The organism is Rhizobium pantanalense (assembly GCF_030182525.1).
Classification (GTDB): domain Bacteria; phylum Pseudomonadota; class Alphaproteobacteria; order Rhizobiales; family Rhizobiaceae; genus Rhizobium.
In genome coordinates, this window is the sequence record NZ_JAQJCH010000002.1 from 519044 (window position 1) to 634386 (window position 115343).

A 115343-nucleotide genomic window follows, 5' to 3' on the forward strand; every position below is an offset into this window, starting at 1 on the left:
CCGCAATCTGGAAGTCATTCCGCTGCTGATGGTAGCAACGGTCTGGTATCTCGTCATCATGACGGTGCTGTCGATCGCCCAGCACTATATCGAGCGCTATTTCTCCAAGGGTGCGGTGCGCAATCCGACACCTTTGCCGTTTCAGGCATTCTTCCGGCGCTTCCATCGGCCGCTGCCTGCCGCGGCAGGCACCAGATCGGACACCGAGGCACTCGCCGCTTTTCGGAGCGTGACGGATCTTCGTGCCAAGGGTGGTGCCGTGCGCATCCATGGCATTTCGAAGAGCTTCGGCGCGCTGAAGGTCCTAGACGATGTCGAGCTCAACCTGGCGGCCGGCAGCGTGACGGCCATTATCGGCCCGTCAGGCTCGGGAAAATCGACGCTGCTGCGCGCCATCAATCATCTCGAGCGCGTCGATAGCGGCTTCATTTCCGTCGATGGCGAGCTGGTCGGCTATACGCAAAAGGGCGAGGTGCTCTACGAGCTCAAGGAAAAGGACATTCTGAAGCGCCGCACCGACATCGGCATGGTCTTTCAGAACTTTAACTTGTTTCCACATCTTACTGTTTTAGAAAACATTATTGAGGCTCCGATCCAGGTGCGCGGAATGAGCCGCGACGAAGCGACCGCCTTTGCGCAAGAGCTTCTCGCTCGCGTGGGTCTTAGCGACAAGATCGATGCCTATCCCCGTCAGCTTTCCGGTGGCCAGCAGCAGCGTGTCGCCATCGCCCGTGCCCTGGCACTGCGGCCGAAGGTACTTCTCTTCGACGAGCCGACTTCTGCACTCGATCCAGAACTCGTCGGCGAAGTGCTCGATGTCATCAAGGAGCTTGCGCGTACCGGCACCACGCTCGTCATCGTCACCCACGAGATCGGCTTTGCGCGCGAGGTCGCCGATAGCATCGTCTTTATGGAGGGCGGCCATATTATCGAAGCCGGCTCACCAACTCAGATCCTCAACGACGCGAGACATCCGCGTACGCGCGCTTTCCTCGCCAAGGTTCTCTAGCAGTCGCAGGCGAGCATTCAACGCTCTGACGCGGCAGGCGTCCGGATCATCATAGCAACATAAACAACTTATAATTGAAAAGGAGAAGGGAAATGACGTTCATTGAGAGAGCAAAATATATCATTGCCGGCGTCCTGACGGCGGCAGCGATGAGTGGGACACCGACGATTGCGGCCGAAAAGTTCAACCTGAGCCCGGATACATCCAATCGTATCCGTGCCGAGAAGGACGAGGCGGCAATCAAGGCGATCGCGCCGAACTTCAAATTCGTCAATCCTGGCAAATTCACGGTCGCGATCAACCCTTGGGACCCGCCGATCGCCACCTACGCGACCGATGCCAAGACGGTCGTCGGCACTGATCCCGATATCGCGCAATTGCTTGCCGACTCCCTCGGCTTGCAGCTCGATCTGGTGCCGGTTGCCTGGGAGGACTGGCCGCTTGGCGTCTCCTCTGGGAAATATGATGCTGTCATTTCCAACGTGACGGTCACGGAAGAGCGCAAGCTGAAATTCGATTTCTCAACCTATCGCAGGGACGTGCTCGGCTTTTACGTGAAGGCCGACAGCAAGATCACCTCGATCAAGGAGCCCAAGGATGTTGCCGGTCTGAAGGTCATTACCGGCGCCGGTACCAACCAGGAAAAGATTATCCTCGAATGGGACCGGCAGAATGTGGCAGCCGGCCTGAAACCTATCGAGGTTCAATATTACGACGACCGCGCCGCCGCAGACCTTGCCTTGCAGTCCGGTCGTGCCGATGTCGAGTTCAATCCGAATGCGACACAGGCCTATAAGGCCGCCATCAACGGCACGAGGAAGCTTGTCGGCACCGTCTCCGGCGGTTGGCCGCTGACGGCTGAAATTGCCGTGACGACGAAAAAGGGCGCCGGCCTTGCCGATGCTGTCACCCTCGCACTCAACGATCTGATCAAGAACGGCAAGTATGGCGAAGTGTTGAAGCGCTGGAGCCTGACTGCCGAAGCGGTCGATCAATCCAAGACCAACCCTGCGGGCCTGCCGAAGAGCGGTTCGTAATGTTGGTCGGGCGGGCCGGTGTCAGTGGGGCTCACGTCGGTCCGCTCCCATCCATCTCAAATGGAGAGACAGGTTCCGTGACTATCCGCACTATTTTCAGAACTGCGTTTGTTGCCGCAGTGGCGCTTACTTTGACCGGTCTCGCGCCGGCAATGGCAGCCGAAGATTTCGATTTGAGCCCGCAACAGCCGGGGCGTCTTCACGCGGCGAAAAACGAAGCGGCGATTGCCGCCATCCCGAAGGATTTCAAGTTCGTCACACCAGGCACATTCACCGTGGCAGTCGCGCCGGGCGGTCCGCCGCTTGCAACCTACGCGACGGACGCCAAGACGGTGGTCGGCGCCGATCCAGATTACGCCTATGCGGTTGCCGATGCGCTCGGCCTGAAGCTCGAGCTTATCCCAGTCGCTTGGATCGACTGGCCGCTGGGGCTGACTTCGGGCAAATATGATGCCGTCATCTCCAATGTCGGCGTCACCGAGCAGCGCAAGGAGAAGTTCGATATGTCCACTTATCGGCAAGGCCTGCACGGCTTCTTTGTCAAGAACGACAGCAAGATCACGTCGATCAAGGAACCGAAGGATGCGGCCGGTCTTCGCATCATCGTCGGTGCTGGCACCAATCAGGAGCGCATCCTGCTGAAATGGAGCGATGAGGATGTTAAAGCTGGCTTGAAGCCGATAGAACTCCAATATTACGACGACGATGCAGCGAGCCTTCTAGCTCTGCGGTCCGACCGCGCCGATGTCATCGTGCAGCCGCATGCCCAGCTTGTCTACATCGCTGCTCGCGACAAGGACATCAAGCGCGTGGGCACGCTGAGCGCTGGTTGGCCGGATCGCTCGGATGTCGCGATCACCACGCGCAAGGGCAGCGGTCTCGCGGCGGCGCTCACCATCGCAACGAATGGGCTGATCAAGGATGGCACCTACGCCAAGATCCTCGACCATTGGCATCTTGCCAAAGAAGCCTTGCCGAAGTCGGAAACCAATCCGCCGGGCCTGCCGAAATTTTGAGGAGACAGCCGCATGAGCCGCCAAGCCCCATCGATCAGCCATATCGGCTTTCTGACGCCGGGAAACTATCCGGATGAGGATCCACTCGCCGGTCTGGAACAAACTCTGCAGTTGCTCGAATACGGAGAGCAGAGGGGTTTCAACAGTGCCTGGGTTCGCCAGCGGCACTTGGAGCCCGGCATTTCATCGGCGAGCGCCTTCCTCGCTGCGGCAACGCAGCGCACGCGCCACATCGAGCTCGGCACCGCCGTCATACCCATCGGTTACGAAAGCCCGTATCGGCTTGCCGAGGATCTGGCGACCGTGGATGTGCTGTCGCGTGGACGGTTGAACATCGGTTTGAGCGCTGGCCGGCCGCTGCATGCAGATCTGATCGGGCCGCTTGCTTTCGATGGCGATTGGGAGAGCCACGATTTCTCCCATCAGCGGGTGTTGCGCTTTGCCGACAATCTGAGGGGTACCTATCTCGGCAATCAAGATACGGTCATCAAGACGCCGTTCGGCCCGCAGCGTCCGCGGCTTCAGCCCTATGCGAAGGGCCTGATCGATCGCATCTGGTATGGCGGCGGTTCGCTGCGCTCGGCCGAATGGGCCGGCCGCAACGGCTTCAACCTGCTGATCGGCAATGTCACCACGGGCGAGCAGACCGACGATTTCTTCGTTGCGCAATCGCGTCAGCTGGAAACCTATCGCGCCTCTGGCGGCGATACGAGGCGGGTGGCGCTCGGCCGGGTCATCGTGCCCTTCGACAGCGCGGATGCGATTACCCGCAAACGCTACACAGACTACGCCGCCGGCCGCTATGAGCGCACGCTTTCACCCCAGGGCGAACGACGTACGGTTTTCGCCCGCGATATCGTCGGCTCTTCGGATGAAATTCTTGAACGCCTGCGCAAAGATCCGATCTTGCCTCATGTCAGCGAATTCCGGCTGGAGCTGCCTTATGAGTTCCACGATGAGGAATATCGGCAGATCATCCATGACTTCGTGACGCTGGTCGCTCCGGAGCTTGGCTGGAAGGAAACCACGCTTCTGCGCCGATCCGCATCCTGACCTCTGTAACCAATCCTGTCCCCGAGCGGGTCGGCGGGCTGCCCTAGTCGTTTCTGCTTGCCCCAAAAGGTGTCATACGTCCGGGAGTGCTTAGCCAAGGAGAGAACTTGCCGAGTTCTCTCCTTTGAGAATCCGTTCCGCGAGTTGTAGCGCCTCCTGCTGGGATGCGACGATTTCCATTCTTATGCCGAATGCCTTGGTTGCAAGGCTCATCTGCAGCTGCATGGCGGCACGCTTGATCGCGCTTGCCTCGATGCCGATGACTGCCTCGCAAACCGTTGCAAGCGCCGTCTTGTTTTTCTTCAGCCATATGCCGCGGGCCTTGCGATCCTCGTGCTCTTCGGCGTGCTCATCGCCTTCCATGATGACGACGAAGGGCATTGAGAGGGCGAGCAGAGCGTCCATCTCATGTTCCCATTGTTTAGAATAGCCCGGATGCACAGAGGCAGCGGAATGGCGCACGATCGGCCATAGGGAAACGTCGTGAAAGATGAAGGTGGCGGCATCGATAGGCATGATGTTATCCTCAGGCGATCTTATCGGTCATGGCAGCGAACAGCATCGCCGCGCCGCGTTCCGACATGTCGATGGCGCAAGTCGCCCGCTCGCGCATGTCGGCTTCGTAATCCAGCAGGGCCGTGCAGGTGGTCTTTGTCTCCTTGCCGGCTTCGGCCAGGATCTGCGCCAGCATACGGGCATCTTCGAGCGCAGTATTGGCGCCCAGTCCCCCGGCAGGGCTCATCGCATGGATGGCATCGCCCAAAAGCGTCACCGGACCGAACGGCCAAAGGGCGTCGGGGCGCCCGGTTCTGACAGAGAGTGCGGCGACGGCGGTTGATCTGCTCCGGCTGATGATCTGCTTCAGCTCGGGATGCCAGCCGCGCATGGCGGTTCTGAGCAAGACGGGCAGGTCTTGGGTATGGTCATATGTTTCCAGTCCCAACCTTTGGCGGGGGCCGATCAGCGCCCAATAGAGATAATCGGTTACCGGCGTCAGCTTGCAATCGGGCGCGAGACTGGCGGCGAGGTTCGGGAAATGGTTGCCGAACCGCATGAGATCGAAGATTGCCGTGCACCCGTCAGCAAAGATCACCGTCGTTCCGTCTCCAAGCAAATCGGCGACATGGTTCAACGGCATTTCGCTCTTGCCATAGACACATATGGAGCCCATATCCGTCGGCTCGGAATAGGGTGCCAACTGTCGTCGCACCTGCGAGTTCACGCCATCGGCGCCGACGAGCAGGCTGCAGGAAGCCGAGGCAGCGCTTTCGAACTGCACCTCGACACGCCCGTCATCCATGTAGCGATAGCGTGTGAACGCATGGCCGAAATGAACGTGATCCTCGATCCCCGACAACAGAATTTCGCGAAGAGTGAGGCGATTGACACTCAGATCGCCGTCGTCGTCATTCTCGCTCGTATCCCAGCTCGCCGGCGTGCGGCCCGTAACGGGCAGAAGCTGAGGGGTCAGGAAGCACGCGGATCGAGGGCTCGTCGAGGCGGTCGCTCGAAAGAGGTCAAACAGAGCGGTTGGCAGGCATGATTCCAGCGCTTGCTGCCCGTTTGCGTCGATACGGATGCGATAACCTTGCAGGCGACTATCGGCGGCCGGATCGCGCTCATACACGTCAAAACGGATGCCGGCGCGCTTCAACCCCTGTGCAAGGCACAAGCCACCGAGGCCCGCGCCGATGATGACGACGTGAAAGTCCTGCATGGGTCTTCTAATCCATTCACTGGTCGATTTCGATCTTGCAAGGGAAAGATAGCCTAAGGCTGCCGGAGCATGATAACGACATTCGGTCTTTAAATGTTGCAAAACGGCCAAATGAGATATGGACATCGAAGATATTGGCGACCGCCTCGACGGCCCGCCGCTCATCGCCTTCTGGGGATCGGATGAACCGGGCAGCGCTTTCCGTCTCGGCACTCAAGAGTATGATTGGCACGCTCATGGCCGCGGGCAGCTTTTCTGCATCGAAAGCGGGCTCGTCCGTGTCGATACGCCAGACGGCTCCTGGCTCTTGCCGCCGCAACGGGCGGGCTGGATTCCGCCCGGTGTCATGCACAAAGCGGGGATCAATGGTGTGCTGAGCGGCTGGGGGATATTGCTTACACCGGCCGCCAGCGCCGGATTGCCGGCGACACCCTGCGTTCTGAGCGTGAGCGAGGTCTTGCGGGCATTAGTGCGCCGCGCGACGACATGGCACTGGGAGGAAAAGCTCTCACCGCAGCAGCGTCGTCTGGCAGCCGTTTTGCTGGACGAGGTTCGGGCCGCGCCGCGCGAAAGCCTGCATTTGCCTATGCCTGCGGATCGACGTGCTTTACGTATCGCGGAAGCCGTACTGCAAGAACCAGCCAGCGAGGAGACCCTTCATGCTCTGGCGCTGCGAGCGGGGGTATCCGAACGATCGGCCCGGCGGCTCTTCAATGCCGAAACGGGCATGTCCTTCGCCCATTGGCGGCAGCAGGCGCGCTTGCTGCTTGCGCTTGAATATCTGAGTGCGGGGAAGCCGATCGCTGAGGTGGCGGATAGCCTGGGATATGCCAGCGCCAGCAGCTTCATCGCCATGTTCAGAAAGGCATTCGGCCTATCACCGCGTCGCTATCTCTCCGTTCGGAAGGCTTGATAGCTTGGCGGCAACGAAAAAGGCGCTGACCTATGGTTCGGCGCCTCCGGATAGTTTAAGCCACGACCTGGCGAGGTCGAAGCGCGAGCAAGCGAAGCGCATTCATGGTCACCAGCACGGTTGCGCCGGTATCGGCGAGGATCGCCGGCCAAAGTCCGGTGATGCCGACGATCGTGGTGACCAGGAACACGCCCTTGAGGCCGAGGGCAATGGTGATGTTTTGGCCGATATTTCTCATGGTCCGCTTGGAAAGATCGATCATCTCGATGACATCTCCGACGCGGCCGTGCAGCACGGCGGCATCCGCCGTTTCCAGCGCAACGTCGGTGCCTCCACCCATGGCAATCCCGACATCGGCGGCTGCGAGTGCCGGCGCATCGTTGATGCCGTCACCGACCTTGGCGACATGAAAGCCTTGCCGCTTCAACTCGCCGACGATCCGTTGCTTGTCTTCGGGTAGCAATTGAGCGCGAACCTCTATGCCGAGCGTCCTGCCGATAGCCTGCGCCGTGCGCTGATTGTCGCCCGTCAACATGATCGTCTTGATGCCGGCGTCGGCAAGTGCCTTGAGACCGGCTGCCGTATCGGCGCGCGGTTCGTCGCGCATGGCGAGCAGGCCGGCGGCACTGCCCTTGGCAATGACAACGGAGACGGTTTTCCCTTCGTCGTTGAGCGCGGCGATCCGGGCCGATTGCTCCGAGGTCAATGATACGCGGTCGGCGACTGCCTGCGGCGATCCGAGGAACACGTCCACACCATCGACCGTGCCGCTAACGCCCTTGCCGCCGATCGCCTTCGCATCCATGACGTGAGGGATATCCGTTCCGGCTTCGGCCGCGCGGTCGAGGATGGCACGGGCGAGCGGATGGCTCGATCCGGTTTCGAGCGCGGCTGCCAGCCGTAGCACGTCCGTTTCATTCATGCTTAGACCGACGATATCGGTGACCTTGGGCTTGCCTTCGGTCAGGGTGCCGGTCTTGTCGAAAGCGACGGCGGTGACCTTGCCGATGTTTTCGAGCACGGCACCGCCCTTCAGCAACAGGCCGCGGCGGGCACCTGAAGACAGTGATGCCGCGATTGCCGCCGGCGTCGAGATGACCAGGGCGCAGGGGCAACCGATCAGCAGGATCGCCAGGCCCTTATAGACCCACTCGCTCCAGCTACCGCCCAGGAACAGAGGCGGGATGACGGCGACGAGCGCACCGACAACGACGACCCCAGGCGTGTAATAGCGCGAGAAGCGATCGATGAAACGCTCGGTCGGAGCCTTCGATTCCTGCGCTTCCTCGACCAGCTTGACGACGCGGGCGATGGTATTGTCGGATGCTGCCGCCGTTACGCGGACGCGCAGGGCGGCATCGCCATTGACCGTGCCGGCAAAGACGGCTGCATCCACGCCCTTGCGCACCGGCGTGCTTTCGCCTGTCACCGGCGCCTCGTCGATGGCGCTTTCGCCGGAAAGGATCACGCCGTCGGCCGGAACGCGGTCGCCCGGACGAACCAGGATGATGGCGCCGAGAGCAAGGCTCTCGGCCTGCACTTCACGGGTCTTGCCATTCTCTTCAAGGAGAGCGGTCTTGGGTACCAGATCCGTCAGGGACTGAATGCTCGCGCGCGCCTTGCCGGCCGCGACGCCTTCCAGCAACTCGCCGATCAGGAAGAGGAAGACGACGGCAGCAGCTTCCTCACTGGCGCCGATGATTACGGCGCCAACGGCCGCGATCGTCATCAGCATTTCGATCGAGAACGGCGTTCCCATTCTTGCGGCCATAAAGGCGCGTCTTGCGATCGGCACCAAGCCGACGAGCATGGCCGCAGTGAATATCCACATATCCCATGCCGGTATCAGCTTGCCGACACCCCAGGCGACAGTAAGCGCTACACCACTGGCGATCGTCAGGCGGCCTTTGGCGGATTTCCACCACGGCCCGGTGGTCGGTCCGTGATCGTGACCGTGAAGGCCGACAACCGAGCCATCGCGCTCTTCAGAGGCGTGGTTGTGACCGGCATGATCATGTTGATGCCCGGCGCCATGATCGTGGTCGCCGTGATCATGCTCATGCTCGTGGCCTGCATGGTCATGGTCGTGGCCATTGGACTTATGCGTGTGATGATCGTGTCCACACCCGCAAGCATGGCCGCTCTCTTCGATCTTTGACACGGCGGCATTGCTCTGCGGCAGCGGGAAAACTTTGTAGCCCAGTCCCGTGACCCGCTTCGCAATGTTGGGCGGCAAGTCCGGATCGCTCTGGTGCTTGATCGTCATGGTGCCTGCGGTGACCGATACGGAAACATCCTCGACACCCTGCAGCCGGCGAACAGCTGTATCGATTTTCGCAGCGCATGAAGCGCAATCCATGCCCTCTACGCGATAGCGGCTGTGTTGTGTTGTCGACGTCATGTTTCGGTTCCAGATTTTCTACTGGAACCATTGCTACATCCTCTAGTAACTAGAGGGACAAGAGCAATTCTATGAATTTTTAAGATGATTATTCGCGCTGCCGGCAATCGATCTAGCCGCGCACCATGAAGCCGCCTCAGCTCCCTGCGGCGGCTGCTTACGACATGGCGCAGGGAGACCTATAGTAGTTTCAGGAGGACCTTGCCGGTCTTGCCGGGCGCGAGCGAGGATTTCACAGCCTCCGCGATCTCCGCGATGTCATAGGCTGCTTCCACCGGCAGCTTGACCTCGCCGGAGGCGACGCGCGTAATCAATTCGCTGATCAGCCGCCGCCGCTCTTCCGCCGGCATGGCGGCGCTGACCTTGATGCCCCAGAAGCCCTTGATCGTGAGCTGTTTGAAGATCACTGCCCTTGAGGCGATCTGCATCGGCTTGCCGGCCGCAGTGCCGAAGGAAACCAGCAGGCCGTTTTCGCCCAGCAGGTCGGCCAGATCATTGCTCGCTACACCACCGACGGAATCGACTGCTGCACGGATCGGCGCATCGCCTACCATGGCGCGCACTGTCGCCTTCCAATCTGGCGCGGCGGTCGAGACGGCATTGCCGATGCCGAATGCAGATAGCTCATCGATACCGCCGTCGCGCCGAACGAGATTGATCATGTGTATGCCGCGGCTGTGTGCCAGCATGGCAAGGGTCTTGCCGACAGCGCCATTCGCTGCGTTCTGGATGATCCAGTCGCCGCGCTCGACATTGAGGGATTCCAGAAGCGAAATGGCGCTGAACGGCATGGCGATCAGCTGCGCTGCGGCTTCGTCGGAGATCACGTCCGGCACCGGAACGAGGCTTGCTGCCGGTGCCGTGAATTGCTCTGCCCAGGTGCCATGGACGCCGGCTGCAACGACCCGTTTGCCGATCAGTGCCTTGTCGACACCTGCTCCCACGGCATCGACGAAGCCGACCGCTTCGCTGCCGCCGATGGCAGGCAAAACCGGCTTGTAGCCATAGGCGCCGCGCACGGTCCAAAGGTCGTGATTGTGGATGGGGGAGAGAATGGTGCGAATGCGCACGTCTCCTGCGGCGGGCTCCGGCATGGGCATGTCGGCCAGATAAAGGACCGCAGCCGGATCGCCGAAGACATCGTGGATGGCACTGCGCATTGTATTTTCCTTGTGTGTTGACATGCTGGTCTTGCTTTGGATCAAAGGCCGCCGGGTGCCGAAAGGGCTTGCTCGGTGGCAAGCATGGCCTGGTCGAGCGGCGTCTTGTCTTTTCCAAGCTTCGCCAGGATTGCTGCCCCGAGCCACAGGCTATAGAGCGAACGAGCCGTTTTTTCCGGGATGCAGGATGGCGGGATCGAACCGTCCTCGCGTCCCTCGGTGATTGTTTTGGTAATCCGGCGAATGAGGTCCTCGACGCCGCCGAGCAGGATCACGCGCATATTGTCGGAGAGATCGGAGATCTCGGCGGCAAGCTTTACGACCAGGCACCGGTCGGCGAGGCTGGCTGTATTGCCATCGGAAAGCCAGGCATCCCAATAGTGCATCAAGCGCTGGCGGCCATTGCCTTTCCAGCCGAAAAGCGCGTCGAGCCTCTCTGCATAGTCGGAGCAATATTGCTTCAGCAGGGCGCAGCCGAAGGCCTCCTTGGATGCGAAATAGTAATAGAACGAGCCTTTCGGCACGGCGCTCTGCTCGAGCAGCTCCTTCAGACCTACGCCTCCAAAACCCTTGCGCAGCACCAGTTCCCGCCCGATTGCGAGAATATGGCTGCGAGTCAGTTCCGATTTCTTCTTCGTCATCATGAGCGGTCCGTAACAAATAATCGACCGGTCGTCTATAAACCCGATGTTGTTTGCCGTCAGATCAGGGCGAGGGCCGCAAGCGAGAGTATCAAAGCGGGAAACATCACGAGAGCGCCGATCCTCAGAAACGCCAGCGCTCCCATGTGCAGCCCTTCGCGGCGAAGAGCGGCAAGCCAGAGGATTGTGGCGAGTGAGCCGGTGACGGAGAGGTTGGGGCCGAGATCGACGCCGATCAGCACCGCGCCAGCAATGGAATCAGGAACATGGGCGGCCTGTACGGCGCTGCCGGCGAAAAGACCGGCCGGTAGATTGTTGACGAGGTTGGAGACGATGGCAACGGCAAGCCCGGCCGCGCCGATCGCCTGTGTCTGCGACTGAGCCGCCAGCGATGCCAGCTTTTCGGACAGGAGAGCGGTGAGGCCGGTATGATTGACTGCCTCGACGATCACGAAAAGGCCCGCAACCAGGGGTATCACGCTCCAACTTATGCCACGAAGCGTCTCCAGCGGATTTTGCCGGGTAAGGGCGAGAACGATGACGGTCGTGAGGAGGCCTGCGGCAAATGTCGGGATGCCGAGATCGAAATTCATCGCCGACGCCACGATCAGAATGAGGGCGGTCACCACGAGACCCCATCCTGCCAGCTTGGCGCTGCCGGAAAGGGCGGGTTGTCCGACATCGCGGGCGATCGTGTCTTCCGCCAATGCATGTCGCTGCGTCCAGTAGAGACAGGCGAAGGTGACGATGATCGACACGATGGATGGCAGTAGGAAGGTCTGCATCCAGCGCGACAGGGGTGGCATCTCGCCGCCGGCGAAGATGACCAGATTGGCTGGATTGGAGATCGGCAGCACGAAGCTCGCGGCATTGGCTATGAAGGCGCAGACCAGCAGATATGGCATGGGGTCCTTCACTCGTGCCGCACGGCAGGCTGCATAGACGGCCGGCGTAAGCACGACAGCGGTTGCGTCGTTGGACAGAAATACCGTCACAACCACGCCGACGACATAGACGAGCACGAACAGCCGGCGAGGAGAGCCCTTGGCATGCGAAGTGGCGATAGCCGCGACCCAATCGAAGAGCCCTTCGCGCCGCGCCAGCTCCGACAGCAGCATCATGCCGATCAGGAAGAGATAGACATCGAACCCTTTGGATATGCCTGTCCATACATCGCTTGGGCCGATGAGCCGCAGCGTAACGAGAAGTGCTGCGCCGAGCACCGCCCAGATCGCTTCCGGCCATCGGAATGGGCGTGTTACGACACCGAGGGCGGTCAGGCCGGCGATGCTCCAGGTGATGGCGGATTCGGTCATTCAGCTCGTCTTGGATTTGAGGTCGGAGCGGCTATGTAGCATCCCTGCCGGGCCGCGCAAACCGTAACCACGCCATGTTTCGATAGAATCCGGCATGACAGACCGCTCACCTAAGGGAGCGCTATGCCTTCCTTGCTGTATCGTCATGCGATTTATCGGCTCGCTCGACGAGGACGGAACATTCTGCGTGGCGGATGACATATTCGACCGTCGAGCCGAATATGCGGTCGATAATATCGGAGGTATGCGTCGCAAGAATGATCAGGTCAGCCTTCTTCTCCTTGGCGACGGTCAGCAGCGTCTTCGATGCCGTGCCCATGCGTACGTCGACGGAGGCGGCAATGCCGAGACGCCTGCACAGAGCATCGAGCTTTTCCTCAGCCTCCGTGATCACCGAAACAGCCCAATCGTCCGGGCTTTCGCGCCCGGAGGGAAAACGCTCGATAACATGCGCGACCGTCAATTCGCCGCCTGGAGATAAAAGTGCCTGAGACGTTCGCAACAGACGTTCGGCGCGCTCGCGCGAGCCCAGCCCAATTGCGCAAATGATCTTGTCATACATTGCATTCTCCCAAAACGTCCCGGCCCGAAGCAGTTCTTCGGCCTCGCTTGCAATCTCTCCGGTTAAACTTGCCGGACAAGCAAACGCGTATCCAGCACATCGATAATGACAGCATCCGTCAAGTCTCGTTGCCGGCATGATGCAAACCATACATATCTGTAGGCCCTCGGCCGATGACTGCTCGTCTGGCAGTCGGCGCGGTCCATTCGATTGGGTGATTCGCCAGCCTGCCGTGAAGTTTAGCGCAATAGAGGTCAAATGGTCGCGGTTTTCATGTCCGGTCGCATAGCGAGCGGCTGCGGATCGACGCTTTCCGAAAGAGACGTCAGAATTGGGAAAATTGCTGCAGCGCAAACAGTTTAGGCGCCGAACGCCGGGCGCCCCTATCGCAACAACCTAGAAATATCATAGGCTTCTGCGTCAATCTGACATGGCTGTAGCGAAGCCCTGCGACATCCTGCACGCTTTTGCGCAGTGCACAAACTGTCTTAGAACCATGTCGCGAACAGCTTGCCATGGGATCAACCCTTCGGCGAGACGGGTACTGCTATTCTTGTCGCTGACAAGAGGCAGAAAGCCGGTCATATTGGGGCTCCGATATCGTCGATTGCGGCAAGTGCGTTCTGGGTTCGACGAAAGATTGATGATCTGCAATGCAGTTCATTCGATCTTGATTGGTCGGCGGACCCTCCTTGATGACACTGACTTGAAAGGACGGGCTCACGTGACAGCCTCCTCCGCCACCGATGGAATGTTGGAAAGACGCAAGGTTGCGAACCCTGCGTCGGAGAGTTTGACTATCGGCAAGGCGGCGAAGGAGCCGATGGCCACAAAGTGTCGCGGCCTCCGTCTTGCATCGGCGCTGCTCTGCCTGTCTTCTCTCGGATGGATCGGTCAGGCGGCAATGCTTGCGGTCGGTGTCGGCGCGATCAGCGAAGGTGGCGGTGTCGGCGAGGTCGCGGTTCCCGCCGCCGTGGTTGCGGGTATCGGCGTCCTGCGGGCCTGTCTGGATTCGGCGGGCGGGCGGCTCGCATTTGTCGCTGCGCGCCGGGAGCTGAGCACGCAGCGTGCGGCGGCGGCTGCAGCGCTTGCTGCACGTTCCCCCCTCGATTGTGCGAGGCCGGCATCCGGTTTGGCGGCAAGTGTGCTGGGCGAGCAGGCCGAAGCGGTCGTTCCTTATCTCGCGCGCTTCCGGCCGACCCGTATGAGAGCAAGCCTAGTGCCGCTGGTAATGCTCATCTGCATCCTGCCGATTTCCTGGCTGGCGGCACTGATTCTCGCGCTTTGCGCGCCGCTCATCCCGATTTTCATGGCATTGATCGGCTGGCGCGCAAAAGCCGCCAGCGAGAAGCAGCTTGCCGAAACCGGCGGCATCAATGCCTTCCTGCTCGATCGTCTTCGCGGCCTCGCGACCATTCGCGCGCTCGATGCCGTCGATCTCACGGCCCGGCGCCTGCGCGCCGATGCGGCCTCGCTGCGGCTGCGTACTATGGCTGTGTTGAGGATCGCATTTCTGTCTTCGGCGGTGCTCGAATTCTTCGCCGCGCTCGGCGTTGCCGCGACAGCCGTTTATGTCGGCTTCAGCCTCTTGGGCTCGATCGAAGTCGGCACCTGGGACGGTCGCCTCACATTGACGCAAGGGCTCTTCATTCTGCTGCTTGCGCCCGCCTTTTTCGAGCCGCTTCGGGAGCTGTCCGCAGTTTGGCATGACCGTGCCAGCGGGGAGGCGGCACTTTCGGCACTGAAGGAACTCGCATCATCGCGCCAGACCATTCTCGGCGGCACAGACATGCCGTCACCCATGCCGGCAGGCGAGGCCGGTGTTGAGATCGAAGCGCTGGCCTTCCGCCATACGCCGGAACGAGACGCCGCAATTGATCATTTCGATCTCTCGATCACGGCCGGGGAACATGTAGCGCTCTGGGGTGCCAGTGGCTCGGGCAAGACCACGCTTCTGTCGCTGATTGCGGGTCTTGCGCGATACGAGGCCGGTGTCATCAGGATCGGCGGCGTCCCGCTGCGTGACGACACAGCGGATGCATTGCGCCGTCGCATGGCTTGGATAGGTCAGTCACCGCATATCTTTGCCGGCAGCGTCATGCGCAATATTGCTCTAAGACGCGACGGCATCGATGCTCCTGCCGTTGCTTCAGCGCTCGAAGGCGTTGCTCTCGATAAGGTGTTTACGCCGGAGCGGGTAGCTGCGGTCGGCGAGGGAGGGCTCGGTCTTTCCGGCGGCGAGGCGCTGAGGCTGATGCTGGCGCGGATGATGGTTGATGAGCGAGGCGATATCATCCTAGCGGACGAGCCGACCGCCCATCTTGACGCGCGGACTGCGGCCGCAGTCACGGATACCTTGCTCGCGCTCGCCGAGAGCCGCATCCTGATCGTCGCCACGCACGATCCCGTGCTGGCCGCGCGAATGAATCGCATCGTCCGGCTCGATGAGCGGGCGCGAAGGGTGGCGGCATGAGGACGTCCCTCAAGAGCCTCCTGCCGTTGGTGAAGCTGTTCTGGGTCGAGCGTGGCGCGAGCCTTGCTCTCGGTGCCGGCTTGTCCGTGCTGGCCATGCTTGCCGGCGGCGGATTGCTGGGGCTGTCCGGCTGGTTCATCACCGCCTCGGCCTTTGCCGGCCTGACGGTCGCAAGTGCTGCGATTTTCGACGTGTTTATGCCGTCGGCCGGCATACGCCTGCTCGCCATCGGCCGGACGGCCGCCCGATACGGCGAGCGGCTTATGACGCATGATGCGACCCTCAGGGTTCTTGCCGCCTTGCGCGAGAGGTTGTTTCGCGGCTGGGCGGAGCCCTCCGCGGCCGCGGCCATGATCCGCCGGCCGGCAAAGCTGCTGTTTCGCCTGACGAATGATGTCGACGCGCTCGATTCCCTCTATCTGCGTGTGCTGGTGCCGGCCGTTGTCGCCATTCTTGCCGCTATTGCAGTGACGATAGCGCTCTGTTTCATCGATCCATCGTTCGGCGTTATGGCAGGGCTGTGGCTTGTCGCGCTCTGTCTTGGTCTGTCCCTCGTCGCCGCGCGTCTGGCGCTGAAGCCAGGGCGTCGCCGAGCCCATGCGATGGAAGCGTTGCGTGCCCGGGTTGTCGATCTTGTTGCCGGTCAGACCGATCTGGCGATGGCTGGACAGCTGCAGGCACAACGGGCGGCGATCGTCGAAGCGGATCAGCGATTGGCGGAGGCTGACAGCGTCTTGAATAGGATCGACAGTGGCGTCGCAGCCGGCTTTTCACTTGGCTCGACATTCCTGTTGACGATGACGCTGCTTGTGGTTGCCATGTTTGCCAAGCAGGGCGCGATTGGTGCGCCTGCCGCCGCTTTCGCGCTGCTTATCGCCTTCGCCGCCACGGAACCTTTTGCGGCTCTTAGACGAGGGGCGCTCGAACTCGGGCGAACATTGCTTGCCGCAAGGCGCATTGCGCCTCGATTGAGCCCGTCCGCCGCTCCCATGCCCCGGATTGAACCGGTTGCCGGCTACGCCTTTCAGCTCAGCGCTGTCGTTGCCGGACACGAGGGAGCTTCCCGCACGGTCCTGAAGGATCTGTCTCTGTCGCTGCCGGTCGGCGAACGGCTGGCAGTCGTGGGTGAAAGCGGCGTCGGCAAATCGACGTTGCTGGCCCTGCTGGCCGGCGAGATCGCAGCGACGAACGGCGCGGTGGCTCGTCAGGCTGCTGCGACGCTAACGCAGCGCAGCGACGTGTTTCGAGACACGGTGCGAGGCAATCTGAAGCTGGCAGCGCGTCATGCGGATGACGACCGGCTGCGCGATGCTCTCGCAACGGCCGGCTTGCTCGACGACATCGACGCACTCCCTCATGGCCTTTCCACGCGCCTCGGCGAAGGCGGCAGCGGCCTCTCCGGCGGTCAGCTTCGCCGGCTGGCGCTTGCAAGGCTCCTGCTGCGCGATACGCCGCTCTGGCTTCTCGATGAGCCGACGGAAGGCCTCGATGCCGCTACGGCCCGTGCCGTGCTTGCTCGACTGGCCTCGGTGGCCGATGGGCGCAGTCTCGTCATTGCAACACATATTCGTCGCGATGCCGCCTTGGCGGATCGGATCGTCGCTCTGGACGACGGCTGCATCGTCGCCATGGCGCAACGCGGAACGCCTGAATTCGAAATGCTTTTCGATCGGCTGCGGCCGGATTGAGGGGCAATCAACATGCCCGCGACGCGTCGAATGGCGCCGCATTCCTGTCAGATACACCGTAGGGGGTGGGAGAAAGACTATGGAACTCGATATCGTGGCGCTGTCGCGCCTGCAGTTCGCCATGACGGCGCTGTATCATTTCTTATTCGTGCCGCTAACGCTGGGCCTTTCCGTGCTGCTTGCCATCATGGAGACGACCTATGTCATGACTGGCCGCCAAATCTGGCGGCAGATGACGAAGTTCTGGGGGACGCTCTTCGGCATCAACTTCGTGCTCGGTGTCGCCACCGGCATCGTGATGGAATTCCAGTTCGGCATGAACTGGAGCTACTACAGCTATTATGTCGGCGACATCTTCGGCGCGCCGCTGGCGATCGAAGGATTGATGGCCTTCTTCCTCGAGGCGACTTTCGTCGGTCTGTTCTTCTTCGGCTGGGACAAGCTGTCGAAGGTCGGCCATCTAGTTGCGACCTGGGCGGTGGCGCTGGGATCGAACTTCTCGGCGCTGTGGATCCTGATCGCCAATGGCTGGATGCAGAACCCGGCAGGCTCGGCGCTCAACCCACAGACCATGCGCATGGAGATCGTCAGTTTCTTCGATGTCGTCTTCAATCCGGTGGCGCAGGCGAAGTTCGTTCATACCGTCTCGGCCGGCTATGTCTGCGCCTCGGTCTTCGTGCTTGGTGTCTCGGCCTGGTATCTCCTGAAGGGCCGCAGCGTCGAGCTCGCGAAGCGTTCGATGACGGTTGCCGCATCCTTCGGCCTGGCTTCGGCGCTTTCGGTCGTCGTGCTTGGCGATGAAAGCGGCTATCTGACGACCGAACATCAGAAGATGAAGCTCGCGGCAATCGAAGCCATGTGGAAGACCGAACCGGCGCCGGCCGCCTTCACCGCCTTCGGCTTCCCAGATCAGGAGGCCCGCGAGACCCACTATGCCATTCACATTCCATGGGCCATGGGCCTGATCGGGACGCGATCGCTGACGACGGAAATCCCTGGCATCGACAAGCTCGAGGAACAGGCCAAGGACCGTATTCGGGAAGGTATCAAGGCTTATGACGTGCTGATGAAGATCCGCGCTGCCAAGCCGGCGGCGCCCGGCGAAGTCTCGCAGGATGTAGCCACTGCCCGCACCTCCTTCGAGGATATCGGCCACGAGCTCGGTTATGCACTGCTGCTCAAGCGCTATGTCGACGATCCTCGCCAGGCGACGGAGCAGCAGATTGCGCAAGCGGCTGGCGACACCATTCCGAATGTGCCGACGCTCTTCTGGTCCTTCCGCATCATGGTCGGCCTTGGGATGTTCTTCATCCTGCTGATGACGGTCTTCTTCTGGCTCTCGGCTCGCCGGAAACTGGATCGCTACCCGCTCTTGTTGAGGATTGCGGTCTTCGCCATTCCGCTGCCCTGGGTCGCCATCGAACTTGGCTGGGTCGTTGCGGAATTCGGCCGTCAGCCATGGATCATCGAAGGCGTGTTGCCAACGGCTGCGGCCGTCTCCAATCTTGGCGCCAGCACTGTGCTTCTCACCATCCTCGGCTTTGCCGCGCTCTACACGGTTCTCATCGTCATCGAGATGACGCTGATGATCAAGGCGATCCGCAATGGTCCCGAAGCGGATGACGAGCCGGAGGCCAAGCTGATTTCCGAAAACCTCGTTCCGGCTGCGGAGTGACCTGCCATGATCCTGCATGAATTGATCGATTATGAGACCCTGCGCATCATCTGGTGGCTGCTTCTCGGCGTGCTTTTGATCGGCTTTGCTGTCACCGACGGTTTCGACCTCGGCGTCGGCACGCTCCTTCCGTTCGTCGCCAAGACCGATACGGAGCGGCGTATCGCCATCAATTCGATCGGCGCGACTTGGGAGGGAAATCAGGTCTGGCTGATCCTCGGCGGCGGCGCCATCTTCGCCGCCTGGCCACCGCTTTACGCCGTGTCCTTCTCCGGCTTCTACCTCGCCATGTTCGCAATTCTCTTCGCGCTGATCCTGCGGCCGGTTGCGTTCAAATACCGTTCCAAGCGCGATAGCGCCGGCTGGAAGGCGGGCTGGGACTGGGCTTTGTTCGTTGGCGGTTTCGTTCCATCGCTGATCTTCGGCGTAGCGGTCGGTAACGTGCTGCAGGGCGTGCCGTTCCGGTTCGACGATGATATGCGCATCTTCTACGAAGGTTCCTTCTTCGCGCTTCTGAATCCATATGCACTCCTCTGTGGTCTGCTGTCGGTTGCCATGCTCGTCATGCACGGTGCCGCCTGGCTTCTCGTGAAGACAAATGGGGTTGTCGCCGAACGCGCGCGTCGGTTCGGCATGGTGGCGGCTCTGGTCGTGATCGTGCTCTTCGCGCTCGGCGGCCTGTTCCTTTGGATCGGCATAGACGGCTATCGCATCGCCAGTGCAATCGATGTCGTAGGCCCGTCCAATCCGCTTCTAAAGACGGTGGAACACAGCGCGGGGGCATGGCTTGCCAATTATGGCAACCATCCATGGATGATGATCGCACCGGCTCTCGGTTTCCTGGGTGCAGCAGCGGCCTTGCTTGGCATGCTCGGGCGGCGGGAAGTGACTGTGCTGCTGTTCAGCAAGCTTGCCATCTTCGGCATCATCTCGACGGTCGGGCTGTCGATGTTTCCCTTCATCTTGCCGTCCTCACTTGATCCGCGCTCCAGCCTCACGGTCTGGGACGCTTCGTCCAGTCACCTGACGCTCTTCATCATGCTTGTCGTCGCCGTCATCTTTCTGCCGATCGTGCTTGCCTACACCGCATGGGTTTATCGCGTGCTGTGGGGCAAGGTTGACGAAGCGACGGTGAACGATAAGGGCGGCCACGCCTATTGATCTGCAAGGAGATTTCGCATGTGGTATTTTGCCTGGCTTCTTGGCTTCCCTCTCGCCGCAGCATTCGCCGTCCTCAACGCCATGTGGTACGAACTGGTGGATGATCAAGCGAAAGCGAAAGCCGCGCTCGCTCAAGAAAAATGAGCGAGTGTCCATCCTTGATGGAACTTTGCCATACGATCGGCACGCCGTAGCAAAACCGGCGTGCCGCGCCTGCAAGAGCGAATGGCGATAACCGGAATATAGGTTCCTGGGTTTATGACTGCCGAGTTGATCAAACAGCTTTGTCATGCCGTCAATTACGGGAGTATGGGCTGGTTCAAGGCATTCATGGATCAATAATATTAGGATATTTGGTCTTCTTAGAGATGAAAAGTGGGGTAGACAGCTCCACATAACGAGAATTGTATGTAATGATATGCCATCAATGCCGGCTGGAGTTTCAGCTCGGGTCCGGTCTCGCGGAGCATGAAATGAAAGACTGGCATCCCGATCTCAGCCGCTCCTCCAGCCCCCGCTACATTGCTATAGCCGACCTGATCGAGATGGATTTGCGCAGCGGCGTTCTTGCCGCTGGCGACAGGTTGCCGCCGCAGCGTGCGCTTGCCAAGCGTCTCAACATCGATTTTACGACGGTTGCGCGCGGCTACGTCGAGGCGCAGAAGCGCGGGCTGGTGGATTCCCATGTCGGACGCGGGACGTTCGTGACCGGCAGGCAGGAGAGGGAGCGCCGAAATTTCGCTCTGGACACCGCTTCCGATCCGCGTCGTGCGTCCGCGATCGATTTCTCGATGAATCTGCCGCCGGAACCGAACGATCCTGACCTCCTTGCTCGCATGCAGGAGGGCATGTCGGCCGTAGCGGTCGATCTTATTCCCTTGCTCCGTTATCAGGGATTTGGCGGGCTGGCTGTGGACAAGGAGGCTGCCGCAACCTGGCTCAGCCGCCGAGGCCTCACCCCGGCACAGGAGCGCATCTTCATAACACCCGGCGCGCACCCGGCCTTGCTGGCGATCTTTGGCCTCTTGGCCAAGCCGGGCGAAACCGTTCTTTCGGAAAATATCACCTATCCCGGCATGCGTTCGATTGCGGCGCAGCTCCGGCTCAATCTCTCGGGCCTGGCGATGGATGACGAAGGTGTCTTGCCGGGAGCTTTTGAAGAAAGCTGCTCGCGCCTGCGACCGAAGGCGCTTTACCTCAACCCGACACTGCAAAATCCGATGACGCTGACGATTCCGCAGGCGCGGCGCGAAGCGATTGCTGCGATTGCCCGCAAATATCATGTGCCGATCATCGAGGATGATGCCTACGGCTTCATTCCGCTGGATGCGCCAGCGCCAATGGCTGCCATCGCACCGGATCTGACCTGGCATATCGGTGGGTTGGCGAAGTGCATTGGTGCGGGATTGCGTCTGGCCTTCGTCGTGGCGCCGGATACCCGGTCGATATGGCCTTTCCTGAGTGCGATGCGGAGCAACAATGTCATGGCGTCGCCGCTCAACATGGCGCTTGCAACGCGCTGGATCGAAGACGGCACTGCTGATGGCATTCTGCGTTTCATTCGCACGGAGGCCGCCGCCCGCCAGGAGATGGTCGCTGACATATTGCCATCAGGCAGCTATCGGGCTGACCCCATCAGTTTCAACATCTGGCTGCCGCTCGGTAGCGGCTGGACGCGTGCCACCTTCGGCAGCCATATGCGCAATGCAGGTATCGGGGTTGTCGCAAGCGACGCCTTCACGGTAGACGGCGTGGCAGCTGAGGCCGTGCGCGTTTGTCTCGGTGGCCCAATAGGCCGCGAGGCCTTGAAGGGTGCCTTGAATTTCATGGCGCATGCGCTGCAGGGGCCGCCGGAATTGGCCGCCTCCTTCTTCTAGTCTTCTCGCGCAACATCGCTATTGATCGATGGGGCACAAACCCCTTACCGCGCCTATTCTCTTCATTCGCCAAGATTGCCACTGCGTCATTCTGCCAAATGGACGTATCGAATGCATTCATTATATTTATATTGAATGCATGAAATCTGATTATTGATTGCCTTCCCTTGGAAGATTGATTCAGGAGTGATGCTGTCATGGATACCGAATATCCCCCGCTGAGCCCACTGCAGACTGGCCTTCGTTGTCGTTGCCCGCGTTGCGGGCAGGGGCGTTTGTTCGATGGGTTCTTGACCCTTCGCAAGCAATGCGAAGGGTGTGGTCTCGATTATTCCTTCGCGGATCCCGCCGATGGGCCGGCTTTCTTTGTCATCTGCTTTGCCTGCATCCCGAGCGTCCTTCTCGGCGTCTGGCTGGAGGTGGCGTTCTCGGCGCCGGTGTGGGTGCAGTTTCTAGTGACTGGCCCCTTCATGCTGGCGACTTGCGTTCCACCATTGCGACCGTTGAAGGGGTGGCTGGTGGCGAGTCAGTACTTCTACAAGGCCGAGGAAGGCAAGCTCGCGCGCCTGCCAGCGACGGATGCGCCTCGTGTCACAAATTGAGATCTGCTCCCGAGGGGCGGAGCAAAGACTGCCAATCCCGTGGCTATGAGGATCATGCGACATCTGCCTTATTCTCTTGACGGATATCCTACAAGTCCATAAGTTGCGCGCCATGTCCCGAGGAGCTTGGGTTTCATGGTGGGAAAAGTCATTCAGCCTTTGACGCGCGCACCGTTGCTACATGTCTCCGTGCAGGAGAGCTTGCGCAGCTATATTGCCGATAACGGGCTTGAGGCGGGCACGATGCTGCCGGCGGAGGGGGAGCTCGCGGCGCAATTAGGTGTCAGCCGCAACTCTCTGCGCGAAGGCATAAAGGCGCTGGAATCTCTCGGTGTACTGGAGACGCGCCGCGGCATCGGCATATTCGTCAAGGCATTCTCCTTCGCGCCGCTGCTGGACAATCTCGCCTACGGGCTCGGCGATGCGCTGCGACACATGGAGGAAGTGCTGGAAATCCGCCGCACGCTCGAAGTGGGCCTGATCGGCAAGACGCTCGACATGATCGGGCCGGAGGATCTGGCGGAACTGCGTGCCACAGCCGACCGCATGCGCGCTCACGCCGAACGCGGCGAACCTTTTGCTGAAGACGATCAGCTCTTTCATCGCCTGCTGTTTCGCTGCCAGGGCAACGAGACCTTCGTTCGCCTGATCGATGTCTTCTGGCTCGCCTTCTACAAGGCGTCCCGCTTCTTCGATCTGGACGATGTCGATCCAATGGCCACCTGGCGTGATCATGAGGCGATCGTCGATGCGCTGGAATCCAAAAATCTCAAGGAGGTGCGCATGCGCCTCGACCGCCATTACGAGGGAATTTCGCAGGTGATCGCCAACAATAAGAAGAAATAGCGATCGCAAACACGGGAGGAGGATCATCATGAGGAAAGCTTTTCATCTGCCGGCAATCGCGTTGGCAGCGTTGCTGTCGGCCACTGCGATGCCCGTCTTGGGTGGCCTAGCCGCACCTGCCACCGCCACAACCATGTCTGGGGGCTTCGATGTCGGCCCGGGCGGCTTCCAGGGCAACTTCAATCCGCTAGCGGCAACCGCCGGTCTCACCTGGCTCAGCACCTACTTTGAGCCGCTGGTCAGCTACGATGAAAAGCTGCAGAAGATCGTCGGCGTGCTTGCATCCTCCTATGAGGTGAGCCCGGATCAGCTGACCTATACGTTCAAGCTTGCCGATGCCAAGTGGCACGATGGCAAGGCTTTCACGGCCAAGGACGCCAAGTTCACCATCGATCTTGCGGCCAATGCCAAGACCGGCTCGATCTTTGCCGCCCGTTTTAAACTCCTGTCATCCGTCGAGATGCCGGACGATCATACCCTCGTTATCAAACTTTCCGCACCCTCCGCGAGCCTGCTCGATACGCTGGCCAAGATCATGGTACTGCCTGAGCATGCGCTTGCCGCCGTGCCCCTCGATCAGCTTGCGAAGAGCACTTGGTGGTCGACCTCGCCGATCGGGACGGGGCCATTCAAATTCGCCAAATATGTGCAGGATCAATATGTCGAACTCGCCGCCAATCCCGACTATCGCGGCGGCAAACCCGTTCTCGATCGGCTGATCAACCGCTATTTCGCCAATCCGGCTGGGGCGATCTCGGCGCTGCGGGCAGGCGAGATCCAGTTCACCTATGTCGATTCCAACGATGTGCCGACCTTCAAGGACGACAAGTCCTTCAAGATCATCGAGGGCGATTCCTTCGTCGTCAATTATCTTGGTTTCAACCAGGATTCGCCGCTTTGGAAGGATCTTCGCGTCCGGCAGGCCGTCATGTACGCGATCAATCGCGATGCGATCATCAAGAGCCTCTATGGCGGCGCGGCAAAGCCGGCCAATTGCGCTTATGTCGCCAAACAGCTGGTTCCGGACGGCATCGAAGCCTATCCCTACGATCCGGCCAAGGCCAAGCAATTGCTCGACGAGGCTGGTTGGGACAAGGTCAACGGCGGCAAGCCGATCACCTTGCTGACCTATTACAACACGCCGCTTGCGACGAACGTATTGGCGGCCGTGCAGGCGATGTTGGCGCAGGTCGGCATCAATGTCGTGCCGCGCGCCGTCGATGCCCCGACCTATAATGGCATCGTGCTGAACCCCAATGCCGACGTATCGCAATTCCAGCTCGTCTATGCCGGCCTGCAGAACGGGCCTGATCCAAGCAATATCAATACCGGCCTCAACGAAAAGCAGATCCCGCCGGCGGGCGCCAATGTGGTGCGCGCGCGCATGCCCGATCTGACCAAGGCGCTCGATGCGGCGATTGCCGAAACGGACGCCGGCAAGCATGATCAGCGCTGCCAGGATGTCTGCAAGGTCATGAATAAGGATCTGCCCTGGGCGACCATGTGGGTGGCGAACCGCTATGGCGTGGTTTCGTCCAAGGTGAAGGATTTCATATGGACACCGGCGCCGGGCGGAGGGCCGTACATCGCGCATCCGGAAGCGTGGAAGCTCTCAAACTAGGTTTTGAGCCGGCCGCAGGCTCTGTGGCCGGCGCCTTCCTCGAAACATAGGTTCGATATGCTTCACTATGGTCTCAAGCGTCTGGTAATCGGCATCGGCATGCTCATAGCCTTGAGCGTGCTGGTCTTTGTGTTGCTGCGGCTGACGCCTGGCGATCCGATCGATGCCTATATCGATCCGAGCACGCCCCTGTCTCCCGCAGCCATGGCCGATCTGCGTGAGCGGCTCGGGCTGGATCGGCCGCTGCCGCTGCAATATGTCGGCTGGCTGCAGCAGGCTCTGCAGGGCAATCTCGGTTATTCCGTCAAGCGGCTGGATCAGCCTGTCTTGACGCTCGTGCTGTCCCGCATCGGTCCGACGGTGCTGCTGATGGGCTCGGCCCTGATCATGGCGATCGTCGCCGGCATTGCCGCTGGCGTCATCGGCGCCGTCAGGCGCAATTCGGTCACGGATATCTCGCTCTCCGTGCTGGCGCTCGCCGGCATATCGAGCCCGGCCTTTCTGAGCGCGCTTCTTGGTCTTTATATCTTTGCCGTGCGTCTCGGCTGTTTGCCCTCGGGCGGCATGCTGACGCCCGGCGAGGACTTTTCCATCGGCGACCTGCTTTGGCATCTCATCCTGCCGGCCGCGCTTCTGGCGATCGCGCAAGCCGCGCTCATCATGCGCTATATGCGCGCTTCGCTGCTGGAGGTCCTCAACCAGGATTATGTGCGCACAGCGCGGGCCAAGGGCGTGTTCGAATTCTGGGTGATCGTCAAGCACGCTCTGCGCAATGCGCTCCTGCCTGTCGTAACCGTCATCGGCTCGACCATAGGGCTTGCCATCGGCGGTGCGATCTTCATCGAAAGCGTCTTCAACTGGCCAGGCATGGGCCTGCTGCTCGTCGATGCGGTCACGTCGCGCGACTATCCCGTCATCATGGGGGCGACGCTCGTCATCGGCGCCTGCGTCATCCTCGTCAACCTGCTGACGGATCTCGCCTATGCGGTGATCGATCCGCGCATCAAGGTGGGCTGAGAGATGCTGGCGCGAACCGAACGACCAAGCCATGGGCCACTTGCCCGGGCATTCGATCGCTTCCGGCTGAACGGGGCTGCCCTTTTCGGCGTCTGCATCGCCGTGCCCATGCTGCTGCTGATCGTCAGCTATCCTCTTTGGTGGCGGTTCCAGCCCAATGACATCGATCTTCTGGCCATGAACGCGCCGCCCAATGCGACGCACTGGTTCGGAACGGACGGCGTCGGGCGCGATGTCTTTGCCAGAGTGCTTGAAGGCGGCCGTATATCGCTGATGGTCGCGGCAGGTTCCACAGTCATTTCGGCCATCATCGGCTTTCTGTTCGGTTTCGTGTCTGCCTTTGCCGGCCGCTGGGCGGATGCGCTCAGCATGCGCTTCGTCGATCTGGTCATGACCTTGCCGCCCGTGATCTTCCTGCTGGTGCTGGCCTCCATCACCGGCACGGGTATCTTGCCGACGATAACAGTCATATCGCTGCTGTCCTGGCCGCTGCTGGCCCGCATGGTACGCTCTAGGCTGCTGGAACTGCGCGAACGCGATTTCGTCACCGCCGCGCGCGGCATGGGGGCAGGGCTGCCGCACCTGCTGCTGCGCCACGGCATGCCGAACTGCATCGATATTCTGGTGGTCTACGCCACGACTCAGGTCGCCAATGCGATCCTCTTGGAGGCCGGGCTTTCCTTTCTCGGGCTCGGCATTGCGCCGCCCGCGGCGAGCTGGGGCAATATGCTGAATGCGGCCCGCTCCACAGCCGTTCTCGAACAATATCCCTGGCAATGGCTGTTTCCCGGCGCTGCGCTGGTGCTTGCCGTCCTTGCCATCAATTTCATCGGCGACGGGCTGAGGGATGCCTTCGATCCGCACGCTGAACTTCGCTGAACCCAGGAAAGAAAGAGACAATGAGTAAATTCAAGGGCGTGGTGCCTCCCGTTGTAACGCCGCTGAACGACGATTTCACCGTGGATTATCCATCCTATACGAGGGTGCTGGAGCATCTGATCGATGGCGGCTGCCACGGCGTCTTCGTGCTGGGCTCCACCAGCGAAGTCGTCTTCCACGACGAAAAGACACGGCGCGAGATTATCGAGCATTCCGCCAAGGTCGTGAACGGGCGGGTGCCGCTGCTGGTCGGTGTCATCGACCCCACGACAGACCGCGTGATCACGCATTCGAAAATCGCAAAAGAGGCCGGTGCCGACGCCGTCGTGGTTACCGCTCCCTTCTATACGGTGACCAGCCAGTCAGAGATATTGGACCATTTCCGCTATATTCGGGATGCCGTCGATGTACCGCTCGTCGCGTATGACATCCCGGTCTGTGTGCATGTGAAGCTGCAGCGCCAAACCGTGGTGACGCTCGCCAAGGAAGGCACCATCATCGGATTGAAGGATTCCAGCGGCGACGACGGCAATTTCCGCTATGCGCTGCTCGATCTTGCCGATCACAAGGATATCTTCCTGATGACGGGCTCCGAAATCGTCGTCGACAATGCGCTTCTGATGGGCGCGCATGGCGTGGTGCCCGGCATCGCCAATGTCGATCCGCATGGCTATGTGCGGCTGTGGGATGCCGCACAGCGCGGCGACTGGGCGGCGGCCCGGCGCGAGCAGCAAAGGCTTTGCCGTCTGTTCGAGATCGTCTGGGTCGCGCAGGGCCGCGTCAGCGGCGGTGCGGCCGGCATCGGCGCCTTCAAGGCAGCGATGAAGAGCCTCGGCATCATCGATACCGCTATCATGCCCCGCCCGCGCGCGGCGCTGAATGCGGAGGAAACGGCCAGGATCGATGCGATCCTGAAGAACACGGGGCTGCTGTAGGCATGATGACGCCCGCCGCCCAACCCGTTCTCGATATCAGGGGTCTCAGGACCGTCTTCCGCACCCGCGGCGGCGAGTTGACCGCGGTGCGGGATATCGACCTGACCATCGATGCGGGCGAGACGCTGGCGCTGGTCGGCGAATCCGGTTCGGGCAAGTCGGTGACGAGCCTTTCGGTGATGCGGCTGCTGACGCGTAATGTCGGGAAGATCGTAGCCGGCAGCATCCGGTTGCGGGACAGGCGGGGCATCGTCAGCGATCTTGCGGCGTTGGACGACAGCCGTATGCGCGAGATCCGCGGCGGCGATATCGGCATGGTATTTCAGGAGCCGATGTCGAGCCTCAATCCGGTGCTGACAATCGGCGATCAGATTGCCGAGCCGATCCGTATTCATCGGGGGGCAGATCGTGCCACCGCGATGCGTGAGGCGATCGCGCTACTGGAAAGCGTCGGAATTCCCGATGCGCAACGCCGCGTCAGGCAATATCCGCATGAACTATCCGGCGGGATGCGCCAGCGCGCGACCATTGCCATGGCACTTGCCTGCGATCCCGTGCTTTTGATCGCAGACGAGCCGACGACGGCGCTAGACGTCACGATACAGGCGCAGATCCTCGATCTCCTGCAACGGCTGCAGCGCGAGCGCGGCATGGCGATTCTGTTCGTCACGCATAATCTCGGTGTGGTGGCAGAGATCGCCGATCGCGTCGCCGTCATGTATGCCGGCCGGATTGTCGAGGAAGGGCCGACGGAAGCCGTGTTCCGCAATCCGAGACATCCCTATACGCGCGGCCTTTTGGCCTCCATGCCGCGGCTCGGCGAGGCGACACGGATGCGGCAGGCAGGCGAGCCGCTATACGCTATTCCCGGTGTCGTGCCGAGCCTGACGCGCATGCCATCCGGCTGCGCCTTCGCGCCGCGTTGCGCCCATGCGGTTCAGGCTTGCAGCGGGGAGGTGCCGTCTCTCGATGCTATCGACACAAACCATGCGAGCCGCTGTATCCGCTGGCGGGAGATTTAGATGACCGAAGCGCTCGTCTCCGTTCGCGATCTTGCCAAGGATTATGTGTCCCGCGGTGCAAGACTTTCCATCCTTCGTGATATCTCCTTCGACATCGGGAGAGGCGAGGTGGTGGGTCTGGTCGGCGAATCCGGCAGCGGCAAGACGACGATCGGCAGGTCCATCCTGCGCTTGGTTGAGCCATCGGCCGGCAGCGTGCGCTTCGACGGCACGGAAATGACCAGGCTCGGCGCCGGCGATCTGAGGCGCATGCGGCCGCGCATGCAGTATATTTTTCAGGATCCTTTCGCCAGTTTGTCGCCGCGCATGACCATCGGCGAGATCCTGACCGAGGGGCTGAAGATCCAGCGCATCGGCGGCCGTATCGATCGGCTGGATCGCGCGCGGGCAGCGCTCGAACAGGTGGATTTGCCGGCGGACGCGATCAATCGCTATGCCCACGAATTCTCAGGCGGCCAGCGCCAGCGGATCGGCATTGCGCGCGCACTTGCGCTCGGGCCGGAGTTTCTGGTCGCCGACGAACCCGTCTCGGCACTGGATGTCTCCATTCAGGCGCAGGTCATCAATCTGCTGCGTGGCCTACAGCAACGCCTCGCGCTTACCATGCTGTTCATCTCGCATGATCTTGCCGTGGTCGAATATCTCTGTGATCGCGTCATCGTGCTTTATCTCGGGCGGATCATGGAGATTGCCGCAAGCGCCGATCTGTACGCCAGACCGCGACATCCCTATACGCGCGCTTTGCTGTCAGCCATCCCGTCGCCGGACCCGGATCGCAGGCGTAACAGGCAAATTCTGAAGGGCGATATTCCAAGCCCGGCAAACCCGCCAAGTGGCTGTGTCTTCCGAACGCGCTGCCCATTCGCGCTCGACGCCTGCGCAACGAGAGTTCCGCAATTGCGGGAGATTGCGCCGGGGCGGTTCAAGGCCTGTATTCGCGACGATCTCGATTGATCCCGCTTTCGTGCTCATACGGGTCTCGCGACGCGGTTGGCTATGCCGCACTGCACATTTGACCAAACGGGCCACCCTTCATGTCAAAAAAGTATCGGTTGGGCGTACAAGGCGTAGTAGCGGCAGGCGCCTAGGAGGGGTAGATTTACCATATAGAAGACGCGATGGCCTCTGGGAGGAGGCGCCGTAACCGTAACGAATGCGGACGGACGAAAGGAGGTTTGCCGATGAATCCCGATTTGGAAGTGGTCGCGATCGGCAGTGGAGAATCCTTCAAGGCGTGGGAGCACGGCTATCCCTACCGCACGGTTCGCTGGCATTTCCATCCCGAATATGAAATCCACCATGTCGTCGCAACAACGGGTCAATATTTTATCGGCGACTTCATCGGCGAGTTCGAGCCCGGCAATCTAGTGCTGACAGGACCGAACCTCCCGCATAATTGGGTGAGCGACGTGCCTGCTGGTGTCACCCTGCCGCTGCGCTGCCGCGTCCTGCAATTTTCCGAATCCTTCTTTGCCGATGCAAGCAAGGTTTTTCCGGAACTGTCGGCTTGCGCCGGTATTCTTGAGACGAGCCGCCGCGGTGCGCTCTTTACGCCTGAAACAGCGGCCATCGTCGGCCCGATCCTCGGCGAACTGGTGGAAGCAACCAGTATCCGGCGTATCGAGCTCTTCATGAACATTCTTGATACGATGAGCCGTGCTGAAGGCACGCGCACGCTCGCCAGCGCCGGCTATCAGCCGGATCCCTCCGGCTTCATGTCGGCGGGCGTCAATCAGGCTTTGGCTTACATCAATGCTCACCTCACCGAGCCGTTCAGCGAATGCGACCTTGCAGAATTGACCGGTCAGAGCCCAAGCGCCTTTTCGCGGAGCTTCCGTCGCCATACCGGCATGGCGCTGGTGCAGTATGTCAACCGGCTGCGCATCAACTTCGCCTGTCATCTTTTGATGAGCAAGGCCGAGATGACGATCACCGACATCTGCTTTGCGGCAGGCTTCAACAATATCTCGAACTTCAATCGGCGTTTTCTGGATCAGAAGGGCATGGCGCCCTCCCGGTTCAGGTCGCTCTTGGCACAGCACGCACGCGCGGTGGAGGCCGCCTAACACAAGGGAGGACGGGAGGAAGACAGAATTCAGGGCAAGCGAACGGGCGGGCACCTTTGCCGCCCGAAGGAGAAGGCTTGTCCGAAATTACCGCCGCGTCGGCCTGAGATCGCCTTCGGCGACGCATCAACAAGAGCATCGCGTGCGGACAGCTGCGATGATCGAGGGAAACCATTACCATTTGGAACGGAGAAATTCCAATGAACCATTTCGCACTGAAAATCGCCGGCATAGCCGCGCTTGCGGTCGGTCTTCTGGCCGGCACTTCCGCCTTCGCACAATCGGCCAAAGTGACGGACGCGACCGTCGCCTTCCTGATGCCCGACCAGAGCTCGACGCGCTATGAGGAGCATGATTTCCCTGGTTTCCAGGCCGAGATGAAGAAGCTCTGCGCCGGCTGCAAGGTCATCTACCAGAACGCCAATGGCGATGCCTCGCGTCAGCAGCAGCAATTCAATTCGGCGATCTCGCAGGGTGCGAAGGCTATCGTACTCGACCCGGTGGACTCGACGGCCGCCGCCTCATTGGTGAAGCTCGCGCAGAGCCAGGGCGTGCGCGTCATCGCCTATGACCGGCCCATCCCGTCGGCGGCCGCCGACTACTACGTGTCCTTCAACAATGAAGAGATCGGCAAGATGATTGCCAAGTCGCTGGTCGATCATCTGAAGGCGAAGGGCGTGAAGGCTGGCGATGGCGGCCTTCTCGAAATCAATGGTTCGCCGACCGATGCTGCTGCCGGCCTGATCAAGAAGGGCATCCATGCCGGTCTGGCCGACGGCGGCTATCCGGTGTTGGCTGAATTCGACACGCCGGAATGGGCGCCGCCGAAGGCTCAGCAATGGGCAAGCGGCCAGATCACCCGCTTCGGCAAGAAGATCCTCGGTGTCGTCGCTGCCAATGACGGCACCGGTGGCGCGGCCGTCGCTGCCTTCAAGGCCGCCGGCTTCGATCCGGTTCCGCCTGTCACCGGTAATGACGCGACCATCGCCGGCCTGCAGCTCATCATTTCGGGCGATCAGTATAATACGATCTCCAAGCCGAGCGAGATCGTGGCTGCCGCTGCCGCCAATGTTGCGATCGAGCTGCTTTCTGGCGAGACGCCGAAAGCGGACACGAAGCTCTTCGACACGCCGACCAAGCTCTTCACGCCGGCCCTGGTCACGTCCGAAAATCTGAAGGCCGAGATCATCGACAAGACGGTCAACGGCAAGCCGATCCAGACGTCGGAACAGCTCTGCAACGACCGTTATGCCGATGGCTGCAAGAAGCTCGGTATCGGCAGTTAAGGCTGCTCCTCCCAGTCTCCGGCCGCTTCGGCGGCCGGAGGCAAAACGCATCCGATAGCATTTCAACCCGAGAAGGTGGCGAGTCATGAGTGACGCTTCCGATTACAGAGCCCCGGACGGCGAGCTTGTGCTCAGCCTCAAAGGGATCTCCAAACACTTCGGCGCCGTCTCGGCACTGACGGATATCAACCTCGATGTGCATGCCGGTGAAGTGGTGGCGCTCGTCGGCGACAATGGCGCCGGCAAATCGACGCTCGTCAAGGTTCTGGCCGGCGTTCATCAGCCGAGTTCAGGCACCATCACATTCCGCGGCAAACAGGTGACGCTCAGTGACCCTGCAACCGCGCTCGATCTCGGCATTGCCACGGTCTTTCAGGATCTGGCGCTCTGCGAAAACCTCGATGTCGTTGCCAACATTTTCCTCGGCCGGGAACTGAGCCCTTTGAAGCTCGACGAAACCGCCATGGAGGTTCGAGCCTGGACGCTGCTCAACGAGCTCGCGGCGCGCATTCCGAGCGTGCGCATCCCGATCGCCTCGCTTTCCGGCGGTCAACGGCAGACGGTGGCGATCGCCCGTTCGCTGCTGCTCGAGCCGAAACTCATCATGCTCGACGAGCCCACCGCAGCGCTTGGCGTCGCGCAAACCGCCGAAGTGCTGAACCTCATCGAGCGCGTCCGCGACAAGGGGCTTGGTGTCATCATGATCAGCCACAACATGGAGGATGTGCGCGCCGTTGCCGACCGTATCGTCGTGCTGCGCCTCGGCCGCAACAACGGCATCTTCTATCCAGATGCCTCGAACCAGGAACTTGTCAGCGCCATCACCGGAGCCACGGAAAACGCCGTGTCGCGACGCGCAGTGCGGCGTCAGGCCCAGCAGGAATTGAGGGAAGGGGATCAGCCATGAGCCAGGACAGCAAGCAATCGACCATGCTGCTTGACCGCGGCGATGTCCGGGTCAACCATGACACCGGGCTTGGCGCGACCATCCGCTCCTCCATCGACAAGGTTCGTTCCGGCGATCTCGGCTCGCTGCCCGTCGTCGTTGGCCTCGTTATCATCTGGACAGTGTTCGGCACGCTCAACCCGACCTTCCTTTCGAGCAACAACCTCGCCAATCTGCTGTTCGACGCCTCGACCGTCGGCATCATCTCGCTCGGCATAGTATGCGTGCTGATGGTCGGTGAGATCGATCTTTCAGTCGGCTCGATCAGTGGCTTCGCCTCGGCCATGGTCGGCATGCTCTGGGTGAACGAGGGCTGGCCGGTGGCCTTGGCGATCCTGGCGGCGCTGGTTGTCGGCGGCGTGATTGGCGCCATCTATGCCGTGCTGTTCAACCGGCTGGGTATGCCGAGCTTCGTTGCCACATTGGCAGGCCTTCTCGCCGTGCTCGGCATGCAGCTCTATCTTCTTGGCGCCACCGGCTCGATCAATTTGCCCTATGGCTCGGCCATCGTGAATTTCGGCCAGCTTCTGGTGATCCCCCGTCCGCTTGCCTATGTCTTCGCGCTTATTCCGGGCGCGGTCATGCTGGTCAGCGGCTTGAGCGCCGTGCGGCGACGCAAGCAGGCAAACCTTTCGGCACCGTCCATCGGCGGATTGCTGGCGAAGGCGGCTGTGATCACTGTGGCCTTGGAATTCGTCGCCTTCTATCTCAATCAGGATCGCGGCATTCCATGGATGTTCGCCCTGTTCGTGGTGCTTGTTATCGTCATGGATTATGCGCTGACGCGCACGCAATGGGGCCGGTCGATGTCTGCCGTTGGCGGCAATCGCGAAGCGGCGCGCCGCGCCGGCATCAATGTACGCAGGATCTATACCAGCGCCTTCATTCTCTGCGCGATGTTCGCAGCCCTTGGCGGTGTGCTCGCGGCAGCGCGTCTCGCCTCGGCCAGCCAGCAGGCAGGCACCGGCGATGTCAATCTGAATGCGATTGCGGCGGCCGTCATCGGCGGCACCAGCCTCTTCGGCGGCCGCGGCAGCGCCTATTCGGCACTGCTCGGCATCATCGTCATCCAGTCGATCGCCAGCGGCCTCACCATGCTCGATCTGTCGTCGGCGCTTCGCTACATGATCACTGGCGCAGTTCTTGCCATTGCCGTCATCGTCGACTCGCTCGCCCGTCGTTCCCGCGCCTCGCATGGGCGCGGCTGATTTCTTCAAGAAGGTAAGGATTGTTATGAGACAGGATTTTGCCGGCAAGGTCGCCGCCATCACCGGGGCGGCCTCTGGAATTGGCTTGGAATGTGCCAAATCGCTATTGAACGAGGGCGCCAGCGTCGCCCTCGTCGACCGGGCCGAAGATAGTCTGAAAAGCCTTTGCGCCGAGCTGGGGCCGAACGCCTTTCCCGTCGTCGTCGACCTTCTGAACCCCGAGAGCGTGACGACGATGATGCCGCAAATCCTCGACAGGTTCGGCAAGCTCGATATCTTCCATGCCAATGCCGGCGCCTATATCGGCGGCGAGGTCGCGGAAGGCGATCCCGATTCCTGGGACCGTATGCTCGATCTCAACATCAATGCCGCCTTCCGCTCGGTCCGCATGGTGCTGCCGCACATGATCGAACGCAAGACCGGCGATATCATCATGACCAGCTCGATCGCCGGTCTGGTGCCGGTGGTCTGGGAGCCGATCTACACGGCCTCCAAGCATGCCGTTCAGGCTTTCACGCACACGGTTCGGCGCCAGGTCGCTAAGCACGGCATCCGCGTTGGGGCGGTCGCGCCGGGACCGGTGGTGACGGCACTGATCAGCGACTGGCCACAGGCAAAGCTTGATGAAGCGATTGCCGCGGGCGGCCTCATGGAGGCGACCGAGGTGGCGGAAGCGGTGCTCTTCATGTTATCGAGACCGCGTAACATCGTAATCCGGGATCTGGTGATCCTGCCTTTGAGTACGGATCTCTGATGACGGCACCTTATTTCATCGGCATCGATGTCGGCACCGGCAGCGCCCGGGCCGGGGTTTTCGATGCGCATGGCCATCTGCTCGCCGCCGCCAAGCGGCCGATCACCATCTGGCACGAGGCCGGCAGTATCGTTGAGCAGTCGAGCGAGCAGATATGGAAGGCGGTCTGCGACAGCGTCAAAGAGGCTGTCGCAACGGCAAAGATAGCGGCCGGTGACGTTTCGGGCATCGGTTTCGATGCAACCTGTTCACTAGTCGCGGTCAAGGCGGATGGCCGGCCCGTGGCTGTGGGACCATCGGGCGATGCCAATCGCAACATCATCGTCTGGATGGATCATCGCGCGGCCAGCGAGGCGGCGGAGATCAACGCCGGCAACCATGCCGTGCTGCGCTATGTCGGCGGCCGGATATCGCCCGAGATGGAGACGCCGAAGCTTTTGTGGCTGAAGCGAAACCTGCCGCAATCCTTCGCGGCAACGGATCATTTCTTCGATCTCGCCGATTATCTGACTTGGCGCGCGACCGGTTCGCTGCAGAGATCGGTGTGCACAGTCACCTGCAAATGGACCTATCTCGCCCACGAAAAGCGCTGGGACGCGCAATATTTCAAGGATATCGGCCTTGGTGAGCTGGCCGACGAAGGCTTTGTGCGGATCGGCACCGAGATCGTCGAGCCGGGTACCGCACTTGGTGGTGGCTTGAACGAAGCTGCTGCCGGCGATCTTGGCCTCGCCGTTGGTACGCCGGTCGGAGCGTCGCTTATCGATGCCCATGCCGGCGGCGTCGGGACGCTCGGCGGGCAGGGAGCGGACGGCAAAGCCGATGTCAGGAACAGGCTCGCCTATATCTTCGGCACCTCCGCCTGTTCGATGGCATCGAGCGATGACGCTATCTTCGTCGATGGCGTTTGGGGACCCTATTATTCGGCCATGGTGCCTGGCCTCTGGCTGACCGAAGGCGGCCAGTCTGCGGCAGGGGCTGCGATCGATCATCTCGTTACCATGCATCCGGCATCCGGCGAGGCGCATCAGAAGGCCGAGACGGAAGGCTTGTCGCTCGTCGCCTGGCTGGACCGGCAGGCCATGAAGGCGAGCGGAAACACATCCGACGCCGTAAAGCTCGCGCAATCCATACAGGTCGTTCCCGAGTTCCTCGGTAACCGGTCGCCCTATGCCGATCCTGATGCGCGCGCCGTCGTTTCCGGCCTTGGGCTCGAAACCGGTATCGACGATCTGATTGCTCTTTATGTCGCCGGCCTCTGCGGCATCGGCTATGGCCTCAAGCAGTTGCTCGAAAAGCTGGCACACGACGGGATCACCTGCGACCTCATCATCGCCAGCGGTGGCGCTGCCCAAAGCGGCCTTGTGAGGCAGCTTCTGGCGGATACCACCGACAGGCCTGTCGCCGTCGCCGATACGGAGGAGCCTGTCTTGCTGGGTGCCGCCATGCTCGGCGCCACGGCCGGCGGGCATTGCGGCTCGCTCTTGGAGGCCATGGCTGCCATGTCGCGACTGGCGAAGAGGTTCGAACCGGCCGAAGGCGCGGTTAAAGCGCTGCATGCAAGACGCTACGAAGCTTTCGAGCTGCTGCAATCGGTAGATCGCAGCATCCGCGCACTGATGGCGCGATGAACATGGCTGCACGGTCACCCCAAGCACTTGCTCCGCCCTGCCACTCGAAGGGGATTTATCGCCCTCATTCATAAGTCTATGCGTGAACGGCCCCCTACCGCTCTGTGAATCGTGAGCTAAATTAATTCCTATACGGTCGCGCCATCGCAGCCGACCTCAGGAAGGACGTCATCATGGACATCAAGAAGAATGGTACGCAGCCCTCTGGCAAAGGCCCCTCCGACTGGTTCACCGGTACGGTCAGGATCGACCCGCTATTTGCTGCCAATGACGCTCGCCGGGCGGCGGCTGGCAGCGTCACCTTTGAACCCGGCGCGAGGACGGCGTGGCATACCCACCCGCGCGGCCAGACCTTGATCGTCACCGCCGGCTTGGGTCTCGTTCAGCGTGAAGGCGGCCCGATCGAGGAGATCCGGCCTGGGGATGTTGTCTGGTTCGAACCGAACGAGAAGCATTGGCACGGCGCTTCGCCGACCACAGCCATGACCCATATCGCCATCCAGGAGCATCTCGACGACAAGGTGGTGGACTGGCTGGAGCATGTGACGGACGAGCAATATCAGGCAGGGTGAAGGTCCGAGACTGCCGCCGGACCAGCGCCGAGCGGATCGCTCGCGAGCACTCAACGCTTACCATGGTTTGGCCATAAGTCAGCCTCACGAGGTCAATATAGACGGAACCTGCCGCTTCCACGACGCGGCCTAACGATCAAATGACCTCGCGATGGCGGCAATACGGATGGGGAAATATCATGATTAGGCTTGTGATTGGCGCGGCACTCGCGCTCGCAGCGCTGACTTGGTCCAACGCGCAATGCATGCAGATGCCGACGGGCTTTTCCTTGCCGTCAAGCAGCGTATTTGCGGCTGATTGACCCTCGCAGCTTCCGGTAAGGATGTCGCCATCGCGGCGGTGCTGGCCGTGGGCAGATAAGCGTTCGGTTGCGCGGCCGCCTAGTCTCGATCCATTGGCACGAATCGAGGATATCCGATGACCCCTGTTGACCGTCCCATGCCGAGTGAAGCCGGCATCCTGGAGTTCATGGATATCTGCGATTCCTTCTATCCGCCGGATGCGGTAACGGTCTCCATCGCACAGCAGCGCCAATGGTATGACGCGCTCTGCGCTCGTTTCGATCGCCCTTTACCGGAGGGCATGCAGACCGCGGATGATCTTGTATCCGGAACGATTCCCGTCAGGCGTTACAAGCCCGCCAATATCCGTACGACAACGAAGCTCCTCTATCTCCATGGCGGCGGTTTCGTCGTCGGTTCGCTTGAGAGCCATCATGCGATCTGCGCCGAGATCGCCGATCATGCAGGCGCCGAGCTGGTCTCGGTCGATTACAGGCTGGCGCCGGAATATCGCTGGCCGGCTCAGACGGATGATTGTTTCAGCGTCCTAAAGCAGCTGCTCGCCGAGAAGATGTCGGTCGTGCTGATTGGCGACAGCGCCGGCGGCAACCTCGCGGCAGGGCTGGCGGTGCGGGCGCAAGCGGAGGGGCTTTCGGGCATTGTCGGCCAGATCCTGATCTATCCCGCACTCGGCGGCGATCTCGCCTCCGGCTCTTATCAGGAGATGGCCGAGGCGCCGGGCCTGACGACGGCCGATGTCGCCTATTACCGCACTGTTCTGCAGGCGCCGGAAGGCGATCCGATCGCAGGACCGCTTGCCTCGTCCTCTGTGGCCGGACTTCCGCCAACCTTCATCACGGTTGCGCATTACGATCCGCTGCGCGACGATGGCCGCAATTACGCGGCTCGGCTCGCGCAAGCAGGCGTCGAAGTCTGGTTCCGCGAGGAGCCGCAGATGGTGCATGCCTGGCTGCGGGCACGGCATATGAGTGATGGCGCGCGCGCTGGCTTTGCCGCCATCTGCGCGGCAGCAAGCCGGTTTGCGGGCTCCAGCTGACCTACATGAGATCGCGGGAGATGCGTTTTTCCTCGAATATCTTTCGGAAGATTTCGGTCTTGCCCTCATAGGCAACGACCAAGGCGCTAATCACCCAGTCCTTTGCCGTGCAGGATATGAACGATGTCGCCACCGTGCGAACGAACCAGCCGGGGCGGCTCATATCGCAGGTCCATGTGGAGATGCCCGTCATCGACAATGGATCGTTTGGCGCGATCGACCAGACCTCTTCGCGCAGCTGCCGTGTCGAAAGTCCGGTGCCGGGATGTTCGGAAAGGCCGGTATCCTCATGGATTTCATAGCGGGTGACGCCGGCTGAGAGATCACGCACCATCCGCCGCTTTGTGGAGGCGGGTGCGTGTTCGATATATTTCGGCAGCGGATCGGGATTGTCGGGCTGCTTGATGTCGATGATCTCATGCGCGCCGAGCTTGGGCAAAGCAAGGCCGATGGAAGCGATATCGATCGTCAGCCCAGGATCTTCCGGCGGCGGCAGCACCATCGGCCAATATGCCGTCGACAGCGACAGGCGAATGCGATGCCCCTTGCGGAAACGATAGCCGCAGGCATCAAGCGTTAAGGTCACTCTAACCTGTTGGCCTTTGCTCAAGGGCTCCGGCGCGGCATTGCCATTGCGATGGGCGAGATTGAGCACGCCGAAAGAGACGCGCGTTGCGGTGCCGTCCGGATGGATGTCGACGAGCCTGGCACAGAGATTGGCGGTTTCGGCGTCGCAACGCAGCGTCAAGGTGACAACCGGGCGGCCGAGATAATCATGGTCCTCGACCAGTGGCGCAGTCTGGAAGGTCAGTGACCCGGCGTCATCGATACGCTGATCGATCGCCATTTCCGCATCCGGCTTTAAGGTAAACCATTCACCCGAGGCCGTGCCCGTGTCGAGCGGGGAGCGCAGATAGACGGGATGTTCCGGCGCATGCGGGATCGGCATGCCTTCCATCAGCGTACCGAACTGCTCGACATAGAAGCACTGCATCTCCGGCTGCTGCCATTCTTGCTTGGCGATCCAGAAACCAGGATCGAAATCACGCCGCATGGCGGGTTTGGCCGCATCGAGAATATAGGCGCGCACCGATGGCAAGGTCTCGGCGCCGTTGCGCTCGCCGCGCAGCCAGTGGTTCCACCAGGCGATGGCTTCTCCATGGAAATCGACCCGCGGCTTCGGCCAGGCGAAATGCGGATATTTATGGACCCATGGGCCGATCAGCGCCTTGGCCTTATCCCCGAGCCCTGCGACCGCCAGCAGTGGCGTATTGCGATAACCGTCAGCCCAGCCGGCAATGACGATGGCGGGAATATCGAAGCTCGCAAAATCCTCGCAGATCGAGCCGTGTCGCCAGAAGTCGTCGCGGCGCTGATGCTGGAGCCATTCCTCCATGAAGAAGGGTTCCTGCTCCAGGCGCTCCAGCCACATATTCCGCCAATCGTCGCCGACGATGGCCGGGTCGGGCGAGCGCGATTGGTAGCCGAGCATGGTCGCCGCCCAGGAAAGCTGGGCGGAGAGGTGGCAGCCGTTCTTGTAATGGATATCGTCATTATAGCGGTCGACCGTGGAGGCGATCGAAATGACCGCCTTCAGCGCCGGAGGCTTCAGGGCCGCGACCTGCAGGCAATTGAAGCCGCCCCAGGAAATGCCCATCATGCCGACCGAGCCGTTCGACCAGGGCTGCGCCGCGATCCAGGCGATCAGCTCGCAGGCATTGGCAAGCTCGAGCTCGGTATATTCGCCATCGATGATGCCGCTGGATTCGCCGGAGCCTCTTATATCGACGCGCACGCCGGCGATCCCGGCTGCAGCGAAAACCGGGTAGGTGGATTCGTCACGCGGGCTTGTCCCGTCGCGCTTGCGGTAGGGCAGGAACTCGAAAACGGCAGGCACGGGATCCTTCTCCGCGCCATCCGGCATCCAGATGCGCGCGGCGAGCCGCGTGCCGTCCTTCAGGGTGATCCACTGATTTTCGATGGTCGTGAAGCTGCGGTCTGACATGGTCATATATCCCGAAGAGGTTTAGGCATTAAACCATACACGGCTGCCGATGTAGCCGTTGGACATATCGTTGCCGATATCGTCGACATATCCCTTCAGCGTTTTCGAAGAGGCCATGATGTAGTCGTTGAAGACGGGCAGGATCAGGCCACCATCGTCTCGCACCATCAGCGCCAGCTGTCGACAAAGCACCTTGCGCTTGGCCTCATCGAGTTCAGACCTTGCCTGCAGCACCAACTTGTCGAAGTCAGGGCGCTTGAAACGCGTGTCGTTCCATTCTGCGGTTGAGAGATAGGAGGTTGAATAGCGCGAATCCTGCGTCGGGCGGCCACCCCAGAAGGAGGCGCAGAAAGGCTGCTTGTTCCAGACGTTGGTCCAGTAGCCGTCCTCTGGTTCGCGCTTGACGTCGATCGTGATGCCGGCCTTGCGGGCACTTTGCTGGAACAGGATCGCCGCATCCACGGCACCCGGAAAGGCTGCGTCTGAGGTGAGCAACTGAACGGGACGGTCGAGGCCCGATTTCTTGAAATGGAAGGCGGCCTTGTCCGGATCATATGGCCGTTGCTCGATATCGCTCGGCGCAAGCGCGTAGTTGGAGTTGACCGGATAGTCGTTGCCGATTGTTCCGTAGCCGCCCAGAACCTTGTCCAGGATCGACTGGCGATCGATGGCATATTTCAGCGCGAGCCGCAGATCGGCGTTGTCGAATGGCGCCGTGTCGCAATGCATCAGGAAGCAGTAGAAGCCCTTGCCGGCATTGCGGACGATCTCGACGGTTGGTGCCCGCTGCAGCATCGGGACGGTCTTTGGATCGACATTGTTGACGAAATGGACTTGGCCGGAGGCAAGTGCTGCAATGCGGGCGGTGTTGTCGTTGATGACGAGGATCTCGACGCTGTCGACAAAGCCGCGATCGGAGCGCCAATCCTTCGAGTTCTTCTCGAAAGTGGCGCGCACGCCCGGCTCAAAGCTCTTCAGAATGTAAGGGCCGGTGCCGATGGCGGCCGCCGGCTTGTCGACGCCGCCCTTCGGCTGGATGATCAGGTGGTAGTCGGTGAGAAGGAGCGGCAGGTCCGCATTGCCTTCCGAAAGCGTAAGAACAAGATCGCCTGCCTTTTCCTCAATGCCTGTAATTGAGGCCATCAGCCCGAGGGCGCCCGACTGCGAGTTCTTGTCTGCGTGGCGCTTCAAGGTCGCGACGATATCGGCAATGGTCATCTTGCTGCCGTCGTGAAACTGTACGTCGTTCCTGATCTTGAAGGTCCAGACTGAGGCGTCAGCCGATGGCGTCCAGGACGTTGCCAGCGACGGCAGCGGTGCGCCGGTCTTCGGATCGGATTCGACGAGTGTATCGCCCCAAAGACGGCCAATGACGAACAAGACGGAGGCGCTATAGGTTGCCGGGTCGAGCGCATCGCTGGTGGCGCCGCCCTTGAGGCCTAGCTTCAGGTGGCCGCCATGCTTTGCTTCCTGCGCGCGGGCATCGCGCGGCATCAGGAGGCCGGAGGCGAGGGCGGGCAAAGCACCCAGTGCAGCAGCGCCGCCGAGGAAGTGGCGGCGGCCGATTTTCAGCTGCGAAGATTGATCCTTTTGATGCGTCATGACAGTTCCCTTGTTTCCATTTTGTGCGTGGAAACCTAGAGAGCAGATCGGCCCATGCAATTTCGCGACTTGACGCATCTTTAAGCGAGTTTACGCTGCCTCTTTCCGAGACGGAGTTACGGATGCCTCACCTAGTCGAGAACCTCAAAATTGCCTGCGCAACGCAGCGTTCCATTTCGCATTTGTGCCGTGCAATCGATATCAACCGGCAACAATTCAACCGATATATCAATGGTCAGACACGGCCATCTGTCCATAATCTGGCGCGCATCGCCAAGTACTTCGATCTCGACGCAGCCGACTTTGGTCTCGCTCCCGGGCTCTTTCGCGAACGGCTCCGCAAACCGGCCCTGGACCTCAATCAAAGTTCCGAATTGTTAAAGGCGTTCCCCGGAGATCTGACCGCCCTCCGGCGTCATATCGGCTATTTCCAGACCTATCATCGCTCACCGTCCTGGCCGGGAATGGTTGTCTGTTCGTGCAGTCGCCTGATCGAGCAGGGCGGGCTGGTGCATGTCAAGTCGATGGAACGTCTGCGCGACCCTGGAAATGGCATCCATCAGTTTTCGAAATATGTGGGTTTGGCAGCCTTCTATCGAAACAGGATCTTCATTACCGAGCGCGTCGTCGGCCCGAATCCCATATTGTCACAGACGATCCTCCTGCCCTTCGACGAGTACCAGCGCGTCTATCTGCGCGGGACGACAATGGGAGTTTCCTGGCGAAGGGAAAACCTCCCCTATGCCTCACGGATGATCTGGCGCCATGTCGGCATCGAGCCGGACCTGCGTGAGCTTCTGTCGCGCTGCGGACCGCTGCCGCTGTCATCGCGTCAGTTGCCGCCGACGGTCCGCTCATTCCTCGCCGATCCATCCGCCGAAGTATATGCAGTGCCGGCAGAATATTGAGGAGCCGATTGCCCGATTCGGTTAATCTTCGGCCGTTCGAGAGCGAATCCCTCAAATACAATAGAAAGTTGTGCTTTTACAGAATATATTAAGGGTCGCTTTATATGATTGCAGTCTATCTTGAGGTTGGCGACACATGCTTTGACATTCGGGGGCGGTTAGATGCTTTTCTCTGCGAGAACGGATGCAGATTCCGGCCCTCACACCTACATCAGCGATCTGCTTCGGCAAGAAGCAAAGGTTGACTTGCGCCACGACGCAGACATTCCCGATGCTGTTTCAGTCAACCGGGTCTTGAATTTCATCAAGCGCTTGTGGAGCGAAACCGGCGAGGAGCTGGATGTCAACGTCTTCTATCGTCATCGCACCCTTGATGCCCTCGGCCTTGCCATTTCCAACCACGAAGATCTTTCAGTCTCGCCGAAAATCATTGAGCTCCGTGGCGGGGAGGGTGCCGCGCCGCTGCTACTATTTGCCGGCGGAGCAAGCTGCTTCCTGGAAATGCAGCAACTGATCAAGGAAATCCGCTTTTCGGGACCAATTCTCGGTGTAGCATTGACGGCCTTCGACCGCGATCGTCACCATCCGGCAAGAGTGGAAGATGAGGTCCAAAGCACGCTGAAAGCGCTACAGGCAGCCGGGATTGGAGAACCTTATCGATTGCTCGGTTATTCTTTCGGCGGTGTTTTTGCCTTGGAGCTTGCTCGTGTATTGAGGGCACAAGGGCAAAAGATCGCGTTCCTCGGAATGCTTGATACCCCCTTAGGCGAGCAGGAGTGGCCTCTGATGACCTGGGGCAGCTTCATGTGGCAACGCTGGAGGCGCGCCAGAGCCAGAAAGAAGAATGCAAAGAGAGCGCGCCCTCAACCACGTCGTCAAGCATCGACTCAGGCCAATAGGTCGACGATCGAGCGTGGTGAATTCCTCGCGAAAAAACTGAAACCGCTTTCCTTCCGCTACGCCGAACCCCGCACGGCCTATTATCCGGAACTGGCGCCGCAATGGATGGGGGATTATCCGCCGCTTTATGATGCGGCTGCCAGACAACTTCTGCGCATGAAAGGCCTTTACAAGCCAAGCTGTTACGACGGCGAGCTGACCTTCTACCGCAGCCTGCAAGGCTCACCGGTCGATTGCGATCCCAAGACCATATGGGGACGCTTCCTTGCGCACGCAAATTGGGTCGATGTTGCCGGCAACCACCAGAGCATGATTGTCGGCCGCAACGCCGGTACGCTTGCTCGTGAACTCAGCACGCGACTTGAGCGCTGAGCTCTCCATCGGTATGAAAGCGCGAGTAAGGGCTAAGCTGCAGAGGTGAAAGAAGCCGGTCCCTCTAATTTCCGGCGCTCTCCATCTTCCGCGTTGTCAGCACGCGCTCCAGCCAGCCGATTTCCATCTCGGGAACGGATTTCAGAAGCAGGTCGGTGTAATCGTCGAAGGGCGGCGAAAGCGCTTGCGATTTCGGGCCGAAGCGAACGAGCTTCCCGCGATGCATCACCGCGACGCTGTCGGCGATCGCGCGCACGATGGCGATATCGTGGGTGATGAAGACGTAGGAGAGATGCGCCTCTTCCTGCAGCTTCAAGAGCAGTTTCAAAATGCCTTCGGCAACAAGCGGATCGAGTGCCGAGGTCGGCTCATCGCAAAGGATGAGTTCCGGCTTGGCCGCAAGCGCTCTAGCGATGGCGACACGCTGCTTCTGGCCGCCGGAAAGCTCGGCCGGATAACGGTCGATGAAACCGTTGCCCATTTCGATCTGATCCAGCAGCTCTTTCACGCGCGCTGTCTTGGCAGCGCCACGCAGGCCGTCATAAAAGGTCAGCGGCCGGCCGATGATATCGCGCACGGTCTGGCGCGGGTTCATGGCGGTATCGGCCATCTGGTAGATCAGCTGGATACGCCGCAACTCCTGCCGCGAACGGTCTTTCAGGGCAGGTGTAAGCGGCTTGCCTTCAAAGGAAATCTGCCCGTCGCTTGGCGGCAGCAGGCCGGTAATCACGCGCGCAAGCGTCGATTTCCCGGAGCCGGATTCTCCGACTACCGCCAAGGTCTGGCCTTTAGGAACGTGTAGAGAAACATCGTGCAATACTTTGAAACCATTAGAGTATTGCGCGCTGATATTTTCGACTTTCAAAAGCGTGCTCGTCTGATCGGCGGCTTCTGCACGTATCTCCTGGCGGACGTTGACGAGCGCGCGGGTGTAGTCCTGTCGCGGCTCCTCGATGATCTGCTGGACACTGCCATATTCCACCGTCTTGCCGTGCCTCAGCACCATGATGTCGTCGGAAATCTGGGCGACGACGGCGAGGTCATGGGTGATGTAAAGCGCGGCGGTATGCGTTTCTTCTATCGCATGCTTGATCGCCGCGAGCACGTCGATCTGCGTGGTGACGTCGAGCGCGGTCGTCGGTTCATCGAATACGATCAGTTCGGGATTGGAACAGAGCGCCATAGCGGTCATGGCGCGTTGCAGCTGGCCACCCGAGACCTGGTGCGGGTAGCGGTCCCCGAAGGTTTCCGGGTTGGGCAAGCCAAGCACCCGGAAGAGATAGAGGGCACGCTTTCTTGCTTCTTCCTTCGACATCAGGCCATGTTTGACAGTTGCTTCGATGACCTGATCACCCAAGCGATGCGCCGGATTGAAGGCGGCCGCTGCCGATTGCGCGACATAGCAGACCCGGGCGCCACGAATCCCGCGGATGCCGGATTTGCCGAGCGGCAGGATGTCGGTGCCGTCAAGCAATACCTGGCCGCCGGTGATTTCGGCGCCGCCACGGCCGTAGGCGAGGGCGGAAAGGCCGATGGTGGACTTCCCGGCGCCGGACTCGCCGATCAGCCCGAGCACTTTGCCTTTCTGCAAGTCGAAGGAGACGCTATCGACGATGGTGACGCGTTTGGGCGGCTCGCCAGGCGGATAGCTGGTTGCCTCGATCTTGAGATCGCGAACGGAAAGAAGCTCAGGCATCGCCACGCCCTCCCTTGAGGCTGGAGGTGCGCCTTAGGAGCCAGTCGACCACCAGATTGACACAGATTGCGAGTGCCGCAATGGCGGAGCCCGGCACGAGGGCGGCGGAGATGCCGAAGATGATGCCGTCCTTGTTATCCTTGACCATGCCGCCCCAGTCGGCCGCCGGCGGCTGGATGCCCAAGCCGAGGAAGGAGAGGGTGGAGAGAAACAGGATCGAGAAGGCAAAGCGCAGTCCGAATTCCGCCAGCAGCGGCGACAGCGTATTCGGTAGGATCTCGCGGAAGATGATCCAGATCTTGCCTTCGCCGCGCAGCTTAGCGGCTTCGACGAATTCCATGACCGCAACATCGAGCGCCACGGCACGGCCGAGGCGATAGACACGGGTGGAATCGAGGATCGCCATGACGAGGATCAGCACGATCAGGTTCTGTGGCAGGACAGCGAGCACGACTAGCGCGAAGATCAGCGTCGGGATCGACATCATCAGGTCATTGAAGCGCGAAAAGACCGTGTCGATCCATCCGCGCGAGACGGCGGCGGTAAAGCTCAGGATGATGCCGAGCGAGAAGGAGATGATCGTAGCCGCCAGCGCGACGAAGAGCGTCGTGCGGGTGCCGTAGATCAGACGCGACAGAATATCGCGGCCGAGATTGTCGAGGCCGAAGAAATATTGAGCATCGGCGGGCTGCCAGACGTTGCCGACGACTTCAGTCTCGCCGTAAGGAGCGATCCAGGGAGCGAAGATCGCACAGATAAACGCAATCAGGATACCGACGATACCGATCCAGGCGGTGATGGGGATATCTCTCAATCTCATCGCGGATGCCTCAGACGCGGGTTGGCGATGATGGCGAGAATGTCTGCCGTCATGTTGAGGAAGATGTAGACGGCGGCGAAGATCAGCCCGCATGCCTGGACGACGGGCATATCGCGCACCGTCACGGCGTCGACCATATACTGGCCCATGCCGGGATAGACGAAGACGACCTCCACGACGACGACACCAACGATCAGATAGGCAAGGTTCAGCGCGATGACGTTGATGATGGGCGCCAGCGCATTGGGCGCGGCATGCTTGACGATGGCGCGGAAGGCGGAGAGCCCCTTCAATTCGGCCGTTTCCATATAGGCCGAGGACATGACGGAGAGAATGGCCGCCCGGGTCATGCGCATCATGTGGGCGAGCACGACTAAGACCAGGGTCGCAGTCGGAAGCGCGATGGCCTTCAGCCGGTCGATGAAGCCCATGCCGTCGAAAACCGTGGCCGGAAAGGTCGCGATACCGAATTTAACCGAGAAGAACATGATGAGGAGATAGCCGATGAAGAATTCCGGCAGCGAGATCGCCGCCAGCGAAATGACATTGATGATCTTGTCAGGCAACCGGTTCCTGAAATGGACGGCGAGCATTCCCAGACAGACGGCGAGAGGCACCGAGATCAAGGCTGCGAAGCCGGCCAGAAACAGCGAATTGCCGAGCCGCTTGCCGATCTGCTCGCCAACGGAATTCTTGCTGGCCCAGGAGGTGCCGAAATCGCCCTTAACCGCATTGCCGAGCCATTCCACGTAGCGCGTGACAACGGGCCGGTTGAGGCCAAGCTCTTCGCGGATATTGGCGACCGCCTGCGGCGTTGCCGACTGGCCGAGATAAGTGGTTGCAAAATCGCCGGGCAGGGCTTCGAGCCCGCCGAAGATCAGGACCGAGACGGCAAACAGCAAAATGATGCTGAGCACGCAACGCTCGATGATCAGGGACAGCAGCGGAAAGCGCTGCTTGAACCTCAGCCCCGGCAGAACGGTTCCGGGAGGTGAATTGGACATGCCGATGCCTCGCACTGAGAGCGGCTCCATGTTTCATGGGAATCGTTAAGCCGCTCAATCTTGTTGTTTTACGCAATTTCGGACGAAAAACAGCTGTGCATTTTTCCGGGAATTGCTTGAAACGTCGGGAGGGCCGCGAAAAGCTTTCGCGGTCCAGGCTGTGTCAGAGATGAGGGCGTTTTCGCCCGGATTCGGGCATCAGGCGTCCAGCCAGACGCGGGTCGCGACATAGCCGTTCGACATGTCGTTGCCGATATCGTGGACATAGCCCTTCACCTGCTTGGTGGAAGCGTTCACGAAATCGTTGAACATCGGCAGAATGACGCCGCCTTCGTCGCGCACCATCATCGCCATGGCGCGGTAGAGCTCCTTGCGCTTGGCTTCGTCCAGCTCGGAGCGGGCCTGAAGCAGAAGCTTGTCGAAGTCGGGTCGCTTGAAGCGCGTGTCGTTCCAGTCCGCTGTCGAAAGATAAGCGGTGGAATACATCTGGTCCTGCGTCGGTCGTCCGCCCCAATAGGAGGTGGAGAAGGGCTGGACGTTCCAGACATTCGTCCAGTAGCCGTCGCCCGGCTCGCGCTTGACCTCGATGTTGATCCCCGCCTTCTTGCAGCTTTCCTGGTAAAGGACGGCCGCATCGACGGCGCCGGGGAAGGCGACTTCCGATGTGCGCAGCAAGACCGAGCCGCTATGGCCGGACTTCTTGTAATGGAAGGCGGCCTTGTCGGGATCGTATTTGCGCTGCTCGATCCCTTCGGGGAAGAGTGCATAGGTGCTGTTGATCGGGAAGTCGTTACCGACCTTGCCGTAGCCGCCGAGGATCTTCTTGACCATGGTCTCGCGATCCATGGCGTATTTCAGCGCCAGACGCAGGTCGTTGTTGTCGAACGGCGCCTTGTCACAATGCATGATGAAGACGTAGTGACCGCGGCCGGCGGTGGCCAGGATCTCGACGTTCGGAGCACGCTTCAAAAGATCAACCGTCTTCGGATCGACACGGTTGATGTAATGGACCTGACCGGACGAAAGCGCCGCAATACGCGCCGTCGCATCGTTCATGCAGATGATTTCGATGCTGTCGACGAAACCGCGGTCGGTACGCCAGTCGTCCTTGTTGCGCTCGAACGTGGCGCGCACGCCGGGCTCGAAGCTGACCTGCTTGTAGGGGCCGGTGCCGATCGAGGCGAAGGGATCGTCATAGCCGCCATTCGGTTGGATGACGAGGTGATAGTCGGTCAGGAGCAACGGCAAGTCGGCGTTGCCTTCGGTCAGCGTCAGCACGAGATTGTCGCCGTCGGCCTTGATCTCCTTGATCGACTTCACGACGCCGAGCGCGCCCGATTCCGATTTCGCGTCGGTATGGCGCTTGAGCGTGGCGACGACGTCGTCGATCGTCAGATCCTTGCCATTGTGGAACTTGACGCCCTTGCGGATCTTGAAGGTCCAGGTGGCGGCATCTTTCGACGGTTCCCAGGATTCTGCGAGCGAGGGTACGGCTGCACCCGTCAGCGGGTGTGATTCCACCAGCATATCGCCCCAGCAACGGCCGATGCAGAACATGACCTGTGACAGGAATTTCGCCGGATCCTTGGAATCGGTTGCAGCACCGCCTTCCAGGCCAAGCTTCAGATGACCGCCTCGCTTCGGTTCGGCTGCCATCGCGCTTTCAGTAAAGAGTTTGTCAGCGAGCGTCAAAGTCACGCCCGCGGCCATTGCGCGTCCCATGAATTCGCGGCGGCTAAGCCCGCCCGCGGTGACGCGGCTGGTCAAATATTTCGTATAGTCGTTCATTCCCCTGTTCCTTCTTCTTGCCGTGTTGACAAAGCTATCGAGCAAGCCACTTCAGGTCACGGTTCCTCTTCCGCCTGAAGCCTGTTGCCCGCCAGCATGCGGGAAATTCAGCGGTTGCTGCCGCCTCCTACCTTCCTTTCCAGATGGGGGCTCGCTTCTCCGCAAAAGCCCGTGCGCCTTCCAATTGATCTTCGCTCGAATAGAGGATGTCGACCGTTGCAAACTGCCGTTTGGTGATCTTGTTCATGGCAGTTTGAAACGTCGAACCCTCCGCTTCGCGAACGATTTCCTTGATCGCTGCGTAGACCAGCGGCGGCCCGCTTGCGAGCAGGCGGGCGAGTTCCCAGGCCCTGTCCATCAGCTTGTCGGCCATGACGATCTCGTTGACGAAGCCCCAGCGATGCGCCTCTTCGACATTGAGCCACCGGCCGGTCAGCAGCATATCCATGGCGATATGATAGGGGATGCGCTTCGGAAGCTTGATCGACGCCGCATCGGCGACGGTGCCGGAGCGGATCTCGGGCAAAGCGAAGGTCGCGTGCGGCGCGGCGATGATGAGATCGGTTGACAGAGCGATTTCCAGCCCGCCGCCACAACAGATGCCGTTGACGGCGCAGATGATCGGCTTGTTGAGGTCGCGCAGTTCCTGCATGCCCCCGAAACCGCCAACGCCATAATCGCCATCGACCGCGTCACCATCAGCCGCGGCCTTCAAATCCCAGCCGGCAGAAAAGAACTTTTCGCCAGCGCCGGTGACGATGGCGACGCGCAGATCCGGGTTGTCGCGGAAATTGCGAAAGATCAGCCCCATCTTGCGGCTGGTCGCGAGATCGATGGCATTCGCCTTGGGCCGGTCGATTATGACTTCGAGGATGCCGTCTTCAGAGCGGGTTCGAATGGGGTCTTGCAACTTCCGCTACCTCCTTCGCCGGATGAGGGCATCCGCCGCAATGGCGCCCCGAGATTCTGCTAGAACCATCAATGGATTAATGTCTAGTTCTTCAAGATGTGCGGCGTTCGTTACGACATATTCTGCCGCTGATAGGACGGCGTCAGCAACGATTTCGAGGCTGCTGCCTGCATTGCCGCGATAGCCTTCGATCAATTTCCGAACCTTCAGCCGTGAAATCCGCTCGAGAACCTCGGCTTTCGTCACGGGGAGCGGCAAAACGACGGAATCCTCAAGCAATTCCACGAGAATTCCGCCCGCGCCGACCGTCAGGGTCAGGCCGACGACCGGATCGCGGACCGCACCAACGATCAGCTCGGCGATTGGGCGGTCGATCATCCGCTCGACAAGGAATCCGTGTGCGACACCGGCCATGCCTTCCGCCGCGTCTCTGACGGCGTTTCTACCCCATAGGTTGAGCTTGACCGCACCGACATCGGATTTGTGCTCGACGCCAAGCGCCTTGAGTGCGACGGGGAATCCAAGTTGTTCCGCGCAATCGGCTGCTTCGCTCGCCGTGGCGGCGATCCTGCCTAGTGGGACGGCGAGGCCCGCAGCGGCAAGCTCTGCCTTGGCGGCAGCTTCATTCAGGGTCTCGACCTCGCCTTCGGCAATGGAGGCGTTAAGGAGCGGCAATAGCTGTGGCCTATTCCAGGCCTTTGCGATGCCGATGGCGATATCTGCAGCCGCTAACGTCTCGCTGATGCCGCAAAACGGCACGATCCCAGCTTCGATCAACTGTTCGGCAATCGCTTCCGGCATGTTTTCCGGCAGGGTCGCCAGAATGCCGGCGCGAGCACCGGTCTGCTTTGCAGCAGCGGTAACGGCCGCAACCGTAATCATCCAGTCGGCGCCATCGCAACGATCCTCGCGTGGGAAGTCGAGGACGAGGAGATTGAGGGCATAGTCGCCGGCGAACATCGCGCTGAAAGCCTCCGTCTGCCGACCCAGATCGCCCCAGACGAAAGTGTGATAGTCGAGGGGATTGGAGAGCGTCACCATCTGGCCGAGGCTCGCGCGCAAGGCGGGTAGCTGTTCGGGTTTCAGGGCACGGAATTCGACGGTGCGGCCGACGGCGGCATCCGCCATCAGTGAGGCCTCGCCGCCCGAACAGCTCATAGAGGAGATGGCATTGCTTTCCAGCGGGCCGGCAACATGCAGGAGTTTCAACATCTCTATGAGCTCCGGCAGCGTTTCGACACGACCGATGCCGAGGCGGTCGAGAACGGCGCCGGCCACCGCATCGCTGCCGGCAAGCGAGGCCGTATGCGAGACGGTGGCGCGCTGCGCCTGTTCGGATTTGCCGACTTTCAGTGCGACGACGGGCTTCTTCAGCTCTCTCGCGCGCATAGCAAGCGCTTCCAGTGCCCTTATGTCGCCGAAGCCTTCGATATGCAGACCGACGGCCGTGACACGCAGGTCTTCAAGAACGGCCCGCGCAAGGTCCGACAGCCCGGTCTGCGCTTGGTTGCCCGCTGTCATCAGGTAGCTGATGGGCAAGCCGCGCCTCTGCATGCTGAGATTGATGGCGATGTTGGAGGATTGCGTGAGGATCGCGACGCCGCGCTCGCTGCGCACGATGCCATGCTGATCCGGCCAAAGCAAGGCGCCGTCCAACCCGTTGATCATGCCGTAGCAGTTCGGCCCGACGATCGGCATGGCGTCAGCCGCCCGGACAAGAGCTTGCTGCAAGTCCGCGCCATCAGCCAGTTCCGCCACAGCCTCGCTGAAGCCTGAAGCATAACAGACGGCGCCGCCGGCGCCTCTGGCGGAGAGCTCCCTCACGATATCGACGGTAAGCGTCCGGTTGACGCCGACGAAGGCGGCGTCCGGCGCGTCAGGCAGGTCGGCGACCGACCTGTAGCAGCGGCGGCCGAGCACGCTCTCTTGTGTCGGATGTACCGGCCAGATCTCGCCGGAAAATCCCATGCGGTCGCATTGCTCGATGACGCGCCGTGCCTCTCTGCCGCCGAAGACGGCGATCGTTTTGGGTCGGATCAGGCGGTCGAGCGAGCGCTGGGTCATGAGCTCATGCTCCGAACGGCCGGAGCAGGTCGCGGCTGATGATGTGCCGCTGGATTTCAGACGTGCCGTCCCAGATGCGTTCGACGCGGGCGTCGCGCCAGAAGCGGGCGAGCGGCAGATCGTCCATCAGCCCCATGCCGCCGAAGATCTGGATTGCCTCGTCGGTGACGCGGGCGAGCATTTCCGAGGCGTAGAGCTTGGCCGAGGCGATCTCGCGGTTGGCCGGAATGCCGGCGTCAAGCTTCCAGGCGGCCGAGAGCGTCAGCAAGTCGGCAGCATCGATCTCGGTGATCATGTCGGCAAGCTTGAACGAGACGCCCTGATTGGCGCCGATCGGCTTGCCGAATTGCTTGCGCTCGGCCGCATAGGGTAGGGCAAGATCGAAGGTGCGGCGAGCCCGCCCTACGCAGGTGGCCGCAACCGTCAGGCGCGTTCCATAGAGCCACTGGTTGGCAAGATCGAAACCGCGATGCACCTCTCCGAGCACCTGCGACTTCGGCAGGCGGCAGTCGGTGAAGTTCAGAATGGAATTGTGATAGCCGCGATGGGAAACCGAGTCATAACCCTTAAGGATGTCAAAGCCCGGCGTGCCGCGATCGACCAGGAAGGCTGTGATCTTCTTCTTGACGCCACGATGCGTGTCCTCCTCGCCGGTGGCGGCAAAGACGATGACGAAGTCGGCGACATCAGCATGCGAGATGAAATGCTTCGTGCCACTCAGTACGAAATCGTCGCCATCCTGCCGTGCCGCGCATTTCATGCCGCGCATGTCGGAGCCGGCATCCGGTTCGGTGATCGCGAGCGCATCGACCCTTTCCCCCCGCACTGCCGGCAGGAGGTAGCGCTCCCTCTGCTCGCCCTCGCAGGCCATCAGGATGCCGGATGGGCGGCCAAAGAAGACGGTGAGCCCCATCGAGCCACGGCCGAGCTCGCGCTCGACGAGCGTGAAGGTGACGTGATCGAGCCCGGCGCCGCCGACTTCCTCCGGGAAATTGCAGGCATAGAAGCCCAGCTCGATGCACTTGCGCTTGATTTCCAGCCCAAGATCGGGCGGCACGAGGCCAGTGCGCTCGACCTCGTTTTCGTGCGGATAGATCTCCGTCTCGACGAAGTCCCTGACCGTCTTGACGATCATCTCCTGTTCTTCGCTGAGTCCGAAATTCACGATCGCTTCCTCCTAGCGTTTTTGTCCCACATGACGGCCGGCTCCCTCCGGCATGGCCAAGGCTGCATGCGCGGCAGAAATCGGCCTCAGATTCGCCAGCACCTCCTCCGGGGCGGTGACGGCTTTGCCTGCTTTCGCGTCGACATGCAGCAGCATCTGTTCGGCGGTGGCGATCACCTCGCCGCTGGCGCTGTCGTGCAGCGCATGGAAGACATGTAGTCGCTTTTCATCGGATGCGAGGATCTGCGCCGTCGAATGAATGGCCTGTCCGAGCTTGGCTTCGCCGAGATGGCGGATATGGGTTTCCACCGTATAGTAGCTGTGACCACGCTCGACATAATCGAGATCGACACCGATCAGGCGCAACAGCGCATCCGACGTATCGCCGAACACCTGCAGATAGCGATGCTCCGTCATATGGCCGTTATAGTCGACCCATGCCGGGCTGACCTTGGTGTCGATCAGGCGCAGCGGCTTCGAGATATCGAAACCTTGCTTCTCTCCGCCACCTGCGGCCCAAAGCTGCTGCTCGAAATCCTTCAGCAGCTTGCCGGCGCCCCAGCCCTTGCCGCCATGGCTTCCCTTCAGGCTCTGAAGGATGCCGACGAGGTTTTCGTCGCGAATGCGCTCGAGCTCGCGGATCGACAGGCCATCGGCCTGGTCGTCCGACTGCTGGCCGATCTTTTCGACAAGGGCATCGTCGAGATCGACGACATCCATCAGTTTCGTCCAGTTCCACTGCAGGGCAGGGCCGAACTGCGCCAGGAAATGCCGCATGCCCGCTTCGCCGCCGGCGATGCGATAGGTCTGAAACAAGCCCATCTGTGCCCAGCGCAGGCCGAAAGAATAGCGGATAACATCGTCCAACGTCTCTACGGTGCAGATGTCGTCCTTAATCAGCCACAGCGCCTCGCGCCAAAGGGCTTCCAGCAGCCGGTCGCCGACGAAAGCCTCGATCTCCCTGGCGATATGCACGCCCTTCATGCCGATCGGCGGCAGGCGCTCCATCGCCGCCTGGATAGTGGCAGCGCTGGTCTTTTCGCCACCGACGATTTCCACGAGCGGCAGCAGGTAGACGGGATTATAGGGATGGGCGACGAAAAGGCGCTCGGGATGGCGCATGTCGCGCTGCAGATCGGTCGGCAGAAGGCCGGAGGTGGATGAACCGATCAAGGCATCGGGCTTTGCGGCTGCGTCGATCTGCGTCAGCACATTGCGCTTGAGATCCAGCCGCTCGGGCACGCTTTCCTGGATCCAGTCGGCCCCCTCGACCGCAGCTTCCAGCGTATCCCTGAATGTGAGCCTGCCGCGCGGCGGAAGCGGCGCGCCGGTGAGCATCGCATAGGCTTTTTCGGCATTCGCCAAAACTTCGCCGACGATGCGGGTTGCCTCCGGGTGCGGATCGTAGACATCGACATCGATGCCGGCCAGCAGAAACCGGGCGATCCATCCACCACCTATGACGCCGCCGCCGATGCAGGCCGCCTTGTTGATCTTGGTCATCAGGGCCTCAGCGCTTCGTCAGTTTCAACTTCTTGCGGACATCTTCGGGGCCGATGATGCGCGCGCCCATGCCTTCCACCACCTGCACTGCCTTTTCGACGAGCTGCGCATTGGTTGCAAGCATGCCCTTGCCGGCATAGAGATTGTCCTCCAGCCCGACACGGACATTGCCGCCGGCAAGGATCGCCGCCGCCGGATAGGCCATGGCGTTGCGACCGATGGAAAAGGCCGAGAAGGTCCAGCTTTTGGGAACGTTATTGACCATCGCCATAAAGGTGTTGAGGTCATCGGGCGCCCCCCAGGGGATGCCCATGCAGAGCTGGATGAGGACCGGATCCTCGATCAAGCCCTCCTCGGCAAGCTGCTTGGCGAACCAGAGATGACCGGTATCGAAGGCCTCGATCTCGGGGCGCACGCCGAGATCGGTCATCTTCTTCGCCATGGCCCTCAGCATCGAAGGCGTGTTGGTCATGACGTAGTCGCCAAGATTGAAGTTCATCGTGCCGCAATCGAGCGTGCAGATCTCCGGCAGGCACTCGGCAACGTGACTGACGCGCTCGGTGGCCCCTGCCATATCGGTGCCTTTGGCATTCAGGGGCAGGGGGCTCTCGACATCGCCGAAAATCAGATCGCCGCCCATGCCGGCCGTCAGGTTCAGCACGACATCGATGTCTGCCGAACGGATACGATCGGTGACTTCCCTATAGAGTTCGTTGCGGCGGCTGGCTGCGCCCGTTTCTGGATCGCGGACATGGCAGTGAACCACGGCCGCCCCAGCCTTGGCGGCGTCGATCGCGGATTCCGCGATCTGTTTGGGAGTGATCGGAACATGGCTGGATTTCGAAACCGTATCGCCGGCGCCGGTCACGGCACAGGTGATGAAGACATCGCGATTCATCGCAAGAGGCATTTTTGTTCTCCCTCGTATTGAGGACATTACGAGCCATGATGCGCCTTCTTGCTTTGCATTATCGGAAGCATCCGATACAGTTTCGGAACGCCTGGAGGAATGCGTGATGCTGACAGCGGCCAATGAGACACTCGATATCGATCTGCTGATTCTTCCGGAGACGAACCTGATCTTGATTGCATCAGTGATCGAACCCTTGCGTGGAGCTAATCGTATTTCCGGAGCCGAGCTTTATCGCTGGCGCCTTTTCACCCCGGACGGCTCTCCCGCTGAGACGACGAGCCTTATTCCGGTGCCCGCCTGTTCTGGCTTTCGTTCGAGCTCGGATACCGCACCGCTTTTCGTGCTCGCCAGCTACAATTGGCGGCGCAGCGCGACACAGGCGCTGAAAATGCAATTGTCGCAAGCCGCGCGCCATCGCTCGATGGTTGCCGGCATCGAGTCCGGCACGTGGCTGCTTGCCGAGGCGAGCCTGCTCGACAATGTTTCCGCTGCCGTCCACTGGGAGGATTACGACGATTTCGCGCTCGCCTATCCGCAGGTGCGTGCGGTTAAGGATCGCTACGTGATCGATGGCAAGCGGATCACCACGGCAGGCTCCCTGCCGACAGTCGATCTGATGCTGGAGATCATCCGGCGACGGCAAGGCTATTCGCTGGCGCTGGAAGTCAGCCGCCTGTTCATCTACGAGCCAGCAAGCACGCCAAGCGCGGCAGAACTTTCGCCATCGACGGCCGGCCTGCGCATGCGCGATCCGCGGGTTGCACAAGCCATTCGCCTCATGGAGGACCATATCGAGCAGCCGTTGGTGCTGACACGTCTCGCCCGCCGTGTTGGCGTCAGCGCACGCCATCTGCAGGCGCTTTTCCAGGAGAGCATCGGCGCGCCGCCGCATGTGCATTATCTGGCACTGAGGCTCAATGCAGCACGGCGCAAGGTCATCGAGACGAAAGCCTCTTTTGCAGAGATTGCAGCCATGACAGGCTTCAATTCGGCATCGGCTTTTTCGCGCAGCTATCGTGCCAGCTTTTCCGAAAGTCCATCCGGCACGCGGCGCAGGCTGCGCCGGCGCATTATGGCTGCAGCAGAGCCGACATAGGACGAAAGGCCTCGCGCACCATCTCTGCCAGTTCCCGGATCGCCTCGCTCGAATGATAGGGATTGCGTCGAAGCACGACGCGCGATGAATCCACAGGTGGGAAACCATCGTCACTGGTCAGCTCGCGGCACCCATGCGGAATGTTACTGCGCGACAGGGTGGTCACGGCAAGCCCGGCGGAGACGGCGTTCTTCAAGCCCGAACTCGTATCGGCGATGAAGGCGATGCGATAGGCGCGGCCCTGCTGCTCCAGCGAGCGCAAGGCGAAGTCGCGCGCCCATGTCGAGTTGCGATAGGTGGCAACAGGCAGCGGCACGGCATCATGCAGGCGATGCACCATGGATGTCACCCAGACCGTGGGATCGATGCAGAGAACTTCGCCCTTGTTCTGGTTGCTCCAATCGAAGACGACGGCGAGATCCAGTTCGTCTTTTTCCAGCGCGGCCAGATTATGCGCCGTGTAATCGCATGAAACGGTGACTTCGACGGCCGGGTGCCTAATAGCAAAAGCGGCCAGTGCCGCGGGTAGAACAGTCTGACTGTATTCCTCTGGAATTCCGATCCGGACCGGTCCGTCGAGCGGTTTGGTGCGGATATTCGCCGCAGCCTCGTTCAAGAGCTCGATCACGCGCTGCGCATAGGGAAGCAATTGGGTGCCGGCTTGGGTAAGAACGGCGCCCCGGGCACTTCTTTCGAAGAGCGTTTCGCCGATCGTATCCTCGAGCCGCTTGATCTGGGCGCTGACGGCCGATTGTGTGCGGCCGATCCTTTGAGCGGCCGTGGAAAAATTGGACGTCTCGCTGATGACGAGGAATGTCCGCAGAAGGTCGCTCTCAATGGGTTCACGCATTGGGGTCACAAATATTTCTGATAGCTACTATCTCTACTATTCGTTTGCCTGATGTCAAATATCGGCGCACACAAGGGACGTTCCTTCGTTCCTCGAGTCCGTACATGACATTCCAGTTTCCGGCCCGCTCCGCTTTTGCCAGCGAATATGAGAGGGGCGTTATACTTGTGGCGACAGCGATGCTTGCGTGGAGCTGCAGCGGCATCTATGCGCGCCTGCTGACCACGGACATATGGACGGCGATCGCCTGGCGGTCGCTGTTTGGCGGCTTGTTTCTGCTAATTCCCAGCTTTTTCCTCGAAGGCGGGTTTTCGCGCAGGCAATGGGCATCGATCTTTCATCCTGCCGGGCTGGCGATGCTGGTCTGCCAGACGATCAGCCAGGCTTGCTTCATCGGCGCGCTCTATATGACCACGGTCGCAAACGTGACCATGATCTATGCGACGGCGCCGTTTATTGCCGCCTTCCTCAGCTGGACCATGCTGAAGGAGCGGGTCGCGAAGCGGACCTTGATCGCCGGCGGCATCTGCCTCATCGGCGTTGCTGTCATTGTCGCATCTTCGATTGGCGGCGGCACAGGCGTTGGCGATCTGCTGGCGCTCGGCATGACTGTTACCTTCGCCCTCATCATCGTCATCCCACGCATGGATCCGAGCATTCCGATCCTGCCGTCGAGTGTCGTCAGCGGGCTTTTGACATTCGTCGTCTTCGTGCCCTTTGCCTCGACAAGCTCGGTGGATGTTCACAACTGGCTTCTGCTTGCCGCTTTCGGGGCGACGAATTTCGCGCTCGCTTTTGTCCTCTTCCTGTTCGGATCAAGGAAGATGCCTGCTGCCGACGCTGCGCTTATCAGCTCGATGGAAATCGTGCTGACGCCTTTCTGGGTGTGGCTCTTCTTCTCCGAGATGCCGTCGGTTGCCACTTTTGTCGGTGGGGCGATCATCTTCGCGACAATCGTCTGGCACACGGCCATCGACCTCCGGCATAGCCGCCGCCGTCGGACTCCCGTCAATCGGCTATAGCCATAACTTCTTGTCTCGGCAAAGATAGCGGTTCGAGCCTCGACTTCATAAACGCGATGAAAGCGACATGACCTCCAACGATCCCTTGCTCCAGCCCTATCAGCTCAAGCACCTGACACTGAAGAACCGTATCATGTCGACGGCGCATGAGCCGGCCTATTCGGAAGGCGGCATGCCGACGGATCGTTACAGGCTCTATCATCGCGAGAAGGCAAAGGGTGGCATCGCGCTGACGATGACGGCGGGCTCGGCGATCGTCTCGGCGGATTCGCCGCCGGCCTTCGGCAACCTCCATGCCTATCGCGATGAGATCGTGCCCTGGCTGAAGAAGCTCGCCGACGACTGTCATGAGTTTGGTGCGGCCGTGATGATCCAGCTGACACATCTTGGCCGCCGCACCGGTTGGAACAAGGGCGATTGGCTGCCGGTATTGGCGCCGTCGCCAATTCGCGAGCCGTCGCATCGGGCCTTTCCGAAGGCGGCTGAAGATTGGGATATCGAACGGATCATTGGCGACTTTGCGGCAGCGGCACAACGCATGCAGGCGGCCGGCCTCGACGGTATCGAGATCGAGGCCTACGGCCATCTGACCGACGGCTTCTGGTCACCGGCAACCAACCGGCGCGATGACGAATTCGGCGGTTCGCTTGAAAACCGCATGCGGTTTTCGATGATGATGACAGAGGCCATCCGCAAGGCGGTCGGCCCGGATTTCATCGTCGGCATGCGCATGGTCGCTGACGAGGATTGGGAAAAGGGGCTTTCGCGGGAGGAAGGCGTCGAGATCGCTAGGCGGCTGGTTGCGTCGGGGAACATCGATTTCCTCAATATCATTCGCGGCCACATCGATAGCGACGCGGCGCTCAACAATGTCATTCCGATCCAGGGCATGGCCTCGGCACCGCATCTCGATTTTGCCGGCGAGGTGAGGGCGGCGACGAAGTTCCCAGTCTTCCACGCCGCCCGCATCGGCGATGTCGCGACGGCGCGTCATGCAATCGCGGAAGGCAAGCTCGATATGGTCGGCATGACACGCGCCCATATCGCTGATCCGCACATCGTCAACAAGGTAATGTCCGGACAGGAGGCCAATATCCGCCCCTGCGTCGGCGCGACCTACTGTCTCGACCGGATCTATGAAGGTGGCGAGGCGCTCTGTATTCACAATGCGGCTACCGGCCGCGAGGCCGAGATGCCGCATCGGATCGAGCGCGCGGCGGCGTCGCGCAAGGCTGTCGTCATCGGTGCCGGGCCTGCGGGCCTGGAGGCGGCGCGCGTGCTGGCCGAGCGCGGCCATAGGGTCGACGTGCTGGAGGCGAGCAGCAAGGCGGGCGGGCAAGTGAATCTGCTCACCCGCAACCCGCGCCGCAAGGAGATGATCGGCATCATCGATTGGCGACTGGCAGAGCTGGAGCGTCTCGATGTTACTATCCACTATGACGTCTATGCCGGGGCGGATGATGTTATGGCGTTCGAGCCCGATCTCGTCGTCGTGGCGACGGGCGGTATCGCGCAATCTCCGGAGCTGGAGAGCGGCGATAGCCTTGTCACCTCCTCCTGGGACATTCTGGCCGGCGCCGTAAAGGCCGAGGGTCAAGTTCTGCTCTATGACGACAATGGCGGACATCCGGGCATGTCCGCGGCCGAAGTCATCGCCAATGGCGGCGCCGAACTGGAACTCGTCTCGCCGGAGCGCTTCTTTGCGCCCGAGATGGGCGGCATGAACCATGTGCCCTATGCCAAGACCTTCGCCGAGAAGAATGTCCGTGTCACCATCAATACCAGGCTGAAATCGGTGCGGCGCGATGGCAATGCGCTCGTCGCCGTCCTCAGGTCGGATTTCTCAGAGGAGACGCAATGGGAACGCAGAGTATCCCAGGTGGTCGTCGAACACGGTACCGTCGCGAATGATGAGCTTTACCTGGAGTTGAAGCCCTTATCGCGTAACTTGGGCGCGGTCGATTATCCTGCATTGATCGCCCGCCGCTCGCCGCTGCCCGTCAAGAACGAAGCCGCTTCCTTCGATTTGATCCGCATCGGTGACGCGATTGCAAGCCGTAATATCCACGCGGCGATTTACGACGCGCTGCGGTATTGCTCGCTTCTGTGAGCCGACGCGGGCTATAGATCTTCGCTGGAATTTTCACAGTAAATATTATTTATATCAATACGATATAAATAATACCTCGAATAAAAAATGAAGTTGTGGCGCCGCCATGAGGCTGCTAGACCGCCTTAATTTTGAAACAAAATGTAACAACTTATAACACCCCCGTTACCGCCGAATCATTATATTCGGGCATGTGAGTGAACGAGAGGTTGTTTGATGCTGGCTAACCATGCGCCGTCCCCTTCGCAGACCGATGTGTTGATTTGTCTGGATAATCAGCAAATTGCCTCGCGCATCAGTTCGCTTCTGTCGCAACAGGGATTGACGGTCGCAGCCATACCGACGGCCGGCCTTCAGGAATGGTTCGATCCTACCGGTTGTCACCTTGTGGTGACGTATACCGCGATGATCGGTGACGTGCGGGCGCGGCTGAACTTGCCGATCGTCAATATCGAGACCTTCATATTCGATCGCCCTGATCACGTGACCGAGGGAGCTGCGCGGCAATTCGACGGTGAGGCTTTCGTCAAGCGTGTTTTTTCAGTCATGAACGGTACCCAAAGGCGCGCGGCTGAGTGATTTAAGTCAGCGGTTGCTGTCTCCTATAGTCGCTGCTGGTTGGCCTTGTCGAAGAAGTGCAGGTTCGGCGTCTTGAGCGAGATCTGAATTGTCTGGCCCGGCACGAGTTCGGCTCGCTCTCTCATCACCCAGGTCAATTCCTTGGCTTCGAGGTCAAGCGCGACATGCGTTTCCGAGCCAGTTGGTTCGACGACGGTCACGGTTGCGCTAACGCCGGCCTCCGTGGCAAACGAGATATCTTCCGGACGTATGCCGAGAACGACCTCCCGACCCTCCGACTGAGCCGGAGCGCTGGCGAGTTGGATGCGTGTGCCGGTTGGCAATACCAACTCCGGCGAGACACCGCCGGTAAGCTTGCCTTCGAGAAAATTCATGGCGGGTGAGCCGAGGAAGCCGGCGACAAAGACATTTCTCGGACGGTCGTAAAGCTCGAGCGGCGAGCCGACCTGTTCGACCTTTCCACCCTGCAGCACCACGATCTTGTCGGCCATGGTCATGGCTTCGATCTGATCGTGCGTCACGTAAACGATCGTCGTCTTCAGGCGCTGATGCAGCGCCTTGATTTCGGCGCGCATCTTCACGCGCAGCTTGGCGTCGAGATTGGAAAGCGGCTCGTCGAAGAGGAAGACCTTGGGGTCGCGCACGATGGCGCGGCCCATGGCGACGCGCTGGCGCTGGCCGCCGGAAAGCTGCGCCGGCTTGCGATCCAATAATGGCTGCAGGCCAAGTATCTTGGCGGCTTCGCCGACCTTCTGATCGATTTCGGCGCGCTTTGCGCCGGCAAGCTGCAGCGCAAAGCCCATATTCTGCGCCACGGTCATTTGTGGATAGAGCGCGTAATTCTGGAACACCATGGCGATGTCACGATCCTTCGGCGGCAGGTCGTTGACGATCCGGCCGCCGATCGAGATTTCACCGCCGGTGATGTCTTCCAGCCCGGCGATCATGCGCAGCAATGTTGACTTGCCGCAGCCCGAGGGACCGACGAGAATGACGAATTCGCCGTCCGAGATTTCGACATCGACGCCATGGATGATGTTTACTGCGCCGTAGGACTTCCTGACGTTCTTGATGGTCAATCCGGACATGACTTTTTCCCTTCTGGATCGATCAATGCTTCTTGCGGATGCGGAGCGCTTGGTACGGCTTGCCCGGCAGTTCCACACCGAAGGCGGCGTCCGCCTTGCCGCCGCGCACGATCGCGCCATGGCGCGTCGGATGCGGGATCGGCGCTTCCACCTTCTTGGCCAGCGTGATCGTCATCTCCCATGTGTCGATGATGTCGACATCATAGTCGGTTCCATCCTTCGGCAGACCGGTGGACCAGATGACCGGCTGGTGCTCGCCGAGATAGATGTAGCTGACATCACCATCCCTAGCGCCGGAAACGCGCGTCCACGGCCATTCGCCATAGGAGGACATGGGTTCGAGGCCGTTGGCCACATCCTGCTCCAGCAGGTCGCGCAGGAAGCCGATGCGCTTCCAGGCCTCGCCGCGCAGCCCGCCGCCCTTTGCCCACCAGATCAGATCCTCCGGATGCGAATAGGTTTCGCCGTGGCCGGCATAGCCGCCGCGCGTCACCGTGATCCAGAAGCGATGTACCAGCTCCTGTGCCGTCAGATTGCCCCAGGACTGGATGATGTTGCCCTCATATTCCGGCTCGTCGTTGACAACGGGCTTGCCATAGGCCTCGCGCCATTCCTGCGTGCGCTTCACGTCCCAGTTCTGAATGCAAGTGTGTGTCACCCAGGGCTTGCGATGATCGAAGTTCATCGTCGGCTCACCGTTGTGGATCGACTTCAGGTGGCCATAGGGATCGTTCTCTTCGAGAATGTGAAAATAGCGGTCCCACTGCTGCAGCGGCTTGGTGTCGAGAAGGAAGTCGTACTCGTTGGCAAGCGCCCACCAGACATTGCGATAGGCGGCGAGGCGCGCCGCGAGATAGGCGACGTAGCGGAAATCCTGCTCTGCCGACATATCGGCATAGCCCCAGCGATCATAGGGGTGGAACATGATGATATCGGCTTCGATGCCGAGATCACAGAGGGCTGCGACCTGGGTCTCGAAATGGCGGAAGAGGACGGGGTTTGGACGATCGAAGTCTTCCTTGCCGTCCGCGCCCTTTTCAAAGCAGGTGTAGAGCGGCTCGTTGACGTTATAGGGATAGTCCTTGGGGAACACACCCATGCGAATCTTGTTGAAGCGTGATTTCTTCAGCGTTTCGAGCGTCTGGGCCTGCATCTCGAGCGGCTGATGCGTCCAGGCATAACACGTGGTGCCGAAGGACAGGAACGGCTTGCCGTCGGCATAGGCGAAGTGGAACTTGTTGCGGACATGCACAGGGCCGTGGTTGCCTACGGACGGCTTCGTCGCAACGAAGGAGCCGGTCTTGCCGTCCAGTTCCGATGTCTTCGAGCGCGTGCGGAACGACCAATCGCCTTCGTTATCGGGCATGAAACGAACGCGATAGACACCATCGCCATCATAAAAGCCGGGCACGCGTACCTCACGGCTGTTCTGGCTGAAGACGGCATCGAATGCCACATCGAGATAGGGATTGCCGCCAGAAGGGCCGTTGAAGGCCACTTCGAAGACTCCCCATTTTTCGACGGACGCGTTGGACATGATATTCTCCTCGGAAGATGTATGGATGGTCCGACCGCTCAGCCCTTGACCGCACCGGAGGTGAGGCCGGAGACGAAGTAGCGCTGAAAGATCAGATAAACGATGGTGGCCGGCAGCACGGTCATGACGATCGCCGCGTTCAACTGGCCGTAATCATTGGAAAACTGGCCCTGGAAGGACATGAGGCCGAGCGGCAGCGTCCACATGTGCTGATCCTGCAGCAGCACGAGCGCCATGGCGAACTCATTCCATGTCGAGACGAAATCCAGGATCAGCAGCGCGGCGAGCACCGGCAGGCAGACGGGCAGGAATATCCGGCGGAAGATGGTGAAATGGCTGGCGCCGTCGATCAGGGCCGCTTCCGACAATTCCTTCGGAATGCCTTTGAAGAAGCCATGCAGGATGAAGACCTGGTAGGGCACGCCGAAGGCGATGTAGGGCAGGATCACGCCGGGATAGGTGTCGATCAGCCCGAGCGAATTGACCAGTGTAAACAGCGGCGCCAGCATGACCTGAAACGGGATCATCGTGCCGAAAACGACGAGGAGCAGCAGCAACTTGCCGAACCTCAGCCGGATCTTGGCGAGCGCATAGGCCGCCATCGCCGAGAGGATGAGACCGAGCGGCACCTTAATGACGGTGATGATGGTGCTGTTCAGGAAGGCGTTGGCGAAATTGCCGCGGCCCCAGGCGCTCGAATAATTCTCGAAGGCCGGATTGAATGGCGGCATGAAGGCGCCGGTCGATGTCACGTCCGCCTGCGTTTTCAGCGAGGTGAAGACGATGAAGACGAAAGGTGCAAGCCAGATCGCAGCCACCACCAGCAGCGCGATCCACAGGCCGATCAAGACGGGATCGCGCTTGCGCTTTGCCGGTATGATGGTCTCGAAGTCGTCCGACATGGATGTGGCCGATGCTGCCGTCATTGTTCGGCCTCCTCATGCTTTTGCGTCCAGCGCAGGTAGGGAATGACGACAACGATGGTGATGAGCAGCAGGACGACCGAGATCGCGGCACCGCGGCCGAAATCGAAGATCTGCATGGCTTGCGTGAAGGCCCAGAGCGCTAGCATTTGCGTCGATTGCGCCGGCCCGCCGCCGGTCAGGCCGTAGACGATATCGAAGGCCTTCAGTGAGGAAATGACCGACAGCACCAGCACGATGGTCAGCGTCGTGCGCAGCGCGGGCAGAGTCACGTAACGAAAGATGTTCCAACGCCCGGCGCCGTCGATGCGGGCGGCTTCGACCAGCGTCTGCGAGACATTCTGCAGGCCGGCAAGAAACAGGACCATGGAAAAGCCGACAGATTGCCAGAGGTAGGCGACGAAGACCGAATAGAGTGCGATGTCCTTGTTGCCGAGCCAGTCCTGGATCCAGTCCTGGAGTCCCATCGACGTCAGAATTTCGGTGAAGAGACCGAAGAAGGGATCGTACATCCACTTCCACATGGTCGCGACCGCGATCGGGGCGATAATGACGGGCAGATAGAAGATGGCGCGGAAGGTATTGCGGGCAAAGAGTTTCTGATTGAGGCTCAGCGCCAGCAGCAGCCCGACCATGGGCGGAAAGATCACGCACATGATCGTCCAGATCACGGTGTTGCGGAAGGCGACCCAGAAGACCGGGTCCTGCGTGAAGATATATTGATAGTTCGCGAGGCCGACGAAGGGGCGCTGCGGATCGAGGCCGTTCCATTTCTGGAAGCTCAGCACCACTACGTTCAGCATCGGGTAAAGCGCGAAAATCACGTAGATCAGCATGGCCGGGGCAAGCAGGATCGCTGCCTGGACGCGGGGATCATGTGTGCGATTGCGGAATGACATTTCTGATTGCTCCCGGCGGCAGCTGACGCATGGGCATGAAGGTAAGGGAGGCCGTTCGCCACGATGACGATCGGCGTGGCGGCCTCCCTCAAAGGATCAGGTGCGGCCGGCGATGAAGGTCTGCAGCTGCTTGGCGGCATCGGCCGGCTGGATGTTGCCGGAGGCGACGTCGTTGATTACCCGGAAATATTCGGTGGTGACGTCGAGCGGGAAGGCCTGGTCGCCATTCATGTAGACCTTGCTGTAGGTCTTGAAGATCTCAAGCCACTTCGCCTCGAGCGGCTTCTGGTCCGTGTACTGGACATTCTTGTTGACCGAGATCGAGCTGATCTGGCCGACGAGATCCTGCTGCACCTTTGTCGACAGGAAGTAGTCGAGGAATTTTGCCGCAAGATCCGGGCTCTTGCTCTTGGTGCTGATGTAATTGTACTCGGCAAAGCCATAGAGGCGATTGGTGTTCGTCGGGAACGGCACCACGCCGTAATCGTCGAGATTGACTTTGCTGCCGCTCAACTGGCTGACCAGCCAGTCGCCTTCGAGCATCATCGCAGCACGGCCGGCGACGAACAGCGTGTAGGATTGCTGGTTGCTGATGCCCATGAAAGGCTTCAGCGTGTAATCCTTCGTCCACTTGGCGAATTCGGTGAAGGCGTCGGTTGCGCAGGGCTCCTTGGTCCAGTCGGCCTTCATGGCCATCAAGGCGTCATGCTTGTCGGCGCCGCATTTGGTTTCCAGCAGCACGTCCATCAAGCGCATGACGTGCCAGTTGACCGAGCCGCCGAAGGTGAAGGCCGGAATGCCGGCGGCCTTGAGCTTGTCGGCTGCGGCCAGCAGCTCTTCATAGGTTTTCGGCTCGCCGGTGATGCCTGCCTTCTGGAAAAGCTTCTTGTTGTAGTAGATCGCTTCGCCCTTGAAGGTGAAGGGAACACCGTGCTTGCCGCCCGGGTAGAGATCGGCAAAGGCGGCGGCAGACGGAAGCAGTTCGTCGTTCCACTTGTACTGAGTGTAATATTTGTCGAGCGGCAGCGAGAGGCCGGCCTTCACATATTCGCCGCCGAGGCCAAGTCCGGCCCAGCTGAAATAGATATCCGGGCCTTTGCTGGAGCCCGCGGCCACGCGAAGGGCGGTCTTGTGCTCATCGACGCCGCGCTGGACGATTTCGATATGGGTGCCGGGATTGGCGGCCTCGAAGTCTTTCGCCACCTTCTTCAGCGCGCCGTTTGCCGCGCCATTGTCGAAGTTCAGCGTCCACAGCGTCAGGTCTTCCGCGGCAGCATTGGTTGCCGAAAACGCCGCCGCTGCCATAGCAGCAGCGCCGAACCAACGCGCATATTTGAAGTTGCCAGCCATCTCCCGTCCTCCTCTGAGCAAAGCTGAGGGCGGTTTTGACAAATCGTTGTCAACATGTCAACTGGTATGATGAGCTTATCAGCGGTATCACATGAAGTGATCGTGAAAGCAGGCCATGATGACAACGGCCGACGCCGCGCCGGGGTCCATGTGTCCCAAGGCTCGATCGCCGAGGCGCGACGACCGGCCTTTCGCGGCGATCATATCTTTGGTGGCTTCTGCACCCGCTTCACCGGCTTTAAGGGCGGCAGCGAAACAATCGGCAAATGAAAGTCCTCGATCTCTGGCCGCGCGGCAGGCCGCGGCGGCGGGTGCCCAGGCATCGACCATGGTCTTTTCACCGACCTCTGCCTTGCCCCGATCCTGAATACCTTTGGCAAAGGCTGCGAATATCTCGGCCATATCGTCGTCGCCCAACGACGCCTTTCCCTTGGCGACCGCGCCTGCGCGCATGAGTGCCGTCGCATAGAGTGGTCCGGACGAGGCGCCCACGGCGTTTAGGAAGGACTTCGCCGCCGTGTTGAAGACTAACGTCGGTTCGGATGTCGATGAATCCAGCTCCGAAACTGCTTTGGCTGCGGCAGTAAAGCCAAGCTCCATGGCGATGCCGTGGTCAGCGTCGCCGATCACGCCGTCCAGTTCGCAGAGACGATCCCTCTCGCGGGCCATCGCTTCGGCGATCCGCACGAAAAGCGATTTCAGATCCTCCGTTGTAATCGTTGCCATTACAAAACCTCGCCGGAGCGGAACATGGCGCAATCACAGGGGTGATCGATCAGTCGCTGCAATTCGTCATCGAGATGCATGAGTGTGATGGAGGCTCCAGCCATTTCAAGCGACGTGCAGTAATTGCCGACCAGCGACAAGTGAACGACGACGCCTGCATCGTCGAGCATGGCCTTGACCTTGCGCATCATGATGTAGAGTTCCATCAGCGGTGTGGAGCCCAAGGAGTTGACGAGCACGGCAACCCGGTCACCCGGCGCTGGCTTCATCTCATCGAGAATCTTGCCGACGAGTTCGCTCGACACCTCGTCCGCAGACCGCATCGGCCCGCGTGCGACGCCGGGCTCGCCATGGATGCCCATGCCGATTTCCATCTCGTCCGCGCCGATCTCGAAATTCGGCTTGCGTGTCTGTGGCAGCGAGCAGGGCGAAAGCGCCACACCCATCGTGTAGGTGCGCTCATTCGCCCAGCGCGCCACCCGTTCCACATCGTCGAAACCGTACATCAGATCGCAGGCGGCACCAGCGGCCTTGAAGATGAAAACGTTGCCGGCAACACCGCGGCGGCGATCCTTCTGATCGACCGGCGCGGAAGCGATATCGTCCGTCGTCAGCACGGTACGCACTTCGATATCGTCCATGGCCAGCATCTCCGCCGCCATGTCGAAATTCATGACGTCGCCGGCATAGTTGCCGTACATGAACAGCACGCCGGCGCCGCCGCTGGCGGCCTTAGCGCATTCGATGATCGGATCGGGCGGTGGCGATGCGAAGACATTGCCGATGGCGGCGGCATCGGCCAGCCCCTTGCCGACGAAGCCGAGAAATGTTGGCTCATGCCCGGACCCGCCTCCGATCACCAGACCGACCTTGCCGGCTCGCGGCCCATGATTTGCCACGATCGAGCGGGGCGATCCTTCAATGGCGCGGAGATGGCGCGGATGAGCCGCCAAAATACCGGCCAGCATCTCATCGACGGCGGCGGCACCCTCGTTGATCAATTTCTTCGTCTTCACGCCGAGACTCCCAAATCATTGTGATTGTTGGGACTAACTTGCGCGTCTGCGAATGAAGGTCAATCCATCAAAGTCGCGGAAGCGGTGCTATAGGCATCAAGCGTGAGCCTCGTATTTCCAGGCTGCTCCAGCAGGCGGAACCTTCCCAGCTGGATCTGTTGCGAGGCGGGTGTGATGTTGACCAGATGGAGTTGTCGAGCCGCTCCAGCCTTCACCGTGATGAAGGCGAGCACGGAGGTCTGATCGGACGACAGGCACTCCTGCCACTGGCTGCCGGCGAGGCGAGACAGTGTGGAGACGACGTTAAAAAGCGGTCGCGTGGTTCCCGGCGTCGATGGCTCCTTTTCGCCGGCGATCAGGCCGAAAGGCCCGGTCAGTGCCGAAAGCGTCAGGCATTCCAGTCCGGCATCGAGGACGCGGACGGCATAGCCGAGCGCAAAGGCTTCGCCAAAACGGGCATTGTGCCGCGGATCGGTGTTGGCCATTGCGATACGACCGCCGTGGGGATTGTCCATCGTCCGGCTGCCATAGGGGTTCTGCCGCATCGGTATGGTCGACGGGCCGATACGGTAAGGCTTGTCGCCATAGATGGCGCGTACGGAACGCGTGATGAATGGCAGTGCTTCCAGTGTCTGCATGACGCTGAGATCGTCGGCTGCATGCACGATGGGATTGGTGCAATGTGTAATGAAATCGAGAGTGCCGGCGGGCACTCGTTTGCGATTGAGTTCGGTAAAATAGCTCAGCATGCCGCCGCCAATGCGCACATCGGGAAAGGCGGCATGCGCGGCGGCGTAGACCTCCTCGAGAGGCGGGCATTCGGGCCATTTGCTGCCCGGCGGCGTCGATTGCCGGTCGACTGAAGGCGAGATCATGATTGCATCGGGTTTGAAGCCGGCGTCGTGCATCAGGGTCGCGATCTGCTGTGTTTCGGCAAGCGGAGCCTTCCGACAGGGCAATGCGATTTCGAGAGTCGATCGTCCGGTGTGAAGCGCTGCGATGGCCGTAAAGGATTTGAGAACATCAATGCCATGGCCGGCGTCAGGGTCGAAATGGAAGAGCAATTCCTGCGGCGCGATTTCGGCAAGCCGATCACGAGCAGCGAGCGTTGCTTCGGCTTCTTGGGGGGTGATGACGAGCCCTATCGCAGGCATGATGCCGGATGTTTCTCCCAAGCTCAACTCGATCGGGCGCCGATCGGCGACCATTGCCGGCGCGGCGGTCGCACGCCGCATGTCACCTATTGAAAGAACGATACGTTGCCGCATCGGCTCGCCGGCCGGAATGCGATAGGGCCAGGGCAGGGCAAGCGGGCGAACATAGGTCTTGTAGGAGGCGTCGGACCAGTTGCGCTGGTCTTCCATCTCGAAGGTATCCCCCTCCATACGGCACTCGGCCGTGACGTTCGACGTTACGCCATGCGTAACCGCCCGCATCTCCTTGAAGGGTTGCCAGGGTTCGATGAGATCAGGAAAATGTGTGTTTTCTCGGCTGCCGTCGACATGCTCGACCGATACTGACGTGCCGGCAACGCCGACGATCGGGTGCAGGATGCAGAAGCCGCAGCGGTTGGTTTCAAAGCCAGTCGTCGAGAGTGCCGTCGCTTCGAAGATCAGGGCTTCATCGACTTGAGCCGTTATCCGCACGTCGATTGTCAGTTCGGTGTTCTCTGGGCCGGCACAGCGCGCTAGATAGCTGACGAAAAAACCATCGTGACGCTGCTCGATCCGCAGATCGTCAATATCGGGCGGATAAGTGGCCCAGTCGCGATCGCGGATCAGATAGGAAACGGCCCGCAAAACCTCGACGCCATCATAGCGGATGGACCGGAGATTGCCGTCTTTGAAGTCGGCGGTCAGTCTGCCCGCCGTCAGCCGCACCGGCGGCGCTTCGAGCTCGCGCGTGCCGTAAAGCTGGAACGGATCGCTCTCGGTCTTCATTGCAGCATCGCTCCGATATCGATCAGGTGCCCGCTCGCTGCACTCTCATAGGCGGCCTCGACAAGCGCCAGCGTCTTGAGATTGTCCGCGCCTGACGTGGAGGTTTCGCCACCACTGGCAAGGCGGTCGGTCCAATGCTGCTGGATCGCCAGGACGCTCTCCTGAATATTGTGCCAGGGGCGTGAGGCCCAGGACAGAAGCTGGGGTGACGCATCGGATATGGTCACGCCATCGGGGCCGCTGATCTCGAGACGATACCCCTGCGACAGCCGAATGCTACCCTTCGTGCCGTCGAGTTCGATCAGGGTCTCGGGGAACGGTTCCGTCGCAAGCTTGGAGGCGTAGCTGACATCGACGATCGAGGTCGCCCCGCTTTCATGGTCGAGCAGGATGGTGGCGACATCCTCGCCCTTGATCTTCGGATTGACCCGCCTGGTGCGGGCCGTCAGTGAAGAAACGTCGCCGAGGATGAAGCGGGCGATGTCGAGCGTGTGGATACCGAGATCCTCAATGATGAACCGTTCGCCTTCGGCCAAGTAAGGCTGGCCCGAAAACACATCGTAGCCGGAGCGGAAGGAGAAACGCCCCCAGAAGGGCTCGCCGATCGCGCCCGATTGCAGGACCGTCTTGACGGCCTGAATAGGCGTTTGCCACCGGAAGTTCTCATGCACCATTAGCGGTACGCCGGCTCGCGCACAGGCCTCGACCATCGCCTTGGCGTCGCTCAAGGTCTTTGCGAAAGGCTTCTGGCAGATCGCCGGGATTTTGTGAGAGGCCGCCATCTCCACCAAGGCCCGATGGCTCGCCACCGTCGTTGCGATGTCGACGAAATCGAAGCCACCATCGGCGAACATGGCGGCCGCGTCCGTGTAGCGACGCTCGATGCCGAACTGGTCGCCGACGAGCTTCAGCCGCTCCGGGTCGCGGTCGCAGATCGCGACGATGCTGGCGCCTTCGACGTCGTGCCACGCATGCATCTGATTGATCGCGAAGAAGCCGCAACCGATCAATGCGCCCTTGAGTTCTGCCATTTCAGCCTGCCTTTGCCATTTGCATGAGAGTTACGCGCTGCTGGAGACGCCGCTGCGCCTGATCCACGACGACAGCGATGATGATGACACATCCCTTGATCACCATCTGCCAGAAGGATGAGACGCCCATCATCACGAGGCCATCCGAAAGGATGCCGATGACGAAGGCACCGATGATCGTGCCGCCTATGGTGCCGCGGCCGCCAGACATGGAAGTGCCGCCGAGCACTGCCGCCGCGATCGCGTTCAGCTCGAAGCTCTCGCCGGTCGCCGGATGTGCCGCCATTAGCTCCGACGATATGACGATGCCGACGATAGCGGCGCAGAGGCCCGAGAACATATAGACGAAGATCTTGACCACATCGACGCGGATGCCGGACATGCGCGCCGCGCGCTCGTTTCCGCCGACGGCGAAGATATGCCGGCCGATCGGCGTCGAGCGGGCGATATAGGCGGCGAGTAGCGCCAGCACGATCAGGATCCAGATGGAAACGGGCAGACCAAGCATACGGCCGGCGCCGAAGACGTCGAAGCCCGTCGTATCATATTCCGGCCGGCCCACGAGGTTCGGGAAGGTCTGACCGTCGGAAGACAGAAGCGCCAGGCCGCGGGCGATATAGAGCGTTCCAAGCGTGGCAATGAAGGGCGCGACGTTGAGCTTGGTGATGAGCAGGCCGTTGATGAGCCCGATCAGCAGACCCACAGCCAGCGTGATGAGAATGATCTCATAGATATTGAAGTAGACGGTGTAGCCGATCGGCAGTTCGACACCATTCAGGATGAGGCCGCCGGCGACCATGCCGCAAAGGCCGACGATCGAACCGACCGAAAGGTCGATGCCGCCGGTGACGATCACGAAGGTCATGCCCATGGCGAGAAAGGCGTTGAGCGCGACATGCTTCGACATCAGGATGATGTTGGCGGTCGAGGTGAAGTTCGGTGCAAAGATCGCAAAGAAGATAACGACGGCAAACAGCGCGATGAAGGTCCTGAGCTTCATCAGCGTCAGGAGAATGGAGCCGTTCGAACGATTGGTCGCAAAGGCGGAGGACGTATCTGCGGTCATGACGCGAGTTTCCCTGTATGTCCGTGTCCCTTGGCGGATGCCGCGATGATGGCCTCTTCCGTCGCTTCGCTTCGATCGAGAACGGCCACGAGCTTGCCGTTGCTGAGCACTACGATGCGGTCCGAAAGTGCCATGACCTCTTCAAGGTCCGATGTTGAAAACAAGATTGCCAGGCCCTTGCCGGCGAGCCTGCGCATAGTGCGAAAGACATCCGCCTTGGCGCCGACATCGATACCGCGGCTCGGCTCGTCCATCAAAAGCACCTTCGGGTCGGTCATCAGAGCCTTGCCGATAACGACTTTCTGCTGGTTGCCGCCTGACATGGAGGTGACCTCGAAATCAGGATTGGGCGCCTTGATCGAAAGATCGCGGATCATGTCGCGAATGGCGTTCTTTTCGGCACCCGGATCGATATGAAAAAACAGCCGGGCGAAACGGCCGAGGCTCGCAAGCGTCAAATTGCTGGCGATGGACAAGACCTGCACCAGTCCTTCGCGCTGACGGTCCTCCGGGATCAGCGCGAGGCCGTGCCGGATGCGCCGGGTGGTGTCGCGGGCGCGAACCTCGATCCCATCGATATAGATCCGCCCGGTCGAATGCATATGCCGGCCCATCACGCATTCGAAGAATTCGCTGCGTCCGGCACCCATCAGGCCGTAGATGCCGAGGATTTCGCCGGCGCGCACCTGCAACGAGACATGATCGACGGCAAGGCCGCCCGTACGTCTCGGCAGGCTGATCTCCTCGGCGCGGAAGGCTTCTTTGCCGATCGCATGGCCTCCGTCCCTGGCGAAATCCTTGGCATCCGATCCGATCATCGACCGGACGATCCATTTCGTATCGATATCGCGAACCATGGCCTGGCCGGTAATCTGCCCGTCGCGCAGCACGGTGATGTAATCACCGATCCGCATCAGCTCCTCCAGCCGGTGCGAGATATAGACGATCGCCACGCCTTGAGCCTTCAGCTCCGCAATGACCTTGAACAAAATGTCGACTTCCGCCGCAGATAGCGCCGATGTCGGCTCATCCATGATCAGAATGCGGGCATCGAGTGAGATGGCCTTGGCGATCTCGACGAGCTGCTGCTGCCCGATCGGCAGGTCCTCCACCATGGTCTCGGCGCCTATGCCGGCATCGAGCCGGTCGAGAAACTCGTTGGCCCTTGCGATTTGCGCCTTGTGATCGATACCGAAAATGCCTCGGGTGATTTCACGCGTGGCGAAGATATTTTCGGCCACCGTCATGTTGGCAAAGAGATTGAGCTCCTGGAAGATCATGCCGATTCCGCGAGCCTGCGCGTCGGCCGGGCTCGCGAAGGAGACTTCCTCGCCCTCAAGCAGGATGCGCCCCGAAGTCGGCCGTTCGACGCCGGCGATGATCTTCATCAGGGTAGATTTGCCGGCGCCGTTTTCGCCGACGAGCACGTTGACCGCCCCGCGGTGCAGCTCGAGGTTGGCGTGCTTGATGGCAACGATGCCGGAATAGACCTTGGAAACGTCCTCCAGGCGCAGGATGATGTCGTTGCTTGGGGTTTCGCTCATGGTCATTGCCCCAATGTCAGGGCCGAAGGGGTGATCAAAGGCAGCTGACCGGAAGGGGGCAGCGGAAACGCACCCGTCACGGTGACCGTCTTTCCGGTCAGCCCGTTCCGGGGCAGAGCTGCCAGAAAGGACGAGTTTGCCTTTTCATTGAAGGCCTTGCCGAACTGAGCCCATTCGATCTGGTTCCTGAATTCGTTGAAGTCCAGGAAATCCAGCGCGTCGCGCAGCGCCGTGCCGCGGATCGCCGGGCCGATCTGCACCTTCGCATCCGCCTTGCCGTCGCCATCCACATCGACATCGAGGCTTCCGGCGCGAGAGGCGGTATCGGCAGCCACGATCTTGCCGCTCAGCTTGACGGCGTAAGTCCAGGGCGATGAAGCCTGTTTTCGCGGGTTTCCGTATTTCGCGCCGGCATCGTCCGGATTAGCGGCTATGGCCTGCAACACCGTCTTGAGGTCGCCCGCGCGCTTCTCGATACCCGGCTGTACCTGAGATTGCCAGATGGCATCGACCTTTGTCGCGGGATCGAAGGCACTCTTTGCTGCCGCCGCAGCTTTCTCTTCGGGCGTCGGTGTCTTGATAATCTTGCAGCCGGGCAATGCCGCGGCCAAAACAAGGGCCACGAGCGCGCCTCTGGTCTTCAACATGCAATGCACCTCGATCTCGCAGGAAAGACATTCGGAGAGCGCGGTTTTTCCGCGCCCTCCTACCTAGTGGTCCGCCATCAGTTCTTCAGTGCGAAGGTCTCAAGCTTGTCGGCGTTGTCGGCATTAATGAGGACGCAATCCATCAATTGCTTCTCATCCTTCGGCGCCGTCTTGTTTTTGATATAGGCGTCGGCCTGTTCGACCGCCTTCTGGGCCTGCGCGTAAGCCGGCTGCATGACCGTCGCCTTGATACCGCCTGCCTTGATCGAGTCGCGCACGTCGTTCGAGCCATCGAAGCCGACGACGATCACGTCCTTGCGGCCGGCGGCCTGCAGTGCGGCAATCGCACCCATCGCCATGGTGTCGTTGCCCGAAATCACGCCCTTGATGTCAGGGTTTGCCTGAAGGATGGTTTCCATCTTGGCATAGGCCTCAGTCTGGCTCCAGTTCGCCGACTGCTTGGCGACCAGCTTCAGGTCCGGATAGTCGTCGATGACGTCGTGGTAGCCCTGCGAGCGGATGCCGGCATTGGTATCGGCTTCGCGGCCGACGAGTTCGGCATAATTGCCCTTCTCGCCCATCAGCTTGACGAATTCCTGCGCGCCGAGCTGGGCGCCCTGGTAATTGTTGGAAACGATCTGGGCGACGGCAATGCCGGTGACGTTGATTTCGCGGTCGATGAGGAAGGAAGGGATGCCCGCATCCTTGGCCTTCTTCAGGGCAGCGACGGTTGCGTCCGCACCGGCATTGTCGAGGATGATAGCCTTGGCGCCGCGCCCGATCGCTGTATCGATGACTTCCGATTGCTTGTTGGCATCGTCGTCATGCGTCATGACGAGCGTGTCGTAGCCCAGTTCCTTCGCCTTGGCTTCGGCGCCGACGGCCTCTGCCTTGAAGAATGGATTGTCGAAAGCCGGCGTGATGATGGCTATCAGGTCGGCCGCAAAGGCCGGCATCGCCGTGCCCAGCGCCAGTGCGGCGGTAAAGGCTGCAAGTGTCAGTCTGCGTGTCAGTTTCATGGTCTCCTCCCAGTTATGAAACAGGCCCTGTTCCCGGCAGGGCAGCAAGGGGAGGGCATCGCCCTCCCGGGGACGTCGATCAGGTGATGCGACGGATGCTTTCTGCGATTTCCTGCGGCTCGAAAACCTTCTTCCAGTCGTCGCGCATGAGGGCAGGGATGCCGAATTCGATCGCCTTGTTGCAGGCATCGGAGAATACGCCGTCGACTTCCTTGAAGATGACGGCGCCAAGCACGTTCATATGGCCGAGCAGGAAGTCGCGGGCGGCTTCCGCCGGAACGCCGCGGGCGACACATTCATCCATGGCCTGGCGCATGACGACGAGCAGCGAGGCGCAGACCGTTTCAGAAAGGCCCGGCTCCAGCATCGCCATCTGCTCGACGGTGACGCGGTGCGAACGCATGACGGGCGCCCAGATGACCTTGGCGATTTCCTCGCCGAGGGCATAGGCGCTTTCCGGTCCCTGCATCAGCGCCGAAACGATATGCTGCTTGGCGAAGAGGCCGCCGAAGTGATCCTTCTTGGCCTGCATGTCGGTCTCGTCGTTGAAGATCGGCGGATGGCAGGGATGGGTGACGAAATAGGTGAGGTCTTCGCGCTGCGGCAGATGGCCTGCAAAGGGGGCGGCGGCGTCGAGCGCGACGACCATCGTGCCGGGCTTCAGCTTGTCGACGATGCCGGCGGCAACCTTGCCGATCGCGGTATCCGGTACTGCGAGGATCACGACCTCTGCGCCATCCAGCGCCGTATCGACGGGGACGCAATCAATGGAAAGGTCATTCTTCAGGCGGGCCCTGCCGGCGTCGCTGACCTCGACATGGCGCACATCGAAGCGCGAGCCTTTCAGGTTCTTGGCGAGCCGGTAGCCCATTTTGCCGCCGGCGCCGAAAAGAGCAATTGCAGTCATGTTAGTACCTCGTTCACTTTCAATGTGTGGTATCGCAAGTGGTATGATGAGTCAATGAGCATGCCAACATCATGCCGAAGAATGGCGCAGCTATGATCCCCTGCCATCGCGGATCTGTGCGAAGTAATCGTCGGTCCCGACCTGCCCGCCCTTCAGCGCGATCTGTAGGCCGTTGGTGGGCGCGTAGCTGCCATGCGCGGTGCAAAGCGGCGAGCCCGGCGTCTGCGGCAATGGCAAGAGCGTCCTGAGTGCCTCGACGCGCAATTCTTTGAGTGCGTGGCTCGACGTGTCGCCGCCGGCAATGACGGCGCGACCGAGATTTTGCTGCTCAATCAACCGTCGCAGGATCGTGCCGAGAGCTTGCCCGAGGCGATGGCGAGCGCCGGGAAGGCGATCGATATCGCCGCCGCGGTCGGCGGATGGGCCGAGAGCCGTATGAAGAATGACGCTGCGTCCGGCCTTGAGGCTGGCCACGCCCGCGGTGACCGCGGCGTCCAGAGCACGCTCGGCGCTCTCGCCGACAAGCGACAAGGGGTCGAGATCGAGGCCGTCAAAACCATCGGCTACGGCACGGCGAATTTGCCGTTCGGTGGTCGGCGATACGCTGCCGGAAACGACCGCGAGGCGATCGACCTTGCCGGGAGGAGCGAATTCCGGCTTTTCTCCGATCAGACCTTCGTTGCGCCAGGCATCGAGAAGGGCATATTCGACACCGGATGAGCCCGCGACGAAGGCGTTACTCTTGCCTGCAAGACGCCATAGCTGATGTCCTGCGGCGGCCTGCGTTTCCGCACTATCGACGTCAAGCAGCACGATACCCCCGTTGTTACCCGTCAACGCATCGATCCGCGTATCGGCGTCGGCGGCCCGGACTGTGATGAGATCGGCGAGGCTGACAGGGAGGGACGTCTGCCTGCTCAGATGCAAGGCCAGGTCGGCCTCATCCATCGGCGTGACGGGATGCCGGCTCATGACAGGATGTCGGTCGATCCGGAAGACTTTGTCTTGATAGGCCGCGAACAGATGGCCGAAAGCGGTGTAGCGCTTGAGCTGCGGCGCACCGACCACGACCGGCACGACGGACTGCGCAAAGAGCGCCTTGCCGATCTCGATCGCCTTGCCGATGCTGCCGATCTTAGGGCTGGAATCAAAGGTCGAGCAGACCTTGTAATGGCATATGGCGGCATCGAGGCCCTTCAACCATTCGAATGCGGATGTCAGATGCTCATCCATCCATTGCGGCGTTTCGCTTCGGCTGGTGCCGGCAATGCCGATGGCGCGGCAATCCTTGAACCGCTCCAGCATGGCTTTGCTCGGAACGCCGAGGAAGAGAGCCGTCGGCACGCCGTTCGAGGCAAGCGCCTCCATGACGTCGGTGGAGCCGGTAAAATCATCGCCGTAATAGCTGAGAAGAAGATTGGACATCGCTGTCAGGCGTCCTTGCCGTCACTGAATTTTGCGATCGAAGCGGCAAGCTCGGGATGATCCTTGGCATATTGTTCAAGCGGGATGTCCGAAACTGCCGCCTGCCAGGCCTGTTGGATGGCGCGAACGCCCGCAGCTGGTCCGAAGGGATGGCTGACAATGCCGCCGCCGCAGAGATAGAGGAGGTCCGTCGTCCGGCCGGTACGTTGGTAGGTTTCCGGCGCCTGGCCGCCCCATTGACCGGAACCGGCAACAGGAAGCGGACAGTCTGTGGGATCGAAGAGCGGCGTGCGGATCGCCTTGAAGGATTCGACGAAACTGTCGTCTGGTTCCCAATATTTGACCCTGATGCCGTTGATCTGGAACTGGTCGACACCGAGCAGGCGCCAGAACTGCTGGTAGACTTTGAAATCCATGCCGGCGCCGGGGTGGCGGGTCAGGATATCCCAGCCATTGCGATGCGCATGCATGACGAGGCCGGAGCGCTTGCGCAGGAAGCTCATGCCGCCGAAGCCGATGGAGTTGATATTGACAACAGCGCAATTACCGCCCGCCTTCAGCACGAGATCGTGGTTGCGCATCATCTCATCGGGATCGGCATGCGAGATGCCGAAGGCATACATCACCTTCTTGCCCGTCTTCTGCTCGTGATCGAGGATCAACGGCATGATGGCTTCGACGCGCTCTTTCAGCGGCGAATAGGTCGGGCTCATGAGCTTCTCGTCATCCTTGATGAAATCGACGCCCGAGCCGATCAGCTCGCCGACAAGCGCGGCTGTTTCCTTTGGCCGAAGGCCGAGCGCCGGCTTGACGATCGTGCCGATGATCGGGCGGCCGCTGACGCCGGTCAGGCGCAAGCTGCCGGCAACACCGAATTGCGGCCCGGGATGTGCATCGCGAAAGGCCTCCGGCAGCTTCATGTCGACGATGCGGATGCCGGTCATGCCCTTGATCGAGAAGACGCCGCCGATCGCGATCGTCATCAGCGCCGCAAGATCGGTGCCGATCGCATCCAGCGGAAAGGCGATATCGACATCGGCGCGATGAATCGGGCCATGGTCCTCGGCTAGCTCCGGCCAGGTCGGGCGCTCGGCGTCGGCAAGGGAGCGGATCGCTAGGACACGCGCGGCCACACGCGCCTTGAGCTCTTCCGTCTCGCCCGGCACAGCGACGAAGGTGCCTGTCGACTGATCGCTGGCGATCTTGCGAGCCATCGCCTCGATGCTGCCTGATGTTTCGATGCGGTAGGTGATGGTGATGGTCATGAGTGGATGAATGCTCCTCTCGCCGACGATTTTTCGCGTGGCGCAAACTGGTGATCTGGTATAATGAGTATTCCAACTTCTGCAACGATTTTTTTTGTCCGGTTGCCGATAAGGCGACTCGTATGGGCTTCCGCCATGGCGGCCAAAAATGCATAAGGGAGGAAAAGCTTTGGGAAAGCGGGATTCCATGAGCCAGCCAGTCGAACAAATTGTACGTCGAAAGCTATCCGATGAAGTATTCGACCGACTGGAGCGGTTGATCACGTCGGGAGAGCTCAAGCCTGGCGATGAGATGCCGTCCGAGCGCGTTCTCATGGAGCGCTTCGGTGTCGGGCGCCCGGCGATCCGCGAAGCCATGCAGGCACTTGCCAATATGGGGCTGGTCAACATTTCCCACGGCGAACGCGCCAAAGTGCTTCAGTTGACGGCGAAGTCGATCTTCCGGCAGGTAGACCTCACCGCAAAGATCATGTTGTCGCAATCCTCCGACTCGCTCGAACAGCTGAAGAGCGCGCGCATCTTCTTCGAGCGCGGCATGGCACGCGAAGCAGCCCAACGCGCGAGCAAGAAGGATGTCGCCGATCTCAATGAGATCATCGAGCGGCAGCGCGCATCCCTCGGTCATGCCGAGGACTTCATTTCTGCCGATATGCAGTTCCACACGCGCATCGCCCAGATTTCCGGCAATCCGATCTTCGCCGCTGTCAGCGAAGCGATGCTCGCATGGCTGAAAGCCTATCATACCGACATGCTGATCTGGACGGGCAAGGAAAAGTTCACGCTGGTCGAACATGAGGAAATCCTTGCGCGCCTGGCTGAAAACGATGCCGATGGCGCCGAGCAGGCAATGCTCAAGCATCTGGAAAGATCGCGCGCGCTCTATACGAAGTGAACCTGTCGGTATTCGCCCTGCGACGGCGCTGTGCCCACGCGCCTTTGTCGTAATTCCTCCCCAATCCTTATGAAATCTGTGGCACACAAAAGAGGTGTGCGTGATGATCCATTTCCTTCAGCGAAACATGGCGTTTTTCCTGGCTTCGATCATGACGGCCGTCGCCATAACCCTTTACAATCTGGGCTGCCTTCTACTCAGGCATCATCACACGATGCTGCACGATTTGCATCATGCGGCAGGCGCTATCGTCCTGCTTGCCGGCTTCTACACCATGATCCGCTACATGCAGTCCTTGCCGGATGACGAAGGCTAGAAATACGCCAAACTCCGAAATTCGAGCCGGCAATTTCAGATAGAGTTCAGCCTGCGCGGCTATATCCTCGCCCTGTCCCGATGCGAAATCGGCGACGCCTTGACCAGGTGTTGCCAATTTCAAACCGGGAACCAGTTTCACAGCTAGTTCGTCGCACCGCTCCGGTGCAAAGCCCCCATGAACAACTGAGGATATCAAAACGTGGCTGATGTTTGTACGCAAGGCGTGGACACGGGCTTTGTCGCCCTGGGCTATGCCAAGATCGCAATTCTGGGCGTCGTGCAGGGATTGACCGAATTGCTGCCGGTCTCGTCCACGGCCCATATGCGCCTGGTGCCGGCCTTGCTTGGCTGGCAGGACCCCGGTTCTGCCTTCTCCGCTACGATGCAGCTTGCAGCACTTGCCGCGATCGTCTCCTATTTCTGGAGCGACGTTCGCTATGTCACCTTCGGGTCGCTTGATGCGATCAGGCAAAGGGACTGGCGTTCGCCCGCCATACGGCTTGCGATTGCCATCGTGATTGCCACCGTACCGATCGTGATCGCCGGCCTGCTGCTGTCATCCTCCCTGAATGCCTGTGGCACGTCATTCCGCAGCCTCTGGGTGATCGGTATCGCCTGTCTGGTCATGGGCCTGCTGCTGGCGATTGCGGAACTCTATAGCCGCCATCGGAAAGACATCGAGCAGATGACACTGATCGATGCCCTTTTCGTCGGCATCACCCAAGTCGGCGCGCTCGTTCCCGGCGTCTCTCGCTCGGGTTCAACGCTGACCGGCGCGCTCTTCCTCGGATTGAAGCGCGAGGAAGCGGCGCGGTTTTCCTTCCTGCTCGGCTTGCCCGCCATTGCGCTCGCCGGATTGAAGGAACTGTATGAGCTCCATAAGGCGCATATTCCGATGGAAGCCTGGTCGGTTCTGCTCGTCGGGCTGATCGTTGGCAGCATATCCTCCTTCATCACCATCTGGGGACTGATGCGTTTTCTCGAGCGCTTTTCGACCTGGCCTTTCGTCATCTACCGTATCGTGCTCGGCGCCGTCATTCTCTTTGGCGTGCTGACCGTGGGCTGGGCCTGAGCAAACTAACTTCAGCGTGCTGCGAAGCTTAAAAGATGGCGCTGCTCTCTAGGGCAGCGCCTTTTCGTTGCGGAGCTATTATCCGAAGACGAGACCGCCATCGACGATCAGGTTCTGTCCTGTAACGGCCCGTGCCCAGGGGCTTGCAAAGAAAAGAACAGCGTCGGCAGCCTCCTCGGGCGTGGTGACGCGGCGCAGCGGCGTATTTGCGGCAATGATGTCAAACACGGCTTCTGGTGTGGCGCTGCTGGCATCCGTTGTACGCAGAAGGCCGCCGGACACCATGTTGACGGTGATCCCCAGCGGGCCGAGTTCGGCGGCAGCGGTGCGGGTCAGCGACAGCAATGCCGCCTTGGCGGCGGTATAATTATGATAGGGCACCACAGGGTTCTGGAAAAGATTGGTGCCGATCGTCACGATCCGCCCAAAGCCTGCCTGCGCCATCGCCGGCTGCGCCTCCTGTATCAGGTTCAAGGCGCCTTGCAGCGCGGTTTCCAGCTGCCTGGCCATCTCGGCCCAGCTCAAGGCATCCAGCTTGGAACGCGCGTCACCGTTGAAGCTGAAATCAGCCAGCGCATTGTGGACGATGGTCGTCGGCGGTCCGAAATGCTCGGTCACCTCGAAGACAAGCCGCCTGGTGTCTTCGAGGTCGCGAACATCGGCTTGAAAGGCCTTCGCATGATCGCCGAGCTTTGCTGCGAGCACTTCTGCGCTTTCGCGGCTGGCGCGATAGTTGACCGCCACTTTCGCACCTTCCTGCGCGAAGGCCGTTGCTATGGCAGCACCGAGGCCGCGTCCCGCACCGGAAACGATGACAATCTGATCTTTGAGTGACAGGCTCATTTCTCTGCTCCTTGTCTGTTTGGCCAGAGCGCATGGAAATGCTGCACAGGCCCGTGACCGCTTCCGACGGAAAGCTGACCCGCGGCAGCAACCGCGGCGGCGAGATAGGCCTTGCCGACGGCGACAGCTTCGGGGAGCGACAGGCCCTTCGCGATCTCGGCCGCGATAGCGCTGGAGAGCGTGCAGCCTGTTCCGTGCGTATTCTTGGTAGGCAGCCGCTCGGCTTCGAACCAGGTCACATGATCGCCGCTCGCGAGCACATCCGGGCTTTCATCCCCTTCGAGATGACCACCCTTGACGAGGACCGCTGAAGGCCCGAGCGCTGCCAGCGCAAGCGCCTGGCGCGCCATGTCTTCGCGGCTTTTCGCCTCCACGTCATGCAACAGCGCAGCCGCCTCGGGCAGGTTCGGTGTAATGACGGTCGCAAGCGGCAGCAGCCGCGTGGTCAGCACGTCAACGGCATCGGCAGTCAGCAGAGCTGCGCCACCCTTGGCGATCATGACCGGGTCGAGGACGACGGGCGCATCGCGATGTCGCGCCAGAATGTCCGCGACGGCAGTGGCAATGGCGGCACTGGCGATCATGCCGATCTTGACGGCATCCACACGGACGTCGGCAAAGATCGCATTGATCTGGTCTGCCACGAAATGAGGGGGCACGGGATGGACGCCGGAGACGCCTTGCGTGTTCTGCGCGGTCAAGGCGGTCAGAGCCGCCATTCCATAAACGCCGCGGGCGGAGAAAGCCTTTAGGTCGGCCTGAATGCCAGCGCCGCCGGAGGGATCGGAGCCAGCGATGGATAAGACATTGCGGATCATTGGCGAGCCTCCTTGATGGCTTTCGCGATGATGGTTGTCGCGGCTTGCGGGTCCGGTTGGCCGCATATGGCCGAGACGACTGCGAGACCATCGGCGCCGGTCGAGTAAACGCTCGCGGCATGCTCCGCTTTCAGGCCGCCGATCGCGACGGATGGAACTGGGCAAAGCCTGATGATGCGGGCAAGCCCGTCGAAGCCGATCGGTTGCTTGTGGTCGGGCTTGGTGGGCGTGGCAAAGACCGGGCCGATCCCGGCATAGTCGACGACGCGGACATCTATCGAGGAGGCAAGTGCTTCCGTTTCCACTGAGAGGCCGAGGATCATGTCCGGCCCGATCGTGCGGCGGGCGTCGGCGGCATTCATATCTTCCTGGCCGATGTGAAGGCCGTCCGCGCCGATGGCGATGGCAGCCTCGACATCGTCGTTGACGATCAGCCGGATATTCGTTCCGTGCAGGATCCGCTTGAGCGCACGACCAGTCTCGATCATGGCGGTGGTCGAAGCCTCCTTGTCGCGAAGCTGGATGATGGTGGCGCCACCAGCCACCGCCGCCCGCGTTGTCTCCACCATGCCGAGATCACGGCATAGCAGCGGATCGAGGACGAGATAGAGCGAGAGATCGAAGTCTTTCTTCATGCTACCGATATCCCTGCATTGCGATCCAGCACTTCCGGGGTAAGGCCGGCGAGGGCATCGAGGAAGCGCCAGGAAAAGGAGCCTGGCCCGTCTGCAGCCACTCCCGCCTGTTTGCCGGCGACGGCGAAGACCGCGAGTGCCGCAACGGTCGCATCGAATGAATCATCCGGCGTTGCTGCAGCAAAGGCGCCGACGAGGCAGGTCAGCGAGCAGCCGAGGGCCGTCACCTGCGGCATGAATGATGAACCGCCGGCGATGCGCTTTGCCCTCCGCCCGTCGGTCACGAAATCCGTAACGCCGGTAACTGCAACGACGCAGCCATGCTTTCCCGCCAATTGCCGGGCGGAATCTTCGGCTTGTTCGACGGCGTCCCTGCTATCGACGCCCTGGCCGCGGCTCGTGCCGCCGGCAAGCGCGATGATCTCGGATGCGTTGCCGCGAATGATTGTCGGCCGCAGCTCCAGCAATTGGGCTACCGCCTTGCGACGAAACTGTGTCGCATAATGGGCGACGGGATCGAGGACCCAGGGCTTGTCCGCCTCGTTTGCCGATTGCGCGGCCTTCAGCATGCCCGCAAGCCAGCCGGATGAGAGCGTGCCGATATTGATCGTCAGCGCGCCGGAGATAGCGGCAAACTCGCCGGCTTCCTCTTCGGCATGTACCATTGTCGGCGATGCCCCGGCGGCAAGCATCACGTTGGCCACGATATTCATGGCGACGAAATTGGTGATGCATTGCACCAGCGGAGGATTGGCCCGCATGGTGCGAAGCTGATTGCCTGCTGTGATTTGGTTCTGCATATCGCCCCTTCTTTCGGGCGGGCGAGACGCGTGGGAACGACGTGCAGTGTTTGGCGAGGTCCCGAGCGACTCCCTCCGCCAGCATGATCTGGTTCAGGTTCGAAGGGTGCTTCTCAGCCCGCCGGATGGCGGACGCCCCTGTCTCTCATCTCTCTTCTTTTCGCAGACAAAGGAGGCGCTGTCATCAGCAAATCGCAAAGGCAGGCGTGACCGACGGGATGACGACCGCCTGCTTTTCGGGCGACATATGCAGTATGTGCATAGGTGCAGTGATTCCTTAGCTCTGCAAAAAGTCGAGGATTTCGACTATATATTTCTCATCGAAGCGACGGGAGCGCCAAGCACGGCAGCTCAGCTTCGAAAGCCCAAGGAAAGGGGATCATCATGAACGTAGCACGCTCTTTCAATAACTGGCGCAAGTATCGTCAGACGGTCGCCGAACTGGGCCGTATGTCCACGCGCGAACTGCATGATCTGGGTATCGATCGCGGCGAAATCCGCAACGTTGCCCGCGCAGCAATCGCTCGCTAACGGCCGCAACGGCTCCTTATAAAAGCTGCATTATGCCAGCGCCTGTTCCTCCGAGCAGGCGCTTTTGCTTTATGGGCATCCCGCTCATTCTTCGCCGCGCCGCCTGAAGATTGCGATCGGCCTAGCTGCCCGGTTTTCGCATAGCGCATAACTGCCTTGCAAAGAAATGCCTATGAACTGAGCAAAAGACTGGTATGTTCTTCTTATCGAAGCGATGCATCTCCTCCCGCATCCCTTCGCTTGGCAGACGTCCTTATCCTCCTCCCAGGGACGACTGCAGGAATAGCGGAACTCCTCCTCCCATCCGCTGTTCGGTTCTTGTAAAAAGCCTGCCGCTCCTCCTCCCGCGGCAGGCTTTTTCGTTTCATAAAATTTCCAAGCGATTGCGAATGGCTTAGCTTGGAAATGAGGCGACGCGGTTCAGTCCAAGCGGCAGGAGCGCTTCCGCATTAAAGAGTGCGCATTCTCCTCTCGCAAAAATGAAGAGCGGCCCCTATGTGCGACCTATGTAGCGCGCTACATCGAAGATCGCCCAAATTCGATTCCCGAAAAAGGAGGATGCCCATGACCGGTTCTGCCGAATATACGCCGCCGAAAATCTGGACCTGGAACAAGGCCAATGGCGGCCAGTTCGCCAATATCAATCGCCCGATCGCAGGCCCGACTCACGAGAAGGAACTGCCGGTAGGACGCCATCCCCTTCAGCTCTATTCGCTTGGAACGCCGAACGGCGTGAAGGTCACCATCATGCTCGAGGAGCTGCTGGCGCTCGGTCACAGCGGCGCTGAATATGATGCCTGGCTGATTAAGATCGGCGAGGGCGATCAATTCGGCAGCGGTTTCGTCGACGTCAATCCGAACTCGAAGATCCCGGCCCTGCTCGACCGCAGCGGCCCGAAGCCGGTTCGCGTTTTCGAATCGGCCTCGATTTTGATGTATCTCGCCGAGAAATTCGGCGCCTTCCTGTCGACCGAGCAGCCGGCTCGTGCCGAATGCATCTCCTGGCTGTTCTGGCAGATGGGCAGCGCTCCCTATCTCGGCGGCGGTTTCGGTCATTTCTACGCCTATGCGCCGACGAAGATCGAATATGCGATCGATCGCTTCGCCATGGAGGTGAAGCGTCAGCTCGATGTTCTCGATCGTCGCCTGGCCGAAAGCGAATATATCGCCGGCAGCGACTATACGATCGCCGATATCGCCATTTGGCCGTGGTACGGCGGTTTGGTCAAAGGCTGGCAGTATGGCGCGGCCGAGTTCCTGCAGGTGCAGGACTACAAGAACGTGCAGCGCTGGGCCGAGCAGGTCTACGCGCGTCCTGCCGTCAAGCGCGGCCGCATGGTCAACCGCATGTCGGGCGATCCGTCCGAGCAGCTGCGTGAGCGCCACGATGCCAGCGACTTCGAGACGAAGACGCAGGATAAGCTGGAAGCCGCCGGCTGATACGACAATTCCCTTTTGTAGAAATGAGCTCGCGGCCCTTTGAGCCGCGAGTTTTTTATTGTGCTTGCCACCGGGCGTTGCCGGTCTCGGCAGGTCAGCTTCGCTCCACCTTGCGAAGCATAAAGTTCGGTTGCCGAGGGGCTCCCGCTTGGCATAGAACGCCGCGCGATCCTGCGAAGCGTTTCGACTTTGGCGAAAGAGGAATGCTTCTCCATGCAGCAAATTGCTGACGACCGTGCCCTGGATGAGAACATGACCGCGGGTGCGTCGTCGCAGCAGCGAGGCGGGGCGAGGGGCGCGCTTCTGAAATACCTGGTGTCGGGCGGCGACGAGCGGCTGGATTGCGATCCGGTCAGCGGGCTCAACATGTATGGCTATGGCCCTGCGCCGCGGCCCGAAGATCTCGCTTTTGGCTCGTCGACGGCATCCACCATCTCCGCCGCCGCTTTTGTCGCGGTCGAATCTTATTACGCGGATCTGAGGCAGGAGATGGAATCGGGATCGACGGCGGCGGTCTACGAACGCGAAATCGGGCGCGTGCGGGACGATCTGCTGCGCTTGCTTGGCCTCAGCCGATCGTCGCAACCGCGGATCGATGCCATCCTGGCCACATCGGGTACGGACATCCATCTTTTTTTGGCCGCGCTGTTGGCGGGTGAGGACGAGTGTGCCCTGATGACCATCACGCTGATGGGGAACGAGACGGGCAGCGGCGTCATGACGGCGTCGGCCGGGCGGCATTTCATGAGCCGCGTCAGCAGCGAGCGCACCGTCGTCAAGGGTGAGGAATTGCGGGCGGGCGACGCAACGCGCAACGCCACCATTGCTGTGCGCAACAAGGATGGTTCCCTTCGCGCCGAGCGCGAGGTGGAGGAGGAGTTACGCGGCCTTATCGAGCTTGCCCGCGCAGCCGGCCTTAGATGCCTGCTTGTGGTAACGGATGTCTCGAAGACCAGCCTGCTGGCGCCGGGCCTCGAGAGCATTCTGCGTCTAAAGGAGCGCTTCGGCACGTTGCTGGATATCATGATCGATGCCTGCCAGTTTCGCCTGTCGGCGGCGACGATCCGCGCCTATCTCGCACATGATTTCATGGTCGCGCTCACGGGTTCGAAATTCCTTGCCGGGCCGATTTTCAGCGGCGCGCTTCTGTGCCCGCCGCAAATGTCGGCGCGCTTCAAGTCACGTATGCTGCCCGCCGCTCTGGCGGATTACTGCGGGAAGGCGGAGTGGCCAGAAGACTGGGCCGCTCGCGACCTTTTGCCGGAGCGTGCCAATCTCGGCCTGCTGCTGCGCTGGAAAGCCGCACTGTTCGAGCTCGAACGCCTCGTCGGCATAGCCGAAGATCGTATGATCGCCGTCTTGTCCGCTTTTGCCGAGGCAGTCTCTGATCGTCTTGCGAAGGATCCGGCTTTCGAGCCTTTGCAGAGCCGGCCATTGGATAGGCGTGAGCTGTGGGGTGCATCATCGGCTCTTCGCTGGGACGAGATTCCCTCCATTTTCTCGTTCTACCTGCGCAATTGCACGGATGGCGCGATGCTGACTGCGACGGAAATGGCTGCGGTTTACAAAGAGCTGGCCATCGACGGTGATGGGGTTGCGTCGGTGCGTCTCGGGCAGCCCGTTCGCTGCGCCGATTTTGGTGATGTACCGGCAAGTGCCCTTAGAATTTGCTTGAGCGCGCCGCTAGTCGTGGCTGCTTCCAAGAGCGATGAGGCGCTTGCGGCGGTGATCGCACAAGCGATGCTGGTTCTGGATCGCACCGCCGAGGCAGCGGCCCGACTAAGCGAAGGTTCCAACATCAGGGAGATGCGCCGCAGTGCCTGAAGCGCGTGGTGGAAACCCGCTTCAGCTGGCATAGTCCGCTCTCGGCGATGGATCACGAACCTCGGCGTTCGTCCCCGTCAAAGCCAGCGAAATCGCCTCTGACGATGCCGTGCCGCTGGAGCTTGTCATAGAAGGTCTTCCTGGGAATGCCGAGCGCTTCGATGGTGCGGCGCACATCGCCATTGTTCTGCGACAGGGTTTCGCGGATAAGTTCGGCTTCGTAGCGCTCTACCCGAAGGGGCAAAGGCAAGCCCTCATCCGCCGCCGGCGTTTCGTCGAATTTTGCCGTTGTTGCCGATTCGAGGCCGAGCACGAAGCGCTCGGCAAAATGCGAGAGTTCGCGAACGTTGCCCGGCCAGTCGTGCTGCTGCAGATGGCGGCGCACTGCTGTGGATACGGCCGGCACCTCGCGCTTGAAGCGACCGGCGGCGCGATCGGCAAAATGGCCAAAGAGCAGGGGAATGTCATCGCGCCGTTCACGCAGTGGCGGAATGGAAAGTGTGACGACGTTGAGGCGATAATAGAGATCCTCGCGAAAATCGCCGCGTTGGCGAGGATCGGCTAGATCGACCTTCGCCGCTGCCACGACGCGAAGATCGACAGGACGGACTTCATTGGTGCCGAGCGGCGTCACCTCGCGCATCTCAAGCACGCGCAGCATCTGCACCTGGATCGCCTGCGGCATGCTTTCGATCTCGTCGAGAAACAGGGTGCCGGAGCTGGAATGCTCGATGCGCCCAACGCGCTTCTTCTGCGCGCCGGTAAAAGCGCCTGGCTCATGGCCGAACAGCTCGCTTTCAATCACGGTTTCGGGCAGGGCACCGCAGTTCAGCGCAACGAAATTGCCCTTCGCGCGCCGGCTCCAGCGATGCAGCAGGCTCGCCACCACTTCCTTGCCGCTGCCGGTCTCGCCCGTGACAAGCACATCAACATCCGTATCGGCGATCTGCCGCAGCGTATAGCGCAGCCGCTCGATGGCGGGCGTCTGGCCAATCAGAGGCAGATCGCCTTGCGCCTGCTCCGCCGCTTGCCGCAATGCCCTATTCTCCAGGATGAGCCTTCGTTTCTCCGCAGCGCGTCGCACGCTTTGCACCAGCCGGTCCGTGGCGAAGGGCTTCGCGATGAAATCATAGGCGCCGTCCTGGATCGCCTGCACGGCCATCGGAATATCGCCATGACCCGTCATGAGAATGACCGGCAGGTCGGCGTCGAGCGTCTTGATGCGGGCAAACAGCTGCTGTCCATCCATCTGCGGCATGCGGATATCGGAGACGACAACACCTGCAAAATCCGCGTCGAGAACAAGAAGCGCTTCGCCCGCGGCAGAGAAGGCCGATACGGCGAAACCAGCCAATTCCAGCGTCTGTTTCGTCGCCCTCAATAGATCCTTGTCGTCGTCGATGAGGAAAACGGGGAAACTCTCACTCATGGTGTGGCCTTGCGCAAATGGACAGTGAAGCGTGTGCCGCTGTCATTGCTCTCGACATCGATCCGGCCGCCATAGTCGACGACGATATCCTTTGAAATGACGAGACCAAGACCGAGGCCTTTTTCCTTGGACGTGTTGAAGGGTGTAAACAGTGATTCGAGGATCGCCGCCGGAATGCCAGGCCCGTTGTCCGAAACTACGATCTCGACTTCATCCGAAGTTTCATGCACCGACACCTCCACCTTGGCCCGATCGCGGCCTTCCAGGGCTTCCAGAGCATTCTGAAAGAGGTTGATCAGCACTTGTTCCAGCCGGATGCGCGTGCCGACAACACCGAGCCCCGTTGGCGGCAGCTCGATCTTCAACGCATCCAGGCGGCCGGCAAAGCGGCTCCTCAGCAGAATCACGGCACCTTCGATTACGCTTCTGAGGTCGACCGGCTCCGGTGCGGTCCTTCCCTTGCGGGCGAAGGCTTTCAGTTCTTCAGTGATCGTGCCGATACGTTCCGTTAGTGCCGCGATCGCCGAAAGATTTTCCTTCACCGGCTCCGTCTGCTGCCGGTCGAGGAAGACATTGGCATTTTCCGCATAGGCACGGATCGTCGCGACCGGCTGGTTAATTTCATGCGCAACGCCGGCGGCGACCTGACCCAGGATGGCAAGGCGATTGGCCTGCACGAGATCCTGCTGCACGCCCTGCAGCTTGGCTTCCGTTGCACGGTGGTCGGCAATTTCTGCCTCCAACCGGTCGCGGGCCTGGCTAAGATCGTCCGTGCGCTCAAGGACCCGACGTTCCAATTCTTCGCGCGCGATCCGGCTGACGGCAATCTGCATGGCCGAGACATCGCGGCGGCGTAGCAGGAAAGCGGCCAAGGCGAGGATCGGCAGAAGGACGGTCGAGGTAAGGAAACGCGTCTCGCGCACGGATGAGGCGATCGCCTGATCGGTCGGGATCAAGTAGCCAAGCTGCCAGGGTGTTGATGGAATGGCGACCGTCAGCCGCAAATATTCCGCAGCGCTGCTTCCAGGCAAAATGGCGCGCACGATGGTTGCATCCGGACCGACTTTTTCGGCATGGCTGACCGGAAGGGACGAAAGCGGTGCCGCGCCGAACTGCAGGCTTTTTCGAATGGCGTCGGCTTCCTGGCGGGCAAGGGGAGCGGTTGTCATGAAGCGCCATGAGGGCAGGCTGGTGATGAGCACGACACCGCGTTCGTCGGTCACGTAAGCGGGGCGGCCGGTCTCGCTCCAGTCGGCCTCCAACTGATCGAATTCCATCTTCACGACAACGACACCAAGTGCAGAGCCGACATCGCCGACGCGTCGGGAAATATAGAGGCCGGGGCGATTGCTGACCGTGCCGAGCGCATAATGCTCGGCGGTTCCCGTTTCCATGGCTTTGCGGAAATAATCGCGGAAGGAATAGTCATTGCCGACGAAACTCAACGGCTCGCGCCAGTTGCTGGAGGCCATGGCAACGCCGTCCTTGCCGGTGACGTAAAGGACGGATGCGCTGGTGCCGGAGACGAGACTTTCGAGCTTGCGATCCAGGGCAACGACATCGTCGATGTGCTTGTCGGCCAGCGCATCTCGCACCTGCTGATCGTCGGCCAGCAGCAACGGCAAGGCGCGAGGACGTTCGAGAACCGCGCGCAGAAGCGCGACCTTGAGATTCGCATCCGTGTGCCCCTGCCTCTGCAGCGCTTCTATTGCCGAGAGGCGGCCGAAGACGTTCGCGCCGTAAAGGCCCACCGCAATGACGGCCGCACTTAGAAACGCGAACACGAACCAGACGCGGCGGGAGCGCCGGCCCAGTTGCTCGGGCGTTAGAAATCGTTCGTTGGCCGGGCGCTGCAGCATTGCCGTATTGTGCATGATTTCGCGCGCGCCGCAATTCGATCTGTGCGGATAGTCGCACAAATCAATGATCTTCGATCAGCGCCGGAAATTAAAAGCTAACGAAAGCAATGCGTTAAATTCAAGGCGTGCATCTGGCACGGTCATTGCAAAGAGCGACGGAACAGTCGGAGGCTGTTGAATTCTAGTCGTCGCCCGGAGGGCCGAGAGATCGGTTGGGCTTAACGGAGGACATCATGATTGCTCCCATCGCTGCCGCGGAAACGCGCGCCAAAGTTCCCTTCTACCGGCACCTCTACGTGCAGGTTCTCACCGCCATCGCCGCCGGCATCCTGCTCGGTCACTATTATCCGCAGCTCGGCACATCGTTGCAGCCGCTCGGTGATGCTTTCATCAAGCTGGTGCGCATGGTCATCGCGCCCGTCATCTTTCTCACGGTCACCACCGGCATCGCCGGCATGTCGGACCTGAAGAAATTCGGTCGCGTCGTCGGCAAGTCGTTCATCTACTTCCTGACCTTCTCGACCTTGGCGCTGATCGTCGGTCTCATCGTTGCTAACGTCGTGCAGCCGGGCGCAGGCATGCACATCAATCCGGCGACACTGGATACGAAGGCCGTCAACAACTATGCGGCGCAGGCCCATGACGCATCGGTCGTCGGTTTCCTGATGAACATCATTCCGGATACGATCGTTGGCGCTTTCGCCAAGGGCGATATTCTCCAGGTGCTGTTCTTTTCGGTCGTCTTCGGTATTGCGCTTGGCGCTGCCGGCGAACGCGGCCGCCCGGTGACGGATTTCCTGCAGGCACTGACCACGCCGATCTTCCGTATGGTTGCCCTGCTGATGAAGTTCGCTCCGATCGGTGCCTTCGGCGCCATGGCCTTCACTATCGGCAAGTATGGTATCGGCACGATCGCCAATCTGGCCTTCCTGATCGGCACCTTTTACGCCACCTCGCTGCTGTTCGTTCTCGTCGTGCTCGGGGCCGTCGCCCGCTATAACGGCTTCTCGATCCTGGCGCTGATCCGCTACATCAAGGAAGAGCTGCTGCTGGTGCTCGGCACCTCGTCGTCTGAAGCCGCATTGCCAGGCCTGATGAACAAGATGGAGCGTGCAGGCTGCAAGCGCTCCGTCGTCGGCCTCGTCATCCCTACAGGCTATTCCTTCAATCTCGACGGCACCAATATTTATATGACACTGGCGGCATTGTTCATCGCCCAGGCAACCGATACGCCGCTGTCGCTGGGGGATCAGGTCCTGCTGCTCCTGGTGGCCATGCTGAGCTCGAAGGGTGCCGCCGGCATCACCGGTGCGGGCTTCATCACGCTTGCCGCCACCCTTGCCGTCGTGCCTTCGGTTCCGATCGCCGGCATGGCGCTGATCCTCGGTATCGACCGATTCATGTCTGAGTGCCGCGCCTTGACCAATTTCGTCGGCAATGCGGTAGCCACGGTTGTCGTTGCCCGCTGGGAAAACGAACTCGACCAAACCAAGTTTGCCGCCGCCATGGCGGGGCAATTGAGCGAAGAAATCGAGGTGCCTGCCCTGCAGGCAGCCGAATAAACTTCGCATGATCCTCCCAAGGATGAAACGGCCCCTTCGGGGGCCGTTTTTGGTTCCGTGCCGTTCGATCACAGTTTCGTGTGGCACGCTCAGATGGCTGATCTCCTCCGCATCATCAACAGCCGCCTTCATAAAACTGTCACCGCAGCGGCTCACAGCATCATACGGACAGTTGTGAATTTCGACGAAACCCAAGCGAGCAGGAGAGCAGCGTGTCACAGACGATTTTTGTGAGCGCGAGCCGGCCAGTTTCGAGGGGCGTGTGTGTCGATCGACCGTGTCGCGAGTAGCGCACATGGCTTTCTCACTCTCAGCGCAGCAAAAAGCCTTGCGACGGTCGGAGAGCTTTCTGTCCGAGCTCGCATCTCATGCGGACGAGTTGCTGCACGGCCAGGTCCATGAGCAATATGCGGCCATTTGTTACAGGAAGGTGCCCGAAGGCGACGATGCCGAGATGCTCGTCGTCACAAGCCGGGAAAGCGGCCGATGGGTCGTTCCCAAGGGCTGGCCGATCAAGGGCAAGAAGCCGCATGAGGTCGCCGCCATTGAAGCTTATGAAGAAGCCGGAGTGCGCGGCAAGGTGAAGAAAAAGCCTTTTGGCTATTTTACCTATCTGAAGCAGCTTGCCGACGGCAGCCGGGTTCCCTGCATTGTCGAACTGCATCTGCTGGAGGTTGACCAGACCTTGCAGGACTTCCCGGAGAGAGGCCAACGCCGCGTCGAATGGGTTTCCTTCATCGAGGCAGCCAATCGTGTGCGTGAACCGGAACTCAAGGGGCTCCTGCTTGCGGCCGAGCGGAAGGTGCGTAAGGCAAAAGGCAGGAAATGATCTTCGTCGTTACAGGGTGGCGTCCATAGCCGGCTGGCGGCTATCGTCACAAGGCGGCACGCAGCGTTCATTCCTCTGTAACCGTGACGTGTTGTCGCTATCACAGAATATTAAATCGCGACATTAGCCGAGAGCCAGGCGATTGGCAGCTATGCGCTTCCGTGCTTGCCCTCGCCGCATTGATGCCTATATTGACGCAGCGTTCGGCCGTGTCTGTTTAGGTCGATATGCCTCATGGCTGCAATAGCTGCCTTCACCCGGCAACGAATTGGCCGGCGGACTTTGGAAGGAGAAATTTCATGTCCATTACTCCGAATAATATCGATAGTTCAAAGGCTTCTACGGTTCCTGATGGTGAGATTGCTGCTGCTGTACGGCAGGCGCGTGAAGCCATCGGTTACACGATTGACGACCTCTCGGAGACCTGTGGTCTGACCAGCGAGGAGATCACGGAAATCGAGGCTGGTGCCGAGGCCGATCCGGCGAAGCTCCGCCGCATTGCCACCGCATTGCAGGTTCCGCCATCGACTTTCTTCATCGTCTGAACAGGCGGCGCACTTCGGTGCGCCCCTTCAATTCTGCGGATCGTGTTTCGCATTGGCTTTCTACGCCCATCATCGCAATCGAAGAGCGTATCATCTCGTTTTCGCAAGCACGCGCGTCTGCAACTGTGTGAGCGACGTCTTGTGACGGGCTTGCAATGCTTCCGACACCGAAAGCTGCCGGAATGGCGATCGCAGGTGGATTGGGTGACATTTAAAGATACCTATGCAGCTATAGATGTAAGTGTGACTGCTGCATCGAAGAGATGCAGCTTCGATCACAGGACCATCCGCTGGCCTTTTAAGCGAAAATTTCCATATTTATACATTGAAAATAAGCCAATATCGCTCGGTTTTATGAGTATTTTCGCTTTCTGTTGTCGCGATACTGGTCAAATTCGTTTCAAAGTTTTAATCTATACGGGTCAATTGCGTTTTATTAGTAGTACTTTTGCCGATGCAACATATCGCAGCTATGCAGTGGGATGGGTTTGACGGCGTTTATTGGGACAGATCGGCATGGGGCGGAATGATAAGAGTTTTGGCGCCGACCTCGATAACGGTGCACAGCTTGTTAATTCGGTCCCTGATGATGTTTTCACTCCTCAAACGAACGTAGGTAGCCGCCTAGCCTCGCCGCCAGAGCCGCAGGCGGGAGAGAGTGGTCTGGACCGGGCGCCGACCGAAGAAGACAAGCTCGCGGCGCTGGATAGGATTGCTCGGGATATGACCTTGCTGGCCACGCTGGTGACGAGGCGCCGGCATGCGAAATCCGAAAATGCCGCCGATCAAGATCAATCAACCTCATTTGACGCCTCTGATGAACCCGCAGGGCTGGCATTCGCGCCGCTCGGAATTGCAGCGCAGGATGGGGACGAGATTCACTCCATCAATTCGATCGCACAGGCCATTGAATATCTGACGACGAAATGGCCGATACGCTACGGAGATGCGTTTGAAGAAGCGTTGCAGGCCTGCGTTGACGGCGTCCAAGGCAGGGTTTCACCCGAACAGGTTCGCTCTGCCTTCCTCAAGGCGGCTGGCGCCGCCCGCATGCGTGTGATTCCCTGAGGCGATTAAAGCCTGTCGGTTTGTTTGGATTTACCGCCATGTGAACAAGCAGGCGCTTGGCGCATGCCGGGATAAAAGCAACTGACTGGCGAGTTGTGCTTGTTGCATGCAAGGAGGCCCGACCGCTGCTTGAAGCAAGGCGACCAGGCCTCCCGACCATCGCAAATTGGCGGTTGCGATAGTTCCAAAGATGTGGCGTGCCGCCGCTACATCGTCCATACGGAAAGCGGCGCGGGAGGTCTGATTACGCCCGGCGTTGGAAAGTCGATTTCAAAGTAAGCCTATGCCTAATGCCATCAGGCCGCATGTTTCGGAATGCTACAGCGGCAACATGATCGCTCTGCCTGTCTTCCTGGGCGCTGTTGCGGAGATTGACACGCCAAATATATGCATGCCGTGATTTGCCAGCCCGCTCTTCATCATATGTCCGTTTATAGAGGGAGGGGTTGGGCGCAGTTGGGAGGCCTGACGTTCCTTCTAGGGTCCGCCCCGCCAAGCCTCCCAGCGCAGCAGATGAATATCTGCGGTAGCGATAAAAACTCGCAGAACGGCGTCCTGCCTGTCTATATCGAAGGCGACACATCCCGCCCGATTGCGTCACTCGGAAGCCGCCGCCGCCGGCGGCTTTTGCGAGCGAAGTGAAATTGCCGCGCTTCGTTTCATACATTCTGCGTCCCCGGCAGACGTGAAGCCATCCATCTCATTCTGGTTGTAATGTTTTTGTCGCCGCGATTCCGGTATTTTGCGGTGCGTCAAAGTATAGAATCAATATGCTCTCAATACATATTGCGACAAAACTATACAAATAAAGCTTGTATCTCGAAAATATTTATTAGTGACTACGTATTTACAGCTATAATCACGTCTATATTATGGCCTCAACGTGAACTTTCGCAAGTTACATGTTGAATCTCGTGAATTCCTTCGAGGAGAATTTTCGAATGCGCAAGTTTTTGGGGACTACGGTTTTCTTGTTGGCGACGGTTGTGGGAAGTACCGTCTATGCAGCAGATCTCGCAACTTCCACACCGCCTCAAGCTCCCGTCGAGGCAGCGCCGGTATTTTCATGGACCGGTTTCTATGTCGGTGTGAATGCCGGCGGCGGTTTCGGTGGTAACGACGATGTCGGGTTCCATTCCTTCGGAAGTTACCTTGGCAGATTTGGCAAGCTTGAAGGGTCCGGTTTCCTCGGAGGCGGCCAGATCGGCTACAACTACCAGTTCGACCCCAACTGGGTAGTCGGCCTCGAAGCCGATTTTCAGGGTGCTGACATCAGCGACTCCTTCCGAAACGGCACCGCAAGTGCATCCTCCAAGATCGACTGGTACGGCACTGTTCGTCCCCGCATCGGCTACGCCTATGACAATACCTTGTTCTACGGCACCGGCGGTCTCGCCTATGGGCACGTCGACTACAAGGGCGCAGTGGCTGGCCTAAGCTTTGACGATGACAAGACCAAGGCTGGCTGGACCATAGGTGCCGGCGTCGAACATGCCTTCACCGACCATGTGACGGCAAAACTCGAATATCAGTATGTCGATTTTGGCAGCAGTAACGTGGGCGGGGATGCGCTCAATTCCAAAGCGAGCCTCGATTTCCATGCCGTCCGGGTGGGTCTGAACTACAAATTCTGACCAAGTTTGCCTTAAAAGTCAAGATGTTAATCTGTCGGAGAGGGTAATAACATGGCTTTGATTGGCATCAACCTAATCAACAATGGCACGACTACGATTGATAGTAGCAATGCCGGCACTCCCTCCGATGGCATCCAACTCAATCTGGTTGCCAACGGTACGGTGATTGTTGACGGCGTTGATGTCGATATTAGCAGTATCGTCGGCATCGGCGGGGCTTCAAATACAACGATCAAAGCGATTAGTGGTGCGAATGTGACGATCAATGCCGGCCTCGCAAATGTCGGGGCCGCCTCGACCTATACTTATGCGATAGGTGCCGATTCGAGTATTACGGCGAATGTGGGCCTGCTTACTGTCGGTCTTTTGAACGGGGCTACCGTGGATTTTGCCGATGCAAAGGGTAGTGGGCTGTTCGCCTACGATCCAGGTGGCATCAATTTGGGCCTCTCGACTCCGCCGAACGTCGTAAACGTTCAATCGGGAGACAGGATCGAGGTAGTAGGCTCGAACGTTGTCTCTCAAACAGGGAATACCGTCACCTTCTTCGGCGGTCTCTTGAACGCGGTACCATTCGGCTCCTATGCCATACCTATGGGTGTCACCTACACCTACGATGCTAATGCAGACAGCCTGACTTTTACGAGCTGCTTCCTGCGTGGCACACTCATCCGCACACCTGAGGGAGATACTCCGGTCGAAGATTTACGGGCCGGCGATCTTGTGGTTACCCACAAAGGCGTTGCGGAAATCAGATGGGTCGGACGGCGTCGGATTGATCCGAAGGCGATCGATAAGCCACGCGATACCCTTCCGGTTCGCATACAGGCGGGCGCCCTTGCCGAAAACGTCCCTTCCCGGGATCTTTACGTTTCGCCCGACCGTTGCATGTTTCTGGAGGAATCGTTGATTCCGGCAAAGTTCCTCCTCAACGGTACGACGATCACGCAGGAGACGACTTTGGTGCCGTTCGAGTATTACCATATCGAGCTCGAACAGCATTCGATCATTCTTGCCGAAGGCGCACCGACCGAGACGTATCTCGCTCTCGGTGGTCGTATGTCCTTCCTTGAGCCTGGCGTACTGCGGTTCGGTTCCTTTGCAAGTACAGCAACGCGCACCTGGAACGATTGGTGCTATCCGCCAGTCTATGCCGGAAGAGTGCTCCAGCAAGCCCGCATGTCGATTGAAAGGCGGGCGGTGGAAATGGGCTATCGCGTCCGCGAAGCTGAAGCATCCTGAGAGAAGAATAACGCCGCCATAAGACGATGCTCTTTCGTCCTATTTACTAAATGGGGATCGGGTTGACGGACGAGCTTCGATCGAGAGCCGTCGGTTGGTCTAAAAACACGCGGATTTTTCTCCATCCCGCGTCCTTCCCATTTTGAGTATCTGCCGCTTGGCCAGGAAGACTCGCTTATCTGTTGAACAGCTGGCGAACGACCCATCGACAGCGTCTAAACGATAAGCAAGGTAACCCGACTCTCCATCCCCGACGGACACTGCAACTATCTGACAACGCCTGTGATTCCGCTTTGAAAGTCAACTACGCTTCGGCGAAAACAGAAAATATCTTTATTAGACTATGATTATAGAGATTTTGTCGCGTTTTATACTGTCGTGACGGGATTGGTGTGGCAGGGGCAGGATCGCCTGGACAAGAGTGCTGATGGTCTTTGCATGCTCTGGAGTTCCTCGCGCTACGGCGTTGGTAAGGAGATGTGCGAAGGGCGAACCGAAGCTCCATCGTCCTACGCGATGAGGGTCAGCATAGACTAGTTCTGAACTCGTTTACTTTAACGGAGCAAGAAACATGGCGGAAGGCAATTATAGTGCCACCACTGCGAGTGGCGTACAGTATAATCTGACCTATGACCCTGGCGTGCTTGGGGTAGGTGCAAACTACGACCTCGTCATCACCAACCCGGACGCTACGACAACAACGGTAGACAATATCGCGCCGAGCAATGTTGCGACGCCGGTTAATGGCACCAGTTCGCTGTCTATCCTCTCGGTCCTTGGGAACACCAACTATGTGGTGGCCCCCGGCGCGACGGCAACCGTCAACATTACCGCTGCGCTATTAGGCTCGTCCACGGTCTATGTGGGCGGTAACGCTACTATCAATTCGGGTATTAGCGCCCTGAGCAGCATGACCGTCATCGTTGACGGCGGCACCGCCACCGCTGCCGGCGGCTCGGTCCTCGGAGCGCTGAGCGGCTTGACTGTCGATATCGAGAATGGCGGCACGTTTACCAACGGAACGGCCTTGATAAGCGCGCTGAACGGCACGACTATCAACTTCGGAGCCGGTGGGGGCACCTTCGTCGCGAACGCCGGTGGGGCTGTTCTCGATCTTTCGTCGACGACCATCAATAGTTTCGATGCCGCGACGGACAAGATTGAATTCCAGGGGCTGGCCGGATCGGTCGATCACTATACCATCACCTCGTCCGGCGGCTCCCAGACGATCAGCCTTTTCGACAGCAGCAACAATCCGCTCGGAAATGTCAGCGTTGCCGGCACCAGTTTCACGACCGGCACTTTCATAGCCGGCCAGGCAGGTCCGCTGACAATCACTGCGAATGGTGCGGCGATAGACATTACTCCGGTGGCAACACCCTGCTTCGTTTCTGGAACGCGTATCCTCACCGCGCGCGGCGAGGTCGCCGTCGAAGATCTGAGGGTTGGCGACCTGGCGATCACGGCGACCGGCGAAGCTCGGCCAATCATTTGGATCGGCAGCAAACAGGTCGAACGGCCGGTGCGCAACGAATGGCCGGTCCGGGTTCGTGCCGGCGCCTTCGGCGATAACCTGCCCGCTCGAGATCTGCTTCTGTCCGGCGGCCATGCGGTATGCGTGGACCTGATGGGCGAAGTGTTCGTGCCGGTCGGCGAGCTGGCCAATGGCGCGACGATCGTCCGCGAGGAGTGGCCCGAGGTCACATATTGGCACGTGGAGCTGGAAAGCCATGATGTGCTGATGGCCGAGGGCATGGGCTGCGAGAGCTATATGGAGGTGGGCAATCGCGCCTTCTTCGGCCGGGCCTATGGTCGCCTTGTCGAGGTCGACGCCGCCCAGCGTGTGGCCGAGAGCTTCACCCGTTATGCCCGTCCCTTCGTCGACCGCGGTGTCCTCGTCGAGGCGATCCGCGAGCGGTTGATTGCGCGGGCCGAGACACTCGGCTGGAGCCGGGCTGCGGATATGGACCTGCATATGCTGGTCGACGGCAAACGCGTGGAGGGGCAGATCGACGGCGACATCGCTCGGTTCATCTTCCCGGCTTCCGCCAAGACGGCGAGCCTGGTGTCGCGGACCTTCTCTCCCGGCCGCGAGGTTCGTGCGCTCGGCGTGCGGCTTGAGAGCCTGCGCATCTTCGATGGACTCAAGACCGATCATGACGTTGCCTTGGACGGCCTCGTCGGCCTCCATCCGGAAGAGCTCGCTGCAGGTTGCAACTGGTCCTGGACCAACGGTCATCTGGTGCTGCCGGCCACGCTGTGGGCCGATTGCAAGGGGCACGTGATCCTGCGCCTGACTGGCTATGCGGAAGCCGGCCAACCTTGGGTGGCGCCGGAAGAAAAGGACGTCGCGGGGCTCCGCGCCGCTTGAGGAAGGCCCACTCTGTCCGCGGTCCACCTTTGGGCCGCCGACAGAGTGAGGAGCTGTTCAGCAGCCGGAGACGGATGGGATAGACCTATCCGTCTCCGGCAAGAACCGGCGGAGTTGCGAGCGCCGACGAACCATCGCCGAAATCCCCTTAGCCATCGCGATCAACCTGACCCAACGAACCGGGCGAGATTTCATGAACATTTTTCGCAGCAAGGAAGAAATGAGAAATGTCGTCCGTGAGGCCGACGTGGCGCGGGATTCGAGACTGTGGCAGAAAGCAGCCGACTTATATGATGAGCATCTGAAGGCCAATCCCGAGGACACAGGGATATGGGTTCAGGCGGGAAACTGCCTAAAGGAAGCAGGTGACTATCGTGAGGCAGCCAAGCGTTATCAGAGGGCGCTTGAGCTCAGCCCGGATGATTCCGACATTCACCTGCAGCGCGGGCACTTGCTGAAGGTCATGGGGCGCACGGGCGAAGCGATCGAAAGCTACAAGCGTTCGGTAGAGTGCAACCCCGGCAATCATGATGCCGTCATCGAACTCGTGGCAGCGGGCGCCGCCGGCGATGTCTTTTCCGATTTCAGCGCCGAGAGCGAAAAAGCGGTGAAGACCATCTGGCTCGATGTTACCGACCTCATGGAATATGCCCAGCACAACAAGAGCCTAAGTGGAATTCAACGCGTCGTTGCCAACCTCGTCCTTCATATCGAGTCCGGTATTTTCAAGGATTACCGCGTTATCCCGGTAATCCCCGAATATGATCGCCATCGTATTCTCGCCGCGAGCCCCGCGGCACTTGCAACGCTTGTTCGTCAGTTCGATGTCCCGATCGTCGATCGCAGCATGGTCGATAAGGCAATTGCAGCCGTGTTCGACGCCCGCTTCGAAGTTTGGCCCACGCAGGATGATATATTCGTCGTTGCGGGCGCTTTCTGGATCTATCCGCACTACGATGTCATGCGGAAGCTTCGTGAAAAGGGCATGCGCTTCTGCGTATTCATTCACGATCTCATTCAGATCCGGAATCCGGAATATGTCCAGCAGGCCGCCGTCGACAAGTTTCAAAGACAGCTGATCGACGTATTGTCGGTTTGCGATTTCGTTCTGGCGAATTCGGAGTTCGTCGCATCCGAAATCAGGGCCTATTTCAAGGAGCGTCTCAACTTCGAGCTGCCCGTCAAGGCAATTCCGCTTGCTACGGAGCTGCGGAAGACACAGAAGAAGAGCAGGATCCTTAATACCAACATCCTCGGCATGGCAGAGGAGGAATATGTCCTCTGTGTTGCAACGATCGAGGTTCGCAAGAATCATATGTACCAGATCCGCATCTGGGAACGCCTGATCCGCGAACTGGGGGAGAAGGCACCGAAACTCGTCTGGGTGGGCAAATGGGGTTGGCAGATCGACGAATTGCGCCACCATCTGGCCACTCACGGCTATGTCGGGGACTGGCTCTACATCTTCAACGACATTTCGGATGACGAGCTGGAATATCTATACCGGCATTCTCTGTTTACGACCTATACAAGCTTTGCCGAAGGCTTTGGCCTGCCCATTGGCGAGAGCCTGAACTACGGCAAGCCCTGCATCGCCTCCAACGCCACCTCGATGCCGGAGGTTGGGGGGCATTTCGTGCGTTACATCAATCCGTACAACATCGAGGACGGCTACAACCTCTTTAAGCAGGTCATTGTCGATCGCGGCAACCTGGCCGACTGGCAGCGCGATATTAAAGAGAATTTCGTGCCAAAATCATGGGATTCGTTCTGCTCCGAGCTGTTCTCGACGGCGATCGACATGAGCGTTGGTCTGGGAGACCAGCCCGGGCTTTTGAATTGCCGCCTGCCTCGCAACACGATCATCGAAGGTGGCGACAAGGCACTGTTGCGCATCGCTGCCGAAGGCCGGCGGATCCTCACGTTCCGCGCAGCGCGGGACTCAGGCTGGTTCGCTATGGAGGATTGGGGGGTTTGGGCAAGCCAGCGCCGCTCCCGGCTTGTATTCGATAGCGAACTTACCGAGGGCGAAAGCGTGCGCGTCTATCTTGAGGTGAAATGTCCGCCTCTCAGCGAGAATATCGCCGTCATCGCCGATGCCGGGGGAGAAACGTGTTCTTTCCAACTCGTCGATCGGTCGACCTATATTTCGTTCGGGGGCATCGTCGGGCCACGCGGGAGAGTTACGGTCAATCTGCTGACGCGGGGCAGATTTGGCGATACCGGCGATCGGTCATGTCATCTCGGGCTCTCAGCCGTTGCGTACTGCGATGGGGCGGACCCACTGGAACGAGTGAGTTTATTGGAGAAAGTCATGCTCCAATCGCAGCTAGGCCGAAACTGATCGATGCCGTCCCGTTAGGCGGCCTGGTCCGCTTCAATTCCGAAATTGATCAGTATCTCGATCTCGGAGATTAATGCTGTGTATGGAGAGTTTTTATGGGTGGAGACACAGAAACGTTCTATCAATTCCAGCTTCCGTCTTCTGTGGTTTGTCGACATGAGCACTTCCATGAAGGTTGGTTCGAAAGATGGGCGAAGGCGATTGACCCCAACTGGAGTTATGAGCTGAAGCATCACAGAAAGCTCTGGGAATGGTGTGCAATAATACAGGCTCTCCAAGAGAGGAAGAAGCTCACTGAGGGCTCCAAGGGTCTCGGCTTCGCTGTCGGAACTGAACCTCTATCCTCGCTTTTTGCCAGCCAAGGAGCAACCATCGAGGCAACCGATCTTTTTGTCGGAGAGGAGGCCGATCACTGGACCGGAACCAATCAGCATGCGAGCGGTCTCGACGCTCTTTATAAAGATTATTTGCTAAGCAAAGAACTATTCCAACGCAGAGTATCTTTCCACCCGGCAGATATGCGGGATCTGTCGGGGTTCACTCCGGATAGTTACGACTTTATTTGGAGCTCTTGCTCGTTTGAGCATCTAGGGAATTTGGCGCTTGGAATTAACTTCGTAGAAGAATCGTCAAAATTGCTTCGAAGAGGCGGCGTTGCCGTTCATACAACGGAGTTCAATTGCTTGTCTGACGAGATCACGATCGATAATGCAGTCGACGTGATTTATCGAGGTCAAGATCTGCGGCGTCTGAAGAAGACGCTGGAGGAAAATGGATTTGATGTTGCACCATTGGACTTAAGGCTAGGTGACGACGACGAAGATCGCTTGTTCGATTATCCGCCGTACGGAATGCATAATCGCGATCACATCAAACTCTATATGCAAGGGTTTGTTGCTACATCCGTTCTTCTTATTATCACAAAACTATAAACCCTACGGAATAGCGGCGGCGTCATCTCTATTGGTCAATGGAGACTATAAAATGCGAAACCGCGTCTATAGATATATCTTACCCGTAATTACATTTCTGCTGATTGCCACCGCAGCGCAGGCCGACAATGTGCAGACAGCAACGAATACCGCTGCTCTGTCGGCGATGAGTGTGTCGGGTGGGCCTCCCGCTGTCATGCGTCTCGGCTATGCCGCGGCAGGTGATGCTCCGCCCCTTCTTTACATAGCATCATCTTCACCCTGCTCGATGAATTCCGGTTCCGGCGATGGTGGTGCGCAAGTACCGAGTGCCGATGGGAAATGCTGGGTCGCTACATTTCCGGCAGAAGGCGCAGATATTCGAGAATGGGGGGCGAAAGCCGACGGATCTACCCTTGCTACATCCGCATTCAACGCCGCGTTTGCTGCCGGAAATATCTGTGTCCTCGTACCGCCCTCGACAAACGGATTTTATGTGGATGCTCTGACGATCCCCCAGGGCAGATGCTTACGAGGCTCCGCTACCGCGCCTGGAAATTATAACGCGGGATATGCCGGCACGTCATGGATAAAATGCGTAGCTGTTACTAACTCGACTTGCGTCCTGTCGGCTGCTTCCGATGGCTCTCATAGCCCCGGAATAATTGAGCGGATCACGATCGTCGGTTCGCCATCGGTGCCGAATTCCGGTGCGGTCGGTTATCAGATGACGGACGGTTACAACATAACCATCAGAGATCTTAGTGTTTTTAACTTCGATACCTGCACAAAATGGGGGACGACCATTGCTGGCATTGCGGCGCATGTCTACAACCTAAACCAAGGCCGATGCCGGACGCATTATTCGGTCGTTGACGGTTTTCCCGAGGTCTATGTTTATGGCGGCCGCTGGGGGATGAATAATGCTGGGGATTTTACGAACTCTGACGATTTTGTTCTGTTCACGCGGACGACGGCTGTCGGTGCTGGTGGCGGCCCAAATACGGTCATTCTAGACGGCATTCAGTTCAATCCGGGCGTGGGTGGCGTCGGCTGCGCCTTCAAATGGGGCGGATATACAGGCTCCGGCGGCGCGCAACAAGTTTTCAAGATCACGAACTCGCATGTCGAATATCACACCTACACGGGATCGAACGCAAAGGGCTTTTTCTGCTCCGATAACACAGTTCCCACCATTCGTGCGCTTTGGATTGACAATGTCGATGGTGATAACGGCTTGACCGGGGGACTCTTCAATTTCAACTCAGCGACCGCATTGCAAGAATTCCATATGAAGGACACCACATGGAACTGCAGCGGGACAAGCATCGATTTCTCTGCATCGACCAGTTATGGTGAGGCAAATTTCTTCACGCATAACACTTGGTGCGGAACGGTCTCGTGGGCCGGAGGATCGAGCACATCGCTTTTCCTCAATCAAAACACAGACATCGGCAAACTCACGCTGAGTGGGACGTGGGGCAATCTGGTCAACTCCGACAACATGGTAGGCGGACTAGCAGACACCGCGACGGGGAACATCAGTGCATCCGGTTTTGGACAAATTGCCTGGACTCCCGTCGTGAAGTTTGGCGGAAGCGGCGTCAGTAGCACGGGCTGGACCTATACATCGAGCGGATTTGCGGCGAGGTTGCCAAACGGCGGCTTCAAGTTGCATGGCGAGATCACCTTCTCAGCAAAAGCAGGAGGCGCGGCGACGGGGAGCTTCAATGTGTCCGGCTCCCCATACCTGTGCAGCACCTCCGGCGTAGGAGATCCAGGTGGCGGCACGCCGATGGTCCTGCTCAACATGTCTGGGCTGGTGAGCAGTGTACAGGCGCAGATGCTCTCGGACTCGACCGTCGTCTTGACCCAGTATGCAAGCGTTGGTCAAGTTGTCCTAACTGATGCCAATTTCACCACAAGCTCTCAAATTCAGTTCGACGTTGAGTGCAATAAAGCTCAGTAGCCGGTGTGAATGCTGCAGGCTATTGCATTTTTACTGATCGCCACCGCAGCGCAAGCCGACAACGAACAACGGCGGTCGCCGCTTGTGTGCCAAGGAATCAACTTAAGGACGAAAGAAATGCCAATTTCTAAGGACGACGTGAGCTACGGCTATCGCTATCTCTTGGGCAGGTTGCCAGAAAACAACGATGTTATAGAAATTTATCGCCAGGCATTCGAAGATGTTGAATTATTCCGTCAGCATCTGATGGAATCTCCCGAGTATAAATTCAAGAATCCGGTGGCGGTCACTAAATCTTTCCTGGCCCATACTCCGCCCTCCGATATTGAAATCATCATGGACGATCCCACTCTTAAACAGGTGGTATCCAAGACGGCGTCCTATTGGTCAGAAATTGGTACTCAGGCGCCACATTGGTCTGTCTTGTCTTTGGATAAATATGCGCCGGATCTATTGGAACAAAATCTGGCTGAATTTTATGAAAGCGGTGTCGGAGATTTGTACCTGGTTCGCGACCTGCTCCGTAGAATGAACCGATCGCCAAATGACTTCAATACTATCCTTGAATTTGGTTGTGGCGTCGGGCGTGCGACGGCTGCGCTGGCTACGGCCTTCAAGCATGTTATCGCGCTGGATATCTCAGCCCCTCATATTGAATTGGCGAAAAAGCATGTTGCATCTTCGGGCGCCAATAATGTCGAGTTTATCCAAGTCACATCTGAGAACGTCATGCCAGGGCGCGGCTTCGATCTTTGGTATTCCCGGCTGGTGCTGCAACATAATCCGCCGCCGGTTACACTGTCTGTCCTAGAGAAGGCGTTTTCCGGATTGCCGCCTCACGGAGTCGCGATCGTACACGTCAGGACACATCAGGATGGCTACAGCTTCAAAGTAGCAGACTATCTCAAGGGTGGTTCCAAACTCGATATGGAGATGCACTCTACGCCGCAAAATTCCATCCTCGAGCTGGCCGATAGAACTGGCTGCCGGTTATTCGAGTTGCACGAAGAGCCTGGCCATATCGACAATGTTACCAGCATCTTTGTTTTCGTGAAGAAATAACTCCAGCAGTTAGAGCATACGCGTACGCCGAAGGCCGCCTTGAGAAGTGTGCGGCAAAGTAGCTGACTGTGAGTATGGACATCTATACGCAATTCCGGACGGAAAACCGCCATACACTTTCCTGGAGTTGCTGCAAGACTTGGGTCAGAAAAACGCCGGATTGCGCCATACCTGATCACCATCCGCAACAAGCATCGGATCTCCGTGCGAATCGTCCCTCATCTTTGCGGCAACGATGCCTTCGCAGACCCAGCCATGCTTGGGAAACAAGCTGATGAGGCGTCGATCCAAGTCAGCGGAATGCGTGCCAATGAATACGCGCTTCACCTGCTTCGTCACCACATCGATATGGTGTTCAAAGAGGTCGCCCTCGGCACCTTGAATATCGCAATGGATGAGATCAATGGTCCCTTTGCCGTTCAGGATCGTTGCGAGACTATAACATGTAACCTCTTCAATTTCCGCGACAAGGCCGCCATGGTGCCTCACGAATGTCCCGAACGCATCGCCATCATTGCCCTCGCCAGAAAAAGCAGCGGCGGCGCCATAGACATGCCCGGCCTGCGCTGCCCTAGGGAACCTGGCTATCCCGTCCTCAACGCCGATGACCCCATGGATAACGTCGGCATCGCTATCGGGGATGGAGTTTTCACGAAACGAATGGTGAATATAATCGATATGACCGCGATCCCCTTCGATCGGGATCACGTGAGCGCTTAAGCCTTTCTGTTTGGCGGCCGCATAGCCGATTGCCGACCAAGGTGCCCATCCGGCGCCGAGCTCGATCATGCTGAATCGCTCCCGAGCGTCGAGAACTGAACGCAATACCGCGATCCATTCCAAGGCGGCCCCATGAAAATTACCGGGAAACGGAAATGATTCAACCAGTCCCGAATGGCTTGCAAGACCGACATGGTTCACGTTGGAAACGCAACCGAGAAAGTTGGTCACAAAGCCTGCTCGGCCCGGACCCTCATACTTTCTGAATTGCCGAAATACATCCATTGCCTCTCTTCTGGAGGAACCATATGTGTGAATGTATCTATGTATGGTCTTAAATTCATCAGAACCACTGATTTGCCGTATAAGATCTTCATATGAAATTGAGTTCTTCTCCAGCAAATCGAGATAAGAACTCATGCCGTTCTTGTCAGGATCTCTTCCTAGAAGGCCTCTATATGCCGCGATGATGACGTCCTTTGCATTGCTTGTTTTCGATTGCTCTTCGATCACAATGTGCTCCATTTCCGTTTCTATGTGATAGTGAACTTCAATAAATGCATGGGTTGCAAAAGCGATGCGGCACGCCTAACTGCGATTAGACAACCCTCTCAGAGGCACTAATATCGAGGTCGGCATATTCGGGTTCGATCATAGCTCCGGCAAAGTCAGCCGCTTTCGTGATCCCTGATGGCGGTGACCATGAGCCAGCCCAGCAGATAGCAAAGGCTCAAGGACAGGAAAACGACTGTAACGTTCTTGAGCGCATAAGGCATCTCTGCCTCGTCGGGCATCTGCGGTGGAACGACGACCTCAAGATAAAGCTGTTGGCGGCGGGCATCGGCTCGGGCCGCTTCGAGTGAGTCAAGAGCGGAAACGAGCGCCTTGTTGGAAAACTCCCGCATCAGGACGAGACTTTCGTAATCCGCAATTCTGGGCGCGATGGATTTATCCGATCCGACCATCTTGGCTCGTTCGTTCTCGATCTGCTGCTCCAGTGCAGCGATCTGGCTCGTCAGAAACGGAATGGAACTGCTATCCGGCGCAGTCTTGCGCGTTTCCGCAAGCCGCGCCCGGCTGTTGGCGAGAGTGGACGTCAGATTGCTGATGAGGTCGATCATCGACATGGAGCTGGCATTCGGATCGACCATCAGCTCCTTGTTTCTGAAGTTCGTTATGTTTCTCTGTGCGTCGATGACCCGCTGCTGCGCCTGCTGCACCTCGCCATCGGCAAAGCGAACCGCATCGCCGCGGGCGCGGTTGTTGAGCCGGTCAAGCAGATCGCCGCCGAGTGCCAGCAATGAGGCGTTCATGTCCGCGGCATCCTGCGCGTGAAAGGCTGTCGTCCGCAGGACGGTGATGCCTGTGGTGTCGTTGTGAATGACGGAGACACGGTCCGAATAGTAATTATAGAGCTGTTCCTCGCTGTTGTTTTCCCAGAAGCGCGGAAAGCGCGTCAGCCAGTCCGCCTGCGGACTGCCGAAAATGGCGCGTACGGGAAGCCGTTCGGCAAGTTCCTTCAGTGCCTGGCGGGAGCGGATATATTCCTGCACGGAAAAAGTATCGTCCTGCGAGCGCGTTATCCCGCTGTTCTGCAGCAGGGAGCCGAAGACATTCGAGGATGGCGGCGCGGCCATGCGGACGACGAAAGAGGATTCGGACACATAGATTGGAGCGGCGATGAATGCGTAATAGGCGCTGACTGCCAGGGTAGGGGCAATAACCGCTAGCAGATAAACGCTTAGACGACCGAAACGCTTGCGACGCTTTCGGGCTTTTGCAGGTCCGGCAATCGAAGTTGCAATCATGCGGCGGAAAGGCTGCGGCCGCTGCTCTGCATCGACTTTCTTGTTTTGGGTCTCGGAGTTGATCAGAGCCATGATCATGCCCTTTCTGGTGATCGTCTGCCGTTGCAGATCTGCGAGCGGACGCCATGGACGCTAATTGTCCAAGCCCGGCGCAATGAAGATTGAGCGGTTGTCCTTCGCCGGTATCGTTGACCGACCGTCCGATGGAGATGGGATAGCGACCAGGAGGGCTTCGGGTGCATCAGGTATCGGCAAACGCGAGCAGGGGTTCGCAGTTCATCACCGGATTGAAGATTCAGGGCCGCGTCCTTGGTGCGCTGATCATGCGCGAAATGCTCATACGCTACGGGCGGGAAAACATCGGCTTCCTGTGGCTTGCGCTGGAACCGATGATCCTGACCACGGGTGTCATGATCATGTGGACGCTGCTCAATCACGAGGCGCACGGATTGACGGTGGCGGCTTTCGTTTTGAGCGGTTACATGCCGCTGACGCTCTGGCGCCACATAACCGGTCATGCGGTTTCTTGTCTGCGCCAGAATATGCCCTTGATGTATCATCGCCAGATCCGCCTGGCTGACGCCATAATTGCCCGTGCGCTTCTGGAGACCGCCGGCACGACCGCCGCTCTCATCCTCGTCTACACGGTTGCGCGTTTGGCAAACATCATTCCGCCCTATCAGAATCTCGGTCTGGTGCTGGCGGGCTGGTTGTTCATGGCCTGGCTCTCTTTCGCGGTGGCGCTCATCTTTGCCGCCGGTTCGGAACGGTTCGAGTTTGTTGAGAAGCTGGTGCCGCCATTTCAATATCTCACATTGCCGATCTGTGGCATGTTCTTCATGGTGGCCTGGCTGCCGAGCGGTGCCCAGAAGCTGGCGCTCTATGTCCCTCTCGTTCATTGCTTCGAGCTTTTTCGCGCCGGCGTCTTCGGCGATTCCGTGCAAACCTTCTATGACATTGATTACCTCGCGAAGTGCTGCCTGTTTACGACGGCTGTCGGGGTCTTCCTGATCAACGCGGCACGCAATCACATCAAGTTCGAGTGACGCCGCGACGGGCGCGCTAACGTTTGGCATAGTTCGTCACCTGGCTCTGGAATTCCAAGGAGCGTAGCAGCGTTTCGCGCAACTCCCATCGGTTGGGCAGCGCATAGTGGCTGAGAAAGGTTTCGACGGATTCGGGCTCGCGACCGAGAATCCAGCGAAAGGCTGCCACGACATCATAGGAATCGATGGGGTCGCCAAAGTGGCTATGGGCGGGGCTGCTGATTTTTGCGAAGAGATAGGGCAGCGCACCAAGCAGAATATCGAGGCTGAACCGATGAAGGTTCGGGTTGGTCAATGCCGTCTTGGTGAAGGCGTCTATTAGGCCGGAATAGTTCGTGAGTGTGGAAACCGTATCGCTCGCACGCGGCAATCCTTCGAAGCCGCCATTCGCATGAAAGCGAACAGCGATCTCCTTCCAGACCTCCACGGAATAGTGCATCGGTGCGGGTCCGTAGAGTGCGGTGTCGTCGGAATAGAGGTCTGACGGCGGTGCAAATATCCTGCTGTTTTCAATACGCTCCCGGCAAAAGTCGATAAGCATGCGAGAAATCGGATACCGTATCTGCCAGCGGCAAAAGTCGGTCACATAGGTATTGCGGTCGATAAGCGTGCCTCGATAGTCGGCTGTGGGGGGCATATCGAGCAATATCACCTTTGTATCCGGCAGGTTCGCATTCAGGAACTCGCAGAATCTTTGCGCCCCCTCGATCACCCGCGTCCAGAAGTCGCGGCTACCGAATGGAATGATCTTGAAGATGTTGAAGGCTTCGCGCTGCAAATCGGGTCCCGCGTCCAAAAGTTCGTAGGGGGCGGTGAGTAACGTGCCCTCGTAGTCTAGGAGTGAGGTGCGCGTGGCGCGGCTGAAATCGATCACCAGTGTCATCGGTGCTGACGACCTCAACCGATCGCAGAAGCCTTTGTCGGCTTCGAACTGCAGCTTCTTTTGGATCGGTTCGGGCCACCCCTCGAGGGCGGTGATGGACACCGGCCTGTCGTTCATGAAGCTGGCGACGTTGATGCCGTAGCAGAAGAAGACGATCCTGCTATCCGCAAATACGTATCGAACAAACTCCTCGCTAGGGCACGAGCCATAATAGGCGATGCCACCCATATGATTGCCCCCTTTTGTTCAACAAGATCTTCATTCTCGATCCACGCTCAGGTGCTGAAGTCGCCGGTTGACGTCCTCGGCGCGATCTTCATGAACTGCAAATATGTTCGCTGCAGTGCCGGGCGGGAAGTTCGAGTTGAATTCTTCGGCTGTCGCCATTCGCATCAGCCGATGCTCGGACCTTCTCCAGATATGGTAGCCGAAATCTGCGAGCTGGCGGTGGATCGCGCCTGGAGCGGTTTTGGAGACAATGGAGAGCATATCATGATTGATCTCCATCAATAGAGAAGGCTTACATGTGGCGATGGTTCTTTGCGCCCCCTTCAGGAACAAGCCTTCCGCTCCCTGTATGTCCACTTTCATGACATCAGGCCGCAGATTGCCGATAACACGATCCAGTGTTTCGACCTTGGTCTTGCGATCGACCTTGACTTCAGCGCGGGCAGTAACCAGTCGCGTGGCCCCCGCGTTGACTGTTTCCCCCGTGTCATTAAGCGGCAATTCTCCCGGAGCATCCGCAAGAGCGAGCTGGTGAACGCTGACTCGGTCTCCAAATCCGTTCTCCAGGATCGATCGGTTGAACAGCTCGCAGAGCTTCGGTAAAGGCTCAAAGGCGAGAACCGTTCCTCTAAATGGGGAGTGATGGGCTGCGACAGAGAGGGAATAGTACCCCACATTGCCGCCGACATCGATGAATTGCCCGTTATCGGGCACGATGGCTTTCACGAGTTCGATGTCGAACTTCTCATACTCACCGTTCATGATGCCGAAAGAAATATGATATTGGCGAAGGTCCAGATACAATTTGAAATTGTATTGAGTTTCGAAAAGGACGACGATCGATCTCGGCACGAAATTGTGAAACAGCAATTCGCTATGACGTTGGTGGAATTCGCTGGAAGTCAGAAAACGTCTGCGATGGACGTCCAGCGGCAGATCGGTGATTTGCAGGAGATGGTTGCCGATGACATTTCGCTCATCGTCGTTGATCGGACGGCCGAGAATGAATTTGTAGCAATTCTCGATGTCGTAAAAGCTTGTCACGTCGCCGCTCCCACGTCTTGCTGACGAACTTTGTTATTGTGTTGCGCCAGCACTGCCGCCTCTCACTGCAAAACCGCCGAGGTCGAGATCCTCTCGATACGTCGCGAAGCGCGTTGGGCAGCATGGCGTCGCGCCGAAAAATCGGCCTCGATCAACGCCTCCAAATCATCGAAATGCGTATCCCACCCGCTTGATGAGCCGGGCTTTATTCGGCGTTGCGGCGAGGCGGCGATCATGTCCAGCGCGGCTTTCCAGCTCAGCCCGTCCAGGGGGTCGAGAAAGATGGCGGGCTGTCCGGCGGCAGCTTCGCGATGGGCGCTGATGTTGGAGGCGATCACCGGCGTGCCCAGCGCGATAGCCTCGGCGACAGGCATGCCATAACCCTCCGTGAAGGAAGGCGCGAGAAGGGCGGCCGCGCCCGCCACCAGCCGCGCCAAGGCGGCATCCTCCAGCCCCGGCACTTCGATGACGAGACCGGGAAGGGCGGGGCACCGCTCCAGCATCGCCAGGATGTGGCTGTTTTCCCATCCCCTCTTGCCCACGATGACCAGCCGTGGCGCCTTCGGCCCGTCGCGCTCGGCCAGATATTGCCACAGGTGCAGCAACAGCATGTGGTTCTTGCGCGGTTCGATCGTTCCGAGCGTCACGAAATATGGCAGCTGTGGCCGCGGCATGTCCGATGATGGCGACAGGAAGCACTGTTCGACACCGGGAGGCAGCACGGCGATAGAGGGCAGCTTTCGATTGCTTTCCTGAGCAAAGGTGCGCAAGGCGCGCGCCGTTACCTGGGAGTTGCAAAGCACCAGCGATGCGTGTTTCAGCACCGTCTCCATTCTGCGGCGATGCCGCTCCGGCTCCTCCGGTCTGACGAATTCCGGATGCGATAGCGGAATGAGATCATGGACGTAGAAAACGCCGTTTCTGTCGGCTTCTCGAAGCCAGGAGAACGCCGATGTCCGTTCCAGCCGGCTGTGTGATACGTGGACGAAAGACGCCCTGTCCGGCAACGCCAGGCCATGAGCGAAATGATTGGCGACGGCATGCGCAATCTTGCGCAGCTTTTGCGTATGAGCCTCGCCTGCTTTCACTTCCGACGCTGCCTGCCACCTGATCTTGCCATCGATGGCGGCGAAAATCCGTTCGAGAAGAGTGGCCTGTGCGGGCGATATCTCCGTTGCTGCCCAACGGCTGTTGAGGATGGAGACCAACTTGTCCGCCCGCTCGGACGGAACGGTGACGGCGCTGTTATGACCGGTTTCGACAAACCACGACGGTGGCGGAAACGCACCGAGATCGGTCAAGGCAGTCCGTTTGCGGCGCTCGTTCAACCAGTTCGCATAATGAAGCTCATAGCGATCGATGCCGGTGGGCGTCGGGCAATGCGACCGCTCCATCAATCGCGAGATGTCCATAACGACCGGCTTCATCATTTTTTTCTCGCCTCGAGCATGTGGATGACCTGTGCCAGCCAGCGCCGCCGCGACGGATTGGGAGCGATGCCCT

At 59.7% G+C, this 115343-nt stretch carries 98 protein-coding genes and 1 riboswitch (2 of these 99 running past the window's edge); of the genes, 51 read left to right on the forward strand and 47 right to left on the reverse strand.

From position 1 onward, the window contains the following. From PH558_RS08480 to PH558_RS08495, 4 genes are all read left to right on the forward strand, one after another. Positions 1 to 1009 carry the 3' portion of an amino acid ABC transporter permease/ATP-binding protein gene (locus PH558_RS08480; protein ID WP_285203465.1) on the forward strand. Its footprint begins 773 nt before the window's first position, so the window shows 1009 of its 1782 coding nt (coding positions 774-1782); the start codon falls outside the window, past its left edge; its stop codon occupies positions 1007 to 1009. Between the two features lie 92 nt (positions 1010 to 1101). Further along, positions 1102 to 2046 carry an ABC transporter substrate-binding protein gene (locus tag PH558_RS08485; RefSeq protein ID WP_285203466.1) on the forward strand — a complete coding sequence of 315 codons (945 nt, stop codon included), beginning with the start codon at positions 1102 to 1104 and terminating at the stop codon, positions 2044 to 2046. A gap of 77 nt (positions 2047 to 2123) precedes the next feature. Continuing rightward, on the forward strand, positions 2124 to 3062 hold the full coding sequence (locus PH558_RS08490) for an ABC transporter substrate-binding protein (RefSeq protein ID WP_285203470.1): 939 nt from the start codon (positions 2124 to 2126) through the stop codon (positions 3060 to 3062). Between the two features lie 12 nt (positions 3063 to 3074). Then, positions 3075 to 4115, forward strand: coding sequence for an LLM class flavin-dependent oxidoreductase (locus PH558_RS08495; protein WP_285203473.1), 1041 nt, complete (start codon positions 3075 to 3077; stop codon positions 4113 to 4115). Positions 4116 to 4205: 90 nt separating this feature from the next. Here the strand turns inward: PH558_RS08495 and PH558_RS08500 are convergent, their stop codons facing one another. Both PH558_RS08500 and PH558_RS08505 read right to left on the reverse strand, forming a co-directional pair. Next, positions 4206 to 4631 carry a hypothetical protein gene (locus PH558_RS08500; RefSeq protein ID WP_095436590.1) on the reverse strand — a complete coding sequence of 142 codons (426 nt, stop codon included), beginning with the start codon at positions 4629 to 4631 and terminating at the stop codon, positions 4206 to 4208. A 10-nt stretch (positions 4632 to 4641) separates the two neighbouring features. Further along, positions 4642 to 5832: an FAD-dependent oxidoreductase gene (locus PH558_RS08505; RefSeq protein ID WP_285203477.1), complete on the reverse strand. Its 1191-nt coding sequence runs from the start codon at positions 5830 to 5832 to the stop codon at positions 4642 to 4644. Positions 5833 to 5950: 118 nt separating this feature from the next. Here PH558_RS08505 and PH558_RS08510 point away from each other — a divergent pair, with 118 nt between their 5' ends. Next, positions 5951 to 6745: an AraC family transcriptional regulator gene (locus PH558_RS08510; RefSeq protein WP_285203480.1), complete on the forward strand. Its 795-nt coding sequence runs from the start codon at positions 5951 to 5953 to the stop codon at positions 6743 to 6745. A 55-nt stretch (positions 6746 to 6800) separates the two neighbouring features. Here PH558_RS08510 and PH558_RS08515 read toward each other — a convergent pair whose 3' ends face one another. From PH558_RS08515 to PH558_RS08535, 5 genes are all read right to left on the reverse strand, one after another. After that, a complete protein-coding gene (locus PH558_RS08515) occupies positions 6801 to 9146 on the reverse strand; it encodes a heavy metal translocating P-type ATPase (protein WP_285203482.1) in 2346 nt (781 codons plus the stop codon). Between the two features lie 179 nt (positions 9147 to 9325). Then, positions 9326 to 10306: a zinc-binding dehydrogenase gene (locus PH558_RS08520; protein WP_285203484.1), complete on the reverse strand. Its 981-nt coding sequence runs from the start codon at positions 10304 to 10306 to the stop codon at positions 9326 to 9328. Between the two features lie 41 nt (positions 10307 to 10347). Further along, on the reverse strand, positions 10348 to 10950 hold the full coding sequence (locus PH558_RS08525; protein WP_285203494.1) for a TetR/AcrR family transcriptional regulator: 603 nt from the start codon (positions 10948 to 10950) through the stop codon (positions 10348 to 10350). Positions 10951 to 11006: 56 nt separating this feature from the next. Continuing rightward, on the reverse strand, positions 11007 to 12263 hold the full coding sequence (locus PH558_RS08530) for an arsenic transporter (RefSeq protein WP_285203498.1): 1257 nt from the start codon (positions 12261 to 12263) through the stop codon (positions 11007 to 11009). 121 nt (positions 12264 to 12384) lie between these two features. Continuing rightward, complete coding sequence (locus PH558_RS08535; protein ID WP_285203499.1) at positions 12385 to 12825, reverse strand: universal stress protein; 441 nt, start codon at positions 12823 to 12825, stop codon at positions 12385 to 12387. Positions 12826 to 13648: 823 nt separating this feature from the next. On the opposite strand from PH558_RS08535, the gene cydD reads away from it, so the two are divergent. From cydD to PH558_RS08645, 22 genes are all read left to right on the forward strand, one after another. Then, positions 13649 to 15298, forward strand: coding sequence for a thiol reductant ABC exporter subunit CydD (gene cydD / locus PH558_RS08540; protein ID WP_285203500.1), 1650 nt, complete (start codon positions 13649 to 13651; stop codon positions 15296 to 15298). Next, positions 15295 to 16986 (forward strand): thiol reductant ABC exporter subunit CydC, encoded by a 1692-nt coding sequence (gene cydC, locus PH558_RS08545; protein ID WP_285203501.1) that lies wholly within the window; start codon positions 15295 to 15297, stop codon positions 16984 to 16986. Before cydD ends, cydC begins: the two co-directional genes overlap by 4 nt. Before the next feature lie 79 nt (positions 16987 to 17065). Then, positions 17066 to 18661 (forward strand): cytochrome ubiquinol oxidase subunit I, encoded by a 1596-nt coding sequence (locus tag PH558_RS08550; RefSeq protein ID WP_285203502.1) that lies wholly within the window; start codon positions 17066 to 17068, stop codon positions 18659 to 18661. A 6-nt stretch (positions 18662 to 18667) separates the two neighbouring features. Further along, positions 18668 to 19822, forward strand: a complete 1155-nt coding sequence (gene cydB, locus PH558_RS08555) for a cytochrome d ubiquinol oxidase subunit II (protein ID WP_113407686.1) — start codon at positions 18668 to 18670, stop codon at positions 19820 to 19822. 18 nt (positions 19823 to 19840) lie between these two features. Beyond that, on the forward strand, positions 19841 to 19966 hold the full coding sequence (gene cydX / locus PH558_RS08560) for a cytochrome bd-I oxidase subunit CydX (RefSeq protein WP_285203505.1): 126 nt from the start codon (positions 19841 to 19843) through the stop codon (positions 19964 to 19966). 329 nt (positions 19967 to 20295) lie between these two features. Beyond that, positions 20296 to 21699: an aminotransferase-like domain-containing protein gene (locus PH558_RS08565; RefSeq protein ID WP_285203507.1), complete on the forward strand. Its 1404-nt coding sequence runs from the start codon at positions 20296 to 20298 to the stop codon at positions 21697 to 21699. A 197-nt stretch (positions 21700 to 21896) separates the two neighbouring features. Beyond that, positions 21897 to 22301 carry a DUF983 domain-containing protein gene (locus PH558_RS08570; RefSeq protein WP_095436578.1) on the forward strand — a complete coding sequence of 135 codons (405 nt, stop codon included), beginning with the start codon at positions 21897 to 21899 and terminating at the stop codon, positions 22299 to 22301. A gap of 135 nt (positions 22302 to 22436) precedes the next feature. Then, positions 22437 to 23147: a FadR/GntR family transcriptional regulator gene (locus PH558_RS08575; protein ID WP_113407689.1), complete on the forward strand. Its 711-nt coding sequence runs from the start codon at positions 22437 to 22439 to the stop codon at positions 23145 to 23147. A gap of 88 nt (positions 23148 to 23235) precedes the next feature. Beyond that, complete coding sequence (locus tag PH558_RS08580; RefSeq protein WP_285203808.1) at positions 23236 to 24768, forward strand: ABC transporter substrate-binding protein; 1533 nt, start codon at positions 23236 to 23238, stop codon at positions 24766 to 24768. 57 nt (positions 24769 to 24825) lie between these two features. Continuing rightward, a complete protein-coding gene (locus tag PH558_RS08585) occupies positions 24826 to 25785 on the forward strand; it encodes an ABC transporter permease (RefSeq protein WP_285203515.1) in 960 nt (319 codons plus the stop codon). 3 nt (positions 25786 to 25788) lie between these two features. Next, positions 25789 to 26664, forward strand: coding sequence for an ABC transporter permease (locus tag PH558_RS08590; RefSeq protein WP_285203518.1), 876 nt, complete (start codon positions 25789 to 25791; stop codon positions 26662 to 26664). 20 nt (positions 26665 to 26684) lie between these two features. Next, positions 26685 to 27599, forward strand: a complete 915-nt coding sequence (locus PH558_RS08595) for a dihydrodipicolinate synthase family protein (protein WP_285203520.1) — start codon at positions 26685 to 26687, stop codon at positions 27597 to 27599. A 5-nt stretch (positions 27600 to 27604) separates the two neighbouring features. Further along, the gene (locus tag PH558_RS08600; RefSeq protein ID WP_285203812.1) at positions 27605 to 28621 is read left to right on the forward strand and encodes an ABC transporter ATP-binding protein; all 1017 of its coding nucleotides are present in this window, start codon (positions 27605 to 27607) and stop codon (positions 28619 to 28621) included. Continuing rightward, the gene (locus PH558_RS08605; protein ID WP_285203524.1) at positions 28622 to 29575 is read left to right on the forward strand and encodes an ABC transporter ATP-binding protein; all 954 of its coding nucleotides are present in this window, start codon (positions 28622 to 28624) and stop codon (positions 29573 to 29575) included. Positions 29576 to 29802: 227 nt separating this feature from the next. Beyond that, positions 29803 to 30687, forward strand: a complete 885-nt coding sequence (locus PH558_RS08610) for an AraC family transcriptional regulator (protein WP_113407693.1) — start codon at positions 29803 to 29805, stop codon at positions 30685 to 30687. A 200-nt stretch (positions 30688 to 30887) separates the two neighbouring features. Further along, on the forward strand, positions 30888 to 31973 hold the full coding sequence (locus PH558_RS08615) for an ABC transporter substrate-binding protein (RefSeq protein WP_285203527.1): 1086 nt from the start codon (positions 30888 to 30890) through the stop codon (positions 31971 to 31973). Positions 31974 to 32058: 85 nt separating this feature from the next. Then, on the forward strand, positions 32059 to 32880 hold the full coding sequence (locus tag PH558_RS08620) for an ATP-binding cassette domain-containing protein (protein WP_285203528.1): 822 nt from the start codon (positions 32059 to 32061) through the stop codon (positions 32878 to 32880). Next, positions 32877 to 34127 carry a sugar ABC transporter permease gene (locus tag PH558_RS08625; protein ID WP_285203529.1) on the forward strand — a complete coding sequence of 417 codons (1251 nt, stop codon included), beginning with the start codon at positions 32877 to 32879 and terminating at the stop codon, positions 34125 to 34127. Before PH558_RS08620 ends, PH558_RS08625 begins: the two co-directional genes overlap by 4 nt. A gap of 25 nt (positions 34128 to 34152) precedes the next feature. Further along, positions 34153 to 34881, forward strand: a complete 729-nt coding sequence (locus PH558_RS08630; RefSeq protein ID WP_285203534.1) for an SDR family oxidoreductase — start codon at positions 34153 to 34155, stop codon at positions 34879 to 34881. Beyond that, positions 34881 to 36512: an FGGY-family carbohydrate kinase gene (locus PH558_RS08635; RefSeq protein WP_285203538.1), complete on the forward strand. Its 1632-nt coding sequence runs from the start codon at positions 34881 to 34883 to the stop codon at positions 36510 to 36512. The genes PH558_RS08630 and PH558_RS08635 overlap by 1 nt, the downstream gene beginning before the upstream one ends. Before the next feature lie 173 nt (positions 36513 to 36685). Further along, on the forward strand, positions 36686 to 37084 hold the full coding sequence (locus PH558_RS08640; RefSeq protein ID WP_113407698.1) for a (R)-mandelonitrile lyase: 399 nt from the start codon (positions 36686 to 36688) through the stop codon (positions 37082 to 37084). 418 nt (positions 37085 to 37502) lie between these two features. Then, positions 37503 to 38423 (forward strand): alpha/beta hydrolase, encoded by a 921-nt coding sequence (locus PH558_RS08645; protein ID WP_285203541.1) that lies wholly within the window; start codon positions 37503 to 37505, stop codon positions 38421 to 38423. A 1-nt stretch (position 38424) separates the two neighbouring features. On the opposite strand, the gene PH558_RS08650 is transcribed toward PH558_RS08645, so the two are convergent. Then, positions 38425 to 40428, reverse strand: a complete 2004-nt coding sequence (locus PH558_RS08650) for a CocE/NonD family hydrolase (protein WP_285203543.1) — start codon at positions 40426 to 40428, stop codon at positions 38425 to 38427. 21 nt (positions 40429 to 40449) lie between these two features. Continuing rightward, positions 40450 to 42030 carry an ABC transporter substrate-binding protein gene (locus PH558_RS08655; RefSeq protein ID WP_285203545.1) on the reverse strand — a complete coding sequence of 527 codons (1581 nt, stop codon included), beginning with the start codon at positions 42028 to 42030 and terminating at the stop codon, positions 40450 to 40452. 122 nt (positions 42031 to 42152) lie between these two features. On the opposite strand from PH558_RS08655, the gene PH558_RS08660 reads away from it, so the two are divergent. Both PH558_RS08660 and PH558_RS08665 read left to right on the forward strand, forming a co-directional pair. Next, on the forward strand, positions 42153 to 42938 hold the full coding sequence (locus PH558_RS08660; RefSeq protein ID WP_285203549.1) for a helix-turn-helix domain-containing protein: 786 nt from the start codon (positions 42153 to 42155) through the stop codon (positions 42936 to 42938). Between the two features lie 246 nt (positions 42939 to 43184). Then, entirely contained in the window at positions 43185 to 44210 is a 1026-nt protein-coding gene (locus PH558_RS08665) for a thioesterase domain-containing protein (RefSeq protein ID WP_285203552.1), read from the forward strand. 64 nt (positions 44211 to 44274) lie between these two features. Here PH558_RS08665 and PH558_RS08670 read toward each other — a convergent pair whose 3' ends face one another. The 9 genes from PH558_RS08670 to bcoG form a co-directional block, all read right to left on the reverse strand. Next, positions 44275 to 45906, reverse strand: coding sequence for an ABC transporter ATP-binding protein (locus PH558_RS08670; RefSeq protein ID WP_113407704.1), 1632 nt, complete (start codon positions 45904 to 45906; stop codon positions 44275 to 44277). Then, a complete protein-coding gene (locus PH558_RS08675; RefSeq protein ID WP_285203558.1) occupies positions 45899 to 46726 on the reverse strand; it encodes an ABC transporter permease in 828 nt (275 codons plus the stop codon). The genes PH558_RS08670 and PH558_RS08675 overlap by 8 nt, the downstream gene beginning before the upstream one ends. Further along, positions 46723 to 47730 (reverse strand): ABC transporter permease, encoded by a 1008-nt coding sequence (locus PH558_RS08680; RefSeq protein ID WP_113407811.1) that lies wholly within the window; start codon positions 47728 to 47730, stop codon positions 46723 to 46725. The genes PH558_RS08675 and PH558_RS08680 overlap by 4 nt, the downstream gene beginning before the upstream one ends. A gap of 198 nt (positions 47731 to 47928) precedes the next feature. Next, positions 47929 to 49518, reverse strand: coding sequence for an ABC transporter substrate-binding protein (locus PH558_RS08685; RefSeq protein WP_285203564.1), 1590 nt, complete (start codon positions 49516 to 49518; stop codon positions 47929 to 47931). 127 nt (positions 49519 to 49645) lie between these two features. Continuing rightward, positions 49646 to 50428, reverse strand: a complete 783-nt coding sequence (locus PH558_RS08690; protein WP_285203566.1) for a carnitinyl-CoA dehydratase — start codon at positions 50426 to 50428, stop codon at positions 49646 to 49648. Between the two features lie 6 nt (positions 50429 to 50434). Next, positions 50435 to 52492: an acetate--CoA ligase family protein gene (locus PH558_RS08695; protein WP_285203567.1), complete on the reverse strand. Its 2058-nt coding sequence runs from the start codon at positions 52490 to 52492 to the stop codon at positions 50435 to 50437. Positions 52493 to 52496: 4 nt separating this feature from the next. Beyond that, positions 52497 to 53657, reverse strand: coding sequence for an acyl-CoA dehydrogenase family protein (locus PH558_RS08700; protein ID WP_285203571.1), 1161 nt, complete (start codon positions 53655 to 53657; stop codon positions 52497 to 52499). Positions 53658 to 53669: 12 nt separating this feature from the next. Then, complete coding sequence (locus tag PH558_RS08705) at positions 53670 to 55160, reverse strand: carnitine 3-dehydrogenase (RefSeq protein ID WP_285203573.1); 1491 nt, start codon at positions 55158 to 55160, stop codon at positions 53670 to 53672. A 7-nt stretch (positions 55161 to 55167) separates the two neighbouring features. After that, entirely contained in the window at positions 55168 to 56070 is a 903-nt protein-coding gene (gene bcoG, locus PH558_RS08710; RefSeq protein ID WP_112344957.1) for a 3-dehydrocarnitine:acetyl-CoA trimethylamine transferase BcoG, read from the reverse strand. A 106-nt stretch (positions 56071 to 56176) separates the two neighbouring features. Between bcoG and PH558_RS08715 the strand changes: the two genes are divergently transcribed. Continuing rightward, complete coding sequence (locus tag PH558_RS08715) at positions 56177 to 57169, forward strand: GlxA family transcriptional regulator (protein WP_095436554.1); 993 nt, start codon at positions 56177 to 56179, stop codon at positions 57167 to 57169. Here PH558_RS08715 and PH558_RS08720 read toward each other — a convergent pair. Continuing rightward, complete coding sequence (locus tag PH558_RS08720) at positions 57144 to 58019, reverse strand: LysR substrate-binding domain-containing protein (RefSeq protein WP_285203578.1); 876 nt, start codon at positions 58017 to 58019, stop codon at positions 57144 to 57146. The genes PH558_RS08715 and PH558_RS08720 overlap by 26 nt on opposite strands. Positions 58020 to 58123: 104 nt before the next feature. Here PH558_RS08720 and PH558_RS08725 point away from each other — a divergent pair, with 104 nt between their 5' ends. From PH558_RS08725 to PH558_RS08735, 3 genes are all read left to right on the forward strand, one after another. Next, positions 58124 to 59041, forward strand: coding sequence for a DMT family transporter (locus PH558_RS08725; RefSeq protein ID WP_285203579.1), 918 nt, complete (start codon positions 58124 to 58126; stop codon positions 59039 to 59041). A 67-nt stretch (positions 59042 to 59108) separates the two neighbouring features. Continuing rightward, positions 59109 to 61151, forward strand: a complete 2043-nt coding sequence (locus tag PH558_RS08730; protein ID WP_285203580.1) for an NADH:flavin oxidoreductase — start codon at positions 59109 to 59111, stop codon at positions 61149 to 61151. A 216-nt stretch (positions 61152 to 61367) separates the two neighbouring features. After that, positions 61368 to 61730, forward strand: coding sequence for a hypothetical protein (locus PH558_RS08735; RefSeq protein WP_285203582.1), 363 nt, complete (start codon positions 61368 to 61370; stop codon positions 61728 to 61730). Positions 61731 to 61753: 23 nt separating this feature from the next. On the opposite strand, the gene PH558_RS08740 is transcribed toward PH558_RS08735, so the two are convergent. The 16 genes from PH558_RS08740 to oiaX form a co-directional block, all read right to left on the reverse strand. Further along, on the reverse strand, positions 61754 to 62818 hold the full coding sequence (locus PH558_RS08740; protein ID WP_285203583.1) for an ABC transporter ATP-binding protein: 1065 nt from the start codon (positions 62816 to 62818) through the stop codon (positions 61754 to 61756). A 22-nt stretch (positions 62819 to 62840) separates the two neighbouring features. Continuing rightward, positions 62841 to 64355 carry a DUF5060 domain-containing protein gene (locus tag PH558_RS08745; protein ID WP_285203587.1) on the reverse strand — a complete coding sequence of 505 codons (1515 nt, stop codon included), beginning with the start codon at positions 64353 to 64355 and terminating at the stop codon, positions 62841 to 62843. A 38-nt stretch (positions 64356 to 64393) separates the two neighbouring features. Further along, positions 64394 to 65281, reverse strand: a complete 888-nt coding sequence (locus tag PH558_RS08750; RefSeq protein WP_285203591.1) for a carbohydrate ABC transporter permease — start codon at positions 65279 to 65281, stop codon at positions 64394 to 64396. Further along, the gene (locus PH558_RS08755; protein WP_285203592.1) at positions 65278 to 66177 is read right to left on the reverse strand and encodes a carbohydrate ABC transporter permease; all 900 of its coding nucleotides are present in this window, start codon (positions 66175 to 66177) and stop codon (positions 65278 to 65280) included. The genes PH558_RS08750 and PH558_RS08755 overlap by 4 nt, the downstream gene beginning before the upstream one ends. A gap of 96 nt (positions 66178 to 66273) precedes the next feature. Continuing rightward, on the reverse strand, positions 66274 to 67527 hold the full coding sequence (locus PH558_RS08760; RefSeq protein WP_113407717.1) for an ABC transporter substrate-binding protein: 1254 nt from the start codon (positions 67525 to 67527) through the stop codon (positions 66274 to 66276). An 87-nt stretch (positions 67528 to 67614) separates the two neighbouring features. Beyond that, a complete protein-coding gene (gene dhaL, locus PH558_RS08765) occupies positions 67615 to 68253 on the reverse strand; it encodes a dihydroxyacetone kinase subunit DhaL (RefSeq protein WP_285203594.1) in 639 nt (212 codons plus the stop codon). Beyond that, positions 68253 to 69269 carry a dihydroxyacetone kinase subunit DhaK gene (locus PH558_RS08770; RefSeq protein WP_095436543.1) on the reverse strand — a complete coding sequence of 339 codons (1017 nt, stop codon included), beginning with the start codon at positions 69267 to 69269 and terminating at the stop codon, positions 68253 to 68255. The genes dhaL and PH558_RS08770 overlap by 1 nt, the downstream gene beginning before the upstream one ends. Before the next feature lie 59 nt (positions 69270 to 69328). Continuing rightward, on the reverse strand, positions 69329 to 71209 hold the full coding sequence (gene apnL / locus PH558_RS08775) for a D-apionate lactonase (protein WP_285203598.1): 1881 nt from the start codon (positions 71207 to 71209) through the stop codon (positions 69329 to 69331). Further along, the gene (locus PH558_RS08780) at positions 71206 to 72240 is read right to left on the reverse strand and encodes a Gfo/Idh/MocA family protein (protein ID WP_285203600.1); all 1035 of its coding nucleotides are present in this window, start codon (positions 72238 to 72240) and stop codon (positions 71206 to 71208) included. Before PH558_RS08780 ends, apnL begins: the two co-directional genes overlap by 4 nt. A gap of 1 nt (position 72241) precedes the next feature. Next, the gene (locus tag PH558_RS08785) at positions 72242 to 73306 is read right to left on the reverse strand and encodes an ABC transporter permease (RefSeq protein WP_285203606.1); all 1065 of its coding nucleotides are present in this window, start codon (positions 73304 to 73306) and stop codon (positions 72242 to 72244) included. Further along, a complete protein-coding gene (locus PH558_RS08790; protein WP_285203608.1) occupies positions 73303 to 74856 on the reverse strand; it encodes a sugar ABC transporter ATP-binding protein in 1554 nt (517 codons plus the stop codon). The genes PH558_RS08785 and PH558_RS08790 overlap by 4 nt, the downstream gene beginning before the upstream one ends. After that, entirely contained in the window at positions 74853 to 75497 is a 645-nt protein-coding gene (locus PH558_RS08795) for a DUF2291 family protein (protein ID WP_285203609.1), read from the reverse strand. Before PH558_RS08795 ends, PH558_RS08790 begins: the two co-directional genes overlap by 4 nt. A gap of 77 nt (positions 75498 to 75574) precedes the next feature. Next, positions 75575 to 76516: a D-ribose ABC transporter substrate-binding protein gene (locus PH558_RS08800; protein WP_113351124.1), complete on the reverse strand. Its 942-nt coding sequence runs from the start codon at positions 76514 to 76516 to the stop codon at positions 75575 to 75577. 79 nt (positions 76517 to 76595) lie between these two features. Continuing rightward, a complete protein-coding gene (locus tag PH558_RS08805) occupies positions 76596 to 77423 on the reverse strand; it encodes a phosphogluconate dehydrogenase C-terminal domain-containing protein (RefSeq protein ID WP_285203611.1) in 828 nt (275 codons plus the stop codon). Between the two features lie 90 nt (positions 77424 to 77513). Next, positions 77514 to 78848 carry a four-carbon acid sugar kinase family protein gene (locus tag PH558_RS08810; RefSeq protein ID WP_285203613.1) on the reverse strand — a complete coding sequence of 445 codons (1335 nt, stop codon included), beginning with the start codon at positions 78846 to 78848 and terminating at the stop codon, positions 77514 to 77516. A 5-nt stretch (positions 78849 to 78853) separates the two neighbouring features. Then, a complete protein-coding gene (gene oiaX, locus PH558_RS08815) occupies positions 78854 to 80113 on the reverse strand; it encodes a 3-oxo-isoapionate-4-phosphate decarboxylase OiaX (RefSeq protein WP_285203614.1) in 1260 nt (419 codons plus the stop codon). Between the two features lie 187 nt (positions 80114 to 80300). Between oiaX and PH558_RS08820 the strand changes: the two genes are divergently transcribed. From PH558_RS08820 to PH558_RS08830, 3 genes are all read left to right on the forward strand, one after another. Next, positions 80301 to 81005, forward strand: coding sequence for a transcriptional regulator NanR (locus tag PH558_RS08820; RefSeq protein ID WP_069615499.1), 705 nt, complete (start codon positions 80301 to 80303; stop codon positions 81003 to 81005). A 103-nt stretch (positions 81006 to 81108) separates the two neighbouring features. Beyond that, positions 81109 to 81321, forward strand: a complete 213-nt coding sequence (locus PH558_RS08825) for a hypothetical protein (protein ID WP_113407728.1) — start codon at positions 81109 to 81111, stop codon at positions 81319 to 81321. A 201-nt stretch (positions 81322 to 81522) separates the two neighbouring features. Next, entirely contained in the window at positions 81523 to 82395 is an 873-nt protein-coding gene (locus PH558_RS08830; protein WP_285203618.1) for an undecaprenyl-diphosphate phosphatase, read from the forward strand. A gap of 78 nt (positions 82396 to 82473) precedes the next feature. On the opposite strand, the gene PH558_RS08835 is transcribed toward PH558_RS08830, so the two are convergent. The 4 genes from PH558_RS08835 to thiM are packed head-to-tail and all read right to left on the reverse strand — an operon-like array spanning position 82474 to position 85491. Next, positions 82474 to 83238 (reverse strand): 3-oxoacyl-ACP reductase, encoded by a 765-nt coding sequence (locus tag PH558_RS08835; RefSeq protein ID WP_285203619.1) that lies wholly within the window; start codon positions 83236 to 83238, stop codon positions 82474 to 82476. Further along, complete coding sequence (gene thiD, locus PH558_RS08840) at positions 83235 to 84056, reverse strand: bifunctional hydroxymethylpyrimidine kinase/phosphomethylpyrimidine kinase (RefSeq protein WP_285203621.1); 822 nt, start codon at positions 84054 to 84056, stop codon at positions 83235 to 83237. The genes PH558_RS08835 and thiD overlap by 4 nt, the downstream gene beginning before the upstream one ends. After that, the gene (gene thiE / locus PH558_RS08845) at positions 84053 to 84691 is read right to left on the reverse strand and encodes a thiamine phosphate synthase (RefSeq protein ID WP_285203623.1); all 639 of its coding nucleotides are present in this window, start codon (positions 84689 to 84691) and stop codon (positions 84053 to 84055) included. Before thiE ends, thiD begins: the two co-directional genes overlap by 4 nt. Further along, on the reverse strand, positions 84688 to 85491 hold the full coding sequence (gene thiM / locus PH558_RS08850) for a hydroxyethylthiazole kinase (RefSeq protein ID WP_285203626.1): 804 nt from the start codon (positions 85489 to 85491) through the stop codon (positions 84688 to 84690). The genes thiE and thiM overlap by 4 nt, the downstream gene beginning before the upstream one ends. Positions 85492 to 85544: 53 nt before the next feature. Continuing rightward, a riboswitch (TPP riboswitch) is annotated at positions 85545 to 85641 on the reverse strand. A 234-nt stretch (positions 85642 to 85875) separates the two neighbouring features. Here thiM and PH558_RS08855 point away from each other — a divergent pair. The 3 genes from PH558_RS08855 to PH558_RS08865 all read left to right on the forward strand — a co-directional run bounded on the left by PH558_RS08855 (position 85876) and on the right by PH558_RS08865 (position 89286). Further along, positions 85876 to 86022: a DUF1127 domain-containing protein gene (locus PH558_RS08855; protein WP_015342994.1), complete on the forward strand. Its 147-nt coding sequence runs from the start codon at positions 85876 to 85878 to the stop codon at positions 86020 to 86022. A gap of 564 nt (positions 86023 to 86586) precedes the next feature. Further along, a complete protein-coding gene (gene yghU, locus PH558_RS08860; RefSeq protein WP_285203629.1) occupies positions 86587 to 87462 on the forward strand; it encodes a glutathione-dependent disulfide-bond oxidoreductase in 876 nt (291 codons plus the stop codon). A 213-nt stretch (positions 87463 to 87675) separates the two neighbouring features. Beyond that, the gene (locus PH558_RS08865; RefSeq protein WP_285203632.1) at positions 87676 to 89286 is read left to right on the forward strand and encodes a hypothetical protein; all 1611 of its coding nucleotides are present in this window, start codon (positions 87676 to 87678) and stop codon (positions 89284 to 89286) included. A 52-nt stretch (positions 89287 to 89338) separates the two neighbouring features. Here PH558_RS08865 and PH558_RS08870 read toward each other — a convergent pair whose 3' ends face one another. Further along, the gene (locus PH558_RS08870) at positions 89339 to 90715 is read right to left on the reverse strand and encodes a sigma-54-dependent transcriptional regulator (protein WP_285203634.1); all 1377 of its coding nucleotides are present in this window, start codon (positions 90713 to 90715) and stop codon (positions 89339 to 89341) included. Further along, complete coding sequence (locus PH558_RS08875) at positions 90712 to 92589, reverse strand: sensor histidine kinase (protein WP_285203635.1); 1878 nt, start codon at positions 92587 to 92589, stop codon at positions 90712 to 90714. Before PH558_RS08875 ends, PH558_RS08870 begins: the two co-directional genes overlap by 4 nt. A gap of 218 nt (positions 92590 to 92807) precedes the next feature. On the opposite strand from PH558_RS08875, the gene PH558_RS08880 reads away from it, so the two are divergent. The 11 genes from PH558_RS08880 to PH558_RS08930 all read left to right on the forward strand — a co-directional run bounded on the left by PH558_RS08880 (position 92808) and on the right by PH558_RS08930 (position 108111). Beyond that, positions 92808 to 94136 (forward strand): dicarboxylate/amino acid:cation symporter, encoded by a 1329-nt coding sequence (locus PH558_RS08880; RefSeq protein WP_112724414.1) that lies wholly within the window; start codon positions 92808 to 92810, stop codon positions 94134 to 94136. A gap of 295 nt (positions 94137 to 94431) precedes the next feature. Further along, complete coding sequence (locus tag PH558_RS08885) at positions 94432 to 94965, forward strand: NUDIX hydrolase (protein ID WP_285203641.1); 534 nt, start codon at positions 94432 to 94434, stop codon at positions 94963 to 94965. A gap of 299 nt (positions 94966 to 95264) precedes the next feature. Beyond that, a complete protein-coding gene (locus PH558_RS08890; RefSeq protein WP_047634520.1) occupies positions 95265 to 95510 on the forward strand; it encodes a helix-turn-helix domain-containing protein in 246 nt (81 codons plus the stop codon). A gap of 516 nt (positions 95511 to 96026) precedes the next feature. Next, a complete protein-coding gene (locus PH558_RS08895; protein ID WP_244575391.1) occupies positions 96027 to 96578 on the forward strand; it encodes a DUF982 domain-containing protein in 552 nt (183 codons plus the stop codon). 941 nt (positions 96579 to 97519) lie between these two features. After that, positions 97520 to 98212, forward strand: a complete 693-nt coding sequence (locus tag PH558_RS08900) for an outer membrane protein (protein ID WP_285203646.1) — start codon at positions 97520 to 97522, stop codon at positions 98210 to 98212. Positions 98213 to 98263: 51 nt separating this feature from the next. Further along, positions 98264 to 99454 carry a Hint domain-containing protein gene (locus tag PH558_RS08905; protein WP_285203649.1) on the forward strand — a complete coding sequence of 397 codons (1191 nt, stop codon included), beginning with the start codon at positions 98264 to 98266 and terminating at the stop codon, positions 99452 to 99454. Positions 99455 to 100025: 571 nt separating this feature from the next. After that, complete coding sequence (locus PH558_RS08910) at positions 100026 to 101825, forward strand: Hint domain-containing protein (RefSeq protein WP_285203654.1); 1800 nt, start codon at positions 100026 to 100028, stop codon at positions 101823 to 101825. A gap of 193 nt (positions 101826 to 102018) precedes the next feature. After that, a complete protein-coding gene (locus PH558_RS08915; RefSeq protein ID WP_285203659.1) occupies positions 102019 to 104169 on the forward strand; it encodes a tetratricopeptide repeat protein in 2151 nt (716 codons plus the stop codon). A 95-nt stretch (positions 104170 to 104264) separates the two neighbouring features. Then, entirely contained in the window at positions 104265 to 105101 is an 837-nt protein-coding gene (locus PH558_RS08920) for a class I SAM-dependent methyltransferase (protein WP_095436518.1), read from the forward strand. Further along, the gene (locus PH558_RS08925; protein WP_285203663.1) at positions 105064 to 107049 is read left to right on the forward strand and encodes a hypothetical protein; all 1986 of its coding nucleotides are present in this window, start codon (positions 105064 to 105066) and stop codon (positions 107047 to 107049) included. Before PH558_RS08920 ends, PH558_RS08925 begins: the two co-directional genes overlap by 38 nt. A 9-nt stretch (positions 107050 to 107058) precedes the next feature. Further along, complete coding sequence (locus PH558_RS08930) at positions 107059 to 108111, forward strand: class I SAM-dependent methyltransferase (RefSeq protein ID WP_285203668.1); 1053 nt, start codon at positions 107059 to 107061, stop codon at positions 108109 to 108111. 144 nt (positions 108112 to 108255) lie between these two features. Here PH558_RS08930 and PH558_RS08935 read toward each other — a convergent pair whose 3' ends face one another. Both PH558_RS08935 and PH558_RS08940 read right to left on the reverse strand, forming a co-directional pair. Further along, positions 108256 to 109356 (reverse strand): DUF4214 domain-containing protein, encoded by a 1101-nt coding sequence (locus tag PH558_RS08935; RefSeq protein WP_285203670.1) that lies wholly within the window; start codon positions 109354 to 109356, stop codon positions 108256 to 108258. Positions 109357 to 109499: 143 nt separating this feature from the next. Continuing rightward, positions 109500 to 110711: a KpsE/RkpR family capsule polysaccharide export protein gene (locus PH558_RS08940; RefSeq protein WP_285203671.1), complete on the reverse strand. Its 1212-nt coding sequence runs from the start codon at positions 110709 to 110711 to the stop codon at positions 109500 to 109502. A gap of 164 nt (positions 110712 to 110875) precedes the next feature. Between PH558_RS08940 and PH558_RS08945 the strand changes: the two genes are divergently transcribed. Continuing rightward, on the forward strand, positions 110876 to 111685 hold the full coding sequence (locus tag PH558_RS08945; protein WP_285203672.1) for an ABC transporter permease: 810 nt from the start codon (positions 110876 to 110878) through the stop codon (positions 111683 to 111685). Between the two features lie 16 nt (positions 111686 to 111701). On the opposite strand, the gene PH558_RS08950 is transcribed toward PH558_RS08945, so the two are convergent. The 4 genes from PH558_RS08950 to PH558_RS08965 all read right to left on the reverse strand — a co-directional run. After that, a complete protein-coding gene (locus tag PH558_RS08950) occupies positions 111702 to 112796 on the reverse strand; it encodes a DUF6270 domain-containing protein (protein WP_285203673.1) in 1095 nt (364 codons plus the stop codon). Between the two features lie 30 nt (positions 112797 to 112826). Then, positions 112827 to 113840: an FkbM family methyltransferase gene (locus tag PH558_RS08955; protein WP_285203676.1), complete on the reverse strand. Its 1014-nt coding sequence runs from the start codon at positions 113838 to 113840 to the stop codon at positions 112827 to 112829. A 62-nt stretch (positions 113841 to 113902) separates the two neighbouring features. Beyond that, entirely contained in the window at positions 113903 to 115270 is a 1368-nt protein-coding gene (locus PH558_RS08960) for a glycosyltransferase family 4 protein (RefSeq protein ID WP_285203677.1), read from the reverse strand. Continuing rightward, positions 115267 to 115343, reverse strand: partial view of a capsular polysaccharide biosynthesis protein gene (locus tag PH558_RS08965; protein ID WP_285203681.1) — the final stretch only. It continues 2041 nt past the right edge of the window; only the last 77 of its 2118 coding nucleotides appear in the window; its start codon lies off the right edge, out of view; the stop codon is at positions 115267 to 115269. The genes PH558_RS08960 and PH558_RS08965 overlap by 4 nt, the downstream gene beginning before the upstream one ends.

Coding starts and splice junctions, on each gene's coding strand:
- PH558_RS08485 (WP_285203466.1), top strand. CDS start 1,102: ATGACGTTCATTGAGAGAGCAAAATATATCATTGCCGGCGTCCTGACG.
- PH558_RS08495 (WP_285203473.1), top strand. CDS start 3,075: ATGAGCCGCCAAGCCCCATCGATCAGCCATATCGGCTTTCTGACGCCG.
- PH558_RS08500 (WP_095436590.1), bottom strand. CDS start 4,631: ATGCCTATCGATGCCGCCACCTTCATCTTTCACGACGTTTCCCTATGG.
- PH558_RS08505 (WP_285203477.1), bottom strand. CDS start 5,832: ATGCAGGACTTTCACGTCGTCATCATCGGCGCGGGCCTCGGTGGCTTG.
- PH558_RS08510 (WP_285203480.1), top strand. CDS start 5,951: ATGGACATCGAAGATATTGGCGACCGCCTCGACGGCCCGCCGCTCATC.
- PH558_RS08515 (WP_285203482.1), bottom strand. CDS start 9,146: ATGACGTCGACAACACAACACAGCCGCTATCGCGTAGAGGGCATGGAT.
- PH558_RS08520 (WP_285203484.1), bottom strand. CDS start 10,306: ATGCGCAGTGCCATCCACGATGTCTTCGGCGATCCGGCTGCGGTCCTT.
- PH558_RS08525 (WP_285203494.1), bottom strand. CDS start 10,950: ATGATGACGAAGAAGAAATCGGAACTGACTCGCAGCCATATTCTCGCA.
- PH558_RS08530 (WP_285203498.1), bottom strand. CDS start 12,263: ATGACCGAATCCGCCATCACCTGGAGCATCGCCGGCCTGACCGCCCTC.
- PH558_RS08535 (WP_285203499.1), bottom strand. CDS start 12,825: ATGTATGACAAGATCATTTGCGCAATTGGGCTGGGCTCGCGCGAGCGC.
- cydD (WP_285203500.1), top strand. CDS start 13,649: ATGGCCACAAAGTGTCGCGGCCTCCGTCTTGCATCGGCGCTGCTCTGC.
- cydC (WP_285203501.1), top strand. CDS start 15,295: ATGAGGACGTCCCTCAAGAGCCTCCTGCCGTTGGTGAAGCTGTTCTGG.
- PH558_RS08550 (WP_285203502.1), top strand. CDS start 17,066: ATGGAACTCGATATCGTGGCGCTGTCGCGCCTGCAGTTCGCCATGACG.
- cydB (WP_113407686.1), top strand. CDS start 18,668: ATGATCCTGCATGAATTGATCGATTATGAGACCCTGCGCATCATCTGG.
- cydX (WP_285203505.1), top strand. CDS start 19,841: ATGTGGTATTTTGCCTGGCTTCTTGGCTTCCCTCTCGCCGCAGCATTC.
- PH558_RS08565 (WP_285203507.1), top strand. CDS start 20,296: ATGAAAGACTGGCATCCCGATCTCAGCCGCTCCTCCAGCCCCCGCTAC.
- PH558_RS08570 (WP_095436578.1), top strand. CDS start 21,897: ATGGATACCGAATATCCCCCGCTGAGCCCACTGCAGACTGGCCTTCGT.
- PH558_RS08575 (WP_113407689.1), top strand. CDS start 22,437: ATGGTGGGAAAAGTCATTCAGCCTTTGACGCGCGCACCGTTGCTACAT.
- PH558_RS08580 (WP_285203808.1), top strand. CDS start 23,236: ATGCCCGTCTTGGGTGGCCTAGCCGCACCTGCCACCGCCACAACCATG.
- PH558_RS08585 (WP_285203515.1), top strand. CDS start 24,826: ATGCTTCACTATGGTCTCAAGCGTCTGGTAATCGGCATCGGCATGCTC.
- PH558_RS08590 (WP_285203518.1), top strand. CDS start 25,789: ATGCTGGCGCGAACCGAACGACCAAGCCATGGGCCACTTGCCCGGGCA.
- PH558_RS08595 (WP_285203520.1), top strand. CDS start 26,685: ATGAGTAAATTCAAGGGCGTGGTGCCTCCCGTTGTAACGCCGCTGAAC.
- PH558_RS08600 (WP_285203812.1), top strand. CDS start 27,605: ATGACGCCCGCCGCCCAACCCGTTCTCGATATCAGGGGTCTCAGGACC.
- PH558_RS08605 (WP_285203524.1), top strand. CDS start 28,622: ATGACCGAAGCGCTCGTCTCCGTTCGCGATCTTGCCAAGGATTATGTG.
- PH558_RS08610 (WP_113407693.1), top strand. CDS start 29,803: ATGAATCCCGATTTGGAAGTGGTCGCGATCGGCAGTGGAGAATCCTTC.
- PH558_RS08615 (WP_285203527.1), top strand. CDS start 30,888: ATGAACCATTTCGCACTGAAAATCGCCGGCATAGCCGCGCTTGCGGTC.
- PH558_RS08620 (WP_285203528.1), top strand. CDS start 32,059: ATGAGTGACGCTTCCGATTACAGAGCCCCGGACGGCGAGCTTGTGCTC.
- PH558_RS08625 (WP_285203529.1), top strand. CDS start 32,877: ATGAGCCAGGACAGCAAGCAATCGACCATGCTGCTTGACCGCGGCGAT.
- PH558_RS08630 (WP_285203534.1), top strand. CDS start 34,153: ATGAGACAGGATTTTGCCGGCAAGGTCGCCGCCATCACCGGGGCGGCC.
- PH558_RS08635 (WP_285203538.1), top strand. CDS start 34,881: ATGACGGCACCTTATTTCATCGGCATCGATGTCGGCACCGGCAGCGCC.
- PH558_RS08640 (WP_113407698.1), top strand. CDS start 36,686: ATGGACATCAAGAAGAATGGTACGCAGCCCTCTGGCAAAGGCCCCTCC.
- PH558_RS08645 (WP_285203541.1), top strand. CDS start 37,503: ATGACCCCTGTTGACCGTCCCATGCCGAGTGAAGCCGGCATCCTGGAG.
- PH558_RS08650 (WP_285203543.1), bottom strand. CDS start 40,428: ATGTCAGACCGCAGCTTCACGACCATCGAAAATCAGTGGATCACCCTG.
- PH558_RS08655 (WP_285203545.1), bottom strand. CDS start 42,030: ATGACGCATCAAAAGGATCAATCTTCGCAGCTGAAAATCGGCCGCCGC.
- PH558_RS08660 (WP_285203549.1), top strand. CDS start 42,153: ATGCCTCACCTAGTCGAGAACCTCAAAATTGCCTGCGCAACGCAGCGT.
- PH558_RS08670 (WP_113407704.1), bottom strand. CDS start 45,906: ATGCCTGAGCTTCTTTCCGTTCGCGATCTCAAGATCGAGGCAACCAGC.
- PH558_RS08675 (WP_285203558.1), bottom strand. CDS start 46,726: ATGAGATTGAGAGATATCCCCATCACCGCCTGGATCGGTATCGTCGGT.
- PH558_RS08680 (WP_113407811.1), bottom strand. CDS start 47,730: ATGTCCAATTCACCTCCCGGAACCGTTCTGCCGGGGCTGAGGTTCAAG.
- PH558_RS08685 (WP_285203564.1), bottom strand. CDS start 49,518: ATGAACGACTATACGAAATATTTGACCAGCCGCGTCACCGCGGGCGGG.
- PH558_RS08695 (WP_285203567.1), bottom strand. CDS start 52,492: ATGACCCAGCGCTCGCTCGACCGCCTGATCCGACCCAAAACGATCGCC.
- PH558_RS08705 (WP_285203573.1), bottom strand. CDS start 55,160: ATGACCAAGATCAACAAGGCGGCCTGCATCGGCGGCGGCGTCATAGGT.
- bcoG (WP_112344957.1), bottom strand. CDS start 56,070: ATGCCTCTTGCGATGAATCGCGATGTCTTCATCACCTGTGCCGTGACC.
- PH558_RS08715 (WP_095436554.1), top strand. CDS start 56,177: ATGCTGACAGCGGCCAATGAGACACTCGATATCGATCTGCTGATTCTT.
- PH558_RS08720 (WP_285203578.1), bottom strand. CDS start 58,019: ATGCGTGAACCCATTGAGAGCGACCTTCTGCGGACATTCCTCGTCATC.
- PH558_RS08725 (WP_285203579.1), top strand. CDS start 58,124: ATGACATTCCAGTTTCCGGCCCGCTCCGCTTTTGCCAGCGAATATGAG.
- PH558_RS08730 (WP_285203580.1), top strand. CDS start 59,109: ATGACCTCCAACGATCCCTTGCTCCAGCCCTATCAGCTCAAGCACCTG.
- PH558_RS08735 (WP_285203582.1), top strand. CDS start 61,368: ATGCTGGCTAACCATGCGCCGTCCCCTTCGCAGACCGATGTGTTGATT.
- PH558_RS08740 (WP_285203583.1), bottom strand. CDS start 62,818: ATGTCCGGATTGACCATCAAGAACGTCAGGAAGTCCTACGGCGCAGTA.
- PH558_RS08745 (WP_285203587.1), bottom strand. CDS start 64,355: ATGTCCAACGCGTCCGTCGAAAAATGGGGAGTCTTCGAAGTGGCCTTC.
- PH558_RS08750 (WP_285203591.1), bottom strand. CDS start 65,281: ATGACGGCAGCATCGGCCACATCCATGTCGGACGACTTCGAGACCATC.
- PH558_RS08755 (WP_285203592.1), bottom strand. CDS start 66,177: ATGTCATTCCGCAATCGCACACATGATCCCCGCGTCCAGGCAGCGATC.
- PH558_RS08760 (WP_113407717.1), bottom strand. CDS start 67,527: ATGGCTGGCAACTTCAAATATGCGCGTTGGTTCGGCGCTGCTGCTATG.
- dhaL (WP_285203594.1), bottom strand. CDS start 68,253: ATGGCAACGATTACAACGGAGGATCTGAAATCGCTTTTCGTGCGGATC.
- apnL (WP_285203598.1), bottom strand. CDS start 71,209: ATGAAGACCGAGAGCGATCCGTTCCAGCTTTACGGCACGCGCGAGCTC.
- PH558_RS08780 (WP_285203600.1), bottom strand. CDS start 72,240: ATGGCAGAACTCAAGGGCGCATTGATCGGTTGCGGCTTCTTCGCGATC.
- PH558_RS08785 (WP_285203606.1), bottom strand. CDS start 73,306: ATGACCGCAGATACGTCCTCCGCCTTTGCGACCAATCGTTCGAACGGC.
- PH558_RS08790 (WP_285203608.1), bottom strand. CDS start 74,856: ATGACCATGAGCGAAACCCCAAGCAACGACATCATCCTGCGCCTGGAG.
- PH558_RS08795 (WP_285203609.1), bottom strand. CDS start 75,497: ATGTTGAAGACCAGAGGCGCGCTCGTGGCCCTTGTTTTGGCCGCGGCA.
- PH558_RS08800 (WP_113351124.1), bottom strand. CDS start 76,516: ATGAAACTGACACGCAGACTGACACTTGCAGCCTTTACCGCCGCACTG.
- PH558_RS08805 (WP_285203611.1), bottom strand. CDS start 77,423: ATGACTGCAATTGCTCTTTTCGGCGCCGGCGGCAAAATGGGCTACCGG.
- PH558_RS08810 (WP_285203613.1), bottom strand. CDS start 78,848: ATGTCCAATCTTCTTCTCAGCTATTACGGCGATGATTTTACCGGCTCC.
- oiaX (WP_285203614.1), bottom strand. CDS start 80,113: ATGACCATCACCATCACCTACCGCATCGAAACATCAGGCAGCATCGAG.
- PH558_RS08820 (WP_069615499.1), top strand. CDS start 80,301: ATGAGCCAGCCAGTCGAACAAATTGTACGTCGAAAGCTATCCGATGAA.
- PH558_RS08825 (WP_113407728.1), top strand. CDS start 81,109: ATGATCCATTTCCTTCAGCGAAACATGGCGTTTTTCCTGGCTTCGATC.
- PH558_RS08835 (WP_285203619.1), bottom strand. CDS start 83,238: ATGAGCCTGTCACTCAAAGATCAGATTGTCATCGTTTCCGGTGCGGGA.
- thiD (WP_285203621.1), bottom strand. CDS start 84,056: ATGATCCGCAATGTCTTATCCATCGCTGGCTCCGATCCCTCCGGCGGC.
- thiE (WP_285203623.1), bottom strand. CDS start 84,691: ATGAAGAAAGACTTCGATCTCTCGCTCTATCTCGTCCTCGATCCGCTG.
- thiM (WP_285203626.1), bottom strand. CDS start 85,491: ATGCAGAACCAAATCACAGCAGGCAATCAGCTTCGCACCATGCGGGCC.
- PH558_RS08855 (WP_015342994.1), top strand. CDS start 85,876: ATGAACGTAGCACGCTCTTTCAATAACTGGCGCAAGTATCGTCAGACG.
- yghU (WP_285203629.1), top strand. CDS start 86,587: ATGACCGGTTCTGCCGAATATACGCCGCCGAAAATCTGGACCTGGAAC.
- PH558_RS08865 (WP_285203632.1), top strand. CDS start 87,676: ATGCAGCAAATTGCTGACGACCGTGCCCTGGATGAGAACATGACCGCG.
- PH558_RS08870 (WP_285203634.1), bottom strand. CDS start 90,715: ATGAGTGAGAGTTTCCCCGTTTTCCTCATCGACGACGACAAGGATCTA.
- PH558_RS08875 (WP_285203635.1), bottom strand. CDS start 92,589: ATGCACAATACGGCAATGCTGCAGCGCCCGGCCAACGAACGATTTCTA.
- PH558_RS08880 (WP_112724414.1), top strand. CDS start 92,808: ATGATTGCTCCCATCGCTGCCGCGGAAACGCGCGCCAAAGTTCCCTTC.
- PH558_RS08885 (WP_285203641.1), top strand. CDS start 94,432: ATGGCTTTCTCACTCTCAGCGCAGCAAAAAGCCTTGCGACGGTCGGAG.
- PH558_RS08890 (WP_047634520.1), top strand. CDS start 95,265: ATGTCCATTACTCCGAATAATATCGATAGTTCAAAGGCTTCTACGGTT.
- PH558_RS08895 (WP_244575391.1), top strand. CDS start 96,027: ATGGGGCGGAATGATAAGAGTTTTGGCGCCGACCTCGATAACGGTGCA.
- PH558_RS08900 (WP_285203646.1), top strand. CDS start 97,520: ATGCGCAAGTTTTTGGGGACTACGGTTTTCTTGTTGGCGACGGTTGTG.
- PH558_RS08905 (WP_285203649.1), top strand. CDS start 98,264: ATGGCTTTGATTGGCATCAACCTAATCAACAATGGCACGACTACGATT.
- PH558_RS08910 (WP_285203654.1), top strand. CDS start 100,026: ATGGCGGAAGGCAATTATAGTGCCACCACTGCGAGTGGCGTACAGTAT.
- PH558_RS08915 (WP_285203659.1), top strand. CDS start 102,019: ATGAACATTTTTCGCAGCAAGGAAGAAATGAGAAATGTCGTCCGTGAG.
- PH558_RS08920 (WP_095436518.1), top strand. CDS start 104,265: ATGGGTGGAGACACAGAAACGTTCTATCAATTCCAGCTTCCGTCTTCT.
- PH558_RS08930 (WP_285203668.1), top strand. CDS start 107,059: ATGCTGCAGGCTATTGCATTTTTACTGATCGCCACCGCAGCGCAAGCC.
- PH558_RS08935 (WP_285203670.1), bottom strand. CDS start 109,356: ATGGAGCACATTGTGATCGAAGAGCAATCGAAAACAAGCAATGCAAAG.
- PH558_RS08940 (WP_285203671.1), bottom strand. CDS start 110,711: ATGGCTCTGATCAACTCCGAGACCCAAAACAAGAAAGTCGATGCAGAG.
- PH558_RS08950 (WP_285203673.1), bottom strand. CDS start 112,796: ATGGGTGGCATCGCCTATTATGGCTCGTGCCCTAGCGAGGAGTTTGTT.
- PH558_RS08960 (WP_285203677.1), bottom strand. CDS start 115,270: ATGATGAAGCCGGTCGTTATGGACATCTCGCGATTGATGGAGCGGTCG.